Source organism: uncultured Polaribacter sp., assembly GCF_947500975.1.
Classification (GTDB): Bacteria; Bacteroidota; Bacteroidia; order Flavobacteriales; family Flavobacteriaceae; genus Polaribacter.
This window is the reverse complement of record NZ_CANMUE010000009.1, coordinates 1-115,343: the sequence shown is the minus strand read 5'-3', so window position 1 is coordinate 115,343 and position 115,343 is coordinate 1. Positions and strand designations below refer to the sequence as shown.

At 29.0% G+C, this 115,343-nt stretch carries 109 protein-coding genes, 1 tRNA gene and 1 pseudogene (1 of these 111 running past the window's edge); 59 read left to right on the top strand and 52 right to left on the bottom strand.

From position 1 onward, the window contains the following. Window positions 1-444: the start of a TonB-dependent siderophore receptor gene (locus Q0733_RS11060; protein ID WP_298782301.1), read on the bottom strand. It extends 1,380 nt beyond the left edge of the window; 444 of the gene's 1,824 nt are visible here — the first part of the coding sequence; it begins with the start codon at window positions 442-444; its stop codon lies beyond the left edge, outside the window. Window positions 445-512: 68 nt separating this feature from the next. On the opposite strand from Q0733_RS11060, the gene Q0733_RS11055 reads away from it, so the two are divergent. The 5 genes from Q0733_RS11055 (at window position 513) to Q0733_RS11035 (ending at window position 4,965) form a co-directional block, all read left to right on the top strand. Further along, window positions 513-2,015, top strand: a complete 1,503-nt coding sequence (locus Q0733_RS11055) for a PLP-dependent aminotransferase family protein (protein WP_298782300.1) — start codon at window positions 513-515, stop codon at window positions 2,013-2,015. Between the two features lie 69 nt (window positions 2,016-2,084). Beyond that, a complete protein-coding gene (locus Q0733_RS11050; RefSeq protein ID WP_298782299.1) occupies window positions 2,085-3,341 on the top strand; it encodes a Y-family DNA polymerase in 1,257 nt (418 codons plus the stop codon). Window positions 3,342-3,352: 11 nt separating this feature from the next. Beyond that, window positions 3,353-3,730: a DUF2007 domain-containing protein gene (locus Q0733_RS11045; RefSeq protein WP_298782298.1), complete on the top strand. Its 378-nt coding sequence runs from the start codon at window positions 3,353-3,355 to the stop codon at window positions 3,728-3,730. Between the two features lie 40 nt (window positions 3,731-3,770). Next, window positions 3,771-4,205: a LexA family transcriptional regulator gene (locus Q0733_RS11040; RefSeq protein ID WP_298782297.1), complete on the top strand. Its 435-nt coding sequence runs from the start codon at window positions 3,771-3,773 to the stop codon at window positions 4,203-4,205. 58 nt (window positions 4,206-4,263) lie between these two features. After that, window positions 4,264-4,965, top strand: coding sequence for a Bax inhibitor-1 family protein (locus Q0733_RS11035; RefSeq protein ID WP_298782296.1), 702 nt, complete (start codon window positions 4,264-4,266; stop codon window positions 4,963-4,965). A gap of 139 nt (window positions 4,966-5,104) precedes the next feature. Here the strand turns inward: Q0733_RS11035 and Q0733_RS11030 are convergent, their stop codons facing one another. After that, on the bottom strand, window positions 5,105-5,554 hold the full coding sequence (locus Q0733_RS11030; protein ID WP_298782295.1) for a nucleoside deaminase: 450 nt from the start codon (window positions 5,552-5,554) through the stop codon (window positions 5,105-5,107). A gap of 109 nt (window positions 5,555-5,663) precedes the next feature. Here Q0733_RS11030 and dxs point away from each other — a divergent pair, with 109 nt between their 5' ends. Continuing rightward, window positions 5,664-7,436 (top strand): 1-deoxy-D-xylulose-5-phosphate synthase, encoded by a 1,773-nt coding sequence (dxs, locus tag Q0733_RS11025; RefSeq protein ID WP_298782294.1) that lies wholly within the window; start codon window positions 5,664-5,666, stop codon window positions 7,434-7,436. On the opposite strand, the gene Q0733_RS11020 is transcribed toward dxs, so the two are convergent. The 3 genes from Q0733_RS11020 to Q0733_RS11010 all read right to left on the bottom strand — a co-directional run bounded on the left by Q0733_RS11020 (window position 7,416) and on the right by Q0733_RS11010 (window position 11,902). Beyond that, window positions 7,416-8,753 carry a deoxyguanosinetriphosphate triphosphohydrolase gene (locus tag Q0733_RS11020; protein WP_298782326.1) on the bottom strand — a complete coding sequence of 446 codons (1,338 nt, stop codon included), beginning with the start codon at window positions 8,751-8,753 and terminating at the stop codon, window positions 7,416-7,418. The genes dxs and Q0733_RS11020 overlap by 21 nt on opposite strands. Before the next feature lie 84 nt (window positions 8,754-8,837). Continuing rightward, the gene (locus Q0733_RS11015; RefSeq protein WP_298782293.1) at window positions 8,838-10,625 is read right to left on the bottom strand and encodes a ribonucleoside-diphosphate reductase subunit alpha; all 1,788 of its coding nucleotides are present in this window, start codon (window positions 10,623-10,625) and stop codon (window positions 8,838-8,840) included. A 2-nt stretch (window positions 10,626-10,627) separates the two neighbouring features. Then, window positions 10,628-11,902 carry a ribonucleotide-diphosphate reductase subunit beta gene (locus Q0733_RS11010; protein WP_298782292.1) on the bottom strand — a complete coding sequence of 425 codons (1,275 nt, stop codon included), beginning with the start codon at window positions 11,900-11,902 and terminating at the stop codon, window positions 10,628-10,630. Window positions 11,903-12,321: 419 nt separating this feature from the next. Between Q0733_RS11010 and Q0733_RS11005 the strand changes: the two genes are divergently transcribed. After that, entirely contained in the window at window positions 12,322-13,338 is a 1,017-nt protein-coding gene (locus Q0733_RS11005; RefSeq protein ID WP_298782291.1) for a COX15/CtaA family protein, read from the top strand. 67 nt (window positions 13,339-13,405) lie between these two features. Here the strand turns inward: Q0733_RS11005 and Q0733_RS11000 are convergent, their stop codons facing one another. Further along, complete coding sequence (locus Q0733_RS11000) at window positions 13,406-13,828, bottom strand: molybdenum cofactor biosynthesis protein MoaE (RefSeq protein WP_298782290.1); 423 nt, start codon at window positions 13,826-13,828, stop codon at window positions 13,406-13,408. An 88-nt stretch (window positions 13,829-13,916) separates the two neighbouring features. Between Q0733_RS11000 and Q0733_RS10995 the strand changes: the two genes are divergently transcribed. Beyond that, complete coding sequence (locus tag Q0733_RS10995) at window positions 13,917-14,189, top strand: DUF3817 domain-containing protein (RefSeq protein WP_298782325.1); 273 nt, start codon at window positions 13,917-13,919, stop codon at window positions 14,187-14,189. Window positions 14,190-14,193: 4 nt separating this feature from the next. Here Q0733_RS10995 and Q0733_RS10990 read toward each other — a convergent pair whose 3' ends face one another. Then, window positions 14,194-14,436, bottom strand: a complete 243-nt coding sequence (locus Q0733_RS10990) for a MoaD/ThiS family protein (protein ID WP_298782289.1) — start codon at window positions 14,434-14,436, stop codon at window positions 14,194-14,196. Between the two features lie 9 nt (window positions 14,437-14,445). After that, window positions 14,446-16,917 (bottom strand): DUF5686 and carboxypeptidase regulatory-like domain-containing protein, encoded by a 2,472-nt coding sequence (locus Q0733_RS10985; RefSeq protein WP_298782288.1) that lies wholly within the window; start codon window positions 16,915-16,917, stop codon window positions 14,446-14,448. A 227-nt stretch (window positions 16,918-17,144) separates the two neighbouring features. Here Q0733_RS10985 and Q0733_RS10980 point away from each other — a divergent pair, with 227 nt between their 5' ends. The 9 genes from Q0733_RS10980 to Q0733_RS10940 all read left to right on the top strand — a co-directional run bounded on the left by Q0733_RS10980 (window position 17,145) and on the right by Q0733_RS10940 (window position 30,290). Continuing rightward, window positions 17,145-19,421, top strand: coding sequence for an NADP-dependent malic enzyme (locus Q0733_RS10980; protein ID WP_298782287.1), 2,277 nt, complete (start codon window positions 17,145-17,147; stop codon window positions 19,419-19,421). A 31-nt stretch (window positions 19,422-19,452) separates the two neighbouring features. Then, a complete protein-coding gene (gene ruvA / locus Q0733_RS10975) occupies window positions 19,453-20,034 on the top strand; it encodes a Holliday junction branch migration protein RuvA (RefSeq protein WP_298782286.1) in 582 nt (193 codons plus the stop codon). Window positions 20,035-20,065: 31 nt separating this feature from the next. After that, window positions 20,066-27,139, top strand: a complete 7,074-nt coding sequence (sprA, locus tag Q0733_RS10970; protein ID WP_298782285.1) for a cell surface protein SprA — start codon at window positions 20,066-20,068, stop codon at window positions 27,137-27,139. A 30-nt stretch (window positions 27,140-27,169) separates the two neighbouring features. Then, window positions 27,170-27,550: a glycine cleavage system protein GcvH gene (gene gcvH, locus Q0733_RS10965; RefSeq protein ID WP_298782284.1), complete on the top strand. Its 381-nt coding sequence runs from the start codon at window positions 27,170-27,172 to the stop codon at window positions 27,548-27,550. Then, window positions 27,516-27,896 (top strand): VanZ family protein, encoded by a 381-nt coding sequence (locus Q0733_RS10960; protein ID WP_298782283.1) that lies wholly within the window; start codon window positions 27,516-27,518, stop codon window positions 27,894-27,896. Before gcvH ends, Q0733_RS10960 begins: the two co-directional genes overlap by 35 nt. A gap of 64 nt (window positions 27,897-27,960) precedes the next feature. Then, window positions 27,961-28,680 carry an energy transducer TonB gene (locus Q0733_RS10955; RefSeq protein ID WP_298782282.1) on the top strand — a complete coding sequence of 240 codons (720 nt, stop codon included), beginning with the start codon at window positions 27,961-27,963 and terminating at the stop codon, window positions 28,678-28,680. Between the two features lie 125 nt (window positions 28,681-28,805). Continuing rightward, entirely contained in the window at window positions 28,806-29,006 is a 201-nt protein-coding gene (locus tag Q0733_RS10950) for a dodecin family protein (RefSeq protein WP_298782281.1), read from the top strand. A gap of 70 nt (window positions 29,007-29,076) precedes the next feature. Next, complete coding sequence (locus Q0733_RS10945) at window positions 29,077-29,436, top strand: DUF1304 domain-containing protein (protein ID WP_298782280.1); 360 nt, start codon at window positions 29,077-29,079, stop codon at window positions 29,434-29,436. Window positions 29,437-29,489: 53 nt separating this feature from the next. Continuing rightward, a complete protein-coding gene (locus Q0733_RS10940; protein WP_298782279.1) occupies window positions 29,490-30,290 on the top strand; it encodes a mechanosensitive ion channel domain-containing protein in 801 nt (266 codons plus the stop codon). Here the strand turns inward: Q0733_RS10940 and tsaB are convergent. The 17 genes from tsaB to Q0733_RS10855 form a co-directional block, all read right to left on the bottom strand. Next, a complete protein-coding gene (tsaB, locus tag Q0733_RS10935) occupies window positions 30,280-30,966 on the bottom strand; it encodes a tRNA (adenosine(37)-N6)-threonylcarbamoyltransferase complex dimerization subunit type 1 TsaB (RefSeq protein WP_298782278.1) in 687 nt (228 codons plus the stop codon). The two genes, Q0733_RS10940 and tsaB, sit on opposite strands and share 11 nt — an antisense overlap. A gap of 110 nt (window positions 30,967-31,076) precedes the next feature. After that, window positions 31,077-32,402 carry a TolC family protein gene (locus tag Q0733_RS10930; RefSeq protein ID WP_298782277.1) on the bottom strand — a complete coding sequence of 442 codons (1,326 nt, stop codon included), beginning with the start codon at window positions 32,400-32,402 and terminating at the stop codon, window positions 31,077-31,079. A 124-nt stretch (window positions 32,403-32,526) separates the two neighbouring features. Beyond that, entirely contained in the window at window positions 32,527-32,712 is a 186-nt protein-coding gene (locus Q0733_RS10925; RefSeq protein ID WP_298782276.1) for a hypothetical protein, read from the bottom strand. A gap of 25 nt (window positions 32,713-32,737) precedes the next feature. Further along, the gene (locus Q0733_RS10920; protein WP_298782275.1) at window positions 32,738-33,277 is read right to left on the bottom strand and encodes a DUF420 domain-containing protein; all 540 of its coding nucleotides are present in this window, start codon (window positions 33,275-33,277) and stop codon (window positions 32,738-32,740) included. Further along, entirely contained in the window at window positions 33,270-33,914 is a 645-nt protein-coding gene (locus tag Q0733_RS10915; RefSeq protein ID WP_298782274.1) for an SCO family protein, read from the bottom strand. The genes Q0733_RS10920 and Q0733_RS10915 overlap by 8 nt, the downstream gene beginning before the upstream one ends. After that, window positions 33,911-34,582 (bottom strand): hypothetical protein, encoded by a 672-nt coding sequence (locus tag Q0733_RS10910; RefSeq protein WP_298782273.1) that lies wholly within the window; start codon window positions 34,580-34,582, stop codon window positions 33,911-33,913. The genes Q0733_RS10915 and Q0733_RS10910 overlap by 4 nt, the downstream gene beginning before the upstream one ends. Before the next feature lie 87 nt (window positions 34,583-34,669). Further along, window positions 34,670-35,011, bottom strand: a complete 342-nt coding sequence (locus Q0733_RS10905; RefSeq protein WP_298782272.1) for a cytochrome C oxidase subunit IV family protein — start codon at window positions 35,009-35,011, stop codon at window positions 34,670-34,672. 18 nt (window positions 35,012-35,029) lie between these two features. Continuing rightward, complete coding sequence (locus Q0733_RS10900) at window positions 35,030-36,010, bottom strand: cytochrome c oxidase subunit 3 (protein WP_298782271.1); 981 nt, start codon at window positions 36,008-36,010, stop codon at window positions 35,030-35,032. Window positions 36,011-36,064: 54 nt separating this feature from the next. Continuing rightward, the gene (locus Q0733_RS10895) at window positions 36,065-36,652 is read right to left on the bottom strand and encodes a cytochrome c oxidase subunit 3 (protein ID WP_298782270.1); all 588 of its coding nucleotides are present in this window, start codon (window positions 36,650-36,652) and stop codon (window positions 36,065-36,067) included. 1 nt (window position 36,653) lies between these two features. Next, window positions 36,654-37,556: a heme o synthase gene (gene cyoE / locus Q0733_RS10890; RefSeq protein ID WP_298782269.1), complete on the bottom strand. Its 903-nt coding sequence runs from the start codon at window positions 37,554-37,556 to the stop codon at window positions 36,654-36,656. A 358-nt stretch (window positions 37,557-37,914) separates the two neighbouring features. Then, window positions 37,915-38,481: an MOSC domain-containing protein gene (locus Q0733_RS10885; protein WP_298782268.1), complete on the bottom strand. Its 567-nt coding sequence runs from the start codon at window positions 38,479-38,481 to the stop codon at window positions 37,915-37,917. 4 nt (window positions 38,482-38,485) lie between these two features. Then, complete coding sequence (locus Q0733_RS10880; RefSeq protein WP_298782267.1) at window positions 38,486-39,256, bottom strand: enoyl-CoA hydratase/isomerase family protein; 771 nt, start codon at window positions 39,254-39,256, stop codon at window positions 38,486-38,488. Between the two features lie 76 nt (window positions 39,257-39,332). Further along, the gene (locus tag Q0733_RS10875; protein ID WP_298782266.1) at window positions 39,333-40,064 is read right to left on the bottom strand and encodes a metallophosphoesterase family protein; all 732 of its coding nucleotides are present in this window, start codon (window positions 40,062-40,064) and stop codon (window positions 39,333-39,335) included. 59 nt (window positions 40,065-40,123) lie between these two features. Continuing rightward, window positions 40,124-41,359, bottom strand: coding sequence for a POTRA domain-containing protein (locus Q0733_RS10870; protein WP_298782265.1), 1,236 nt, complete (start codon window positions 41,357-41,359; stop codon window positions 40,124-40,126). A 41-nt stretch (window positions 41,360-41,400) separates the two neighbouring features. Continuing rightward, window positions 41,401-42,135 (bottom strand): hypothetical protein, encoded by a 735-nt coding sequence (locus Q0733_RS10865; protein ID WP_298782264.1) that lies wholly within the window; start codon window positions 42,133-42,135, stop codon window positions 41,401-41,403. After that, window positions 42,125-43,126, bottom strand: a complete 1,002-nt coding sequence (locus Q0733_RS10860; RefSeq protein ID WP_298782263.1) for a glycoside hydrolase — start codon at window positions 43,124-43,126, stop codon at window positions 42,125-42,127. The genes Q0733_RS10865 and Q0733_RS10860 overlap by 11 nt, the downstream gene beginning before the upstream one ends. A 26-nt stretch (window positions 43,127-43,152) precedes the next feature. Then, on the bottom strand, window positions 43,153-44,022 hold the full coding sequence (locus tag Q0733_RS10855) for a transporter (RefSeq protein WP_298782262.1): 870 nt from the start codon (window positions 44,020-44,022) through the stop codon (window positions 43,153-43,155). A gap of 171 nt (window positions 44,023-44,193) precedes the next feature. Between Q0733_RS10855 and Q0733_RS10850 the strand changes: the two genes are divergently transcribed. From Q0733_RS10850 to Q0733_RS10815, 8 genes are all read left to right on the top strand, one after another. Then, window positions 44,194-45,546, top strand: a complete 1,353-nt coding sequence (locus Q0733_RS10850; protein ID WP_298782261.1) for an FAD/NAD(P)-binding oxidoreductase — start codon at window positions 44,194-44,196, stop codon at window positions 45,544-45,546. Between the two features lie 51 nt (window positions 45,547-45,597). Then, window positions 45,598-47,220: a 4Fe-4S dicluster domain-containing protein gene (locus tag Q0733_RS10845; RefSeq protein WP_298782260.1), complete on the top strand. Its 1,623-nt coding sequence runs from the start codon at window positions 45,598-45,600 to the stop codon at window positions 47,218-47,220. Next, window positions 47,220-47,699 (top strand): hypothetical protein, encoded by a 480-nt coding sequence (locus Q0733_RS10840; protein WP_298782259.1) that lies wholly within the window; start codon window positions 47,220-47,222, stop codon window positions 47,697-47,699. Before Q0733_RS10845 ends, Q0733_RS10840 begins: the two co-directional genes overlap by 1 nt. Next, entirely contained in the window at window positions 47,700-48,392 is a 693-nt protein-coding gene (locus Q0733_RS10835; protein WP_298782258.1) for a glycosyltransferase family 2 protein, read from the top strand. Then, window positions 48,392-49,882 (top strand): cellulose synthase family protein, encoded by a 1,491-nt coding sequence (locus Q0733_RS10830; RefSeq protein ID WP_298782257.1) that lies wholly within the window; start codon window positions 48,392-48,394, stop codon window positions 49,880-49,882. Before Q0733_RS10835 ends, Q0733_RS10830 begins: the two co-directional genes overlap by 1 nt. Beyond that, window positions 49,882-51,246, top strand: coding sequence for a mannosyltransferase (locus Q0733_RS10825; protein ID WP_298782256.1), 1,365 nt, complete (start codon window positions 49,882-49,884; stop codon window positions 51,244-51,246). Before Q0733_RS10830 ends, Q0733_RS10825 begins: the two co-directional genes overlap by 1 nt. Window positions 51,247-51,321: 75 nt before the next feature. Further along, window positions 51,322-52,335 (top strand): LacI family DNA-binding transcriptional regulator, encoded by a 1,014-nt coding sequence (locus Q0733_RS10820; protein ID WP_298782255.1) that lies wholly within the window; start codon window positions 51,322-51,324, stop codon window positions 52,333-52,335. A gap of 2 nt (window positions 52,336-52,337) precedes the next feature. Continuing rightward, window positions 52,338-53,150 (top strand): HAD family hydrolase, encoded by an 813-nt coding sequence (locus Q0733_RS10815; protein ID WP_367276312.1) that lies wholly within the window; start codon window positions 52,338-52,340, stop codon window positions 53,148-53,150. A gap of 34 nt (window positions 53,151-53,184) precedes the next feature. On the opposite strand, the gene Q0733_RS10810 is transcribed toward Q0733_RS10815, so the two are convergent. Genes Q0733_RS10810 through Q0733_RS10800 form a run of 3 tightly spaced genes read right to left on the bottom strand, consistent with a single transcriptional unit; the run spans window position 53,185 to window position 56,513 of the window. Then, on the bottom strand, window positions 53,185-53,634 hold the full coding sequence (locus tag Q0733_RS10810; protein WP_298782254.1) for a DoxX family membrane protein: 450 nt from the start codon (window positions 53,632-53,634) through the stop codon (window positions 53,185-53,187). Between the two features lies 1 nt (window position 53,635). Then, on the bottom strand, window positions 53,636-54,373 hold the full coding sequence (locus Q0733_RS10805; protein ID WP_298782253.1) for an HmuY family protein: 738 nt from the start codon (window positions 54,371-54,373) through the stop codon (window positions 53,636-53,638). Window positions 54,374-54,395: 22 nt separating this feature from the next. Then, window positions 54,396-56,513: a TonB-dependent receptor gene (locus Q0733_RS10800; protein WP_298782252.1), complete on the bottom strand. Its 2,118-nt coding sequence runs from the start codon at window positions 56,511-56,513 to the stop codon at window positions 54,396-54,398. Between the two features lie 104 nt (window positions 56,514-56,617). Here Q0733_RS10800 and Q0733_RS10795 point away from each other — a divergent pair, with 104 nt between their 5' ends. Further along, entirely contained in the window at window positions 56,618-57,520 is a 903-nt protein-coding gene (locus Q0733_RS10795; protein ID WP_298782250.1) for a DUF6607 family protein, read from the top strand. Window positions 57,521-57,609: 89 nt separating this feature from the next. Here Q0733_RS10795 and Q0733_RS10790 read toward each other — a convergent pair whose 3' ends face one another. Together Q0733_RS10790 and Q0733_RS10785 are read right to left on the bottom strand one after the other, a co-directional pair. Then, complete coding sequence (locus Q0733_RS10790; protein ID WP_298782249.1) at window positions 57,610-58,560, bottom strand: carbon-nitrogen hydrolase family protein; 951 nt, start codon at window positions 58,558-58,560, stop codon at window positions 57,610-57,612. Window positions 58,561-58,565: 5 nt separating this feature from the next. Then, complete coding sequence (locus Q0733_RS10785; protein ID WP_298782248.1) at window positions 58,566-59,357, bottom strand: DUF2797 domain-containing protein; 792 nt, start codon at window positions 59,355-59,357, stop codon at window positions 58,566-58,568. A gap of 59 nt (window positions 59,358-59,416) precedes the next feature. On the opposite strand from Q0733_RS10785, the gene Q0733_RS10780 reads away from it, so the two are divergent. The 4 genes from Q0733_RS10780 (at window position 59,417) to Q0733_RS10765 (ending at window position 62,684) form a co-directional block, all read left to right on the top strand. Then, complete coding sequence (locus Q0733_RS10780) at window positions 59,417-60,925, top strand: GH3 auxin-responsive promoter family protein (protein ID WP_298782247.1); 1,509 nt, start codon at window positions 59,417-59,419, stop codon at window positions 60,923-60,925. Between the two features lie 2 nt (window positions 60,926-60,927). Next, entirely contained in the window at window positions 60,928-61,488 is a 561-nt protein-coding gene (locus Q0733_RS10775) for a Crp/Fnr family transcriptional regulator (protein ID WP_298782246.1), read from the top strand. Window positions 61,489-61,561: 73 nt separating this feature from the next. Further along, complete coding sequence (locus Q0733_RS10770; protein WP_298782245.1) at window positions 61,562-62,101, top strand: hypothetical protein; 540 nt, start codon at window positions 61,562-61,564, stop codon at window positions 62,099-62,101. 1 nt (window position 62,102) lies between these two features. Beyond that, a complete protein-coding gene (locus Q0733_RS10765) occupies window positions 62,103-62,684 on the top strand; it encodes an NAD(P)H-dependent oxidoreductase (RefSeq protein ID WP_298782244.1) in 582 nt (193 codons plus the stop codon). On the opposite strand, the gene Q0733_RS10760 is transcribed toward Q0733_RS10765, so the two are convergent. From Q0733_RS10760 to Q0733_RS10730, 7 genes are all read right to left on the bottom strand, one after another. After that, window positions 62,685-63,662, bottom strand: coding sequence for a polyprenyl synthetase family protein (locus Q0733_RS10760; RefSeq protein ID WP_298782243.1), 978 nt, complete (start codon window positions 63,660-63,662; stop codon window positions 62,685-62,687). Window positions 63,663-63,765: 103 nt separating this feature from the next. Beyond that, on the bottom strand, window positions 63,766-64,806 hold the full coding sequence (gene rlmN / locus Q0733_RS10755; protein WP_298782242.1) for a 23S rRNA (adenine(2503)-C(2))-methyltransferase RlmN: 1,041 nt from the start codon (window positions 64,804-64,806) through the stop codon (window positions 63,766-63,768). Between the two features lie 66 nt (window positions 64,807-64,872). Next, complete coding sequence (gene queA / locus Q0733_RS10750; RefSeq protein ID WP_298782240.1) at window positions 64,873-65,922, bottom strand: tRNA preQ1(34) S-adenosylmethionine ribosyltransferase-isomerase QueA; 1,050 nt, start codon at window positions 65,920-65,922, stop codon at window positions 64,873-64,875. A gap of 73 nt (window positions 65,923-65,995) precedes the next feature. Continuing rightward, window positions 65,996-67,225, bottom strand: a complete 1,230-nt coding sequence (locus Q0733_RS10745; RefSeq protein WP_298782239.1) for a 3-phosphoshikimate 1-carboxyvinyltransferase — start codon at window positions 67,223-67,225, stop codon at window positions 65,996-65,998. Between the two features lie 209 nt (window positions 67,226-67,434). Next, complete coding sequence (locus Q0733_RS10740) at window positions 67,435-67,683, bottom strand: hypothetical protein (RefSeq protein ID WP_298782238.1); 249 nt, start codon at window positions 67,681-67,683, stop codon at window positions 67,435-67,437. Then, window positions 67,684-68,010 (bottom strand): nucleotide pyrophosphohydrolase, encoded by a 327-nt coding sequence (locus tag Q0733_RS10735; RefSeq protein WP_298782237.1) that lies wholly within the window; start codon window positions 68,008-68,010, stop codon window positions 67,684-67,686. Between the two features lie 29 nt (window positions 68,011-68,039). After that, the gene (locus Q0733_RS10730; protein WP_298782236.1) at window positions 68,040-69,959 is read right to left on the bottom strand and encodes an ABC-F family ATP-binding cassette domain-containing protein; all 1,920 of its coding nucleotides are present in this window, start codon (window positions 69,957-69,959) and stop codon (window positions 68,040-68,042) included. A gap of 54 nt (window positions 69,960-70,013) precedes the next feature. Between Q0733_RS10730 and Q0733_RS10725 the strand changes: the two genes are divergently transcribed. Further along, complete coding sequence (locus tag Q0733_RS10725; RefSeq protein ID WP_298782235.1) at window positions 70,014-70,406, top strand: DUF983 domain-containing protein; 393 nt, start codon at window positions 70,014-70,016, stop codon at window positions 70,404-70,406. Here Q0733_RS10725 and Q0733_RS10720 read toward each other — a convergent pair. From Q0733_RS10720 to topA, 7 genes are all read right to left on the bottom strand, one after another. Next, the gene (locus Q0733_RS10720) at window positions 70,390-71,430 is read right to left on the bottom strand and encodes an FAD-binding oxidoreductase (RefSeq protein WP_298782233.1); all 1,041 of its coding nucleotides are present in this window, start codon (window positions 71,428-71,430) and stop codon (window positions 70,390-70,392) included. The two genes, Q0733_RS10725 and Q0733_RS10720, sit on opposite strands and share 17 nt — an antisense overlap. A 198-nt stretch (window positions 71,431-71,628) precedes the next feature. After that, complete coding sequence (gene gldN, locus Q0733_RS10715) at window positions 71,629-72,483, bottom strand: gliding motility protein GldN (RefSeq protein ID WP_298782323.1); 855 nt, start codon at window positions 72,481-72,483, stop codon at window positions 71,629-71,631. A gap of 20 nt (window positions 72,484-72,503) precedes the next feature. Continuing rightward, window positions 72,504-74,036, bottom strand: a complete 1,533-nt coding sequence (gldM, locus tag Q0733_RS10710; protein WP_298782232.1) for a gliding motility protein GldM — start codon at window positions 74,034-74,036, stop codon at window positions 72,504-72,506. Between the two features lie 41 nt (window positions 74,037-74,077). Then, window positions 74,078-74,722 (bottom strand): gliding motility protein GldL, encoded by a 645-nt coding sequence (gene gldL / locus Q0733_RS10705; RefSeq protein ID WP_298782231.1) that lies wholly within the window; start codon window positions 74,720-74,722, stop codon window positions 74,078-74,080. 34 nt (window positions 74,723-74,756) lie between these two features. Beyond that, complete coding sequence (gene gldK, locus Q0733_RS10700; RefSeq protein ID WP_298782230.1) at window positions 74,757-76,118, bottom strand: gliding motility lipoprotein GldK; 1,362 nt, start codon at window positions 76,116-76,118, stop codon at window positions 74,757-74,759. 88 nt (window positions 76,119-76,206) lie between these two features. Next, on the bottom strand, window positions 76,207-77,367 hold the full coding sequence (locus Q0733_RS10695) for a formimidoylglutamase (RefSeq protein WP_298782228.1): 1,161 nt from the start codon (window positions 77,365-77,367) through the stop codon (window positions 76,207-76,209). Window positions 77,368-77,404: 37 nt separating this feature from the next. Next, window positions 77,405-79,888 (bottom strand): type I DNA topoisomerase, encoded by a 2,484-nt coding sequence (topA, locus tag Q0733_RS10690; protein WP_298782227.1) that lies wholly within the window; start codon window positions 79,886-79,888, stop codon window positions 77,405-77,407. Between the two features lie 202 nt (window positions 79,889-80,090). On the opposite strand from topA, the gene miaB reads away from it, so the two are divergent. The 8 genes from miaB to groL all read left to right on the top strand — a co-directional run bounded on the left by miaB (window position 80,091) and on the right by groL (window position 86,831). Then, window positions 80,091-81,548, top strand: a complete 1,458-nt coding sequence (miaB, locus tag Q0733_RS10685; RefSeq protein ID WP_298782226.1) for a tRNA (N6-isopentenyl adenosine(37)-C2)-methylthiotransferase MiaB — start codon at window positions 80,091-80,093, stop codon at window positions 81,546-81,548. Window positions 81,549-81,550: 2 nt separating this feature from the next. Continuing rightward, entirely contained in the window at window positions 81,551-81,892 is a 342-nt protein-coding gene (locus tag Q0733_RS10680; RefSeq protein WP_298782225.1) for a hypothetical protein, read from the top strand. Between the two features lie 3 nt (window positions 81,893-81,895). Beyond that, the gene (locus Q0733_RS10675) at window positions 81,896-83,119 is read left to right on the top strand and encodes a sigma 54-interacting transcriptional regulator (RefSeq protein ID WP_298782224.1); all 1,224 of its coding nucleotides are present in this window, start codon (window positions 81,896-81,898) and stop codon (window positions 83,117-83,119) included. Between the two features lie 4 nt (window positions 83,120-83,123). Beyond that, window positions 83,124-83,630, top strand: coding sequence for an LptE family protein (locus Q0733_RS10670; RefSeq protein ID WP_298782222.1), 507 nt, complete (start codon window positions 83,124-83,126; stop codon window positions 83,628-83,630). 27 nt (window positions 83,631-83,657) lie between these two features. Further along, complete coding sequence (locus Q0733_RS10665) at window positions 83,658-84,422, top strand: hypothetical protein (protein WP_298782220.1); 765 nt, start codon at window positions 83,658-83,660, stop codon at window positions 84,420-84,422. Beyond that, window positions 84,419-84,742 carry a preprotein translocase subunit SecG gene (secG, locus tag Q0733_RS10660; RefSeq protein ID WP_298782218.1) on the top strand — a complete coding sequence of 108 codons (324 nt, stop codon included), beginning with the start codon at window positions 84,419-84,421 and terminating at the stop codon, window positions 84,740-84,742. Before Q0733_RS10665 ends, secG begins: the two co-directional genes overlap by 4 nt. Window positions 84,743-84,916: 174 nt before the next feature. Then, complete coding sequence (groES, locus tag Q0733_RS10655) at window positions 84,917-85,192, top strand: co-chaperone GroES (RefSeq protein WP_298782216.1); 276 nt, start codon at window positions 84,917-84,919, stop codon at window positions 85,190-85,192. 10 nt (window positions 85,193-85,202) lie between these two features. Then, window positions 85,203-86,831, top strand: coding sequence for a chaperonin GroEL (gene groL / locus Q0733_RS10650; RefSeq protein WP_298782215.1), 1,629 nt, complete (start codon window positions 85,203-85,205; stop codon window positions 86,829-86,831). A gap of 84 nt (window positions 86,832-86,915) precedes the next feature. On the opposite strand, the gene Q0733_RS10645 is transcribed toward groL, so the two are convergent. The 4 genes from Q0733_RS10645 to Q0733_RS10630 form a co-directional block, all read right to left on the bottom strand. Beyond that, window positions 86,916-87,668, bottom strand: coding sequence for a DUF6503 family protein (locus tag Q0733_RS10645; protein WP_298782213.1), 753 nt, complete (start codon window positions 87,666-87,668; stop codon window positions 86,916-86,918). A gap of 115 nt (window positions 87,669-87,783) precedes the next feature. Further along, entirely contained in the window at window positions 87,784-88,191 is a 408-nt protein-coding gene (locus tag Q0733_RS10640) for a heavy-metal-associated domain-containing protein (RefSeq protein WP_298782211.1), read from the bottom strand. Between the two features lie 95 nt (window positions 88,192-88,286). Continuing rightward, window positions 88,287-90,527, bottom strand: a complete 2,241-nt coding sequence (locus Q0733_RS10635) for a carboxypeptidase-like regulatory domain-containing protein (RefSeq protein ID WP_298782209.1) — start codon at window positions 90,525-90,527, stop codon at window positions 88,287-88,289. Between the two features lie 76 nt (window positions 90,528-90,603). Continuing rightward, entirely contained in the window at window positions 90,604-91,008 is a 405-nt protein-coding gene (locus Q0733_RS10630) for a hypothetical protein (RefSeq protein ID WP_298782207.1), read from the bottom strand. A 153-nt stretch (window positions 91,009-91,161) separates the two neighbouring features. On the opposite strand from Q0733_RS10630, the gene Q0733_RS10625 reads away from it, so the two are divergent. From Q0733_RS10625 to rodA, 7 genes are all read left to right on the top strand, one after another. Next, window positions 91,162-91,614 (top strand): GAF domain-containing protein, encoded by a 453-nt coding sequence (locus tag Q0733_RS10625; RefSeq protein WP_298782206.1) that lies wholly within the window; start codon window positions 91,162-91,164, stop codon window positions 91,612-91,614. Between the two features lie 97 nt (window positions 91,615-91,711). Further along, the gene (gene purH / locus Q0733_RS10620) at window positions 91,712-93,238 is read left to right on the top strand and encodes a bifunctional phosphoribosylaminoimidazolecarboxamide formyltransferase/IMP cyclohydrolase (protein WP_298782205.1); all 1,527 of its coding nucleotides are present in this window, start codon (window positions 91,712-91,714) and stop codon (window positions 93,236-93,238) included. Between the two features lie 76 nt (window positions 93,239-93,314). Then, complete coding sequence (locus tag Q0733_RS10615; RefSeq protein ID WP_298782204.1) at window positions 93,315-94,343, top strand: rod shape-determining protein; 1,029 nt, start codon at window positions 93,315-93,317, stop codon at window positions 94,341-94,343. A gap of 18 nt (window positions 94,344-94,361) precedes the next feature. Continuing rightward, a complete protein-coding gene (gene mreC / locus Q0733_RS10610; RefSeq protein ID WP_298782203.1) occupies window positions 94,362-95,177 on the top strand; it encodes a rod shape-determining protein MreC in 816 nt (271 codons plus the stop codon). A gap of 4 nt (window positions 95,178-95,181) precedes the next feature. Further along, on the top strand, window positions 95,182-95,685 hold the full coding sequence (locus tag Q0733_RS10605; protein WP_298782202.1) for a hypothetical protein: 504 nt from the start codon (window positions 95,182-95,184) through the stop codon (window positions 95,683-95,685). Continuing rightward, window positions 95,685-97,571: a penicillin-binding protein 2 gene (mrdA, locus tag Q0733_RS10600; protein WP_298782201.1), complete on the top strand. Its 1,887-nt coding sequence runs from the start codon at window positions 95,685-95,687 to the stop codon at window positions 97,569-97,571. Before Q0733_RS10605 ends, mrdA begins: the two co-directional genes overlap by 1 nt. Further along, window positions 97,555-98,835 carry a rod shape-determining protein RodA gene (rodA, locus tag Q0733_RS10595; RefSeq protein ID WP_298782200.1) on the top strand — a complete coding sequence of 427 codons (1,281 nt, stop codon included), beginning with the start codon at window positions 97,555-97,557 and terminating at the stop codon, window positions 98,833-98,835. The genes mrdA and rodA overlap by 17 nt, the downstream gene beginning before the upstream one ends. Window positions 98,836-98,901: 66 nt before the next feature. Here rodA and rpsT read toward each other — a convergent pair whose 3' ends face one another. From rpsT to proS, 3 genes are all read right to left on the bottom strand, one after another. Continuing rightward, the gene (gene rpsT, locus Q0733_RS10590) at window positions 98,902-99,153 is read right to left on the bottom strand and encodes a 30S ribosomal protein S20 (RefSeq protein ID WP_298782199.1); all 252 of its coding nucleotides are present in this window, start codon (window positions 99,151-99,153) and stop codon (window positions 98,902-98,904) included. Window positions 99,154-99,187: 34 nt separating this feature from the next. Next, window positions 99,188-99,259: transfer RNA gene (locus tag Q0733_RS10585), tRNA-Glu, on the bottom strand. Between the two features lie 95 nt (window positions 99,260-99,354). Continuing rightward, window positions 99,355-100,833, bottom strand: coding sequence for a proline--tRNA ligase (gene proS, locus Q0733_RS10580; protein ID WP_298782198.1), 1,479 nt, complete (start codon window positions 100,831-100,833; stop codon window positions 99,355-99,357). A gap of 173 nt (window positions 100,834-101,006) precedes the next feature. Here proS and Q0733_RS10575 point away from each other — a divergent pair, with 173 nt between their 5' ends. The 5 genes from Q0733_RS10575 (at window position 101,007) to Q0733_RS10555 (ending at window position 105,880) form a co-directional block, all read left to right on the top strand. Then, window positions 101,007-102,014 (top strand): hypothetical protein, encoded by a 1,008-nt coding sequence (locus tag Q0733_RS10575; RefSeq protein ID WP_298782196.1) that lies wholly within the window; start codon window positions 101,007-101,009, stop codon window positions 102,012-102,014. 34 nt (window positions 102,015-102,048) lie between these two features. Further along, on the top strand, window positions 102,049-103,431 hold the full coding sequence (locus tag Q0733_RS10570; protein WP_298782194.1) for an OmpP1/FadL family transporter: 1,383 nt from the start codon (window positions 102,049-102,051) through the stop codon (window positions 103,429-103,431). 105 nt (window positions 103,432-103,536) lie between these two features. Further along, the gene (locus Q0733_RS10565) at window positions 103,537-104,442 is read left to right on the top strand and encodes a NifU family protein (RefSeq protein ID WP_298782193.1); all 906 of its coding nucleotides are present in this window, start codon (window positions 103,537-103,539) and stop codon (window positions 104,440-104,442) included. 5 nt (window positions 104,443-104,447) lie between these two features. Further along, window positions 104,448-105,179: a bifunctional demethylmenaquinone methyltransferase/2-methoxy-6-polyprenyl-1,4-benzoquinol methylase UbiE gene (gene ubiE / locus Q0733_RS10560; RefSeq protein ID WP_298782192.1), complete on the top strand. Its 732-nt coding sequence runs from the start codon at window positions 104,448-104,450 to the stop codon at window positions 105,177-105,179. A gap of 2 nt (window positions 105,180-105,181) precedes the next feature. Then, complete coding sequence (locus tag Q0733_RS10555; protein WP_298782191.1) at window positions 105,182-105,880, top strand: porin family protein; 699 nt, start codon at window positions 105,182-105,184, stop codon at window positions 105,878-105,880. A 10-nt stretch (window positions 105,881-105,890) separates the two neighbouring features. Here the strand turns inward: Q0733_RS10555 and Q0733_RS10550 are convergent, their stop codons facing one another. After that, entirely contained in the window at window positions 105,891-106,622 is a 732-nt protein-coding gene (locus tag Q0733_RS10550) for an RNA methyltransferase (protein WP_298782190.1), read from the bottom strand. 70 nt (window positions 106,623-106,692) lie between these two features. On the opposite strand from Q0733_RS10550, the gene Q0733_RS10545 reads away from it, so the two are divergent. From Q0733_RS10545 to Q0733_RS10510, 8 genes and pseudogenes are all read left to right on the top strand, one after another. Further along, window positions 106,693-109,185, top strand: a complete 2,493-nt coding sequence (locus Q0733_RS10545) for a BamA/TamA family outer membrane protein (RefSeq protein WP_298782189.1) — start codon at window positions 106,693-106,695, stop codon at window positions 109,183-109,185. 111 nt (window positions 109,186-109,296) lie between these two features. Next, on the top strand, window positions 109,297-110,364 hold the full coding sequence (gene fbaA, locus Q0733_RS10540; RefSeq protein WP_298782188.1) for a class II fructose-bisphosphate aldolase: 1,068 nt from the start codon (window positions 109,297-109,299) through the stop codon (window positions 110,362-110,364). A 175-nt stretch (window positions 110,365-110,539) separates the two neighbouring features. Then, on the top strand, window positions 110,540-111,403 hold the full coding sequence (accD, locus tag Q0733_RS10535; protein WP_298782187.1) for an acetyl-CoA carboxylase, carboxyltransferase subunit beta: 864 nt from the start codon (window positions 110,540-110,542) through the stop codon (window positions 111,401-111,403). 348 nt (window positions 111,404-111,751) lie between these two features. Then, window positions 111,752-112,282, top strand: coding sequence for a T9SS type A sorting domain-containing protein (locus Q0733_RS10530; protein WP_298782186.1), 531 nt, complete (start codon window positions 111,752-111,754; stop codon window positions 112,280-112,282). A 3-nt stretch (window positions 112,283-112,285) separates the two neighbouring features. Then, complete coding sequence (locus Q0733_RS10525) at window positions 112,286-112,945, top strand: hypothetical protein (protein ID WP_298782185.1); 660 nt, start codon at window positions 112,286-112,288, stop codon at window positions 112,943-112,945. Next, the gene (locus Q0733_RS10520; RefSeq protein WP_298782183.1) at window positions 112,945-114,105 is read left to right on the top strand and encodes a hypothetical protein; all 1,161 of its coding nucleotides are present in this window, start codon (window positions 112,945-112,947) and stop codon (window positions 114,103-114,105) included. Before Q0733_RS10525 ends, Q0733_RS10520 begins: the two co-directional genes overlap by 1 nt. Window positions 114,106-114,136: 31 nt before the next feature. Then, entirely contained in the window at window positions 114,137-114,841 is a 705-nt protein-coding gene (locus Q0733_RS10515; RefSeq protein ID WP_298782182.1) for a hypothetical protein, read from the top strand. Window positions 114,842-114,855: 14 nt separating this feature from the next. Further along, window positions 114,856-115,343: pseudogene (locus Q0733_RS10510) on the top strand (hypothetical protein); the annotation flags it as partial.

The following is a 115,343-nucleotide window of genomic DNA, read 5'->3' as shown; positions in this document are numbered from 1 at the left end:
AGTAAATGCATTTTGTCCAAAAACTCTTGCTGCAGGGCCTTTAATAATTTCAATTCGTTCAATAACTTCTATGGGTAAAGCTGCATTTAAAGTATGATGCCCTGTTTGTGAATCATCCATTTTTATACCATCAATTAAAAGTAATGTTTGATCAAAGCCACCTCCTCTAATATATAAATCTGCTTGGCTTCCTGCGGTTCCTCTTCTTCTAATATCTACACCTGCAACTTGCTGCAATAAATCTGCAACATTAGTTGCTGCACTATTTTTTATAACTGTTGATGTGATAACGTTAATGGTTCTAGAATTTTCTTTAAAAGGCAAATCTATTCTAGAAGATTTTATTAAAACAGTATCTAATTCTTGAACTTCCTTTTTTTCCTGAGAAAATAAAGCCATAGAAAATGCAAAAAATGCAATAATTAAAAATTTATCTTGTGTCATTTTATTTTGATTTTAAAACGCTTCAAAAGTCGTAACTTTCCGGACGATTAAACTAGTCCAGTTTTAAAATGAAAGATAGTCCGGTTAATACCTTATTTAAACAATTAATAGATTTTGATAAAAACCTATCTCAACCTGTATACATACAAGTTGCGCAACAAATTATAAATGCAATACAACGTAGGTATTTAACCAAAAGCACAATGCTGCCTGGAACTCGAATTTTAAGTCAATTATTAAAAATTCACAGAAATACAGCGGTTGCTATCTATGAAGAGTTAGCCTCTCAAGGTTGGGTAGAAATAATACCCAATAAAGGCACATTTGTTTTAGATCCAACACAACAAACATCAAAAATAAAAGCAACTTCTCAAAAAATACATCAAGCATACACCTATTCTAAAACAACAGGGTTTCCTTTTCAAACATCATTTCATTTAGCATCAACCACGCAATTAACAGATGCTAAGTACACTATTAATGACGGAAAACCAGACCTACGATTGCATCCTGTTCATGAATTTACAAGATGGTACAGCGCTGCCATGAAACGAAAAACATTGGTAAATAAATGGAATAGACCCAATGAGTCTTCACATTCTTTATTTCAAACGCAACTATGTAATTATTTAAATGCAACTAGAGGTTTTCATATAAATCCCACTAATTTAATAAATACGCGTAGTACAGAAATGAGTTTGTACATCGTATCTCAATTATTAATAAAACAGAGTGACATTGTATTAGTTGGCCATTTAAGCAACTACGCATCTAATATGATTTTTCAACAAGCAGGTGCAAATATCAAAATAATTCCTGTAGATAAAAATGGTTTAGATGTTGATTATATTAGAAAACATTTTGTAAAAAAAAGTATCAGATGTGTTTATGTTTCTGCCCATAGAGATTACCCAACAGTGGTAACATTAAGTGCAGAACGCCGTTTAGAATTGTTGCAACTTGCTAAAGAATACTCATTTGCTATTATTGAAGATGACTACGATTACGATTTTCAGTTTGAAGGATCTGCAATGTTGCCAATGGCAAGTGCAGATGCTAATGGAATGGTTATTTATTTAGGAAAATTAGGACGATCTTTATTTCCGAGTTTTCAAACAGGATTTGTAATTGCACCAGAAAATTTAATTTCTGAAGCAACAAATTATTTACAGTTATTAGATACACAAGGAGATTTAATTCAAGAACAAATGCTCTCTGAATTAATTCATGAAGGTGAAATTTATCGTCTTATGAAAAAAAATATTATCATCTATAAACAAAGACGCGATTATTTATGCGAACTTTTAACTGAATATTTTTCAGAAATTGCTCTATGGAAAGTTCCGTCTGGAGGATTAGCCATTTGGTTAGAATTTCAATCAAATATATCTTTAGTAAAATTGGCAGAAGCAACAGAAAAAAATGATTTATTTCTACCAAAAACCATTTTATATCAAGATAAAAACACCTGTGCTATCCGTTTTGGATTTGGGCATTTAGATCTCGAAGAAATAGCAATTGTAATTAAAAAATTAAAAAGCGCTTATAATATCGTTATTCATCAACTTTAAAATTATTTTTTATCAGATTAAGATATTAACAACTTCATTTTGCCTGCTATTTTTTGATACTTTTATAGCATGTTTGCACTTATAGATTGTAATAACTTTTATGCGTCTTGTGAACGGGTTTTTAATCCGAATTTACAAGGAAAACCAATTGCTATTTTGAGTAATAATGATGGTTGTGTAATTTCTATGAGCGATGAAGCCAAGAAATTACAACTCCCTTTTGGTGCGCCAATTTTTAAGTGGAATCAATTTTGTAAAGCAAATAATATTACCGTTTTATCTTCCAACTATCCTTTATATGGAGATATGAGTGCAAGAGTAATGAATATTCTTGCAGGTTTTTCACCAGATATAGAAATCTATTCTATCGATGAATCTTTTTTACAATTAAAAGGTTTTCAAAATTATGATTTGACTGAATATGCAACCAAAATAAGAAGTCGAATTTTAAAATGGACAGGCATACCAACTTGCGTAGGAATTGCACCTACAAAAGCATTGACAAAAGTTGCCAATAAAATTGCACGCTCTAACCTAAAACAATCTAAAGGAATTTGCATTATTGATTGTGAAGAAAACAGAATTAAAGCTTTAAAATGGACAAAAATTGGAAATGTTTGGGGTATTGGAAATCGTTTAAAAAAGCGATTACAAACAAAAGGTTGTGTAACTGCGTACGATTTTACACAATTATCGAGCGATTGGATTTTAAAAGAATTTTCTATTGTAGAATGGCGTTTACAAAAAGATTTACAAGGCATTTCTAAAATTCCGTTAGAAGAAGTTTCATCAAAAAAGATGATTGCAACTACTCGAAGTTTTGAATATACGTATTCTGATATTGAAAACATTAAAGAACGTATTTCTACGTTTGCAGCAAGTTGTGCAGAAAAATTACGAAATCAAGAATCGAGCTGTCATATGTTAATCGTTCAACTTTCTAGTGATCGCCATAAAAAAGAAATGCAACAACATAGAGAAAGTATAACTGTTTCTTTTTCTTACCCAACAGATTCTACTTTAACGATTGCTAATGCTGCTGTATCCGCTGTAAAATCTATTTTTAAAAGTGGAATAAAATATAAAAGAGCAGGTGTAATTGTTACTGGTTTAGTGCCAAATAATAATTTTCAATTGAATTTATTTTCAAGTGAAAATCCAAAACACAAACCTTTAATGTCTACTATTGATAAATTAAACCGTAAATTTAAAGCAGATAAAGTCAAGTTGGCAAATCAAGATTTAAAACGTACTTGGAAAATGCGTCAAGAACGATTATCTCCAAAATTTACAACCAATATTAATGATATTTTAGTTGTAAAGTAAAATAACTTTAGATGAATGAAAATTATACGATTTTAGCAGTTTTTGAATATTCAACTGAAGCTCATGTTACAAAATCAAGGTTAGACGCTGAGGGTTTTGAAACAATGTTAATGGATGAAAAAACCATAGATTCAGATCCTTTAATTAGCAATGCTATTGGAGGTGTAAAACTATTAGTTCATAAAAATGATTTTCATAAAGCTTTTGACATCTATAATGAAATTAGAACTTATCAAAAAGACAAAAATGAAAATGATATTATTTGTGTTAATTGTAGTTCTAGTAGAATTTTAATTGCTCCTATCCAAAGAAAAAATATATTTTATATGTTATTTCCTTTTTTTGAAAAAACAAAACATATTTGTAATGATTGTAAAACAATATTTTAATCTTAGTTTTTAAAACAAAAAAGTTATAATTTGCACATTAATGGAAACTTCTAAAACACTTACTTTTTTTACCCCAAAAGCATCTTCTGGAAATGGTGCTGTATTTGTTGATGTTGGTATTTCTGCTGGTTTTCCTTCTCCTGCAGACGATTTTAGAGAAACAAGAATTTCTTTAGATGACGAATTAATACACAACAAAGACGCTACTTTTTTTGCCAAAGTAAAAGGGCAATCTATGATTAATGCTGGTTTAGACGATAATGATTTATTGGTAATTGATAGAAGTTTAGAACCCGTAAACAATAAAATTGCTGTTTGCTTTTTAGATGGTGAATTTACTGTAAAACGTTTGCGCGTAGAAAAAAATGAAGTTTGGTTACAGCCAGAAAACCCTAATTATCCTATTATAAATATCACTGAAGATAATGATTTTGTTATTTGGGGAATTGTAACTAGCGTGATTAAAAGAGTATAATTTTACGATATACTGAAACTATTTTGTAAAATCAGTTAAACATAAAAAACAAAAAACTATGGAAAACACTTTCGAAAACAAAACCTTATTAATTGAATCTACAGATCAAGTTCGTGTTGAATTTTATAAAAAAACATATGCACATGTTGCTGGTGGTGTTTTATTATTTGTACTCTTTGAATATTTATTATTACAAAGTGATGCAATTGTAAACTTTATGATGTCTATGACAGAAGGTTGGAGATGGCTTGTAATGTTAGGTGGTTTTATGCTTGTTACAAATTATGCAGAAAGTACGGTTTTAAAAACTGCTGATAAAAACATACAATATATGGCTTATGCATTATATACTTTTGCACAAGCAATTATCTTTATTCCACTTTTATATATTGCTATTTATTATACAGAAAGTGCAGATTTAGTACAACAAGCAGCAATTGTTACTTTGGCTTTATTTGTTGGTATTTCGGCAATTGTATTTATTACTAAAAAAGATTTTTCTTTCTTAAAAGCTGGTTTAACTGTTGGCTTTTTTATTGCAATCGGTTTAATAATTGCAGGAACTTTATTTGGTTTTAATTTAGGTTTATGGTTTTCTGTAGCAATGTGTTTATTAGCTGGAGGCTCTATTTTATATCAAACCTCTAACCTTGTAAATAAATACGGAACAGAAGATTACATACCAGCTTCTTTAGGTTTATTTGCTTCTTTAATGTTACTTTTTTGGTATGTTTTACAGATATTTATGTCTAGAGATTAAAATTTAAGTTTATATAAATTTAAAAAAATCGGTATTTTTTAGTACTGATTTTTTTGCTTAAAATAGTTATCACTCTTTAATATTTTATTATTCTTTTAAGCAAAATATTAAAAACGTGAAGTAAAGTCTTAGCAGAAATTTAATTCAAATTACGTTTTTCAATAAAAAAACGTTTTAAGATTTGAGAACACTCGTTTTCTAAAATCCCAGAAACTACTTTTGTCTTTGGATGCAAAGTAGTTTTTAAATTTACAAAACCTCTTTCTAGCTCAGTTGCTCCATAAACTATCTTACCCAATTGCGTCCAATAACTTGCGCCTGCACACATTTGGCAAGGCTCAAGCGTTACATACAAAACACATTCTTTTAAATATTTTCCGCCTAAAAAATCGGCAGCAGCAGTAAAAGCTTGCATTTCTGCATGTGCAGTTACATCATTTAAAGTTTCTGTTAAATTATGTGCTCTTGCAATTATTTGATCTTTAAATACAATAATTGCTCCCACAGGAACCTCTCCTTTAAAAAAAGCTGTTTCAGCTTCTTCTAAAGCTTTTTTCATAAAATAGGTATCATCGAAAGGTTGAATCATATATGTTGATTATAAATGTCAAAATTAAGTAAAATATTTACGATAATTTTGTATTTATTACCTGTTCATTTTACGGACACAAAAAGTTATATTGTATTTTTGCAAAGACATGAAAAATTTGTTAGACAACATATCAAACCCTTCAGATTTAAGAAAATTAAATCCAGAACAATTGCCGAAATTAGCAAAAGAATTGCGCGCATTTATTATTGATATTGTTGCCGTAAAAGAAGGTCATTTAGGCGCAAGTTTAGGTGTTGTAGAACTAACTATTGCATTGCATTATTTATTTGACACACCCAATGATTTATTAGTTTGGGATGTTGGACATCAAGCTTACGGTCATAAAATTTTAACAGGCAGAAAAAACATTTTTCACACCAATAGACAATTTGGCGGAATTGCTGGTTTTCCATCCAGAAAAGAAAGTGAATTTGATGCTTTTGGTGTTGGCCATTCTTCAACTTCTATTTCTGCAGCTTTAGGAATGGCAATTGCATCTAACTTAAAAGATGAAACAACAAAACACCATATTGCTGTTATTGGTGATGCCTCTATTGCAAGCGGAATGGCTTTTGAAGCCTTGAATCACGCGGGTGTTTCTGACGCAAATTTACTCATTATTTTAAATGATAATGCTATTGGAATTGACCCTTCTGTTGGTGCATTAAAAGAGTATTTAACCAAAGTAAAAAGTAACAAAAGGCTCGCTGCTCAAAACAATATTATAAAAGCTTTAAATTTTGATTATTCGGGTCCAATTGATGGTCATGATTTACCAAAAATTTTATCAGAATTAAGTAGGTTAAAATCTGTAAAAGGCCCTAAATTTTTGCATGTTATTACTACAAAAGGAAAAGGTTTACAAAAAGCTGAAGAAGATCAAGTAACTTATCATGCACCAGGTAAATTTGATAAAATCTCTGGAGAACGCATTAAAAAAGAAGAAAATAAATACACAAAATATCAAGATGTTTTTGGAAAAACGATTGTAGAATTAGCAAAACAGAACGATAAAATTGTAGGAATTACACCTGCAATGTTAACAGGAAGTTCGTTAAAATATATGATGCAAGAATTCCCTAAAAGAACTTTTGATGTAGGAATTGCAGAACAACATGCTGTTACTTTGGCGGCAGGTATGGCCACTCAAGGATTAGTTCCGTTTTGTAATATTTATTCCACTTTTTTACAACGTGCTTACGATCAAATAATTCATGATGTTGCTCTGCAAAATTTACCTGTAATTTTTTGTATTGATAGAGCTGGTTTGGTGGGAGAAGATGGCGCAACACATCATGGTGTTTTTGATATAGCCTATTTAAGATGTATTCCTAATTTAATAATTTTTGCACCAAGAAACGAAATTGAATTACGCAACATATTATATACTGCTCAATTAGGGTTGAAAAACCCTATTGCAATTCGTTATCCTCGTGGAAACGGCAGTATAATTAATTGGATACAACCTTTTAAAGCAATTGAAATTGGGAAAGGAACTTGCTTACAAAAAGGAAAAAATATTGCCATTTTATCTATTGGAACAATTGCTGATACTATTTCTAATGCAATTCATTTATCAGAAAAAAAAGATGCCATTTCTCATTATGATATGCGTTTTGTAAAACCTTTAGATGAAAAACTATTGCATCAAATTTTTAAGGAATATAAAACAATAATCACTATTGAAGATGGTACTATAAAAGGCGGATTTGGTTCTGCTATTTTAGAATTTGCATCCCAAAATAAGTATAAAAAAAGCGTTAAAACGTTAGGAATTCCTGATGAATTTATAGCTCATGGAAGTGTGCTAAAATTACAGCACAAAATTGGTTTAGATACCCAATCTATTTATAAATTTCTAAATAATATTTCCTGTTAATTTTTTATGCATTCTTATTGCGTAACTATCAGACATACCAGAAACATAGCTGCAAATAAGCATAATTCTACGGTATAAACTATCATCTTCTATTTGATATTCTTCTGGTAGTAAATTCAAAACTAGCTTATCATAATTAGATTGATTACCATCAAATTTATTATTTAACGCCGTTACAAAAACATCTAATAAATCAGCAATAATTCTGTAGCCAGCAACTTCTTTTTCTACAACTTCTTTGCTTTTATAAATTTTAGAAACACTAATTTTAATGATATCATTAATTTGCGCTTCGTATTTACATTTATCTAGTAAAGATTTCTCAAAAGTTCCATTTAAAATAGCTTCTTCATTTGCTAAAAATATAGCTACAGCTTCATTAATTAATACACCAATCGCCAAAGCTCTTAAATAACTTACTCTGTCTTTTTTGTGTTGTAAAGAATGGTATTTTTTGCTATCAATAGTGTCTTTCACTAACTTAATCATGTATTCTAAAGCAAATTCTTCATCGATTAGACCAAGATTAATTCCGTCTTCAAAATCTATAATTGTGTAACAAATATCATCTGCTGCTTCAACTAAATATGCAAGCGGATGTCTATAAAAAGAAATAGCTTTTGATGATTTTTGTAGCAACCCTAAATCTTCTACAACATCTAAAAAAGCTGTTTTTTCTGATTGAAAAAAGCCGTATTTTTTATCTGCAATATGATTGGTTGGTTTTTTAGGTAAACTCTCTTTTGGATACTTTATAAACGCTCCCAAAGTTGCATAACTTAAACGCAAACCTCCAGAAATACCTTCTCTAGATTCTGTTAATATTTTAAATCCGTTTGCATTTCCTTCAAAATCGATAATATCTTGATACTCTTTTGCAGATAATTGATCTTTGTACTTTACTCCTTTTCCAGTTTTAAAATACTCGCCAATTGCTTTTTCTCCGGAATGACCAAAAGGAGGATTTCCAATATCATGCGTTACAGAAGCTGCAGCAACAATAGCACCAAAATCATTAAAAGTATAACCTAAATTTACCAAGTTTGGATGACGTTCTAATAACACCTTTCCTACTCTTCTACCCAAAGTTCTACCCACCACAGAAACCTCTAAACTATGCGTTAAACGTGTGTGTACAAAATCGGTTTCCGATAACGGAATTACCTGTGTTTTGTCTTGTAAACTCCTAAATGCTGATGAAAATATAATTCTATCAAAATCTACCTCAAAACCTAAACGTGTTTCGTCTTGTTGTGCTCTTGGACGTTTTTGAGTATCGCCAAATCGTTTTAAAGAAAGAAGTTGTTCCCAGTTCATCATAATTATAAAATATTGTCGAAATTAAACAAAAAAGAGAAGCTTTTCAACTTCTCTTTTTTTATCTTTTAATATTTAAAGTGATTATCCTTCACAAGAAGCACATTCTTTCTTTTGCTTAAATTTCTGTGCAGCATTCATACTGTGTTGATAATACATAGATTTTACACCTAATTTCCATGCGTTTATATACACCGCATTTACGTCTTTAATTGGCATATCTGGGTGCACCATAATATTTATAGATTGCCCTTGATCTATATGATTTTGTCTGTTTGCAGCTTGATAAACAATTACGTTTTGGTCAATTTCTGAATACGTTCTAAACACGTCTTTTTCTGCTTCTGTTAAGAAATCTAAGTGTAAAACAGAACCATCATTATCTCTTATGCTTGTCCAAACATCTTTTGTATTTCTCCCTTTTTCTTCTAGAACTTTTTCTAAAATTGGGTTTTTAATAGTTGTTTTAATTTTTGCAATATCTTTTACATAAATATTAGACCAAATTGGCTCAATTCCTTGAGAAACTTGTCCTAAAATAAATGCAGATGATGTTGTTGGCGCAATAGCATTTAACGTTGTATTACGTCTTCCATACCCTTTTAAAACAGCTGGTTCTCCATATTCTTTAGCCATTTCTTCTGATGCTTTATAAGACTTTTCTTTAATTACTCTAAAAATCTCACTATTTAAAGCGTATGCCTCTGCACTATCAAAAGCATGCATTTTAGACTGCAATAAAGAATGCCATCCTAAAGCACCTAAACCTAATGCTCTATTTTCTTTTGCAAAGTTGTATGCTTTTTCCATAAAACGAAATGTAAACTGATCGTCTCTATCTTCTGAATTTTTATACACATCTAACTTTGTAATAAATTCTTCCATTACTGCATCTAAGAAATACGTTAGTGTTTCTACTGCATCCGTATCTTTCCATTTATCGTAGTGCAATAAATTTACAGATGATAAACAGCAAACAAAAGACCAATCTTCATTTGATGGCAACATAATTTCTGTACACAAGTTACTTGCGTAAATTTCATGACCTTTATCTTTATAAACATCAACAGTTCCATTATTTGCATTGTCTCTAAACAATATATATGGATATCCTATTTCTCCTCTTCTCTGTAATATTTTAGCCCAAATACTTCTTTTCTCAACATCTCCAGCAATCATTTCTTCCATCCATTGGTTACCAACAGTAACTCCATGTGTTAATTCTTGAATTGGATTCCCTTCTGTACCAATTTCTAAAAATTCTTTAATATCTGGATGATCTATAGGTAAATATGGAGAAAAACGACCACGTCTTACAGAACCTTGACTTACAACATCAACCATTTTTTCGAACAACTGCATAATATGAACAGAACCAGATGATGAACCATTATTTTTAACATCTGCTCCTCTTTCTCGTAATTTCCCAAAATAACCAGAAGTTCCTCCTCCTAATTTAGACATCATACCAACTTCTGATTGTGAGAATAAAATATCTCCCATATCATCAGCAACATGACTACCAAAACAACTAATTGGCAAACCTCTTTTTTTCCCAAAGTTAGACCAAATTGGAGATGCTAAAGAGTAAAACCCTGCAGCCATATATTTATAGAACTTATCAGAAAAACCAGGTTTCTTTAAAATACGTTCTGCATTGTCTGCAATTTCACGTATTCTTTCTTCTGGCGTTGTATTACCAGTTAAATAACCCGATTCTAAAAATTTACGACTATTTTCTGTTAGCCAATTAATTTCTGGTTCTTTCATTTTTTCAAGCATTTCTTTTCTTGATGCGTTTCTTGCTTGAATTAATCTTTCGTGCTCTGTAAGCTCAGTTGTTTGCTGCGTTGTATGTTCTCTTTGGTTCATATTTAAAATAAGTCGTCGCTGGTTATACTTTTTGTTCTTTTACTATAGTTGATTGATCTTTTTACGAAAAAATCTCCATGTTTAGTTCCAATAATTTCATCATCAAACCAATCTGTTTCGGCTACTAATGCATCATCTACTTCAAATACTGTTGGGATTCCAATACTTGTTAAAGATTTATTGAATCTATTTTTTATGAATTCTTTAATTACTGCTTTTGGTAAGAAGTCTAATTCTCCTTTTTCAAAAATCCAATCAATTATTTTACTTTCTGATAAAAATGCTTCTTTACAAGTTTCTTGTACTAATAAAGTATGAGCATCATCAAACCAATCAGGATTTTCTTCTTTTATTATTTTAATAACATCAATTCCAAAATCTCCATGAATTTGTTCTTCTTTTGAAGTAGCTTCTACCACATTAGAAACCCCTTTTAACACGTTTTTATGCTTGTTAAAAGCCATGATAATTAAAAACTGAGAAAATAAAGAAACGTGTTCTATAAATAATGAAAACAAAATTATAGACTCTGAAAACTCTTTATTGTCTTCGCTATTTACATTTTTTAATGCTAATTCTAAATAATTAACACGCCTCATTATTACAGGATTTTTCTTTAAGTTTTTAAACTCATTGTTCAATCCTAAAATTTCTAATAAATGTGAATATGCATCATGATGTCTTACCTCACTTTCTGCAAATGTAGAACCCACAGAACCAATTTCTGGTTTTGGCATTCTCTTATAAATATCTCCCCAAAAAGTTTTAACAGCAACCTCAATTTGAGAAATTGCTAACATTGTATTTTTAATTGCACTTTTTTCTGTTTCAGATAAATAGGCTTTAAAATCTTGAATATCGCTTGTATAATTAAACTCTGTGTGAATCCAATAAGAGTGTCTAATTGCATCTACATATTCATTCAACTCAGGATAATCGTAAGGTTTTAAATTCAACCTTTTTTCAAAAATATTTCTCTTTCTATTTCTTGTTTGCTCGTTTCTATATAATATATATGCTTTTGCAACATCATGAAAAGGACTGTCCATTAATTTGAACTCAACAATATCTTGAACTTGTTCTACAGTAGGTGTATATTTAGGTTCTTTTAATTTTCTTTCTAATAAAGTACCGTTAACGATATTGGCAATTGCTTCAGCATCTTTTCTTGTACCATTATTTACAGAAAGCATAGCTTTTTCAATGGCTGTTGTAATTTTCTCTAACTCAAAAAGGCTAGATTCTGAGTCTCGTTTTATAATTTGAGTAATTTCCACAGTATATTTATATTATTTAGTCGTCAAATGAGGGGAATACAAAGATTGGTTTTTTTACTCCAAAATGAAAGCCATACTTATTCACAAAACCCTTGAAGTTTTTAACAATATGATTTTTTTTTTGATTTTTTTAAAAATTATAAAATATCTTATAAATCTGATTAACAGATGTTTAAAATGTCAATTTTTCTTAAAGTCCTAGTTTTGTTGACATTCCTACAATCAACTTTTATTCATCTAAAAATGAAAATATAATTTTAAATTATACATCAATATATATTTCTCTACCCATAATATTCGATTTACAAAACTGAGAAACTAAGATTATTAAGCAATTGGTTAACCAGCTTAGAAAATTGATTGAATAAAATATTTTAACGTGCTTTTTTTTGCCTTATTTTTGTAAAAACTTTTTTTTGATGAAAAATAGATTCCCAAAAATTGTACAAATTGCTATTATTTCTGTTTATCTTATATTTTTAGCAGGCTCTGTTGTTAGAATGACTGGCTCGGGAATGGGATGCCCTGATTGGCCAAAATGTTTTGGTTATTACATTCCGCCAACATCCGAAGAACAAATTACTTGGAAACCGAATACTGAATTTAAAAAAGGTTTTATCATTATTAAAGATGAAGTTTTATTTGTTGCTGAAAGCGATTTAAAAACTGCTTCAGAATTTAATCAAAATAATTGGAAAAAATACACCAAACACAAGTATGCTAAATTTAACAAATATCATTCTTGGACAGAATATATAAATAGATTATCATCTGTTTTATCTGGATTTGTCTTTTTATTCTTGATTTACGCAGCAAGCAAATTTTGGAAAAAAAACAAAACAATTCCACTATTAGCTTTTACTGCATTCTTTTTAATGCTTCTTGAAGGCGGAATGGGTAAATTAGTGGTTGACACAAATTTAAAACCCGGATTAATTACCATTCATATGGTTCTTGGCTTGGTAATTATAGCTCTTTTATTAAAACTTAAATTTATTGTTTCCGATAAAAAAACAAAATATAATTATAATTCATTATTTAATAAACTACTTCTTTTTTCTGTAATTTTCTCACTAATACAAATAGCTTTAGGAACCCAGGTAAGACAATTTATTGATGAACAAGTAAAATTATTTGGGTTTGAAAACAAAAATTATAGTTTGATGAACCCTAGTTTTAAATTCTATTTTCACAGATCATTTACAATAGCAATTGTACTGGTAAATTTGGGTTTATTTTACATCAATCAAATTAAAAACCTAGGTTACAAATTGGTAAACTGGATTGTATTTTTAATCTTTTTAGAAACCATCTCAGGAATTTTAATGTATTATGCAGAAATACCTTTAGGAACCCAAGCTATACACTTAATGTCTGGCGCAATTTTATTTGGTTTACAGTTTTACTTATGGCTACAAAATCGTTCTGCTAAGTAAAAAACAGTCTCAGTTTTCAATTGTATTTTATCAAGAAACTAAAAAAACTGTATACTACTAATTAAAATTACGGATGTGCATTTACCCAAACTTCACCATCAGAAAAGTGTTCTTTTTTCCAGATAGGAACCGTTTCTTTTAAAACATCAATAGCAAACTCACATGCTTCAAAAGCAGCTTTTCTATGTTTTGCGGACGCAGTAATAATTACTGGAATCTCACCAATTTGTAACATTCCTTCTGCATGATGAATGGCAATTTTTTTAATATCAAACTTTTCTAAAGCCAAATCAGCAATTTTTTGCATCTCTTTAATTGCCATTGGTTTGTAGGTAGAAAAATCTAACTGTACTACCTCCTTTCCTTTAGTATCATTTCTTACAGTTCCTACAAAAGCAGAAATCCCTCCACAAGAATCATCAGTTACAAACTGATAACATTCTTGTAAATTAAGTTTTTCGGAAGTTATTTTTATCGAGGTTCTATTCATTTTATAAGATACTGATACAAGTTCATCACTAGAACAAAAATAGGAAATCAAAATGTATCTTTGCTTTTCAATTACAAGAGTTTACAAAATGAAAAATATTTTTAGAATTATAAGTATATTAGAAGGCGTATCTTACTTACTTTTATTATTTATTGCTACACCAATTAAATATTTACAAGGTAATGAAACCTACGTAAAAATGCTTGGAATGCCTCACGGATTATTATTTATGCTATATATTGTTTTAGCAATTGTGATAAAAAAAGAGATGAATTGGAGCAACAAAACATTAGGTATCGTTTTGTTATGCTCTATAATTCCTTTTGGCACTTTTTATGTGGACAAAAAATATTTACGCTAATTTTTTAACCTCCACTTACTGGCGGAATTATAGCAACCACATCAAATTCTTTTAAAACAACATCATTAGCTGCATAATCTTCATTTACAGCTATTGCATAAGAATTTATGTTTTCTAACTGAGGGTGTAAACTCTTTAAAATCAATTTAAAATCATTAATTGATGTATTTTCTTTAACATCAATTTGCTGTTGTGTTTCACCAACTAAATCCGTTGTAATTCCAAAAAAAAGAGTTTTTATTTTCATAATTTAAAATTAGTTAAACAAACTCATTTTAAAAACAAATCCATCGTTTTTTATTCCAGCGTAATTAGATTTCACATAATCTATCCTTAATAGTCTCCATTTACCAAAACCAACATTACCCAAACCAACGGAATATTCTGTATAAGGTTTTTTATCTGCCATAAACATGGCTTTAGAACCACCTATCAAATGAAAGTTTAATTTATTTAATAAGGGAATTTTTCCTAAAATAGATCCTTTAAAATTATGCTCAACATGTGTTTCTGCATATTTATCATTTGTATAAAACTTATAATATTCTAACAACATAAAACTATTTAATTGATTACCTGACACAAAAGTTAATTGATTACCATTTACCTGTAATTTATCCATAAAAGCAATATCTTTCTTTTTCAAAAATACACCTCCTCTTAAATTGTATTTAAACTCTCCATAGTTACCTGCATTTATATTTTGCTTTAAACTAGTCAAAAATAAATCAGAGTTTAGTTCAGAATTTGAAGCACCAAAAGTTTTACGATAGTTAACATTTAAAGTTGGAAATTTATTATCATCTACATTAAATTTCTGATCAGGGTAAGACAAATATTTTTGAGCAAACACAATAGTTGCACAAACATTTAAGGTTGCAATCTTATGTTCAGTAAAAGCTGCGTTGGTAAAATCGTTTTTATCTAAAGGATTATTAGATGTAAATACTCTATTTTCATTTTCACTTACAAAAGAATAATTAGTGGTATTAAAAAGCGGTTTTCTATTTGCATATTCTAAAGAAGAACAAAAATAAATTCCGTTTTTTATTTCTTCTGAATAACTAATTTTAGCAAATTCTTTTTCATAAGTTTTTAAAAAATTTTGTCTTCTTATTAATGATCTAATTAAATTATCAAGCTTTTTAATTGGCTCTCTGCCATTAAACTGAGCCGTTTTAACTCCAGCAAAAATTGACAATCTAGGTCTAGAAAAATTATTCCATTTTTTGGTAAAATAAAACGTAGGTCTAGCTATTTTATCAGAAAAACCATAATTTAGTTTTGCACCAGCATTCCACCATTTTCCTTTATCATTTTCACGTTTAAAGTAATTTACACCAACAGAAGTGTTAAAACCTTGCACTGTATTGTAACCAAAATCATTTATCAACCCATCAAATGAAAGCTTCCATTTTTCATAAGAATTTCTATAAGTATAACCCATTATTGGCACCCATAAATTAAACTTATTTTGCTTTTTATTTACAGAATCTAAATGCTTTTTAGATTTACGCACAACCTTAATACTGTCTTTTAAAGTATAATCATTTTTCTCTTCAACGGTAAGAGGAACAGGTCTTAATTTACCCCAAAAAAGAGTGTCTTTTTTTGTAGCGTTTTTTTCGAATGATAATACTTCATTTGTAAATGTATCAGTCGTAAAACTTGGCTCAAAATCATAATCTGAATATACGTAAGAAAATTTACCTGTAGGTTTAAACCCTAAGAAACTAATATCAAACTCTATACTCTGACTTATTAAAACCCAAGCATCCACTTTTTCTGAATAATTATAACCTTGTTTTAATTTTAAAAAATTAACAAAAGGTAAATTTACTTGAGCACCTTTTGCTGTTAACTCAGAACCATATATTGCCCAATCATTTTCAACAACATATATAAAACCTTCAAAAACACGATCATTTTTACGCTTAGGAATCAATTTTATTTTATTGATAAGTTTTTTATTCTTATCATAAAAAGTTCCTACTAATTTATACTTATAATAACTAAACGCGTTATTTGAAATTGGAGAAACCAAATCATTAAAAGTTTCTATACTATTGTCATATAAATTAATATTTGAATCTTCAGCCCTATTAAAACTAACTCCATTATCCATTCCACTAACTTTAGAGGCAACAATTTTTTCTTTAAAATTTTTTGGCTTTTTTTGATAAGAAATATTTGAAAATGTCTCAGACAAATAAACAATTCCACTTCTTGTAGAATCTAAACCACCTCCAAAATCTCCCATAGTTTTCCCAATAAATTTCTCAGGAGCATCTTTAATTCTCGTTAAACCTCTTGAATAAAATTTAGCTGTATAATTTGCATACTTATTTGTATTCTTATCTTTATTTGCAATTACACTTCTAATAATTCTATTTGCAGGATTGTCTTTTGTAGAAATTAAAACCTCACTTAATTGCACACTTTCTTCCTCTAATTCTACATTTAATTCAAAAGGAAAAGAAGTAATCTTTACCTCTTTCTTTAACGTTTTATAACCTAAAAATTGAAAAATAATTGTGTATTTTCCTTTCTGTTTTAAATTTAGTACATAATCTCCATGATCATTAGATGTAGTGCCTGTAACAGTTTTATCTAAATAAACACTCACAAAAGAAAGCGCTTTATTATTAGCATCTGTTATTTTACCTTTTACTTGAGAAAAAATTGATATTGTTAAAAAAAGGGATAATAGTAAAGTAATCTTTTTCATAGTCTAGCTTAAGTTTAATTAACAAACATAAAATTTATCTTACAAATAAATACTTAAATTTTGTTAAACAAATTAAAAAGCAGTCTTTAATCTTTAAAAGCTTCAAAAAGATAAAACTAGACTAATTTATTAAAGAAAATAATCAATATTTAAAAGATTAAAAATTGCTATTGCTCTTCCATTGAAAATCCTATATTTGTTTGCTATTAACAAACTTAATTTAAGTTATGAGTGATTCTAGAAAAAGACATGAAGCTTTATTATACCATGCAAAACCTAAACCTGGTAAAATAGAAGTTATACCTACTAAAAAGTATGCCACTCAACATGATTTAGCTTTAGCATATTCTCCAGGAGTTGCTGAACCTTGTTTAGAAATTGCAAAAGACAAAAATAATGTTTACAAATACACTGCTAAAGGTAATTTAGTAGCAGTAATATCTAATGGAACTGCCGTTTTAGGTTTGGGAGATATTGGCCCTGAAGCCTCAAAACCAGTGATGGAAGGAAAAGGTTTGTTATTTAAAATCTTTGCAGATATAGACGTTTTTGATATTGAAGTAGATGCCACTGATGTGGATAAATTTATAGAAACTGTAAAAGCAATTGCTCCTACTTTTGGAGGAATTAATTTAGAAGATATAAAAGCTCCTGAAGCTTTTGAAATAGAAAGACGCTTAAAAGAGGAATTAAATATTCCTGTAATGCATGATGATCAGCATGGAACTGCAATTATATCTGCAGCCGCTTTAAAAAATGCTATTGAAATTACTAAAAAAGATATATCTAAAGTAAAAATAGTTGTTAATGGTGCTGGTGCAGCCGCTATTTCTTGTACACGTTTGTATGTAAAATTAGGAGCAAACAAAGAAAACATCATTATGTGTGATAGCAAAGGTGTTATCAGAAAAGATAGAGCAACTTTAACTTCTCAAAAAGCAGAATTTGCAACTTCTAAAGATGTAAATACTTTAGAGGAAGCTATGCATAATGCAGATGTTTTTATTGGTTTATCAATGGGTAATGTAGTTTCGCCAGAAATGTTGCTTTCTATGGCAAATGACCCAATAGTATTTGCGATGGCAAATCCTGACCCTGAAATTGAATATGATGTAGCCATTAATACTAGAGAAGATATTATTATGGCAACCGGTAGATCCGACCATCCTAACCAAGTAAATAACGTATTAGGCTTTCCGTTTATTTTTAGAGGTGCTTTAGATGTAAGAGCTACTAAGATTAATGAAGAAATGAAACTTGCTGCCGTACATGCGTTAGCAAACTTGGCTAAAAAATCGGTTCCTGAGCAAGTAAATATTGTGTATGATGAAGTTAGTTTATCCTTTGGTAAAGAATACATTATTCCTAAACCATTTGATCCAAGATTAATTTATGAAATTCCACCAGCAATTGCAAAAGCAGCTATGGATTCTGGAGTTGCATTAGAACCAATTGAAGATTGGGATAGGTATAGAGAGCAATTAATGGAAAGATCTGGTTCTGGTAGTAAAGAAATTAGATTATTACATAATAGAGCAAAAAACAACCTTAAACGTATTGTTTTTGCGGAAGCAGATCATTTAGATGTTTTAAAAGCTGCGCAGAGAGTACATGATGAAAAAATTGGAAAACCTATTTTATTAGGAAGAAAAGATTTGATTTTAGCATTAAAAGAAGAAATTGGTTTTACTGGAGATGTGCCAATTTTTGATCCTAAAACTGATGAAGAAGAAGAACGAAGAAATCGTTTTGGAAAAGCTTACTGGACAAGAAGACAACGAAAAGGGAAAACATTATCTCAAGCAACAAAATTAATGCGAGAACGTAATTATTTTGCTGCAATGATGGTGAATGAAAATGAAGCAGATGCTTTAATTACTGGTTATTCTAGACCATACCCAACAGTTGTAAAACCAATATTAGAACTTATAGAAAAAGACAAAAGTATTTCTAAAATTGCTGCTTGTAACTTAATGCTTACCAAACAGGGTCCGTTATTTTTAGCAGACACAACTATTAACCTAAACCCAACAGCAAAAGATTTGGTAAAAATAACCCAAATGACATCGAAATTGGTAAAAATGTTTGGTATGAAACCAAATGTTGCAATGATCTCTTTTTCTAACTTTGGGTCTTCAAGTTCTGAAACATCAAAAAAAATAAACGAAGCTGTTTCTTTTATTCATCGTCATTATCCAAAGGCAAATGTTGATGGAGAAATTCAAGCAGATTTTGCTCTAAATAGAGAAATGTTAGAAAAAGAATTTCCATTTTCAAAATTAAATGGTCAAAAAGTAAACGTACTAATTTTTCCTAATTTAGAATCTGCAAACATCACCTATAAATTATTAAAAGAAGTTAATAAAGCAGAATCTATTGGTCCTGTTATTTTAGGATTAAGTAAAGCAGTACACATATTACAACTAGGTTGTAGCGTAGATGAAATGGTAAATATGGCTGCTTTAGCATGTGTAGATGCTCAACAAAGAGAAAAGAACAAATAAATTACTACATTAGAGCCCTGAAAAAGACGGTATGATAACACAAGTTAGAGGAAGGTTAGTAGAAAAAAATCCAACAGAAATTGTTGTAGATTGTAATGGTGTTGGTTATTTACTTCATATCTCGTTAAATACTTTTTCTAGTTTACCAACAGATGAAAATGTAGTTTTATTTACACATTTAATTATTAGAGAAGACGCTCACACACTTTATGGCTTTATTAATAAAACTGAAAGAGAAGTTTTTAAATTATTAATTTCGGTTTCTGGAGTTGGACCTAGCATAGCAAGAACTATGTTATCATCAATGACATCAGAGGAAATACAAAATGCAATTGCATCAGAAAACGTACCCTTAATACAATCTGTAAAGGGCATTGGTGCAAAAACTGCGCAAAGAGTTATTGTTGATTTAAAAGATAAAATTTTAAAAACTTTTAATATAGATGAAGTTTCAGTATTTACAAACAATACAAATAAAGATGAAGCGTTATCAGCTTTAGAGGTTTTAGGTTTTCAACGAAAACAATCTGAAAAAGTGGTTAATATTGTTTTAAAAGAAACTCCTGATGCAACTGTAGAAAAAATCATAAAACTAGCTTTAAAAAATTTATAGTAAATTGATTAAATTATTTAAAAATATAAGTTTGTTAGTATTGTTTACTTTTGCTGTAAGCCAAAGATCATACACGCAAACAATTAGAACACAAGACAATGTAACTCTAAAAAAAGATACTATACCTTTAAAATACAACTTTAAAAAAAATCAAAAAGGTGGCTTATTTTTAGATGACTTAGCTAAAAAAGAAATTGTTTTTGACAAAGCTCTAAATCTTTATGTTATTGTTGAAAAAATTGGAGATTATAACACAAGAACTCCTATTTATCTTACCCCTAACGAATACAAACAGTATCGTTTAAAGAGAGATATGTTGCAGTATTTTAAAGATAAAGTAAGTGCAACAAGCGGCAAAAAAAAGGGGTCTGATGTAGCTCAAAAAGACTTACTACCAACTTATTATGTCAACTCAAAATTTTTTAAATCTATTTTTGGAGGAAATACAGTTAAAGTTACACCTACAGGAAGCTTAAATCTAAAACTAGGTTTTATTTATCAAAACACTGATAACCCACAAATATCCGAAGAAAACAGAAGTAGTTTTACTTTTGATTTTGACCAACAAATAAATGCAAGCTTACGTGCAAAAGTTGGAGAGCGTTTAGAGTTTGCACTAAATTATGATACACAAGCAAGTTTCGATTTTCAAAACCTTACCAAAATCGATTTTGCACCGTCAGAAGATGATATACTACAAGGTTTTGAAGCAGGTAACATATCAATGCCTATTAAAAACTCTTTAATCAATGGTGCGCAAAGTTTATTTGGTGTAAAAACTAAATTAAAGTTTGGTAACACCAATGTTACTGCTGTTTTTTCACAACAAAATTCAGAAAGCAAAACTGTGGTTGCAGAAGCAGGAGCCTCTATTCAATCTTTTGAATTACAAACAACAGATTATGATAATGATCGTCACTTTTTTCTATCACAATATTTTATTGATAATTATGCAAACTCTTTAAAAAATTACCCACTTATTAGTAGTCAAGTAAATATTACAAGGATAGAAGTTTGGGTTACAAATAGAAATTCAAGTACTGACGATTTTAGGTCTATTGTTGCTTTAGCAGATATTGGTGAAGCAAATAATACTAACTCTAACTATAACAATTTAGTAGATGATTCTAATTTGGTACAAGCAACAAACCCTGTAACAATTATATCAAATGGTCAAACCCTAAACTTACCACAAAACGATGCTAATAATATTTTTGAAACTACCATTTTAGACGGAATTAGAAATATTGCTGATGTGGATAACACCCTAAAAGGTGCCTTTAACATGGAACAAGGAACAGATTATTCTATCCTTGAAAATGCAAGAAAATTAGATGCTAGTGAGTTTACATTAAACTCACAATTAGGGTACATCTCTTTAAACAGAAGATTAAATGATGGTGAGGTACTAGCTGTTGCTTACGAATATACAGTAGCAGGTACGGTAAACGGAAGTACAGAAAAATCATTTAAAGTTGGTGAATTTTCTAATGACGGTATACAAGCCCCAGAAAACTTAGCTGTAAAATTATTACGATCAGAAATTTTACAAACTATACGTACAAATACAACTACAAATGAAGAGGAATCTTTTCCTACCTGGCGTTTAATGATGAAAAACATTTATGCTTTAGGAGCTTATCCATTATCGCAAGACGGTTTTCGTATTGAGCTACAATACCGAGACGATCAAACAGGTATAGCATCAAATACACTTCAAAATGCGCAAACTGCTGATATTCCAAATTTACCTTTAATACAAGTTTTTAAATTAGACCAGTTAGATCAAAGTCAATTTAGAAATTCTGATGGTTTTTTTGATTATGTAGAAGGAATTACAGTTAACTCTGAAAATGGATACATTATTTTTCCAGAGCCAGAACCTTTTGGAAATGATTTAGTAAAAGATACAAGTATTGCTGATGATATTGGTTTAGATGAAACTTTAGACGAACAATATTTATTTAAAGAATTGTATTTAAATACCAAAACAAATATTAAAAATAATCATCAAGATAAAGATAAATATTTTTTAACTGGATATTTTAAATCAGAAAATTCTGGCGGAATTCCTATTGGAGCTTTTAACGTTCCTAGAGGATCTGTAAATGTTACAGCTGGCGGAAAACAATTAGTAGAAGGGGTAGATTATGTTGTAGATTATCAACTTGGAAGAGTTAAAATTATCGACCCAGGTTTACAAGCATCTGGAACACCAATAAGTGTATCTACAGAAAATAATACAGTATTTAATCAACAAAGAAAAACCTTTATGGGTGTTGATATTGAACATAAATTTTCTGAAGATTTTATAGTTGGCGCAACAGTTTTAAATGTAAACGAAAGACCTTTGACTTCTAAAGTTAATTACGGCTCAGACCCTATTGACAATACAATGTTTGGGATAAATATTGATTATTCTACAGAGGTGCCATATTTTACAAAACTAGCTAATAAGTTACCATTTGTAGACACAGATGTACCATCAAACCTTTCTGTTAGAGCAGATATGGCTTATTTACTACCTGGAACTCCAAGTGGAATTGATGTTACAGGTGCAGCAACTACTTATATAGATGATTTTGAAGCCTCTCAAATATCTATAAGTTTATTATCTCCTTTAGATTGGCATGAAGCTAGTACACCAAAATACTTCGATGGTTTTTTGGGTAGTCAAACAGATTTAACTTACAACAATAAAAGAGCAAAATTAGCTTGGTACAATGTAGATCAAATTTTTTATGGAATTGGAGATACTCCTGCAAGTATTGATGCTGATGAATTATCTAAAGCAGCATCTAGGCAGATAAGTTATTCAGAATTATTTCCGAATGTACAATTAGACATTACACAAAATTCTTTGATAAATACTTTAAATTTAGCATATTTCCCATCAGAAAGAGGATCTTATAATTTTAACCAAGATATAAATGATGTAGATTTTAACGATGAAAATGGCGGAATCACCCTTAAAAACCCAGAGACAAATTGGGGAGGAATTATGCGTGCTCTTACAACTACTAATTTTGATCAAGCTAATATAGAATATATACAATTCTGGATTATGAATCCTTATGAAAATTATTCTATTACGTCCGAAGACGGTTTACCATCCAACGTAAACCCTAATGATTTAACAAATCAAGTAGGTGATTTATACATTAACTTAGGTAGTATATCTGAAGATATTGTAAAAGATAATCGTAAGATGTTTGAAAACGGATTACCAGAAGATGGTTTAAAAGTAGATGGATCTAATGTAGACAGAACAACTTGGGGTGATGTACCAACAAACCCATCAATAATTTATGCTTTTAGTGAAGAAGATAATGCTAGAATACACCAAGATGTTGGTTATGATGGTTTAAATGATACTGAAGAAAAAAGCTTAGAAGGTATTGGTAATATTTATGCTTCTTTACCTGACCCTGCCGCTGATAACTTTCAATATTTTAGAGGAGCAGAATTAGATAATATAAATGCATCTATTATTAGGAGATATAAAAATTACAACAACACCCAAGGAAACTCGCCAACTTTAAATCAATCAACAGAATCGTATCCTACTTCATCTACAACTTATCCTGATGTAGAAGACATCAATAAGGATCAAACAATGAATACTGTTGAAAGTTACTACCAATATAAAATATCTTTAAATCAGTCCGATTTAGTATATGGTCGTAATAATATTGTTGATGAAAAAATAACTACAGTTACATTAGAAAATGGAACAACACAACAAACAAAATGGTATCAATTTAGAGTTCCAATTAACAGCGGAACTGCAGTAAATGGAATTACTAATTTTAATAGTATACGTTTTATAAGAATGTTTTTAACTAATTTTAAAATGCCAGTTGTTATTCGATTTGGTGAATTAGATTTAGTACGTGGAGATTGGAGACGATATACAAAAACTATAAACCCAGACATAGATCCGGATAGGGATTTAGATAATACAGAATTAGCAGATTTTGAAGTAGGTGTAGTAAGTATTGAAGATAATGACGGTAGTTATATTGAACCTCCTGGAATTGAAAGAGAAGCACTACAAGGTAGTACAACAATACAACTACAAAATGAACAATCTGTAACTTTAAAAGTTACAAATTTAGAAGCTAATAGCACAAGAGCCATTTACAAAAACATAAGCGTAGATTTAAGACGTTTTAAAAACCTTAAAATGTTTATGCATTTACAAGGTAATGATGGTTTTGCAGGTGTAATTAGGTTGGGTACAGATTTAGACGACAATTATTATGAAGTAGAAATTCCATTAACGCCAACTACAGGTGGTACAAGTCAATTAGATATTTGGCCAGAAGAAAATAATTTAGACGCTTTTCTAGAAAACTTTGGTAAAGTTAAACTTGAAAGAGATAAACTAGGCTTACTTAATAATGAACGTTATACTTCAGAATTACACAGTACAGATAAGTATACTATTACTGTAAAAGGAAATCCTACGCTAGCGGAATTAAAAACAATAATGCTAGGTTTAAAAAACACAGGTACAATTGCAAAAAGTGGTGAAATTTGGTTTAATGAATTACGTGCTTCTGGTTTTGACAATGAAGCAGGTTGGGCTGCTGTTGTAAATGCTGATGCAAATTTTGCTGATGTTGCCAACATTTCTCTTTCTGGAAGTATAGAAACTATTGGTTTTGGTAATGTAGAAGATAGAGTAAACCAACGTAGTTTAGATGAAACAAAAGAATACAATATTTCTACAACAATTAACCTTGGAAAAGTATTAACACCTGAAAAATGGGGAATCCAATTACCTATGAGTTATAGTATTGGTGAAAAGTTTATTGACCCAAAATATGACCCAAAATATCAAGATGTTACTTTACAAGAAGCTATTAACGCTGACTTGCCTGATGCTTTAGATCCTGAATCTTCTAGAGATTACACTAAGAGAACTAGCATTAGTTTTACCAATGTTAAAAAGAATAGAAACCCAAATTCCACTAAAAAACCTAAGTTTTACGATATAGAAAACTTAGCGGTTTCTTACTCTCATAACAAAGAGTTCCATAGAGATTATAATATTCAAAAATATATTAACGAGAACGTTTCTGCATCCGCTGGTTATAATTTTAATTTTGATTCAAAACCTATAGAATTCTTTAAAAACTCTGAAAAATTTAAGAGTAAATATTGGAAGTTTATAAAAGATTTAAATATTAATCCAATACCTAGTACAGTTTCTATTAACTCAAGGATTAATAGAGCTTATAATGAGCAACAATCTAGAAATTTAATTGATGGTTTATCAGATCAACCAGAATTAAAACAAAGAAGATTTTTATTTGATTGGGACTATACAATTGGGTTTGATTTAACTAAGTCTCTTCAATTAAACTTTAATGCTACTAATAGTTTTATTTATGATGCTTTTGGAAGTGGAGAAGAATTAGAAATATTTGATAACTTTTTTAACACTGGTAGAGCAAATCAATATCACCAAAAATTAAATGCTACATATAAAATTCCATTAGACAAATTCCCATTCTTAAGTTTTATAAAAGCAGATTACTCATATACTGCTGATTTTGATTGGAAAGTTTCTTCACAAGATCAAACAATTTTCGAACAAATTGGTAATGTAATTCAAAATGCAAATACCCATAATATTAATACAACGCTTACATTAGATCGTTTTTATAAAAGCTTAGGGATAGAAAAATATTTATTAACAAAAACGCAACGTAAAAACGCTAAAGGAAAAGACTTATCTAAAATAAAACCAAAGAAAAATTTACCTCTAGGTAAAAAAATATTAAAAGGTGTTTATGATATTGCTACATCTGTAAAACAAGGAAAAATAAGTTATTCAGAAAATAATGGTCAATATTTACAAGGTTACAATCAAGACATTGGTTTCTTAGGTGGGTCTCCAACAGCATTTGCTTTTGGTAGTCAAGTTGATATTAGAAATAAAGCTCTAGAAAATGGTTGGTTGATTACAAGAACAGATGGTGAAGAATATTTTAATAAAACATATAGCAACACCCATTATAATAAATTAGATTATACATTTACTTTAAAACCTATTAAAGATTTAAATATTGATGTTAGAGGGAATAAAATTCAAACCAGAGATAGATCTCAACAAATAGATTTATTAGACGGTAAAGATACTTTTGAAGATACACCGTATTTTGAAACAGGAAACTTTAGTACAAGTCATTCTATGTTTGCTACTGCATTTACAGATGGAGATATATTATTTCAAAAAATGAAAGATTACAGAAGTGTAATTTCAAACAGATTAGCAACAGAAAACACCGCTGATGCAACAGGTTTTGGAGAAAATAGCCAACAAGTTTTATTACCTGCTTTTTTAGCTGCATATTCAGGAAAAAGTGCTTCAAAAGTGAGTACAGGTATATTTAGAAACATACCAATTCCTAACTGGACACTACGTTATAATGGTCTAATGAAATTTAAATGGTTTAAAAAGAACTTTTCAAACTTTGTAGTTTCTCATGGTTATAAATCATCATATACAATTTCAAGTTTTACAAATAACCTACAATACAAAGATGATACAGCATTTACAGAAACAAATTCAGCTGGAAATTATCAACCAGAATTACTAATAGCTAATGCAACCTTGGTCGATGAATTTTCTCCTTTAATAAAAGTTGATATGAAAATGAAAAACTCTTTTTCTTTTAGAGGAGAAATTAAAAGAGATAGAACTTTAACAATGAACTTTAACAATAGTACATTAACTGATATTTATGGAACAGAATATGTTTTTGGATTAGGATATGTATTTAAAGATGTTAAAATGAAAACCAAATTTACTGGTAAGAAAACAACCTTAAAAGGTGATATTAATTTGAGAGCTGATATTTCTTTAAGAGATAACTTAACGCAGATAAGATATATTGATGAAGATAACAATCAAATAAGTGGAGGCCAAAACATATTTTCATTTAAATTTACAGCAGATTATCAATTAAATAGTAATTTAACCGCTTCGTTTTATTACAATCATCAATCATCAAAATATGCAATTTCTACTACATTTCCAAGACAGGCAATCAATGGTGGAATTAATTTAATATACAATTTAGGAGGAAATTAAATAATTAAAAAACAATTAAAAACAATTAAAATGAATATTCCAGAAGAATTAAAATACACAAAAGATCACGAGTGGATAGCAATTGAAGACAATATAGCTACCGTTGGTATTACACACTTTGCACAAGGAGAATTAGGAGATATCGTTTATGTAGATGTAGACACATTAGATGATACGGTTGAAGAAGGTGAAGTTTTTGGTTCTGTAGAAGCAGTAAAAACTGTTTCTGATCTATTTATGCCACTTTCAGGAGAGGTAATTGAATTTAATGAAAACTTAGAAGATGAGCCAGAACTAGTAAATAAGGATCCTTACGGAAAAGGTTGGATGATTAAAATTGAAATGTCAGATAAATCACAAATAGATACTTTATTAGATGCTGAAGCATATAAAGAACTTATTAAAAGCTAATTTTATTTTAATTGCCATTGGAATTACAATTTCTATAATATATTTAAGCTTAATAAAAGCTCCAAATTTAAACATAGATTTAAAATTTAATAATATTGATAAAATTTATCATGCAATAGCATATTTTTCTTTAGCTTTTAGCTGGTTATTTACATTTAGAAACAAAAAGAAAAAAAATATTATAATTTTAGGATGTATATTTTTTGGCATAATAATTGAGATATTACAGAATACATTAACAAATTATAGAACTGCAGAATATCTTGATATTGTTGCAAATTTGACGGGTATTTTTACGGCATTAATACTTTTTAATCTTTTATTCAAAAAAAAAAACATTAATTAATGCCTAATGTTGTGTATAAAGCAATAATTTAATTAAATTAGCGAACTATTAAAACTATTTAACAATGCAAATTAAGAAAAGTCCAAAATCAAATTTAGAAAATTACAGTAAAATTTTTATGCAAATTGGCTTAGTTTTAGCACTTTTTGTAACATATGCTGCAATTGAGAAAAAAACTTATGATAAAACTTATGGTGATTTAGGTACTGTTAGTATGAGTGCTGAAATGGAAGAAGAAATTCCTATTACAGAAAGAATAGAACCTGTTAAACCAAAAACTCCACCACCTCCAACACCAGAAAAAATTGAAGTTGTTGAAGATGAGGAAGAAATTGTAGAAACAGTTATAGAATCAACTGAAACTGATGAAACAGAAATGGTTGTTGTTGAAGAGATAGAAGAAGTAGAAGAAGTAGAAGAAGTTGTTGAAGATGTTAGTTTTATGATTATTGAAGATGTACCTGTTTTTCCTGGATGTAAAGGAAACAAAACTCAACTTAAAAGTTGTTTTAGTAAAATGGTACAAAAACACTTTTCTAGAAAATTTGATGCTGATTTACCAAATGAATTAGGATTATCACCAGGTAAGAAAAAAGTTTATATTGGTTTTAAAATTGATAAAAATGGAAACATCGTAAATGTTCAAGCAAGAGCACCTCACCCAAAAATTAAGTCTGAAGTTGTTAAAGTAATGAAACAATTACCTAAAATGAAACCTGGTAGACAAAGAGGGAAACCAGTAGGTGTAAAATATAGTATTCCATTTTCTCTAATTGTTGAGTAAGTTCAAGAACACAAAATTAAAAAAAGGTTAGGATATATATTCTAACCTTTTTTATTTGCTTACTTTTTTTTTAAAATTAAAAGCTTTATATTTACCATATACAAATCTTAATATTTATAATTATTATGGCAGTAATGAAAGTTATTGAAGTATTAGCAAACTCAGATAAAAGCTGGGAAGAAGCTACAAGAAAAGCAGTAAAACAAGCTGCTAAATCTGTAAAAAACATTAAATCTGTATTTGTACAATCACAAAGTGCAGTCGTAAACGGAAATAATGTTACTGAATTTAGAGTAAATCTAAAAATTACTTTTGAAGTAAATTAAAAAATAAAATATTCTACTACAAAAAAAGCGATTTATTTTTACTAAATCGCTTTTTTAAATTTTAACCATAATGAACTATTTACAATTATCACTTATAGCTCTTGTATCAATAATCCATATTTATATCCTTTATTTAGAAATGGCTCTATGGACAACTAAAAAAGGAATAAAGGCTTTTGAATTAAAAAGTAAAGAGTTTGCAGAAGAAACAAAAGTAATGGCTGCAAACCAAGGTTTATATAATGGTTTTTTAGCAGCAGGTTTAATATGGTCAATTATTTCAGAAAAAACAGATGTTGCTCTATTTTTCTTATGCTGTGTTTTTGTGGCTGGTATTTACGGAGCTTTTTCTACAAAAAATAAGCGAATATTATACATACAATCTATACCTGCTGGATTGGGAATTTTAACGCTATTTTTACAATTATAATATTAGTATTTAATTTTTTTTGAATTATTTTTGCCGTCAAATAAAACAAAAAAATGGAAGAATATATTCAGAAAGCAAAACATATTTTAATTGAATATGCACCAAAAGTAATTACTGCTTTAGCAATATTAATTATTGGTTTATTATTAATTAAATTAGTAGTAAAATCAGTAAGAAAAATAATGTCAAAAAGAGGAGTGGATATTTCACTTCAAAAATTTTTAGGTAACTTATTAGGATGGATTCTTAAAATATTATTATTTATTACTGTAATTTCTCAATTAGGTATTGCTACAACTTCATTTGCTGCTATTATTGCTGCTGCTGGTTTAGCTGTTGGTTTAGCATTACAAGGTTCTTTAGCTAATTTTGCAGGTGGTGTATTAATCATGATTTTTAAACCTTTTAAAATAGGTGATTTAGTTGAAGCGCAAGGAGAAATTGGTGTAATTAAAGAAATAGAAATCTTTACAACGAAATTAACTGGATTGTCAAATAAAGAAATCATTATTCCTAATGGAGTTTTGTCAAATGGTACTATTTTAAATTATACTTCAGAAGGAACAAGACGTGTAGATTTAACTATTGGTGTTTCTTACGACGCAGATATTAAAAAAACAAAAGAAGTTTTAATGAATGTTTTAACTTCTCACCCAAAAGTATTAAAAAACCCTGCTCCTAGCGTAAATGTTGCTGAACTAGCAGATAGTTCTGTAAATTTTGCGGTTAGACCTTGGTGTACTACAGATGATTATTGGGATGTTTATTTTGGTGTAACTGAAGATGTTAAAATTGCTTTAGATAATGCTGGAATAGAAATTCCTTATCCACATCAAGTAGAGATTAAAAAATAGGTTTCTTTTTCTTTTCAGGAATTACAACAAAATCTTTTAAATAAAAAGGTTCAAAATAAGCGACATTTTCTATGTCGCTTATTTTGTATTTATGATATGATAACTTTGCCATTTCTTTTGCTGAAGGGAATTTATCATCTATAAAAACTGCATTTTCATGAGTAATAATATCTTTACATTTACGAGACCCATCACCTAAAAAATAAACTTTACCTTTAGTTAATTCTACTGAAAAAGAATTCTCATCAATAATTTCAGCTTTTATTTCTCTTATCTTTTGATGATTTTTATCAAAAATAGCAGCATACACTTCCATTCTACGTGCATCTAACATTGGTATTATAATTCCATCATCAATTGAAATGGAATATGATAAAGATGTTAAAGTATCAATTGAAATTAATGGCTTAATTAAAGCAAAACAAAGCCCTTTTGCGGCAGAAACTCCAATTCTTAACCCCGTATAAGAACCTGGACCTTTACTTATGGCAATTGCATCTAATTGAGTACTCTCAATTTTTGCTTCCTTTAAAATATCGTTTATAAAAGAATGTAAAACTTCTGCGTGAGAATAATTACCATTATTCAATTCTTTTATTGCAATAATATTTCCATTGTTTGCAATACTAACAGAGCAGTTTTTTGTTGCGGTTTCTATATTAAGGATAATTGCCAAATTCTATTTTTTTTACAAAGATAGTATTTCAATAAAAGAAAATTGTATAAGAAAAGACCTTACAAGTTTACAAACTTAAAAGGTCTTTTTTTTTTAAAATATATTTTAATTTAATCTAAAACTAAATCTCCAGCATAAAACTGTAAAACCTTTGTTTTAAAAACATAATCATATTTAGATCTTATTAAAGTAGCTTCTGCGTTTACTAAACGTGTTCTTACTTGATCAAAATCAAACTGAGTCATGGCACCATAATTATAACGCTCTTGGGCATTTTTAAAAGCCTCTTGCTGAGCTTCTAAAGAGATTTTAGCAGCCTCATATGTTTTTAAAGCTGTTTTTACATCTAAAAATGATTGCTCTATGGTTTGCTTTAAACTTAATTTTTCACTCTCTAAGTTTAATTCCGAAAGCTCTTTATTAATTACTGATTGTGCTACACTATTCTTTGTTTGAAAACGATTAAAGATTGGTACACTTATAGACACTCCTAAATTGTACCCTAAGTTATCATTTAATTGTTTAAAAAAATAATCATTAGAAAAAATTTCATTAAATCTGTGACTATAACCAGTACCAGCTCCTCCAAATAAAGTTACAGTAGGAAGGTAAAAACCTTTTGCAATTTTAATATTAAAATCCGCATTTTCAATTGCTAATTTTGCTCTTTCAATTTCTGGCAATCTGTCTAAAGATTTATCGTAAACAATGGTAGAGTTCTTATAAAATAGATTTGCTGAAGGTGTTCCTACATCAACAGGAGCAACATCAAAATTATTAGGAGAAACCTGTAATAACTGCGTTAAATTTAATTTTGCTAAATCTAAAGCATTCTCTTGTGTAATAACAGCTTGTAAATTTGTAGCTGCTGTAGATTGTGTGTTTAACAAATCTCCTTTAGGAATTACACCTGAATTAAACCTACTTTCTGCTGCTTCAATTTGAGTTTTACTTATTTCATATTGAACTTTTGCTGCGCTTAAATTTTCTTTTGCAAAAAGAATATTTAAATATCCATTTACTACAAATAAAGAAATATCATTTTCTATTTTTTGTAAATCTAATAAACTAGATTCTACCCCTAATTGAGCTTGCTTATAGGTGTTTGTATTTCTAAATCCGTTAAAAATAGTTACACTTGAACTTAAATCAAAAGAAGCGTTAAAATTGTCTGTGGAAATTCTTGAATTACTAATATTATCAATTAAAGATCCAAACCCAAATCTATTAGTAGAACTACCTGTTAAATTAGGTAAAAAATTTCCTTTGGCAATGTCTACATCTTTTTTTGCAAGTTCTAAACTTAATTTGTTTTGCTGAATTGTAATGTTTTTTTCTAATGCATAATCAACACATTCTCTTAAGGTCCATTCTTTTTGTGAAAAAGCAGTTAGGGAAGTTAAAACTGTAACTAGTAGTAAAAGTTTAATTTTCAAAACGATTTGTTTTTGGTTGGTTTATGTTGTAAAAATATCAATAAAATAAACAAAAAAATTTGTTTGTCTATAATAAGACGACTAAAAGTAAAATATGTTACATACTTTTAATCTTATTGAAATGTTAATTTTTAGTTTGCTTTCTATATCTATATAAAGTATAAAATAAACCAGCAATTAGTAAATAAGGAAAAATCATTAAGTATGAAATACCATTATTAACACCTTCTGCCATATCAACATCACCATTTTCTACAACTGCTTTACACATTGCACATTGCCCTGATGTAGAATTTACAGAAAAAAACATCAATAAAAATAGTAGAAATGCTTTTTTAAACATAATAAGGAGATATCATTAAATATACGACAACACCAGTAATAGCAACATATAACCAAAGAGGAAATGTAATTTTTGCTATTTTTTTATGATCTTTAAAATTACCCAACTTTGCCCTCATAAAAGTGGTTAATACAAACGGAATTATAATTACTGACAAAATAATATGAGTAATTAAAATAAAATAATAAACGTATTTAATAACTCCTTCTCCTCCAAAACTTGTTGAATTTGATGTCATATGATATGCTATATACATCAGTAAAAAAACTAAAGAACATAGTATTGCAAATGTATTTAATTGTTCGTGTAATTTTTTGTTCCCTTTTTTAATTGCAATAACAGCAGCAATTAAAACAACTGCAGTTAACCCATTAATAGATGCATAAATTGGTGGCAAAAAAGTTAAAGGTTCTATATCAAAACCTAGCTTTTGTAAGTTAATTCCAAATAAAGCTGCAACAGCTAATGGAATTATAATAGATAATATTTTTATAATCTTTTGGTACTTTTTTTCTTGTGATAAATTACTCATTTAATAATAATTTAATGTCTTCTTTTAATTCTTTTATTTGATCCTCAAAACCTTGTTCTTCTATAGCTCTATAATACATTATAGGGTTTCCAAACTCATCTTTTCTAGATCTGATATATCCATCTTTATCTACCAGGGCAAACAAACCTGAATGCTCAAAACCGCCATGTTCTTCATCTCCTTTTCCTGTAAACAATTTAAATCCTTTGTTAGATAAATTGTATACAAAATCACTTGATTTACCTGTTAACAAGTGCCAATTTTTATGAATAATATTATTATTTTTTGCATATGCTTTTAAAATTTCTGGTGTGTCAATTTCTGGAGTAATAGATATTGAAGCAATACCAAATTCCGGATTACCAAAAAATGAATCTTGAATGGTTGTCATTTTCTGATTCATTACTGGGCAAATTGTTGGACAAGTAGAAAAGAAAAACTCCACTACATACACTTTATCTTGATATGTTTTATTGTTAATTATTTTCCCTTCTTGATTTATAAATTCAAAATCAGGGACTTTATTAAACTTTATTAAATCTGTTTTCTTAAAACGATCTACAACCTTTGGAACAGTGTAAATACCAAACAACAAGATAATAAAAGAAATACCTATATAAGCGTTTTTTTTAATCATAATCCAACTTCTTTTCTATCGGCTTTGTTTTCATTCTTACTTTTAAAAGCAGCATAATACTCGTAATAAAGTACTTTTATATCATCTTTTAATTTTCCATTTAATACTGCAACAGAATTCATGTTATATCCAAAAAGTTTGCCATTTTTACTATCAGCATCTTTTATTCTTCCTCTTAGATGACCATCTTTATCAATTAAATATGCCTTAGAAATATAACTGTTTTTTAAACTCTCTCCAGTATTTAAACTACTATAAAATGCTTCTATCTCTTCTTTAGAACTTGCAATAAAATTCCATTTAATCATATCTGTAAAAACTCCTAACTCAATTTTTAATTCTTGTACTTCAGCTTCTTTATCTGATGGATAAATTGCAATTACTTGAAACTTTTTATAATCAGTAAATTTTTTATAAATTTTTTCATTAAAATTAAAAACTCCTGTTTTACTTGCTTTTAAATCTTTTCCTAAAAAACAAACAATTGAAACATTTTCTTTAAAAGTTATTTTTTTACCAGAAGTAATTTCAGAAATATCAACAATATTTTTTGTTACTATTGGCAGTTTTGTAAAATTATTTTCTCCTGTAGAAAGGATTAAAAAACAAATTAAAGGAAAAATAAAAAGTAAAAATAAGACGACTCTTTTCTTTGTAAAGAATTTCATACTCAGAATTTTTTATAATTAAGTTTAATATTAAAGCAGGTTAAGCGTATAAAAAAAGGCGGTTAAAACCACCTTTATATTTTTAAACTACCATTTTACAAGTGGTGCTAATGTGCTATATAAATAACCTCCTTCTATTAAGAGCAGTGTTACAAGATAGCAAATTAGAAAAACTGCAGACCAAACTACTGATCTTCTTAAAGCTTTCTTTTCTCCTTCCATGTGCATAAATGCCCAAGTAATGTAATATGCTTTTAAAAGCGTTAGTAAAATAAATATCCAGTTTAATGGGCTTGTTCCAAAAAAACTTGTTAAATGAAGGGAATCATATTTTTCTATCCCTAAAAATACTTCTACAATTGTAATTACAGATAGTAAACCGAAGACTACCCATATTCTTTTTGTATTTGACTCGTGTGCGTGTGCCATTTTATAAACCTTTTATAATTAAACTAAGTAAAAGAATGTGAATACAAATACCCAAACTAAATCTACAAAGTGCCAATATAATCCAACCTTTTCTACCATTTCATAGTGTCCTCTTTTTTCATATGTTCCAAGAACAACATTAAAGAAAATGATTATGTTTATTAAGATTCCAGAAAAAACGTGAAATCCATGAAATCCTGTAATAAAGAAAAAGAAATCTGCGAAAATAGTATTACCATATTCATTAACCTTTAAATCGGCTCCTTCAACAACCATTTTACCTTTTCCTAATTCTGATAATCCTTTTTCTCTTGATAAAACAATTTTTTGTTTTAAATCAGCATTAATTTGTTCACTTCTAATTTGTATAGAAGGATCTGCCTTATAAGAAGCCATTATTTGAGCAACAGAATATTGAGGAAGAGCTTTTCCACTCTCAAACCATAAACCGTTTTTTCTTGTATGTTCTTCTCTATAATCTAATCTATCTCCTACTACAAAGTCAGACAATGCTATTTGATGCCCGTCTTTAACAAATTGTAAAATTTTACCATCAGTAGTTTTTACTGCTCCATAAGAACCTTTAATAAAGGTATTCCATTCCCAAGCTTGAGAACCAAGAAAAATTAAACCTCCAATTATGGTTGCAAACATATACCAAGCAACTTTATTCTTTTGCATTTTATGACCTGCATCTACCGCTAAAACCATAGTTACAGAAGAAAAAATTAGTACAAATGTCATAAAAGCGACATAAATCATTGGATAATTACCATGTATAAATGGGATATGTGTAAACACCTCATCTGCAATTGGCCAAGAATCGATAAACTTAAAACGGGTTAAACCGTAAGCTGCTAAAAATCCTGAAAATGTTAATGCATCAGAAACGATGAAAAACCACATCATCATTTTACCATAACTTGCCCCTAACGGTTGTGGCCCACCACCATTCCAAGTTTCTTCGATTTCAGAAGATACAGCAATATTTGCTTCCATAAATTATTCTATAAATTAATTATTTAATAGTTTGCCAAAAATAACTATTTTTCATCATCTAATAAAATAGAAAAAGAAAAATAGATAAATCCATAATATATCTACAAAATGCCAAAAGATTGCGCCTAGTTCAAAGCCTAGCATATCATTTGGTTTGTACTTGTATTTAAAATGATTATAAATTACAACCAAAATTACAATTAAGCCTGCAAGCAAGTGCAAAACATGCATAAAAGTAATTCCTATTATAAAAGATGTTGACACAGTACTTTCTGGTCCTGTAAAAAATAACCCTACACTTTTTAGTTGATTAAACCCTACATATTGTTGCCAAATAAAACCAACGCCTAAAAGCAAAGTTACAACTACAAAAATTAAAGATATTTGTCTTCTATTTTGTTTTAAAAATCTTTGCGATAAAAAGAAAGTAATACTACTAGCAATAATTAAAACAGTACTAATGTAAAATGCCTGAGGTAAATCAAAAGCAACCCAGTCATCTCGTTTCATACTAATTACATAAGCACTAGTAAGTCCTGCAAAAAACATAACCATACTAATCATAGAAACCCACAACATTGGTTTTGCCGATTTCTTTTTAGCTATAGTTAATTCTTGTTGTAATGTTTGTTCGTTTATCATTTTAATGTAAAAATTTATCAACTACATATACAATTTGTATTACAGTTATATATAAAACACTTGATAACATTAGTTTTCTGGCATCTGTATTTTTTTCTGTTCTATGTAAAACTACTGCATAATATAACATTACCACCCCCAATAAAGCTACAATAGCGGCTGTTAATGGATGAATATAAAATGTACCTGAGACTTTTAAAACAGGTGCTATAGAAACCAAAATCATTATTAATGTGTAAAAAATAATTTGCTTTACCGCTGCTTTATCTTTAGTATTCATTGGTAACATATTAAAGCCTGCTTTTTTATATTCTTCAAATTGCAACCAACCTATTGCCCAAAAATGTGGAAATTGCCAAAAAAACTGAATCATAAATAAAAACCCAGCCTCTATTCCAAATTCATTTGTAGCTGCAACCCAACCTAACATAAATGGAATTGCTCCAGGAATTGCGCCAACAAAAACAGCTAATGGTGTTACGGCCTTTAATGGCGTATATGCACTTGTATATAAAAAAATAGAAATAGCACCAAATAAAGCTGTTTTAGGATTAATGCTATATAAAATTGAAATTCCTAATAAAGTAAAAAGAATAGCAATAGACATTGCAACATTTACAGACATTCTCCCTGTAGGTAATGGTCTGTTTTTAGTACGAAGCATTAATGAATCTGTGTCTTTTTCTATAATTTGATTAAATGCATTTGATGCACCAACCATAAAAAAACCACCAATAGCTAATAAAGATAATGTTGTAAAATTTATGACATCAACAGCTAATAAATATCCGGCAACAGAAGAAAAAACAACACTCAAAGACAACCCAACTTTGGTAAGCTGCTTTAAGTCTGATACTATTGTATTCATGGAGTTTTTTGTATCTGATATTACTGTTGAATTCATTCAATCTTAATTCGAATGCAAAGATATTTTATAAATATGAATTTACCATAGAAATAACTCTATTTTGTTTATAAACTGCATAAAAAAACCCACTCAATAAATTGAGCGGGAAAATTGCTATGAAAAAGAAAAAGTGTGACTTAATTAAAAATCACGCCTCAAATATATATTTTTTCTTTAAAAAAAAGGTTCTAAAATTATATTTTTTTTAAAATAGTTTAAATTTTGGTTATTAATTTGTTAAAATAGTGTGATTTATTAAAAAATAATTCCTTTTCTAAAAGAATTTATTTGTTAAAGCAGAACAAAAATAGTCTAAGAAAGCAAGATATTTTATCAAATAAAACAATTTATAATTTTAGTTTTGTTTTATTCCTTTCTCTATTTTCTCATTTGTATATAGATCTGCAATTGTTGGATTTTCTGAACAATTTTTTATTTGAATAAAATCATCATTAACTTTTACAAAACCAGTTTTTATAACTTTAAAATAAACACCACACATGGTTGTATTCCAAAATTGTTTTATAATAGTCATATCTTCAAAACGAATTCCTAACTTATAACACGGATTTCTTTGCAAAGTTGCTTCTAAAACAGCATTACCTACTTTAAAAGTATCACCTACATGAATCTTAGTTTCATCTATATCATCAATGGTTAAGTTTTCTCCAAAAATTCCAAATTTCCAATCTAAATTCGGAAACTTTGGTTTCCAAAATTCATAATGTTTCAAAGAATATCCATATATAGCTTGCAATACTCCTCCATGATCTTCTCTATTACAAATTGCATCTCCTCTAACATCTTCTACATCTAAAAAAATTGGATTTTGTACTGAGTATTTAAAAATACCTGTTTCAAATGTTTTATTCTCCCAAACGACTTCTTGCCGTTTACCAATATTTGTAGAAACAATCTTCATAAAATTATTTTTTAGAAAATTTTGCCAATGCTTTTTTTGTAAATTCTGATAAAACTAATTCTCCAGAAATCGCAGCTCTTTCTGCCAGCAACTCGTTCCAATTATCAGTATTTTCCCATAACACTTTTTTCATTTCTAAAAGAGCTACAGGGTTGTATGAAGCTAATTTTTGCACAAATATTTCAACTTCATTATCTAACTCTTTTTTATTTTCAAAAACTTTAGCATACAATCCTTTATCTTTCGCCCAATAAGCATTTTGCCAACTTGTTGCATCTAAAGTTAATTCTGACAAAGCAGCCAAACCAATTTTTCGTTTTACTACAGGTTCAATAACAAATGGTCCTATTCCAATTGATAACTCAGATAATTTTACCGAAGCTTTTTCTGTTGCAAAAACATAATCACACGCAGCAACTAAACCAACCCCTCCTCCAACAACTTTTCCTTGAACACGGCCAACAATCAACTTACTACAAGTTCTCATTGCATTAATTACATTTGCAAAACCAGCAAAAAACTGCTTACCTTCTTCTAAATTTGTGATAGCCATTAATTCACTAAAAGATGCACCTGCACAAAATGCTTTTTCTCCTTCAGATTTTAAAATAATAACTGATATGTAATTATTATTAGAAAGCAAATTAAGTTCATTTGCTAGCCTATCTAACAGTTCACTTGGAAAAGAATTACTAGCAGGGTGTCCAAATTCTATAGTGGCAATATTATTTTGAATATTGGTAAATAAACTCCCATTTTTTCTTGTAGTTGTCATAAAATTAAAGTTTTATCAAAAATAGGTTTTTATTATATAAATAAACATCTAACACAATTAAGTTGCAAAAACACTTCTACTTATTTCTTCCTTTTTCATTTGGATATAATACTGGTAAATTATCACTTTGAAAAACCTCTTTTGTATCAATATTTACTGCGGATACTTTTCCTTTAAAAGCAGCACCTGTATCAATATTCCAAACATTTGCAATATTAACCGGTAATGATTTATTATAATTAGTTGTTGGTGTATGACCAATATAAATTTCATTATAATGTTGAAGTCTTTTTGGGTAAAAAATAGAATCTTTTTCAATTGACTTATCCATCACAATAAGCATTTCCCATAAAGATCTATCTAAGTAAAAATATTCTTGATGCTTCTCTTTTTCTACACCATGCAAAGAAGTAAAACCTGCGTGTAAAAACAATCTATTCTCTTGATCTATGTGATATAATGGTAAATTTTGAAAAAAGATAAGATGTTGTTTTTTATCTTCTTCAGAAAAGCCTTGATAACTTTCCATAGTTTCTTTACCTCCATGTAAATACCAAGATGGATTAACGTCTTTTGAGTCTTTTAACCAGTTTTGACACCAAACATCATGGTTTCCTTTAATAAAAATACAATTAAACTTTTGGGCTAATTCTATTAAAAACTGTACAACCTGGGCAGATTCACTCCAACCATCTACATAATCGCCCATGAAAACAATCTTATCACCATCTTTTAATTCTAATTTATTTAAAACCTGAATTAAAGCTTTTAAGCCCCCATGAATATCTCCAATTGCAAAAGTTCGCATATTATTATTTTTATAAAAACAAAGCTACTATTTTATATAAAAATTGAAGTAATATATTTTTAAAAATATTGACCGATTCCAAAAACAAAACCACCTTTAGATTCTCCAGAATTATTAGAAACTCTAAATCCGTAATCAATTCTAAACGTTGCGTTGTATATTTTTTTACTGATAAATCGTAAACCTAAACCAGAATAAACCCTTATGTTATCACTTTTTGTAAAATCATTTAATGCTCCTCCAGGTTTTCTCCAGGTTCCAAAATCTAAAAAAGTATTGGTTTGAATTGCCAACCATTTTTTATCATAAAGTGTATATCTATATTCTGAGTTTAAAACAAAACTTCCAGTACCTCTATCAACTAAAATTCCAACACCCCTTAAATTAATATTATTGTCAATAGCAAAAGGTGCAAAAGGAGAATTTTCATTTGATGATAATCCAAAACGCACTCTATTTGCCCAATTTGCTTTTTCTCCTATTCTTTTAAAATAAAAAAAATCGTTCCAAGCAATCAAAAAATCTTTTTGAAAAGCATTATTAGAGGTTACAAATTGCGCAAATAAAACGCTTTTAAAACCACTTGTATATTGATAATAATAATCTAAATCATCATAAGAATAGACAAATTTTAATAGTACTTTATCTAAATCTAAAAAACGCGGGATTGAAGGTCTAATATTTCCTGATAAATATTGGTATTTCTCATTAAAAAAGTTAATACCAAAATTAATTTCATTTTTTAAATTGATTTGAAATAAACCCAAAATTTCAAAAGATATATTATTGTACAGGTAATTGGCAGACTCATTTTCGAAATAAAGTGGTTCTTCACTTTTCCAGTTTTGATGATTTATTGCTAAACCCCATTTTTTTGAAAACAAATTTGAAGCTCTAAAATTTATAGCATAGGTATCAAAACCATTATTCTGATAAAATCCCCCTAAAGTAATATTTCTTCCTAAAAAATTGTAATCATACAAACCTAATTTATATGCAAATTGATTATTAGTTGTAGTCCAAAAATTTATTTCAGGATTAATTGTAATATTCTCTTCGATAGTTATTATTACATCATAAAAATTATTACGTTTTTGTATAACCTTATAAAAAGCATGACCAACTGAGGGTAACCTTTTTAATAAAACAATATCTTTATCTAAAGTTACAGAATCTAAAACCTGCCCTTCTTTAAGAGATAACAAGTTATATAAAAATTGAGGCTTTGTTTTTTTTTCTCCTTTAATTAAAACTTTTGAAACTATTTTTTCTTGAGATGAAATTGTAAAACTCATCAGTAAAAAAAGGACAAAAAACAGTGAGCTTTTAAAGTTCATTATTCAGCTATGAAAGTTTGTTCAATAATTAAATTTACCCAATTATCTTCACTAACCCCCATTAACGTAAAATTGTATTCTTCATCTTCTATTAAATCATCTGGTGTATCCTCAGTAATATTTAAAACAACATTACTGGTATCATAATATTGAAAATAATTATCAGTTGTGTAAGTGCCAGATAAAAAAGTATCATCTGCATCAGAAATTACTTGAAAATAAATTACATTGTCTGTAATACCATAATCTGACCACGTAAACTTAGGTGTTAACATTGATGGGTATTCAATTGTAACATCTTCTTCCCAAATAGTTTCGCTAGTTGTATTTTTTAACCGAATTGGGTCTGAAATATGAAATTTACCATCGGTCAAATAGGTAACAATACTCCATGCTTCATTAGAATCTGATCTAGAAAATTTTTGTAAAGTTCCATCAAAAACATCGTCACTATCTAATAAACTTCTTCTGTAATTAGAAAAATCTGTTTCATCTACATCTGTTCCGTCAGTTTCATAATATCTTATTTCTGTAGCACCATCAACAGGATAATAGTAAATGTAACAAATACTTTCACTTAAACTTGCGGCACATGCAATAACATTGTCTATTTCTCTATCTGAATTTACATCTAAATACTCTTGTAAGTTTCTGGGTGTGGTAATATCATTATCTTCAGAACATGAGATAAATATAATTAATATAGTTGCTAAAAATATCTTTTTAATTTGCATATAATTTTCTTAATAATTCTTCTGCTGGTTTATTTTGCGGTGTAAATCTGTTATCGTTTTCTCCTCCAGAATCCTCATGATCAATAAACCATTTCCAAATAAATCCACCCGCAAACCAATCTTCATTCCAAAATTGATTATGTATTGCTTGTAAACCATTTACTTGAGCTTGTAAATTTACATTATCTATAACTCTATTAAAATCCCAAGGTTTTTTTCCTGTAAAATCGACACTTCGGTAACCAAATTCAGTAAACAATACTTTTCTTTTATATCTTTTCTGAATCTCTATAATTTCTTTTTTATGAGGTTGCCATCCATTCTCAAAATCAATTACAGTTGGAGATTTTACGTCACTTAAAGGAAAGTAAGCATCTACACCTATAAAATCTAATTCTCCCCAAAAAGTTACTCGTTTAAATTCGTCCCAATTTGAGGCATAGGTTAACTTACCTTTATATACTTCTCTAATTTTTTTAATTAGTTGTTGCCAATATTTTGGTCTTTTTGCTACAAAGTATTCTAATTCTGTTCCAATACAAAATATTTCAGCTTTCATTTTTTGAGCTGACTTTGCATAGGTTAATATAAAACTTTGATAAGAATCTTCTAAAACCTTCCAATCTTTTTCAGAATCCATTTCAATTAACCCTGTAAACTCTCCATTATAAACCCAAATATGGGGTTTTACCATAATTCTAATACCATTCTTCTGAAGATTTTCCGCATATTGTTCTATGCCTTTTTCAGTTTCACCAAACCATTGTCTATCCGTATTATGATTAATTATTGGTGAGGATAGTTTTTTAATAAAACCAAAAGGCATCAATGCAACATAATTGCTTTGCGCCTTTAAAACTGGATTAATATGTTTAGAATTAATATGTTTTGGAGATGCAACAAAACTTAATCCGTTAATTTTCTTTGACTGACTATTGCATGAAAATTGTAAAAAAAATAGCAATAAAAAAAGGAGTTTATTTGTTTTCATAAATTCCTTAAAAATACTACTATTTACTAAAACAACGCTCTTAAACCAATGTTAAAACTTTGTCCTAATCCGGTATCATTTCCTCGTACAAATTTACTGTATAAAATTTCTAAATTTAGCAACTGTGTTAATTGATATTTACCTCCAAAACCCAAAGCAGTATAATCTTGTGTAAAATCTCCAAAACGTTGAGAATGTTGCACAAAACCTAAAACAGTAGATTTATCTGACGGAAAATAACTCATAAAAATCCCTGGAGCTACAACAAATGTTTTATTTGCAAAACTAGCTTCATCACCAAAATTATATTCGGTATTTAGCTCTGTAAATAATTGCCAATTTCCACTTGGCAAAGTATAATCATAAAAAAACCTGTTCTGAAAAGTGTATGCAGTTTGATCTAAAAACACATTATTTTCAGATTCATTATTTATAATAGGAATATGAAAAGCAGATTGAATTGAGAAATTACCAACACCTTCAATTGGCTGCCATTTTATTGCTGGCGCTAAAGAAGACAAACCGTTTCTTGAGCTTAAATCATCTGCAAAACTAAAAACAGAAGTAGCACTTTTACCATTAATTGTGTTAGATCTATATTCTAATAACAAACCAATATTTAATCTATTGTTATCTGAAATACCTGTAAAAACATCTAAAGTTGATGTAAAATAATTTTCTCTGTCTTTATCAAATTTAACACCATCAAACTTGGCTTTTGTTTCTGTATATAAATTATTAAAAAACTTAACATCCCACTGACCTTTGTCTAGTAGTTTAGAAGGCGTATAGGTTTGAATATTACTTTTTGTAGTATCATCATCTTCTTGCGCTTGTGTATTAAAACTAACTACTAAAGCTGTAATTAATAAAATTTTTGATATGCTATTTTTCATCTTATGATTCATTTAATTTTAAATAATCTTTTAACTACAACATCAGTCTATCAATAATTATAATACTTACACTTTTTAAAAACTATAAATTATTTAAAACAATTCTAAATTACTTTTACCAATTAAGGTATTAACTTTAGCTTCGACTTAAAAGCAAGAAACAAACCTACTATGGAACATATTGTTATTATTGGAAATGGAATTTCTGGTGTTACCGCTGCAAGACATATCAGAAAAAAATCTGATAAGAAAATCACGTTAGTTTCAGCTGAAACAAAATATTTTTTTTCTAGAACTGCACTCATGTACATTTACATGGGGCACATGAAATTTGAGCACACTCAACCTTATGAAAACTGGTTTTGGGATAAAAATAAAATAGACTTAAAAGAAGGTTTTGTAAACAAAATAAATACAGATAAAAAAACACTTGAGTTTAAAGATACTTCTACACTTACTTATGACAAATTAATTATTGCAACCGGATCTAAACCTAATAAATTTGGTTGGCCAGGTCAAGATTTAAAAGGTGTTATGGGCATGTATCATAAACAAGATTTAGAAAATCTAGAAAAATATGCACCAAATAATAAAAAATGTAAAAGAGCAGTAATTGTTGGTGGTGGATTGATAGGAATTGAACTTGCTGAAATGTTAAGAAGTAGAAATATTCCTGTTACTTTTTTAGTACGGGAAGCTAGTTTTTGGAACGGAGTTTTACCTGCACAAGAATCGGAAATGATTAATAAACATATTAAAGAACATCATATAGATTTGCGTTTGAGTACCAATTTAAAAGAAATTAAATCTGATGAAAACGGACACGTAAAATCTGTAATTCTTGAAGAAACTGGCGAAGAAATTCTATGTAACGTTGTGGGGCTAACAGCTGGTGTTTCTCCAAATATCGATTTCATAAAAGAATCTAAAATTGATACAAAAAGAGGTGTTTTGGTCAATCGTTTTTTAGAAACAAACATGAACGATGTTTATGCTATTGGTGATTGTGCAGAACAACATGAAGCAATTGGGCAACGTAGAAATATTGAAGCAGTTTGGTATACAGGAAGAATGATGGGAGAAACTCTTGCGCAAACTATTTGTGGCAATAAAACCGAATACAAACCTGGCCATTGGTTTAATTCTGCTAAGTTTTTAGATATTGAATATCAAACTTATGGATGGGTTTTTAGTGAACGTAACAAAAAAGATAACGAAGTTTATTTTCAATGGCAACACCCAAAAGATAATAAATGTATTACTATTTCATATGATACAAATTCAAATTTATTTTTAGGGATAAACACATTTGGAATTAGAATGCGTCATGAAATTTTTGACAAATGGCTTACAGAAAAAAAATCTGTAGAATATGTTTTAGAATATTTAGCCGATGCTAATTTTGATCCTGAATTTTACAAACTACACGAAGCTGAAATTGTAACAAAATTCAATAAAGAAAAAGGCAAAAACATTCAATTAAAAAAGAAAAGTTGGAAACGAATTTTTAGCAAAGATGTCTAAAACATCTTTAAAAATTACTAAAAACAGACTTATAACACAAAAAACATTATTTTGAAAATTATACAAAAAGTAGGATTAATTATCTTTTTAATAGGATTATCAATTTTTACAGCATCTATTTTTACCGGCTCCTTTAATTTAACACAAACAGAATTAGATACTTTTATTTCTGAAAAAGGTTATAAAAGTGAAATCTTAAAAGAAGAACTTTCTAAAGCCATTGTAACAGGTGAAAGTTTAAATATTTTTCAATTTTCTGCAAAAGTTAGAAACGCTTTTAAAACATCAAACAATCATTATGATGCGTTAATTTCAAAATACAATTCAGAAAAAAACTGGACTGAAAAAGGTAAACAATATCAATATAAAATATCTGGAAAACCACATTCTTTAAGCTACGCTTTAGCTAAAAAATCTGGCAAAGGGTTTATTAAAGAGAATCAAGGTTTAGCCTGGTTTTTAACTTTTGGATTGGGTATTATTGGTGCACTTATGTTTATTGTACCAAATGTTATAATTTTAGGGCCATCCGGTATAAAAAATGATGGTGTTTTTCTAGAAGCAGCAACAAATAGAGGTTGGATTGGCTGGTTCGCATTCATCTTTTTAGTTACATTTTACATCTTGCTTTATTTTAAACCAGATTTAATTGTAAACTGGGTGTATTTAGTTGATCCAATAAGTATTTTCATAAGTAAAAAAGCTGCAAGTCAATGGTTTTTATATGGATTTTTATACTGTGTTGTAATGACAGTTATGGCTGTAAGAATGTATATAAAATATCGTCATAATAAATATCAAATTTTAAGAACAACATCGGTACTATTCTTTCAAATTGTATTTGCTTTTTTAATTCCAGAAATTTTAGTTCGTTTCGAAAAACCTTGGTACGATTTTAAAAATGCGTTTCCTTTAGATTATGATTTTTTCTTCAAATGGAATTTAAACGAACTACTTGCAAATGGAACTTTTGGTTTATTCATATTAATTTGGGGAGTTATTTTAACCATAGTTGTAGTTCCTGTAATGGTATATTTCTTCGGAAAAAGATGGTACTGTTCTTGGGTTTGTGGTTGTGGAGGATTAGCAGAAACTTTAGGAGATCCTTACAGGCAATTATCTAGTAAAACACTGCTTTCTTGGAGAGTAGAACGTATTGTAATTCATTCTGTTTTAATATTTGTGCTAGTAATGACAGGCTTTGCTTTGTACACATTCTTTTCTGGCGCAAGTGAACTTATAGGAATTAAAACACAAATAATTCAAGATATTTATGGCTTTTTAATAGGTTCTATTTTTGCTGGTGTAATTGGTACTGGTTTTTATCCAATTTTTGGAAACAGAGTTTGGTGTAGATTTGGATGTCCTTTGGCTGCATATTTAGGCTTTATCCAACGTTTTAAATCTAGATTTAGAATTACAACTAACGGTGGACAATGTATTTCTTGTGGAAATTGCTCTACTTATTGCGAGCAAGGAATTGATGTGAGATCTTATGCTCAAAAAGGAGAAAACATTGTACGTTCTAGTTGTGTTGGATGCGGAATTTGCTCTGCAGTTTGTCCAAGAGGAGTTTTAAAATTAGAAAATGGTCCGGAAAATGGGAGAATTAATCCCACTGAAATTTTATTAGGAAACGATGTTGATTTGATGAATTTTCTAAACAAAAAATAATGTTTCAAAAACATATTATTCTTTTCTTTTTATTGATAAACACCGTGGTTTTTTCACAAAAAAAATACCATAGAGAGTATTATGCTAATGGTAAAATAAAAGCAGAAGGTTGGATTATTGAAAAGCAAAAATCAAAATATTGGAAATATTACTATAAAAATGGCGTCCTAAAAAAAGAAGGGCATTTTAAAAACAATTTAGAAACCAATTATTGGTACTTTTACAGCAAAAATTCTCTTCTTGAAAAAGAAGGGCATTTTAAAGAAGGTCAAAAAAATAATTGGTGGTTGTTTTATGACAAAAAAGGAAACGTAGATCATAAATGCCAATTAAAAAATAATCAGAAAAATGGTTATTGTTTACTTTATCAAAAGAAAAAATTGGTAAAGGCTTCTAAATTTAAAAAAGGAAGAAAAATTAAAGAATGGAAAGATTTTTCATCTTTTAAAAAAGAGAATAATCTATTGGATTTAAGATAAATGAAACCCATAATAAAAGTAATTATTCCTGCTTTTAATGAGCAAGATTCTATTGCAAATGTCATTAATGACATTCCTAATTCTGTAAATGAAATTATTGTAATCAGCAATAACTCTACAGACAATACAGAAATCAACGCAAAAAATGCTGGAGCAACTGTTTTAAAAGAACCCAAAAAAGGGTATGGCTTTGCTTGTTTAAAAGGAATGGATTACATTTCTAAACAAGAAATAAAACCAGATATAATTGTTTTTTTAGATGGCGATTATTCTGATTTCCCTGAACAATTAACCGAAATTACTTCACCTATTATTAATGATAATCTAGATTTTGTTGTTGGTACTCGGGTAAAAAAATTGCGAGAAAGTGGTTCTATGACACCTCAACAAGTTTTTGGTAATTGGCTTGCAACATTTTTAATGAAATTATTTTTTGGTGCAAAATTTACAGATTTAGGTCCTTTTAGGGCAATTAAATATCAAAAACTTTTAGACCTAAAAATGCAAGATAAAACCTATGGTTGGACGGTAGAAATGCAACTAAAAGTATTAAAGCAAAAAATGAACTATATAGAAATACCTGTAAAATATAGAAATAGAATTGGAGTCTCAAAAGTTTCAGGTACGGTAAAAGGTACTATATTTGCGGGGATTAAAATTTTAGGTTGGATTTTTAAATATAGTTTTAAATAATGATTTTAGAGTATATAATTATTGCAGTTTACACAATTTGTTTGTTACTTATTTTTATGTATGCAATAGCGCAATTAAACCTATTATTAAACTACTTAAAGCATCTAAACAAGGAAGATAACTCTCCAAAATTCGATTTCTCAAATCCTGAAGAAATTCCTTTTGTAACCATACAATTACCTGTTTTTAACGAATTGTATGTAATGGAACGTTTGTTAAAAAATATCGAAAAATTAGAATATCCAAGAGAGAAATTAGAGATTCAAGTTTTAGACGATTCTACAGATGAATCTGTAGAAATGACAGCAAAATTAGTCAAAGAAATTGAAGCAAAAGGAATTGATATACAACACATTCAAAGAACCAATAGACAAGGTTTTAAAGCAGGTGCTTTAAAAGAAGGTTTAAAAACATCTAAAGGAGAATTTGTTGCCATTTTTGATGCTGATTTTTTACCTAAAAAAAATTGGTTACTACAAACAATTCCGTATTTCAAAAACTCAGAAATTGGCGTTGTTCAAACAAGATGGGGGCACATCAACAGAAATTATTCTACGCTTACAAAAATTCAAGCATTTGCTTTAGATGCACATTTTACACTAGAACAAGTTGGTAGAAGTAGTAAAGGACATTTTATAAACTTTAACGGAACTGCAGGTATTTGGCGTAAAGAATGTATTTATGACGCTGGTAATTGGGAGGGTGATACACTTACGGAAGATTTAGATTTAAGTTATAGAGCGCAACTTAAAAATTGGAAATTTAAATATTTAGAAAATGTAGAAACCCCAGCTGAATTGCCTGTTGTAATTAGCGCAGCAAGATCTCAACAATTTAGATGGAACAAGGGTGGAGCAGAGAATTTTCAAAAAATGATTAAGAGAATTATCATCAATAAAAACACCTCTTTTAGAACCAAAATTCATAGTTTACTACATTTGCTAAACAGCTCGATGTTTACGTGCATCTTTTTAGTAGCAGTTTTAAGTATACCTATGTTGTATATTAAAAATGAATATGCACATTTAAAACCTTATTTTTATGTAATGAGCTTCTTTGTAACTAGCTCTATTATCTTCTTTATTTGTTATTGGCATATGTACAAAAATACTTATGGCGGTGGTTTTAAAAACTTCTTTAAATATATTGGAGCGTTTTTTACATTTTTCTCAATAGCAATGGGCTTTTCTTTACATAATACAATTGCCGTTTTAGAAGGTCATTTTGGTAAAAAAAGTGAATTTGTAAGAACACCAAAATTTAATTTAAAAGGCTTAAAAGATGGTTGGAAAACCAATAAATACATCAGTAAAAAACCATCAATACATGTTGTTTTAGAAGGTTTATTGGCTGTATATTTTATTTTTGGAATGTACAGTGCATTTATTGTTGGAGATCAAGGTGGAGATTTTGGATTATTCCCATTTCACTTTATGCTTTTTATAGGGTTTTCTTACGTTTTTTTTAAATCAATTTTTTCAAAAGCGTAATGTCTTTTTTATCAAAAAATAAAGATATTCTACTAATTTCAATAAGTACAATACTCTATTTTTTCTTTGCCTATTTTTTAGAAAGAACCGAATTTAATAAACTAATTATTCTATGGTTTTCTCTCTTTGTGTGTTTTTATTGGTTGATTAAAAAAAATACAATTTCTTTTTCTACTTTAGTAGGTGTTTCTATTCTTTTTAGGTTTATTTTCTTATTTGCAACGCCTAATTTATCGCAAGATTTCTATAGATTTATTTGGGATGGCCGCATGATTTTAGAAGGGTTAAATCCGTATTTATCATTACCAGAAACATTTATACAACAAGGGTTGAATCCTATAGCAGAAGCATCAGATTTGTATAATGGAATGGGTGAAATGAATGGAAGTCATTACACCAATTATCCGCCAATAAATCAATTGTGTTTTTTAATTGCTGCTATCTTTTCTAGCAAAAATATCTTTGGTTCTATTATCGTTTTAAGATTGATAATTATTCTTGCCGATATTGGTATTCTCTATTTTGGAAAGAAACTTTTAGAACGATTAAATCTTCCAATAAAAAATATTTTCTGGTATATTTTAAATCCTTTTATCATTATAGAAATGACAGGGAATTTACATTTTGAACCAGTAATGTTATTCTTTTTAATTGGAGGATTGTACAAATTACATCAACAAAAATGGATTTTAGCTGCTATTCTAATTGCATGTTCTATTTCAGTAAAGTTAATTCCTTTATTGTTTTTGCCTTTGTTTTTTCAATGGTTTGTTAAGAAATCTAATCATAAAGAAAAATGGGGGCTTAATTTCTTAGGAATCAAAAAATTAATTTCATTTTACAGTATTATTCTTACAACCATAATTATTTTATTTCTTCCTTTTTATTCTTCAGAATTAATTTCCAACTATTCTAATTCAGTAGGATTATGGTTTCGTAATTTTGAATTCAATGCAAGTTTTTATTATATTTTTAGAGAAATTGGCTTTCTTTTTAGAGGCTATAATGAAATTGCTATTATTGGAAAAATAATGCCAATTCTAACCATTATCTTCTTACTAATTATTACATTTTTTAGAAAAAACAAAACAGAAACTCAATTAATAACAGCCATGTTATTTGGTTTGTCTTTCTATTATTTTACAGCAACTACTGTACATCCTTGGTATGTTGCAACTCCAATAATTCTATCAGTTTTTACTAAATATAAGTTTCCAATTATCTGGAGTTTGGTTATCATTTTAAGTTATCAAGCGTATTCTAATTTACCTTGGAAAGAAAATTTATGGTTTGTTGCAATAGAATATTTTGTGGTATTTGCTTTTTTAATTTATGAAATAAAAAATAAGAATATAAAAATATAAAAAAACTGATAATTTAATAATTTATTGAAACACGGAGTCCTTATAATTTTATACCTTAGTGGCTAATTTTTTTATATGAAGAAACTTACCATAAAAGATATTGCCAAACAATTTAGTGTATCTATTTCTACAGTTTCTAAAGCATTGAATGACAGCTACGAAATTAGTGAAGCTACGAAAGAAAAAATTCAGAAATACGCTAAAGAAAACAATTACAAGCCTAATTTTAACGCATTAAGTTTAAAGAACAGAAGCACTAAAACAATTGGAATCATCATTCCAACCATGTTAAAATATTTTTTCGCTCAAGTTTTTAAAGGAATCGAAAAAGCAGCTTTAGAAAGAGGCTACAAAGTAATTGCTTGTATTTCTAACGAATCTTACAATAAAGAAGTTGAAATTATTGAAATGCTTTCTAATGGTAGTATAGATGGCTTTATTATTTCTTTAGCAAAAGAAACCGAATTAAAACAAAATTTTAAACACTTTCAAAATGCTATTGATAATGATACGCCAATTGTAATGTTTGATAGAGTTGCACAAACTTTAAATTGCGATAAAATTATTACTGATGATTTTAATGGCGCTCAAAATACAGTAGAATATTTATACAAAACTGGTCATAAAAATATTGCATTTGTTTCTACAATGAGTGATTTTCATATTGGTAAACAACGTTTTTTAGGATACAAAAAAGGGCTCGAAAATGTTGGTATAAAATTTAACGAAAACTTAGTCATCAATATTTTAGAAAGAGATTACAAAAAATACGAATCTATTTTAATTCCTTTTTTACAAAATAATAAAATAGACAGTATAATAACCACAGGAGAATCTGCCGCTGTTGCTTCTATGAAAGCAGGTATTAAAACCGGTAAAGAAGTACCAAAAGATTTATCTGTAATTCCTTTTTCTAACGGAATTTTAGCAAGACACTCAAGTCCTAAAATGACAACTATTAGTCAGCATGGAGAATTAATGGGAGAAACTGCTGCTAAAATTTTGATTGATAAATTAGAGAAAAAAAACAAAGACACCATTACTAAAGTAATTACAACTGATTTAGTAATTAGAGATTCTACCAAATAAAAATGATTGATTTTTCGAAAGTAAAATTGGTTGTTTCCGATATGGATGGGACTTTGCTTAACTCGAAAAGTGAAGTTAGTAAATGTTTTTTTCAACTTTTTAAACAATTACAAGAACACAATATTATTTTTTGTGCCGCAAGTGGTAGACAATATAATAGTATTGTTGATAAATTAGCATCCATAAAAAATGAAATTTTTGTGATTGCAGAGAATGGCGCAATTGCTAAAAAAAATGATAAAATTTTACTTTTAAATTCATTAGCATCAGAAAAAACCATCAATGTAATTCCTGTTTTAAGAGAAATTAAAGGCGCAAACATTGTTTTATGTTCTCAAGATTCTGCTTTTATAGAATCTAAAGATGAACGTTTTATTGATTTATTTCAAGAGTATTATCGTAATTTTCATATTGTTGATGATCTAATTGACGTTGCTAAAACAACACCTATTTTAAAAATTGCAGTCTATCATTTTAATTCTTCTGAAGTTTTTATTTATCCTTTTGTAAAACATTTAAAAGAAGATGTTTTACTCAAAGTTTCTGGACAAAATTGGTTAGATATTTCTGATGAAAAAGCCAATAAAGGAAATGCTTTAAGAGAAGTACAACAACTCTTAAACATTACAAAAGAGGAAACGATGGTTTTTGGTGATTATCATAACGATATAGAAATGATGCAAGAAGCACATTTTAGTTTTGCTATGGAAAACGCACATAAAGACATAAAAGAAATTGCAAATCATACTACAGAAAGTAATAATAATTTTGGTGTTGAGAGTATTTTAGAACAATTGATTGAAACTAAAGCATAATAAAAATGCCTCAACAAAGTTGAAGCATTTTTTATTAAATAGGTTGTATCCAAAGTAAATGTTTCCATTTTTCTTTTTCTTTTAAAACTAACAGAATATTTACTGTTAAGAATACTCCTGTTTGAAGCAGCTCTACCAACTCATCGGGTTCTAAAAATAAATGGAACAAAAATATGTGCAGTGTAATTGGCAATAAAAATAAAGCACCAATAAAACCTGTTCCTTGGATTATTAAAAGAAAACCAAAAAGTAATTCGCAAATTCCTAATACTTGCCAAAAATATCCAGTTTGTTTTGCACCACTTATGTACAAAATCTTTTGAAGTGTGTTTTCTTTTTCTGGAGAAGTAAACTTTTGCGCCTTTGAAACTACTTCAATAGGTTTAGGAATTGGTTTTTTAAACTTATTGATTCCTCCATAAATCATAAAACCTCCTAAAAATAATCTTAATGCAATATAAAATATGCTAATATATTTTTTCATTTTAAAATACTGTTAAACCATTATTTGGTTGATATACATAATTAAACGTATAATGTTGTGAACTACTAGTTGTGTCTGCATCTAAATAATAGCTTAGTATTTCTAATTTAGCATACGTACCATTAATTGTTTTTACAATAATTATTGTTCCTGCAATTGGCGAAATAAGATGTGTTGTAAAATCGTAATTATACCAACCGTTTCCAGAACCAGTAGCTATAGCATAACCATTTGCAGCATCATCTTGTGCGAATAAAGTAGTATCTACTTCTGCAATATCTGCTAATGTACCGGTTGCTAAATATACTCCTGCTTCTCCTGTACGTTCTGGCTCATCACTAGAAATGGCAGAACCTCCGTTTACAATAATTGTACTTCCTCTAAAAGCAATATCCCAATTATCATCTGTAACTGCAGCTCCAGTTTCAAAAGAAAATCTAACATAATCTCCTGTTATTGTTGGCGGAGTTGTACTGTAATCTGCAGTTTGGACTGCTGCCAAATTACTTACGGTTGCAGATATAACTGAAGTTAATGCTTGCCCATCATCATTATCATCTGCATTATCTACATAATTATCTGGTTGTTGACAAGCTGTTATAGGGTTATTTGCGTCTCCATAACCATCACCATCTACATCTGCATAAAAAATTGTTGTACAAATTTCTTCTTCATCTGAACAAGAAGTAAAGCTTAAAAAAGCGATCGTAATTACTGCTAAAAATTTAATTGTTTTCATTGTATTTGTATTTATTTATTTATTAAAATTGAATATTGATTTTAGTGTACATAATGCTACCCGCTATGTTGCTAATGTTTTGTGTATCTGTAAAATTAAATAGATTATCTACCCCAAAACTTAGCTGATATTTTTTGTCAAAGGTTTTATTAATTGCAAAATCCCAAATTGAATAGCCGTTTACAAAAGCGTCATAATTATCTAAATAGGCATTGGCATTACTATCAAAAAGACCGTATTTACTCCTATAAGTTCCTCTTAAATTAGCGTTCAAATTCCATTCTGGGATGTCATAAAATATTTTGAAATTTGCCATGTGTCTAGATCTATTATACAATCCAAAATAGTCGTCTTTCTCTAAAGAAAAAGTGGATAAGGTTTCTAAGTCTCTAGCATATACTTCTCCATTTCTAAAAGCATTTTCAGCTTCTTTATCGTATGCATACAAAAGTTGATATCCTCCAGAAACTGCTATATTTTTGTTGATTTTTAAATGAGCATTAAACTCTAAACCTTGTGTATAAACCTTATCTACATTGTAATAACTAAATACATTTTGCCCGCTTTCTTTTTGGGTAACAACACGTGTATCTATCAAGTTTTTAATATCATTTCTAAAAATATTTAGATTTAATTTTAAACTAGAAAAAAGCTTATAATCAATTCCAAAATTATAGCTGATTGAACTTTCAGGGTTTAAAGAACTCTCAAACTGATTTATTATTTGCGTTATATTTTCTTGAGTTGTAGCATTTACCAATTCACCATTATCAAACAATTCTTGTAATCTTCTTGGCACTTCATTATAACCTAAAACAGTATAACCTACCGTAGAATTTGTAAAGTCGAAATATAATTGTCTAAAATCTGGTGCCTTAAATCCGTAACCACTAGAGGCTTTTACAGATATTTTATCATTTATTTTATATCGTAAAGCAATCTTTGGACTAAATTGAGATTTGTATTTGTTATGGTTGTCAAACCTTGCACCAAGAATAAGGTTTACATTATCAATAATTTGCCCATCATATTGTGCATAAATATAAGGTGCATGAAACTCTGGGGTTAATGTAAAATAAGTTCTATCTAATCGTTCATTGGTTAAACCAACACCTGCTACCAAATTATTATTGGTATCAAATGTATAAGTTGCTCTAAATTCTGGTCTTATATAATATTGATTAAAATTACTTTGACTGTTTAAAACTCCATTTTCATCATTTAAATACTCTTCCGCTTTATATTGTGTTGCATAAAACTCAAAATAACTATTCCATTTTGAGGTGAATTTATGTTGCACTCTTAAAAGTGTATTCCATTCATTTAATTCACTTTCTCCTCCCAGAGTTTCAGTAGCAATATAATCTTGAAGCTGATGATAATATCTTCCAGAGAATAAAATGGATGTTTTTTTAGAAACATCATAATTCACTTTTGTACTCAACGTATAATTAATAAAAGGTTCTACAGTTTTAAAAGTAGTGTCTTCATCTAAATCATATCCATTACTACTAAATCGGTTAAAAAAAGCAGTAATTCCTAACTTTTCTTTTTTGTAATTGATGTTTGCACTAATATCATTACTGGTATCAAAATCGTTGGTATTTAATGCACTCCTATAATTTATATCTCCTTTAAAACCAACTTTTGGTTTCTCTGTTATAATATTAATAACTCCTCCTAAAGCTTCATTACCATACAATGCAGAAGATGCCCCTTTTACAAGTTCTATCTGTTTTATATTACCAACGCTAACTCTACTTAAATCTAAAGTTCCAGCAGAACGCCCTACAAGAGGAACACCATCTATAAGAATTAATGTGTATTGACTATCTAAACCTTGCAACTGTATACCTTCTCCTCCACCAAAATCTGGCACAGTAATTAAACCCGTTTGTTCATTTAAAATATCTGACAAACGAATTGAATTGATATTGATAATTTCTTTCTTAGAAATTATTTGAGCAGGCAATGGTATTGATGATAATTGCCTTTGTGTTCTTGTTGCTGTAACAATAACTTCATCTAAGCTTTCTATTGCAGTAGAATCTTGCTTGGTCTTTATTATTTTTTGAGAAAAAACAACAAGAGAAAAAAAAGTTGAAAAAAAAACACTAAAATATTTTTTATTTAGAACCATTCTTGATTAGATTTGCTGCAAATATATATTTTATTTTAATTCAATCTAAATAAGAATAGATTTAATTTTAATTATTTTACACAAATAAATTCAAACAATTAATTATGAGACAATTAACTATTTTAACACTAGTTTTTACATTAACGCTGCAGATACATGCACAAAACAAAAAAGAAAAGGACCAAAATGCTATCAAAAAAATGTGTGGCTGCTATGAAGTAGGTTTTAACTTTGCAGAAACATTTAGTTACTCTAAAGATTCTACTTATAAACCATCTAAAGTAAAACATGATAAAGCTTTAGAATGGGTAGAATTGGTAGATGATTCTGAAAACAAAATAATATTGCAACATTTATTGATAGCTGGTAGAGGCGGTAAAAAAATGATTATAAAGCATTGGCGTCAAGATTGGATGTTTGAAAACACCAATTTTTACATGTATAATGGCGATAATAAATGGAAATATGTAAAAAAAGATGCTCAGGAAGTAGAAAATCAATGGACACAAAAAGTATATCAAGTAGATGATAGTCCTAGGTATGAAGGCTCTGCTACTTGGATTCATGCAGATGGAAAAAGTTATTGGGAAAACACCACAGATGCACCTTTACCAAGAAGAGAAAGAACAAAAAGAAAAGATTACAATGTAACTGTTAGAACCAATAAACATGAAATTACAAAAGATGGCTGGATACATGACCAAGACAACGATAAAGTAATAAGAGAAATTGGTAAAGAAGATGTAATTTTAGCACAAGAAAAAGGTCTTAACACCTATGTAAAAGTAGAAGATTCTAAATGTAAAGCTGCCCAAGACTGGTGGTCAGAAAATAACAAATTATGGAAGTTAGTTCGAAAAAATTGGGACAAAGAATTCAATAAGAATAAAGATTTAGAATTGGCAACTAAGGTTGATGATAAAAGGCTATATCAACACATGTTTGCTTTAAAAAAAGATGCTAAAAACAAAGAAATAAAAAAGATTATTTCTGAATTTGTAAAATAACATGTAAAAAAAACAAACCTCTCAAAAATATTTTTGAGAGGTTTGTTTTTATATCAAAATTCTATACAGTTGAACAGAATTAAATAAACTTAATCATTATAAAAAACAGTACTCTGTCTTTCTCTATTTACCTGTAGTTTAGTAATATCTGGTCTAGAATAATGCCCAACAACATCAAAATTTTGTCTTTCTTCTAAAACACGATTAAAATCTAAGGTTTCAATAATTAAACCCTCTTTGCGTAAAACTGGTTCTACCTGCCACTCGCCATCAGGACCTGCAATACATGAGCCTCCGTTTGCTAGAACATCTGGAGCATTTTTTACAATTTTCTCATAATGAGGAACTTCTCTTGGAAAATCAGATTTTGCCATTAAACTAGAAACTGAAATTACAAAAGAACGTGACTCTCTGGCAATAAAACGTGTAATATCTTTTGTATTATAGTCAGAACCTGGCCAAACAGCAATGTGTAAATTTTCTCCCAAACCATACAAAGCAGTTCTTGGTAAAGGCATCCAATTTTCCCAACAGTTTAATCCGCCAACTGTAAATTCTTTTAAAGCATGTACTTGCAAACCATTTCCATCTCCAGGAGCCCAAGTTAAACGCTCATCATAAGTTGGTTGCAACTTTCGATGCACAGATTTTATTTCTCCTTGTTGATTAATATACACCAAAGAAGCATAAATACTATGTCCTCCTCTATTTTTAGCACGTTCCATAATACCTAAATAAATAGCAATCTTATTTTCTTTTGCCAATTTACAAATGGAATCTAGTTCGCCTTTTTCTATGGAAATTGAGTTTCTAACATAATGTGCATGAATCTCTTTTTGAGTTTTAGAATCCCATTCTGCTCCATTTGTTAAAGCAATCCAAAAAGGATAACCTGGTAATAATGCCTCTCCAAAAACAATGAGCTCACAATTTTCTTTTGCTGCATCAATTATTGACTTTTCAATCTTTTCAATTGTTTTTTCTTTATTTAACCAAACTGGAGATATTTGTGCTAATGCTACTTTTAATAGGTTTTTCATCTCATTTATATATTAATTGAAACTACCAAACCCTCATTTGCTCTCACATTAAAAACGGTATCATCTTCAAAAATTAAATATTGACCTTTTATTCCGACTAATTTACCAGTATATTTTGGTGTTTTTATCAAGTTTAAACTTTTTGGTTTTAAAGGATATTTCTTAACAGGAAAATTTAAATGTGTTTCAACATTATCTTTTATAAAATATGCCGCAGCTTCTTCCGGAATAAATTCTTTTAACCGATCTCTCCATTCCATTAGGCTTACCTCTTCTATATCATTCTTTAGCATTTTACGCCAATTTGTTTTATCAGCAACATAATCTTTTAAAGCAACCTCTGTAATTCCTGCTAAATATCTATTTGGCACTTCTACAATTTCTATAGCTTCGTGTGCACCTTGATCTATCCATCTTGTTGGTACTTGCTGTTTTCTTGTAACTCCTACTTTTACATTACTAGAATTTGCCAAATAGACAATATGTGGTTTTAGCTGAACAGATTTTTCATAGGCTAAATCTCTATCTTCAATATCTAAATGTGCGGTACTTAATTCAGGTTTCATGATCCAATCACCAGCATTAGGTGTTTCAAAAAAACAAGATTTACAAAAACCTTGCCTGTAAATTTGTTTGTTTAACTGACAATTTAAACATTGGTATTTTACAAAAGAAAGCGTAAGTTCTTTGTTTATCATCTGATTTACATTTAAAAAATCAGATTCCATATCTAAATAATACTGAACCTCCTCTAAATTTTCAGTTTTCATTTTTTTTAAAACTCCTTGATATTGCATAAACAAATTTTAGTATTTTTAGCTTTTAACAAACTTACATAAAAAACAGAACTTTCTCTATGGCTTTTCCAATTGTAAATTCTATTATTTCTTGGTTTTTAAAAAAAAGAATTCATCAAATTGAATTATTTTTAAAATATCCCAACGATGTACAAGAAGAGCTTTTGTTAAAACTAATGGCTACTGCAAAAAGAACAGAATTTGGAAAAGAGCATCAATTTTCATCCATCAAAAATTATACAGAATTTGCAAAATTAGTTCCCATTCAGCGTTATGAAAGTTTTGAACCTTTAATTGAACGTTGTAGAAAAGGCGAACAAAACCTGTTTTGGCCAACACCAATTAAGTGGTTTGCAAAAAGTAGTGGAACCACAAATGCAAAAAGTAAATTTATACCTGTTAGCAATGAGGCTTTAGAATATTGCCACATGAAAGCTGGTAAAGACATGTTGTGTTTATATATAAACAACAACGAAGAAACTAAGCTATTTACAGGTAAAGGTTTAAAATTAGGTGGAAGTTCAGACATTTATGAAGACAACAACAGTTACTTTGGAGATTTGTCTGCAATTATTACAGAAAACCTTCCTTTTTGGGCAGATTATAGTTCTGCACCAAGCTTAGAAGTTGCCATGATGAGTGAATGGGAAACCAAAATGGAAGCTATTATCGATGAAACTATTCATGAAGATATTACTAGTTTAGTAGGCGTACCTAGTTGGATGTTGGTACTTTTAAACCGAGTTTTAGAAAGAACAGGAAAAGATCATATTTTAGAAGTTTGGCCTAATTTAGAAGTGTATTTTCATGGAGGTGTTAACTTTAACCCTTATAGAGAACAGTATAAAAAAATCATCCCAAAAAAGGATTTTAAATACTATGAAACCTATAACGCTTCTGAAGGTTTTTTTGCCATTCAAGATAGAAATGGTTCTAAAGAATTATTGTTGATGTTAGATTATGGCATCTTCTATGAGTTTATTCCTATGAGTGAATATCAAGGCGAAAACTCAACCGCTATTCCTTTATCGCAAGTAAAAGAAAATATAAATTACGCCATTTTAATTACCACAAATAGTGGCTTGTGGCGTTATTTAATTGGTGATACTATAAAATTTACATCGCTAAAACCTTACAGAATAAAAATTACAGGGAGAACAAAACATCATATTAATGTTTTTGGTGAAGAGTTGATTATTGAAAATGCTGAAGAAGCATTAAAATTGGCTTGTGAAAAAACAGAAGCTTCTATTATTGATTATACTGTTGGGCCAATTTTTATGGATCATAAAAAAAGTGGCGGACATGAATGGATTATTGAATTTAACAAAGCACCAGATAGTTTATCTTATTTTACAGAACTGTTAGACAACGCTTTAAAATCAATAAATTCAGATTACGAGGCAAAACGTTATCATAATATGACATTAAATTCACCTAAAATTCATATAGCCAGAAAAGGTTTATTTTATGATTGGTTAAAAGAAAAAGGAAAATTAGGCGGACAGCATAAAATACCAAGATTATCTAATTCTAGAGATTTTGTAGAAGAACTTTTAAAACTCTAAAAATGGATACTTTTTTCGAACAAAACACTTCATTTTTTTTAGACAATCCAAAGTTAGCAGAAGATTTTCAAAAAATTGTAAGTGTTACAAAATTCCCAAAACACTTTATAATACATGAATCTGGGAAGGTTTGTGATGATTTATATATTATCACATCTGGTATAGCTCGTGTTTTCTATTACAGAGAAGATAAAAACATTACTTGTCATTTTGCAGCAGAACAAGAATCTATTACTGCTATAGATAGCTTTATACAACGTAAAAAAAGCAAGTATTATATAGAGGCTTTAGAAGACCTAGAAGTTTTAAAAATATCTCATTCAGATTTAGAAAAATTATTTACTTCCAGTCCAAAGTTTGAGCATTTTGGCCGTCTATTTCTTCAACAAATTTATATAGATTTAGTAGAAAGGTTAGATGACTTACAATTAAAAACAGCTAAAGAGCGTTATGAAACATTGTTAGAAAAAAAGCCGTACCTTTTTCAACGAGTAGCCTCAAAACACATAGCAAGTTATTTAAACATTACTCCAGAAACATTAAGTAGAATTAGAGGAAAATAACTGATTTAATAATTTATTGACAATTGTCAAGTAAAATTTATTCTTTGTAAAATACCTTTGTTATAAATTATAAATGATGACTATTTCACAATCACTTCAACAATTTTATATTGAAAATAATTTTTCTTCAGATGGAGGAAAAAATGATGATTATTTTGACTTAAAATTTAAGTTATTTACCATAAAAATTCCAAATTCTCAATTTAGAAAAGATGTAATTTACTTACACGACATTCAACATATTTTATATAATTGTGATACTTCATGGAGAGGAGAAGCATTTATTGCTGGCTGGGAAATTGGCACTAAAATGTGGAAACACTTTCCAATAGGCATGATAAGTTTATGGGCAATGGGTTTTTCTTTATTAAACTATCCAAAAGAAGTTTTTAAAGGATATAAAACAGGTATAAATTCTATTGGTATTATCGACTTAAAATTAGATAAAAAAGCAATTTTAAAGTTATCAATTACCGAGTTAAAAAAAATTATTAAAAAAGAAAAAACTAAAAAATTAAATTGGTTCAGCTTTCTTTTTTGGTGTTTAATTTCTGAGATTATTTTTCTTTTTCCTTTCTTAATATTAGCAATATTTCTTATAAATATATTCTAAGATGAAAAAACAAATTTTAATCATAAATGGTCATCCAGACAAAGAGAGTTATTGTTTTGCAATTTCCGAAGCTTATAAAAAAGGGGTTTCAAAGTCTAATGCAACACTCAAAACAATTAATGTTACTGAACTAAATTTTAATCCTAATTTACAATCTGGATACAGAAAAAGAACTGAACTTGAACCCGATTTATTAGACGCTCAAGAAAAAATTAAGTGGGCAAATCATATTGTTTGGATTTACCCAGTTTGGTGGGGTTCTTATCCAGCAATTTTAAAAGGGTTTATTGATAGAGTTTTTTTACCTGGTTTTGCTTTTCAGAAAAGAAAAAATTCAGTTTGGTGGAACAAATTATTAACAAAAAATACAGCAAGAATTATTTCTACTTTAGACCAACCAACTTGGTACTACCAATGGGTAAATAGGCATCCAAGTCATACAGCAATTAAAAAACTAACTTTAAATTTTGTAGGTATTAAAAAAGTGAAATTTACAACCATCGGTTCTTTACGTTTATCTACAGATTCTTACAGAAAAAACTGGTTGAATAAAGTTGAAAAATTAGGAGAGTTAAATAAATAATCAAATTTTACGTTCCACAACATAATCAATCATTTCTAATAAAGATTTTTTATACGTTGATGTTGGATAGTCTTCTAAAATAGCCAAGGCTTTGTTTTTGTAGTCATTCATTTTAGAAATAGTATATTCTATACCCCCGCTTTGTTTTACAAAAGCGATCACTTCTTTTACTCTTTTTTTGTCTTTATTATGCTTTTTAATCGAGTTTATCAACCAAGATTTTTCTTTTTTAGCACACGTATTTAATGTATGAATTAAAGGCAAAGTCATTTTTTGCTCTTTAATATCTATACCTGTAGGTTTGCCAATTTTTTCATCAGAATAATCAAATAAATCATCTTTAATTTGAAAGGCAATACCAATGTATTCTCCAAATTTTCTCATTTGCTGAATTGTTTCTTGACTTGCACCAACTGAAGCTGCACCAATTCCACAACAAGCAGCAATTAAAGTTGCCGTTTTCTGCCTAATAATATCAAAATAAATTTCTTCTGTAATATCTAATTTTCTTGCTTTTTCTATCTGTAAAAGTTCTCCTTCACTCATTTCTCTAACGGCAATTGAAATAAGTTTTAAGATATCAAAATCTTCATTATCTATTGATAGAAGCAAACCTTTTGAAAGTAAAAAATCGCCAACTAAAACTGCAATTTTATTTTTCCATAAAGCATTTATAGAGAAAAAACCACGTCTTCTATTACTATCATCTACAACATCATCGTGTACTAAAGTAGCTGTATGAATAAGCTCTACAACAGATGCTCCTCTATAGGTCCGTTCATCAAAACCACCATCAGAAACCATTTTTGCAACTAAAAAAACAAACATTGGTCGCATTTGTTTTCCTTTTCTACGAACAATATAATAAGTAATTCTGTTTAAAAGTGGAACTTTAGAAAGCATGGAATCCTTGAACTTTTTTTCAAAAGTTTCCATTTCTGATAAAATTGGAAGTTTTATATGTTCAACAGGATTCATAAATATTAATTAATCACCTTCTACGAAGTCTAAAGGTTCGTTTTCACATCAAAAATAGTAAAAATAATGTGATGCGAAAAACAGGTTTATTATGACTTATTTCTTATGATTTATTAGCCAATTGCCCACAAGCAGCATCAATATCTTTACCTCTACTTCTTCTAACGTTTATGGTAATATCGTGCATTTCTAAATTAGAAATATAATTATTTATTGCTGATGAACTTGCTTGTTGAAACTCGCCATCATCAATAGGGTTGTATTCTATTAAATTAACCTTACAAGGCACATATTTACAAAATTCAACTAAAGCTCTAATGTCTTCTTTTTTGTCATTAATTCCGTCCCAAACAATATATTCATAAGTAATAGCACGTTTGGTTTTTTCATACCAATACTCTAAAGATTCTTTTAAATCTACTAAAGGAAAAGTAGTATTAAATGGCATTATTGAGGTTCTAACTTCATCAATTGCTGAATGTAAAGAAACTGCTAAGTTAAATTTAACTTCTTCATCAGCCATTTTTTTTATCATTTTTGGAACACCGGATGTAGAAACTGTAATTCTTTTTGACGACATTCCTAAACCTTCAGGAGATGTAATCATTTCAATAGATTTTAACACATTTTTGTAGTTCATAAGCGGCTCTCCCATCCCCATGAATACAATATTGGTTAATTTTTTATTGTGATATAATCTACTCTGTTGATCTATAATTACAACTTGATCGTAAATTTCGTCAGGATTTAAATTACGCATTCTTTTTAAACGTGCAGTTGCACAAAACTTGCAATCTAAACTACAACCCACTTGACTGGAAACACAAGCTGTTGTTCTTTTTTTTGTAGGAATTAAAACGGATTCAACAACAAAACCATCGTGTAGCTTAATACCATTTTTTATTGTTCCGTCTTCACTTTTTTGCATAGAATCTACTTTGATATGATTAATAACAAAGTTATTCTCTAACATTTCTCTAGTTTGTTTAGAAATATTTGTCATATCTTCAAATCTATGTAAAGACTTACTCCAAAGCCATTCATATACTTGATTTCCACGAAAAGCTTTGTCGCCATTTTCAACAAAAAAATCTCTTAATTGTTCTTTGGTTAAAGCTCTAATATCTTTCTTTTTTACTTCCATTGTTTGCAAAAATACAAAACCTCACAAGAATCTTGTGAGGTTTGTGAATGTATAAATAATTTGTAATTATATAATTAACATTGCATCTCCATAAGTAGAGAATTTATAACCCTCTTTTATTGCTTCTTTGTACGCTTCCATTACAAATTCGTAACCTCCAAAAGCAGCTGCTTGCATCATTAAAGTAGATTTTGGCAAATGAAAATTAGTTATCATTGCATTTGCAATACTAAAATCATAAGGAGGAAAAATAAATTTATTTGTCCAACCTTCATAAGCATTTAACTCATGTTTAGAAGAAACAGAAGACTCTACAGTTCTCATTACTGTTGTACCAACTGCACAAATTCTTCTTTTTTCTTTTTTAGCTTGATTTATTTTTTGAGCGGTTTCTGCAGGAATAATAATTTGCTCAGAATCCATTTTGTGTTTAGATAAATCTTCTACCTCTACAGGGCTAAAAGTACCTAAACCAACATGTAAAGTAGTTTCAGCAAAATCAACTCCTTTAATTTCTAATCTTTTTAATAAATGTTTAGAAAAATGCAAACCAGCAGTAGGTGCTGCAACTGCGCCTTCATGTTTTGCATAAATTGTTTGGTAACGCTCTTCATCTAAGGCTTCAACTTCTCTATTGATTTCTTTAGGTAATGGCGTTTGACCTAATTCTAATAATTTTGCTCTAAACTCTTCATAACTACCATCATATAAAAAACGCAATGTTCTTCCTCTTGATGTAGTATTGTCAATAACCTCTGCTACTAAACTATCATCTTCTCCAAAAAATAATTTGTTTCCAATTCTAATTTTTCTTGCTGGATCTACTAAAACGTCCCATAATCTGTTTTCACCATTTAATTCTCTTAATAAGAAAACTTCAATTCTAGCACCAGTTTTTTCTTTATTACCAAACATTCTTGCTGGGAAAACCTTGGTGTTATTTAACATCATTACATCACCTTCTTCAAAATAATTAATAACGTCTTTAAAAACTTTGTGTTCTATGGTTTGCTCTTTTCTATTTAATACCATTAAACGAGATTCATCTCTATGTTCTGCAGGATAAACTGCTAAAAGCTCTTCTGGTAATTCAAAATCAAATTGTGATAATTTCATATGTATTATTTGCTATAAAGTGCGCAAATATACGATATCGAAATAGGCGTTGTCAAGTGTTTAACTAATTAATTTACAACTGTTCTACTTTTATGCCTATTTGCTGCATATCCTCCCAAAATTTTTGAAAAGATTTTGTAACCACTTCTGCATCACAAATTTGAATAGGGACTTTAAATGCTAAAGGCGCAAAAGCCATTGCCATTCTATGATCGTTATAGGTTTTTATGGCAATATTACTATTAATTAAAGATGATTTCTCTAAATGTAAACTTACGTCTGTAACAGAAATTGTTGCGCCTAGTTTTGTTAATTCGTCATTTAAAGCCACTAACCTATCAGTTTCTTTAATCTTTAAAGTATGTAAGCCTGTTAAATTACAAGCAATTTTTTCAGCAAAACAAGTAACTGCAATCGTTTGTGCAATATCTGGCGCGTTTTTTAAATCTATTTCTAGCGTTTCTTTACTACTTTCTTTTTCTTTTTTTAGGGTGATAAAATTTTCACCAAAAATTGTTGAAACTCCAAAATGCTCATATATTTTAGCCAAACAATTATCGCCCTGTAAACTTTCTTTTTTATATGCTGATAATTGAATAGTAGAACCCATATCTGCCAAAGCAATAATTGAATAAAAGTAACTTGCAGAACTCCAGTCAGACTCTACAATTACAGTTTGCTTTTCAATATTTTTTTGAGGATTAACTTTAATTAAATTATTTTCAAAACTAGTTATAATACCTAATTGATTTAATAAACTTAAAGTCATATTTATATAAGGAACAGAGGTAATTTTCCCTATCAACTCTATCTCTAAACCATTTTCTAATTTTGATGCAATTAATAATAGAGAAGAAATATATTGGCTACTTACATTACCATTAATTTGCACTGAACTTTTTGCTAACTTTTTTCCCTTAATTCTTATTGGTGGATATCCAGTTTTTGCTTCATAAGTAATATCTGCACCTAAATCTTTTAATGCATTAACCAATATTTCAATAGGTCTATTTTGCATTCTTTCAGAACCAGTTAATACCGTTTCTCTACCTTCAGTAACAGCAAAATAAGATGTTAAAAAACGCATTGCTGTACCAGCATGACCAATATCTACTAATTCTTGATTTGTAGAAAGGGCATGTTGCATATGAACAGAATCATCAGAATCAGATAAGTTTTCAATTTTAATTTCTTTAAATAATTTTTGAAGAATTAACAACCTGTTAGATTCACTCTTAGAACCAGAAATAGTTATTCTTTGATTTATTTTTTTATCCTCTAAAACATTTAATAATATGTCCATTTCTTAAATTCTATATTCAAATTAAAATATATTCTTCTACCCTAAAAAAATCAAACTAACTACATTAGAAAAAATATTTTTCACAGTAATTAACCTCATTTTTTATCAAAAGCCAAAGTTAATACACAAAAAAAATATAGCAAAGTTTCTGAAGAGTATTTTAGTGTTATAAAAATATGATTCAGTTAGATAAAATTCTTTTTTAAAATTTATTTCATGTTTTTATTGGTAACATACAAACCATAAATAATACTTGCTATAGTTTTAGATGCAAAAAAAGCAATCCATTTACCATTTTTAAAATGCGATTCTGAAATCGCATGAAAATTACCAGCAAAAATATCACTCCAACTTCTCCACAACAAAGTCATCACAATTAAAATGATAAAAAAAGGCAACGCAATTTTAATAAAATTTGACCAAAATATTGGTTGCTTTATTTTTTCTGAAAAAGTCATTTATTTAAGTTTTTGATTGTTATGATGACGATTATGATCGCGTTTGGTTTTTATATCTAACTTTTTTTCAAAAGCATCTTGTAAGTTAATTCCTGTTTGATTTGCCAAACATAAAACAACAAACATAACATCTGCTAATTCTTCACCTAAATCTTTATTTTTATCAGATTCTTTTTCACTTTGCTCTCCATATCTACGTGCAATAATTCTTGCAACTTCACCCACTTCTTCAGTTAATTGGGCCATGTTAGTTAGTTCGTTAAAATAACGAACACCATGATTTTTAATCCAATCATCTACTTGTTGCTGTGCGTTTTGTATGTTCATAATTTATGGTTTAGATATTTACATAATTATTATGAAAAACTAGAAACCTGACTTTCTATTTTTTCCCATTCTAACATTAGTGAATCTACTTTTGCTTTTTTAGCTTTGTATTTTTCAAAGAAGTTTGGTCTTGTAGAAACTTCATCATAATTATTAGCTAATTCTAAATCAATTTTTTCAATTTCTGATTCTAAATCAGCAATATCAGTTTCTATTTTAGACAATTTATTATTTAGTTTTTTTAGCTCTTTTTCTTGCTCTCTAGATAATTGATGTGCTTCTTTTTTAGAAGTGTCTTTTGCTACTTTTACAACTGTTTTTAATTCTGCTTCACGCAAACTTTCCATTTTATGTTGCTCTAAGAAGTAATCAATATCACCTAAATATTCTTTGATTACTTTATCTTTAAAACCATAAACTGTTGATGTTAATCCTTGTAAAAACTCTCTATCATGAGAAACTACAATCAAAGTTCCATTAAAATTATTTAATGCTTCTTTTAAAACGGTTTTTGAGGCAATATCTAAGTGATTTGTTGGCTCATCCATGATTAAAACATTGAATGGTTGCAACAATAATTTACATAAAGCTAATCTATTTCTTTCTCCTCCAGAAAGCACTTTTGCTTTTTTATCTACCGCATCTCCTCCAAATAAAAACGACCCTAACATATCTCTAACACGCATTCTGTTAGAATCTGTTGCAGCATCCTCCATAATTTCAAGCACTGTTTTTTCTGGTGGTAAATATTCTGATTGATTTTGAGCAAAATACCCTACTTCTACATTATGACCTAGTTTTAAATGTCCTTCAAAAGGAATTTCACCCACCATCATTTTTGCTAAAGTTGATTTTCCTTGACCATTTTGTCCTACAAATGCAATCTTACTATTTCTTTCAATTAATAAATCTACACCTTCTAAAACATGTTTTTCGCCGTAACTTTTACATAAATTTTCTGCTTCAACTATAATTTTACCTGGCTCTTTTGATATTGCAAAACGAACATTCATGGCTTGATTATCATCTTGATCAACTTCAATTAACTGAACCTTATCTAGTTGTTTCATTAAAGATTGAGCCATAGATGCCTTACTTGCTTTTGCCTTAAATTTATTAATTAAATGCTGTTTCTGCTTAATTTCTTTTTCTTGATTTTTTTGAGCTTGTAACTGTTTTTCTTTGATTTCTGCTCTTAATAACAAGAACTGAGAATATGGCTTTTTATAATCGTAAATCTGACCTAAAGAAATTTCAATAGTTCTATTTGTTACATTATCTAAAAACATTTTATCATGAGAAACCAACACAATTGCGCCAGAATAATTCTTTAAAAAGTTTTCTAACCAAATAATAGATTCAATATCTAAGTGGTTTGTTGGCTCATCTAATAATAATATATCATTATTTTGAAGTAATAACTTTGCTAACTCTATACGCATTCTCCATCCTCCAGAAAAAGTATCGGTTAACTTATCAAAATCTTCTCTTTGAAAACCTAAACCTTGTAAAATCTTTTCTGTATCTCCTTGATAGTTATAACCTCCTAAAAGCTCATAACGTTCTTGCTTATCTGTTAAATTTTGAATTAATTCTGTATAAGAATCACTTTCATAATCTGTTCTAGTTGTTAGTTGATTGTTTATATCTTCTAACTCAGCTTCTATTTCTTTAATTTCTTCAAAAGCTTGATATGCTTCTTCTAAAATGGTTCTTCCTTCTACAAAATCTATATCCTGACGTAAAAAACCAATATTTACATCTTTGTCAAAAGCCATAGTACCACCACTACTTTCTATATCTTTTGATAAAACTTTTAAAAGCGTAGATTTTCCTGCCCCATTTTTTCCAATCAACCCAATTCTATCTCCTTTATTTAATTTAAAAGTGATACCAGAAAACAAGTCCGTTCCCATAAAGGAAACTGTTAAGTTATGTACGTTTAACATTAATTTTATGTAATTTTGTAGTTTGCAAAACTAACTAAAAAATTGCAGTTTATCATGTTTAAAAAAGGAACAAAATTGTTCAGTATTTTTAAAAATAAATGCCCAAAATGTCATAACGGTGATTTCTTTACAAACCCTGTTACTTTTAATCCAAAAAAAGTAATTAAAATTCATAAAAATTGCCCTAGTTGTAATTTAAAATACGTGATAGAGCCATCGTTTTTCTTTGGCGCTATGTATATAAATTATGGATTAGCTGTTGCAATATTTGTTATTACATTTATAATATCTAAAGTTATTTTTAATCAAACTTTTATAAATAGTTTTATAGCAATTATAGTAGTTTCTCTACTTTTATCACCAATTGTACTAAGGCTATCAAGAATTATTTGGATAAATATATTTGTTGCTTATGATAAAGATGCGGTTATTAAGAAAAACGATTAATATCGGTTTCTTTGTCTAAATCTAAATCATTTTCTAAATGATAAAACAATTGTTTTGCTACAGTTGGCGCAATCATAACACCTCTTGTACCCAAACCATTTAAAATAGCTAAATTTTTATGCTTTGGATGTTTACCAATTAATGGCCTTCTATCTTTTACAGTTGGCCTTATACCTGCGGTTTGTTCAATAATTTTATAAGGAACTTTAATTACTTTTTTTAATTTTTCTATTAATTCTTTTTTTCCTTCTTCTGATGGATTTGAAGTTTTGTCTGTATGATTAAATGTTGCTCCAACTTTATAGGTTTCATTTCCTAAAGGCAATACAAAAAGTGTAGATTTTAATAAAAAATCAATTTTTAAATTGGGAGCATGTATGGTAATTAATTCACCTTTTGCTTCTTCCATTGGCAAATGATTAAAATACGGATTGTTTTTTACGCCAAAACCCTCTGCAAATACTATTTTACCAACTTCTAAACCTTGGTACTGAATAATATTATTATCAAAATTTATTTCTTTATGATTGAATTTTTGAAATCGAATCCAATTATTTTTTTGAAGATATTCTCTGTATGATTTTACTAATTTTAAGGTATCTATTCTACCAGCTTCTTTTACGTTACCTAATAAATGGTTTGCGATAACTCCTGGGTAGATTTCTGTGTCTAAAACCGCATCTAAATAAGGTGCAACAGTTGGTTTATCAAAAGCAGAAAACCAATTATTTTGATCTTCTATGGATTTAAAAGCTTTTTTGATTACAAATTTTTCATCAATTTTAATTTCTAATTTTCTTTCTAATGCTTTATAAAACGGAAGTGCAACTTCTAATTGCTCTTTAACATTCCAAACTGGAGAAAATCTTTTTAAAATTACAGGGTTATAAACACCTCCAGCTACTAAAGATGAATTTTGAGAATTGTCTTCGAAAACAATAAAAGTTTTGTTTGCTAAAATTAATTCTTCTGCAAATGCTAAACCTGCTAAACCTAAGCCAACAATTATGTAATCTATTTTCATTTGATAAAAGTAAATAAGTTTGCTTTAAAAATTGGGTTAAGCTATAAATTTCGCAAAAATACTTAGCCCTGATTGAGGCTTTGTTGAAGCTCTTTTTTATTTTTCTTAAAAAAAGCAACTGCCGAAAGCAGGAAATTGCTTCCAATAAAAAAAGCTTGCTTTCGCAAACTTTTTTATATTATTTAATAGAAGTTACGACTAATAATTCCACATATCCATTTCTCTATTTCTGATACTTTCTTTAATCTTATCTGCCTCTAATAATTGAAATAAAGAATTACCTCTAACATAATCTTCTATGGCTCTATTACCATAAATATTTTCTTCTTTTACAATAACTGAGCTAAATCTTCTTGCATTTAACATATGGTCAAAAGAAATTGGATGTGATGTATTCTTTGGATTAAACACCTTTGCATCGTGTAAAACTTCTCTTGCTGTAGGAAAAAACACCCAAAATAATTCATATAAATTTTCATCATCAATATTTTCAACTCCTAATGTTTGTACGTCTTTACCCATTGGTGCTAAAGCCAATAATCTGTATTTCATTTCTCCTTGGCGTTTGTCAAAAAACCACATACCTTTTAACATATAACCCTCTATATCTTGGGGTTGAATTCTAAAAGTATCTGTATAACCATTTTCTTCACGAACATTTACCAAACGAGATTCTATTTCGTTTTGTGTAATTTTTGAAGAGAAAAAAGAATCTGTATATGCTTCTTTAATTTTACCTTGTTTAATGCCCTTAATTAAGGTATCAAATAAAGATCTTCTATTTGAAGCAATATTTGTAGTATCAATTGGAAAATAGTAAGGTAAATTTATTTTTTGATTTAAATCTACAAATTCCCAAACAACTTTAGACCACAAGATATCTCTATCATCTACATATCCGTAAGGAATTGGACCATCATTGTCAGCATTTTTTTGCTGTTGACTTTTTACACCAATCTGATCTACAGATTTTGCATTTAGTATGTTTACTTGTGCATTTACTAAACCTGTAGTTATTAAGGCAAAAAATAATATGAAACAATTTCTAGTCATCATAATTTTGTTTTTAAATTCTAGTTTGTTAATTCAATATTAACTGGTAATACTTTCTTAAGCTTATATGAGTTTCCAATAATAGACGCTTTAATGTCGTAAATATTAATGATATCTCCTCTTTTAGCTTTCGATAATTTTTGTTTGGCTGCTGCGTTTAGCCTAGACCCATTAACAATTATAGTTAATTGGTTAGGTATCTTTATTTTAAAACTATTTACTTGTAGTTTTAAATCGAACATAAAATCTGGTAAACCTGCACTAATTGGCGAATTTGGCAAACTTGATTTTGGCATTCTTACAGTACCAAATTGACCTCTTACAGATCCCATAGCTGCTGGTATATCTTTTACCCTAAAAGTCTTTTTAGAGTTAACCGCTTTACCACTACTTAATTTAGCGCTTACATTAACTACAGCAACATCTCCTGCTCCTGGTCTCATACTATATTTACCTCTACTACCTGTTAATCTTCCTCCTGATGCAGAAACATTTAAGTTATTATCACCAACACCTGGCAAAGAAACAGAAATAGGATTATCTAAACCTCTATAAACCACGTTCATTTTATCTGCAGAAACTACAGCATTGCTTGGCTCTGGAATTACAGAATATGAGCTTTCAAAAGGAACTTCAACTATTTCTCCATTTTGAGTAAAAGCAATTTTACCTTTAATATCATGATTACCAACATTACCTGCAGGCATATCAATAATTACTTGACCTGATTGAATGTTTTTATAATCTTTTCCATTTAAAGTAACATTATCAGGAACCATTGTTGCATCATAACGTCCTAAAACAACTTTTCCTGTAACTTTTTCGCCAGCAAAATATGCGTTTTTTTCTAAGGCAACAATTCCTTTGTAATTGTTTAAAGACAAAGCCTCTTCTAATTTACCACCTAATAAATCCGTAACAACATCACTTTCAGTGTTTTTGATGTCTGCTTGCATTTGCGTTAAATTAGTTAAAGAAGCAACTAAAGGAAAACCTTCGTATCTATATTTTAACCAAGGAATAACTATATCATCTTCATTCGTTTCATCATCTGTATTAAATCTTTTATTAACAACAGATACAAATTTACTATCCGTCCCTAAAGTTTTAATAAGATTTGTTCTATAGCCATTAATTTTGTCTAAAAAATCTTGACCTTCAGGTGTAAATTTATCACCTTTGAAGAAATATGTATCTAAAAAGTCGGTTTTATCCATAGATTCGTAATCTTCCTTATCTTCGATGTCAGCAGTCATTTTAGATTTTAAGTTTTCTAAATAAGCATAGAAATCAGATGAATACTTTTTTACTTCGTTTGCTTGATCATTCAGTTTCCCAAATTTTTCTTTTTGCTCACTTGCCTTTGTTGCCAAATTAGCATAAGCATCATTATTTTTTAAGGTTGTTGATGCATTATTTTCTGTTAACTTTTCGTTCATAAAACCAAAAGCTGATAAAACTTCTTTACTCATGTTCATTGCCAACATTGCAATAAATACAAGGTACATTAAGTTTATCATTTTTTGTCTTGCAGACATTTTTCCTCCAGCCATTTAATTAGTTTTTTAAGTTATACATTTAGTTGAACTAATTATTATTTGCTAGACATTGCAGAAAGCATACCTCCATAAACTCCATTTAAAGAAGATAAGTTTTTTGCTAAAGAATCCATTTGTTCTTTTAATTTTTCAGTATTTTCTACAACCGAAGCATTAATTTCAGATTGTTTTGTTGTATTTTCTACTTGAACTTTATATAAGCTATTTAAAGTTTCCATTTGAGCCGCAGCCATAGATACTTGCTCATTGTATTTATTTGTTGAAGAAATAGATTCAGATGCAGATGATAACCCTTCTGCAGCTCCTTGAAAATTTTTCATACTATTCCCTAAACTTTCCATTAACGAAGAATCAATTTTAGCTTCTTGTAATAAATTATCTAATTTTTGAGATAACATACCGTCTGCTCCAATTTTATCTTGTTGATTATTGGAAGAAAAACCTTCTTCACCTAACTCTGGATATACTTTAGACCAATCATAATCATCTTCTGGCGTATCAAATGCAGAAACAGCAAATACTGCTGCTTCAACTAAAAGTCCAATTGTTAACATTACACCTCCTGTTAAAGGACCTATAGATATGTGTTGAATTTTGAATAATGCACCAACAATTACTACTGCTGCTCCCATTCCGTAAACAAAATTCATTATTTTTTTATAAGATTTAGACTGTGCCATATTTTTTTTTAAATATTTTAGGGTTATTTGATTTTTATTTATTTGAGGTACCTATATAGTTTTGAACAGTTCTAAAACCAATATAGCTTCTTGCAGTATCTGCATATTCATAATCTCTAGAACCAACTTCTAAGAAATATGCAACATCTTTCCAAGAACCTCCTCTAATTATTTTACGTTTATTTTTTCTATCCTCTACATTCGGATTCATAGTAGAAGCCATATAGTAAGATGATAAATTATAAGCTGTATTTGTCCACTCAGAAACATTACCTGCCATATTATACAAACCATAATCGTTCGCATTAAACGATTTTGCTTCCATAGTATATAACGCGCCATCTACTGCATAATCACCTCTTACAGGTTTAAAGTTTGCTAAAAAACAACCTCTATCACTTGTAGTTCCTCCTGTTCCCCAAGGATAAGTAGCAAATTCTAAACCTCCTCTTGCTGCATATTCCCATTCTGCTTCTGTTGGTAATCTAAAATCTGGTACAGAAGTACTATTCCTTTTAGCTCTTAAATAATCGTTTTTCTTTTTGGTTCTCCAATTACAAAATGCATTTGCTTGCCCCCAAGTAACACCAACTACAGGATATTCTCCATAGGATTGATGATGAAAATAATCTTGATGCATTGGATCATTGTAAGAATAATTAAAATCTTTTACCCATACTGTTGTATCTGGGTAAATATTTAACACCTCAGTTTGTACAAAATCTTTTCTATCACCACCTTTTCTCGCAGCATTATCTCTATCAAACCATGAATACTTATATTTTAAAAATTTTGTATTAAAAGTTCTTAAACCATCAATAGCATCTTCTCTACTGATGTATAATGAATCCATTACTTCTACATAATCAACATCTGGAAAATCTTCTTTTTCCCATACAATTTCTGGTTCCCAATTTAAAGGTTGTATAGAATCTAAACTATAGTAATTATCATACATATATTTTTGATATGCCGATGCATTTGAAGTATCAGATGCTTTAAAAGCATATTCATGAATTCCTCCAGATAAACCTTTTCCTCCAGGAACGGTTGTAACTCCCAACGCAGCAAACTCTTGTTGATAGGCTAATTTGGTTCTTACAACAGAGTCTCTAACCCATCTAACAAACTCTTTATACTCGTTATTAGTTATCTCTGTTTCATCCATATAATAGGGTCTTACAGTAACTGTTTTAGTTGGCGCATTCATAGTACCAATAATATCTTGATCTTGCTTACCCATTGTAAATGAACCGCCAGGAATTTTAGCCATTCCAAATGGTTTTTCTGAAAACCATTGCTTTTTTGGTTTTACACCTACTAATTCTCCTCTATCATTAGAACCACAACTGTAAAAAACGACTATTAAAAGTGCAAATATTAATGCTTTCTTCATATTTTATTTTGTCTTTACTAAAAAGTTCGTAAACCTATTATTTTTTTTGCTAAAATACAATGTTGAAACTGTATTTTATAATTATCTACTATATTAATTTTCTCATTGCCTTATACCATCTTTCTGGTATTATTTGCTTTGTGGCTTGAGTATAATCTTGATATGTACATGGTATTAACGCATGTCTTTTGTATTTATTATCTGATAAAATATTTATCTCCATCCACCATCTTCCAGTTTTGTTACTTTTATAAAAGGTTAAAGGATCATCGTCTTCCAATAAAACTGTAAATTTTTGATAATTTTCTTTTCCAGAAAACGGATAATCTTTCACTCTAAAATTCACTCCTTCAATAAAATACCATATAATTTGAGCAATTAAACTAGCAGTTTGATGATTGTTATCTAATTTAGAATTGTATTCGTAAATACCAAATGAAGAAACTTTATCGCTAATTCCTGCATATCTAGAAAGTGCGCAAATTTCTTCGCCATAAAACCCATTTGGAGACGCGTTCTTATTAGCTGGAGCTTCGCTTTGCCTTATAGCGCCTATATCTATAGAAACAATATCTGCATTTCTAAAAGCAGGCTCAATATTTTCTAAATTTTTGGCTTTTCCTAATCTACAAGTATCAAAAAATAAATTATCTAATAAATTTATTTCATCTTGCGGATTAAAATATGTTTGATAACCAACATTACTATAATTAAATAAATTATTGGGTTTTTGCATTATTATTTTACTCAAATATGATTGAGAAGTAAGTTCATCATCTAAATTACCCAAATCAAAACGACTATCAACAGCGGTAATATTAACAGTTTGCTCCATTTTATCGTAAGCCCTGTAATTTACATAAGTAATATCTTGCCCTCCACCAATTATAACAGGAATGATGTTTTTTAGTAATAATTCTGATATAATTTCCGATACCGCAAAATAAGTATCAGTAACTGAATTTCCTTTTAAAACATTTCCTAAATCGGCAATTTCAGTTTGCCAGTTTCCAGGAAATAATTCGTACAATTTTTGTCGGATAAAATTTAAATTTTCTCCACAACCAAAATTATTTTGTGAGTTTCTATCTTCTTGAACACCAAAAATAGCAATTTTTACACCTTCTAAATCCGGAAACCCATTTTGCTCGCTATGCACTAAAATTTTATGCCCTAAACACAAACTAGGCTGCAACTCTAAGTGCGCTAAAACAGATTCTTTTACAGGGGATAAAAAGTCTTGATTCATCAATTTTATTTATTGGGTATGCAAGATATCAAAATCTTTATTTCTTTTTGGTTGTTTTTCGTTTAGTTGTTTTTTTCTTTGGTGTTTTAGCTTCAATCATTGCAATTGCTTCCTCTTTGGAAAGTTTTTCAATTTCAGTTGTTTTTGGCAACTCAATTTTAATTTTCCCTTTTAAAACGTTGAATCTTCCCCATCTCGCTTTTTCTACACGAATTTCAACATCTTCCCAATTATGAATAACTTTATCTATTTCTTTCTGTTTTTTAACCTCAATTAATTCAACAATATCATCGTCAGAAAGATTATCAAAATCGTATTTTTTGTTTACGTTGATAAACATATTGTTCCATTTAATAAATGGGCCAAAACGCCCAACACCTTTTTGAACAGGTAACTCTTCATAATGATAAATTGGTGCATCTGCTTTTTGCTTAGCAACAATTAATTCCTCTGCTCTTGATAAATCAACTTCCATTGGGTTTTCTCCTCTATCTAAAGAAACAAACATTTTTCCAAAACGAATATAAGGTCCAAAACGCCCATTAGAAACAATTACTTCTTCACCTTCATAAGAGCCTAAAGTTTTTGGAAGTAAGAATAACTCTAACGCTTCTTCCATGGTTATTGTTCCTAAATTTTGATCTTTATTTAAACTTGCAAATACTTTTTCTTCGTCTTCTGGAGCACCAATTTGAGCAATAGGTCCAAATTTACCTAAACGTACTAAAACTGTTTTTCCAGATTCTGGATGTTTCCCTAAAATGCGTTCACCACTTTCTCTATTTGCATTTTCTTTTACATCTTCAACTGTTTCATGAAAATCTGTATAGAAACCTTTTATCATTTCTATCCAATCTTCATCTCCTTCAGAAATATCATCAAAAGAACTTTCTACTTTGGCTGTAAAACCGAAATCTAAAATATTTGAGAAATTGGCTACTAAAAAATCATTTACGATATTACCAATATCTGTAGGAATTAATTTATTTTTATTAGAACCTGTTTTCTCTGTTAAAGTTTGACTTTTTACGGCTCCTGCGGTTAAAATCATTTGCTCATAATCTCTTTCAATACCTTCATCTTCTCCTTTTTCTACATAACCTCTTCTTTGTACTGTAGAAATTGTTGGTGCATAAGTAGATGGACGACCAATACCTAATTCTTCTAATTGTTTTACTAAAGACGCTTCCGTAAATCTATATGGAGGACTTGTAAAACGTTGTGTTGCATTTATAAAAGTGTATTCTAAACTTTCTCCAACCTTTAAATTTGGTAGCATTCCTGCTTGTTCTTCATCTTCATTATCATTTCCTTCTAAATACACTTTTAAGAAACCATCAAACTTTATCATTTCACCATTTGCAGTAAAAATTTTTGAGTTTTCAGAATTTTCAATCTTAAAATTAGTTCTTTCTAATTGAGCATCACTCATTTGAGAAGCTAATGTTCTTTTCCAAATTAAATCATACAGTCTATTTTGATCATATTCGGTATCAATAGAATGCATTTTCATATTAGTAGGTCTAATTGCTTCATGGGCTTCTTGCGCCCCTTTTGCTTTCGATTTAAAAACACGTTGTTTGCTATATTCTTTTCCGTAATAATTTGTAATTTCTTCTTCGGCAGCATCTCTTGCATCTACAGATAAATTCACACTATCTGTTCTCATATATGTAATTAAACCCGCCTCATACAAACGCTGTGCAACTTGCATTGTTTTAGCAACTGGAAAACCTAATTTTCTTGAAGCCTCTTGTTGTAATGTTGATGTTGTAAATGGTGCTGCAGGTGATTTTTTTGCTGGCTTTTTTGTTAAATCAGCAATTGAAAAATTAGCATTTGAACATGATTTTAAAAAATCTTCTGCAGATTTTTTAGAATCAAAATTCTTTGGAATTGCAGCTTTAAAAGTTTTCCCTTCTTTATTAGAAAATTCTGCAACTACTTTATAATGAGTTTCAGAAACAAATTCTTGTATACTTCTTTCTCTTTCTACAATTAAACGAACAGCTACAGATTGTACTCTACCTGCAGATAAACCTCCTTTTACTTTACGCCATAAAACCGGCGATAATTCGTAACCAACAAGTCTATCTAAAACTCTACGTGCTTGTTGTGCATTTACCATATTATAGTCTATATCTCTAGGATTTTCGACTGCTTTTAAAATAGCTTTTTTAGTAATTTCATGAAAAACAATACGTTTTGTACTTTCTTCTTTTAAATCTAATTGCTCTTTTAAATGCCAAGCAATTGCTTCTCCTTCTCGATCCTCATCACTTGCCAACCAAACAGTATCTGCTTTTTTTGCTAGAGTTTTTAACTTTTTAACTACGGATTTTTTATCATCAGAAACTATGTATTTTGGACTAAAATCTCCATCAACATCAATTCCTAATTCTTTAGAAGGTAAATCTGCAATATGACCAAAACTAGATTCTACTTGAAAATCTTTTCCAAGAAATTTTTCAATGGTTTTTGCTTTTGCAGGTGACTCAACTATAACTAAATTCTTTGCCATTTGTTTCTTTTTACTATAAAAATCTGTGTAAACATTTCAAGATTCAAGTATGCAAAAGTATGTAGTTTTTTTTTATTAAAATTTATTTAACTCAAATTATCCTCTTATTTTATACAAATACAACAATATTTTTTCTGCCAATCTGTCACAAAAAATTAAATTTGGTTGTATCTTTGCACACCTTCAAATGATAAATTGATAGATGGAACAAATAGAAAAAATTATCGACGAAAAAACACAAGGCAAAGCACTTGTAACCGAGAATAAAAAAGAAAACACTAAAAAATTATTTATTGAAAGCTATGGTTGTCAAATGAATATGAATGATAGTGAAATAGTTGCTGCAATTTTAGATAAAGAAGGTTATAATACAACACAAATACTAGAAGAAGCAGATTTAGTTTTGGTAAATACTTGTTCTATTCGTGAAAAAGCAGAAACTACGGTTCGTAAACGCTTGCAAAAATACAATCGAGTAAAAAAAGAATCTAACAAAGAAATGAAAGTTGGTGTTCTTGGATGCATGGCTGAAAGATTAAAGGAAAAATTTTTAGAGGAAGAAAAAATTGTTGATTTAGTTGTTGGCCCAGATGCATATAAAGATTTACCAAATTTATTAGAAGAAGTTTATCAAGGTAGAGACGCAGTAAATGTTATTTTATCTAAAGATGAAACTTATGGTGACGTATCTCCCGTTCGTTTAAACTCTAATGGAGTTTCTGCATTTGTATCTATTACAAGAGGTTGTGATAACATGTGTACCTTTTGCGTAGTTCCTTTTACGCGCGGACGTGAGCGAAGCAGAGACCCAAAAAGTATTTTAGAAGAGATTCAATCTATGGTTGATAAAAATTTTAAAGAAATAACCTTATTAGGTCAAAATGTAGATAGTTTTCTTTGGTATGGTGGTGGTTTGAAAAAAGATTTCAAAAAAGCATCAGAAATAGCGCAAGCAACCGCTGTAGATTTTGCAGAATTGTTAGATATGTGTGCTACGAAATTTCCAAAAACTCGTTTTCGCTTTTCTACTTCTAATCCTCAGGATATGAGTTTAGATGTAATTCATGTTATGGCAAAACACAAAAACATTTGTAAATATTTGCATTTACCTGTTCAGAGTGGAAGTAATGCCATGTTAAAGGCAATGAACAGACAACACACACGTGAAGAATACATGGAATTGGTGGATAATATTTTTAAAATTATCCCAGAAATGGCTTTATCTCAAGATATGATTGTAGGTTTCTGCGGAGAAACAGAACAAGACCATAAAGATACTTTAGAGTTGATGAAATATGTAAAATATGATTTCGGTTTTATGTTTGCATACTCTGAAAGACCAGGCACTTTAGCTGGCAAAAAAATGGATGATGATGTACCTTTTGAAACAAAAAAACGCAGATTACAAGAAGTTATTGACTTACAACAAAAACACGCTTTATACAGAACACAACAACATTTAGGTAAAACTGAAGAATTTTTAATTGAAGGAACTTCTAAGAAAAATCCTAACGAATGGAAAGGAAGAAACACACAAAATACAGTTGCTGTTTTTGCAAAAGGCGATTATAAATTAGGTGATTTTGTGATGGTGAAAATTGAAGATTGTACTTCTGCAACCCTAAAAGGAACCGTTGTTGGATATTCTGATAATAATTAAAAATGACTGAATTTAATTTTAACAATAAAACATTCTATTTGTTAGAAAATTCCAAAAATGGAAAAGTAAATTCAGAAACTATTTTCAATTATAAACAACAAGGAAATATAGTAACTGCAGAATACACTGGAGGAACTATTAAATATGGGAAAATTATTGCAATACTTGATACAGATATTTTAAATATGATGTATCAATGTGTAACATCAGAAAACAAATTAAAAGCAGGAAAGGCAATTGCTAAAGTAAGTTATACTAAAGAAAATAAAATTCTTTTAAAATTAAATTGGCAATGGCTTAATGGAAGTCAAGAAAAAGGAGTTTCAGAATATTTAGAGAAATAAAAAATGGAAAACTTACAAGCATTAAAACAACGTTTTGGAATTATCGGAAACGATATTCATTTAAATAGAGCTTTAGAAAAAGCTGTAAGAGTTGCACCCACAGATATTTCTGTTTTAGTTACGGGAGAAAGTGGTGTTGGTAAAGAAAATATTCCCAAAATAATACACTCACTTTCTCATAGAAAACATGCAAAATACATTGCTGTAAACTGTGGAGCAATTCCAGAAGGGACAATTGATAGTGAGCTTTTTGGTCATGAAAAAGGATCTTTTACTGGAGCAACGCAAGACAGAAAAGGATATTTTGAAGTTGCAGACGGAGGAACTATTTTTTTAGATGAAGTTGGCGAATTACCATTAACAACACAAGTACGTTTATTACGTGTTTTAGAAAATGGCGAATTCATAAAAGTAGGCTCATCAAAAGTACTAAAAACCAATGTTAGAATTGTTGCTGCAACCAATGTAAACATGCAATCTGCCATTGAAAAAGAAAAATTTAGAGAAGATTTATATTACAGATTAAGTACTGTAGAAATCCATTTACCTGCTTTAAGAGAGCGTGATGAAGATATTCATTTATTGTTTAGAAAATTTGCTTCAGATTTTGCTCAAAAATACAGAATGCCATCTATTAGATTAGATGAAAACGCAGTAAATACTTTATTAAATTATCGTTTTCCTGGAAACATTCGTCAGTTAAAAAATTTAGCAGAACAAATTTCAGTTATTGAAGAAGAAAGAACAATTTCTGCTATTAAGCTACAACAGTATTTACCTAATAACAAAGGTAACCTCCCTGCAATTGTTGGCGGAAAAAGAGAAAATGATTTTTCTTCGGAACGCGATATTATGTATAAAATTTTGTTTGATATGCGTAATGATATCAACGATTTAAAAAAGTTAACGCTAGATTTAATGAAAAGCGGAAATATTGAAGAAGTTCAAGAAGAAAATCATCATTTAATTGAAAAAATTTACGGTAATTCAGATGAATTAAATTCTAATGTTGAAGTTTTAAAAATACCGCAAACTTCATCTTCAGAAAAAGATTATGATTTTATTGAGACAATTGAAGAAAATGAATCTTTATCTTTACAGGACAAAGAAATTGAAATGATTAAAAAATCATTAGAAAAAAACAACAATAAACGTAAATTAGCAGCCAAGGAATTAGGAATTTCTGAACGTACTTTATACAGAAAAATTAAACAGTATGACTTATAAATTGATGAAAAAAATAATACCCTTTGCACTATTTATAGCTATTTCTACAATTATTATTTCTTGCGGAGCTTATTCTTTTACAGGTGGAAATACAGGTGATGCAAAAACAATTCAAATAGATTTTTTTCCAAACCAAGCACCTTTAGTAGAACCAACATTAACACAACGTTTTACAAACGAATTGCAAGATTTATTTACTCGTCAAACAAACCTAACGCTTACAGGTTCTAACGGAGATCTATATTTTAGTGGAGAAATAACTGGTTTTAGAATTACACCTTTAAGTGGAACCTCCGATCAAACTGCAGCACAAAACAGATTAACTGTTAGTGTAAATGTTCGTTTTATAAATAAATTAAATGAAGATGATGACTTTGAAAAAACATTTTCTTTTTATTCTGATTATGATGCAAGCTCGCAATTAACTGGTAGTGTTTTAGAAGCTGCTTTAGATGAAATTATTGAACGTTTAACTCAAGATATTTTTAATGCTTCAGTTGCAAAATGGTAGTAAAATTATTGTTAGAAAAATAAAATTTTGAAAACAGAAAAATTCATCAATTTAATAGAAAATAAAATCGATACTCAACAAATAGAAACTGTTGAGTTAAAATCTATTATTGATCAATTTCCCTACTTTCAACCTGCAAGAGCACTCTATTTAAAAGGATTAAAAAATCAAAATAGTTTTAAATATAATAATGAGTTAAAAATAACAGCAGCTTACACAACAGATAGAACAGTTTTATTTGATTACATTACTTCTAAAGGTTTTGAAGAAAAACAAAAAGAAACTCAACAACCAATTTTACAAGAAATAATTCCTAAACAAAATATCGATGATGTTTTTATCGATATAAAAAATACAACACCACAAGAAACATCTATAGATTATAAAGAAATAAAAGAAGAATTATCAATAGGAAAACCAATTTCTTTTACTAGTTCTGAGAATTACTCTTTTAATCAATGGCTACAGTTGTCTGTAAAAAAACCAATTGAAAGAGAAGGTAAATCAACAAAAAAAGTTCTTAAAAAAGAAGAAATTATAGATACATTTATTTCTAACAATCCTAAGATTACACCTTTAACAAAAGACAAACCTATAGCTGTTTCAGTATTAAAGAACAAGCAAGACTCATCTTTAATGACGGAGACTTTGGCTAAGGTTTATTTAGAACAAAAGAAGTACGAAAACGCAATACAAGCCTATCGTATTTTAAGTTTGAAATATCCAGAAAAAAGTGGTTTCTTTGCAGACCAAATTAAAAGAATACAAATTTTACAAAAAAATAAATTATGAGTTATACAGCATTTTTAATTCTAATATTAATTGTAGCAATCGCTCTAATATTAATAGTAATGGTTCAAAACCCTAAAGGAGGAGGATTATCTTCTTCATTTGGTGGCGGTGGATCTCAAGCATTAGGGGGTGTACAAAACACAAATAACTTTTTAGACAGAACAACTTGGACGTTAGCTATAGCAATGTTTGCTTTAATTTTATTAGCAAATTTTGCAATTCCAAGAGATGGAGAAAACAATGTAAATCTAGATAATACACTAGAAGGAACAGCTCCTATAGAAAATACAACTCCAGCAACAAATGATAGTATTAAATAACCTTAATACTAACCCTTAAAAAATGCCAACGTAAATGACACGTTGGCATTTTTTTTGCATAAAATTTAAAATAGAAATTTATCAAAGAAAAAATGGCAGTTAAATTGTACTGGCATAATTTCTGACAAATACTAATTGAAAAAATTAATTTAATTAATCAAAATTTATATAAAAATGGGATTAAGCATTAAACCTTTAGCTGACAGAGTTCTTGTAGAACCAGCTCCAGCAGAAACAAAAACAGCATCTGGATTAATTATACCAGATAATGCAAAAGAAAAACCACAACAAGGAACTGTTGTTGCAGTTGGAAATGGTAAAGTTGATGAACCATTAACTGTAAAAGTTGGTGATACTGTTTTATATGGTAAATATGGTGGAACCGATTTAAAATTAGAAGGAAAAGATTATTTAATAATGCGTGAAAGCGACATTTTAGCAATTATATAAAAAAAAGAAAATGGCAAAAGATATAAAATTTGATATTGAAGCAAGAGACGGTTTAAAGCGCGGTGTTGATGCGTTGGCAAATGCAGTAAAAGTAACATTAGGGCCTAAAGGAAGAAATGTAATTATTTCTAAATCTTTTGGAGCACCTACGGTAACCAAAGATGGAGTTTCTGTAGCAAAAGAAGTAGAGTTAGAAGACCCATTAGAAAACATGGGAGCTCAAATGGTAAAAGAAGTTGCTTCTAAAACCAATGATTTAGCTGGTGACGGAACAACAACTGCAACAGTTTTAGCACAAGCAATTGTAAAAGAAGGATTAAAAAATGTTGCCGCTGGCGCAAATCCTATGGATTTAAAAAGAGGAATTGACAAAGCAGTTACAACAATTGTTTCTGACCTAGAAAAACAAACTCAAAAAGTGGGTAATTCTTCTGAAAAAATAAAACAAGTTGCTGCTATTTCTGCAAATAACGATGATGTTATTGGAGATTTAATTTCAACTGCTTTTAGTAAAGTTGGTAAAGAAGGCGTTATCACTGTTGAAGAAGCAAAAGGTATGGAAACATATGTTGATGTTGTAGAAGGTATGCAGTTTGATAGAGGTTATTTATCTCCTTACTTTGTAACTGATGCAGATAAAATGATTGCAGATTTAGAAAATCCATATATTTTATTATTCGATAAAAAGATTTCTAATTTACAAGAAATTCTTCCAATTTTAGAACCAGTTTCTCAATCTGGAAGACCTTTATTAATTATAGCAGAGGATGTAGACGGACAAGCATTGGCTACTTTAGTAGTTAACAAATTACGTGGCGGATTAAAAATTGCTGCTGTAAAAGCACCTGGTTTTGGAGATAGAAGAAAAGCAATGCTAGAAGATATTGCAATTTTAACTGGAGGGACAGTAATTTCTGAAGAAAGAGGTTTCTCTCTTGAAAACGCAACGTTAGATTTATTAGGAACTGCTGAAACAATAACTGTTGATAAAGACAATACTACAATTGTTAATGGTTCTGGCAATGCAGAAACTATTAAATCAAGAGTAAATCAGATTAAAGCTCAAATAGAAACAACAACTTCTGATTACGATAAAGAAAAATTACAAGAACGTTTAGCTAAATTAGCTGGTGGAGTTGCAGTTTTATATGTTGGCGCTGCCTCTGAAGTAGAAATGAAAGAGAAAAAAGACAGAGTTGATGATGCATTGCATGCTACAAGAGCTGCTGTTGAAGAAGGAATTGTTGCTGGTGGTGGTGTTGCTTTAGTGCGCGCTAAAAAAGTTTTAGAAAAATTAGCGACTGAAAATTTAGATGAAACTACAGGAGTACAAATTGTAAATAAAGCAATTGAAGCCCCATTAAGAACTATTGTTGAAAATGCTGGTGGTGAAGGCTCTGTTGTAATTAATAAAGTTTTAGAAGGTAAAAAAGATTTTGGTTATGATGCTAAATCTGATCAATATGTAGATATGCTTGAAGCTGGAATAATCGACCCTAAAAAGGTAACTCGTGTTGCTTTAGAAAATGCAGCTTCTGTTGCTGGAATGATTTTAACTACTGAATGCGCATTAATAGATATTAAAGAAGATGCACCTGCTATGCCTCCTATGGGCGGAGGAATGCCAGGTATGATGTAGTAATAAAAAACTACAAAAAAATATTTTACTCTTAGGTAAAATCTTAATACAAAAAATCCGATAGAATTTCTATCGGATTTTTTACTAATAAGAAGTTTTATAATTTGAATAAAAATATTCAGCCCTCAAATACGTTTTCTCTCCCTGCTCATTTAACCGATAACTTTTCCTATTTTCATTAAAAATAAAATCAGTTTTTGAATTAAATGTAATATTATTTACAAGACTAATATGATCTGACCTAATAATTTTGTTAGCAACAACTTTAAATGTATTTACATCAAAATAATAAAACCACTGATCAGATTTCTCCTTATCTTCGTCATAAGTAACCTTAATTTCATGTGCTTTATTTTCTTTTAACTGTTTAATTCCACTATAGATAAGTTTTATATTTTTCTCTAATAAATCAAAAGGCTGCCTTATTACATATTGAGAAGCAAAAAAAGTATTTTCAGCACTTTTTAATTCTTTTAAACTTAAAGTTGGTATTTTATTAATAAACTTTTTCAATTTTCCATTTTTATAAACAATCGAAATGCTATCTACACCTCTTTTCCAACTAATCTTTCCACTTAATTCTGGGTAAAATACAAACTCTTGATGTTGATTTACTTCAGATTCTACACTTCCATCTTCAAGAAATAAAATCACTTTTTTATTAAAACTTAAAGTCTTTAAATTTTTCCAGTTATTAGAATCATCGTGGAATTTTATTCCTTTTTCAACAATACTTTTAGCTGAAATATTTTTTTTAGGGCTACAACTAAAAAAAAGCAGCAAAGAAAAAAAGAGAAAAACATCTATTCTTTTTTCATTAATACGCAAGCACATCATAATTTTTATCTTTTTCGCTTAGCTTACATTTTGTAAACTAGACATTAATGATATTATTTTTTCACTTCTTTCTTTTCTCACATACAAGAAGTAAAAATGAAATCTATTATAAAAACTATTGTTTTTTTTGCTTTTTTAAACCTCCTTCATGATCCAATAAAATTTCTTCATCCCTGTATTTACAACAAGGGTGAACAGAATTATAAGCCTCTTCTTCAGCAAGTAGCTTCTTTTTATCTATACCTATAACGTCATGCCCAACTTCTAAAATATTTTTTTGAACATCAGAAACCGCTGTTTTTCTTTCATCTAAAATTATATTTAGTTGATGTGTTTTTACATCCCAAATGGCAAATTTTACACCTCTCGTTTTTAAAGCTGCTGTTTCAATTCTTTTTTTACACATGCCGCAAATACCATCAACTTCAAAAGTAACTTTTGCGTTTTTTTTCTTTTTTATTTCTTGTGATTGTGTTGAAAAACCAATCATTAATAAACTAAATACGAATATAATTTTTTCCATTTTTTTATCTTTTTTATTTGTCATTGCGAGTTTAAGAAACAATCAGCCTATTAATGAATAGATTGCTTCAGTTATTCCTACATCTCAATAACTAGTTATTTTATTTTAAATCTTAACCCTGCATAAATTGTACTACCAAAAATGGGAGCATATACAATTGTTGAATCAAAATTTGAGCCAAAAGGGTTATCACTTGCTAAAATAGGATTTTTCTGCTGAACGTTAGTTAAGTTTTCTCCCCCTAAATACATTTCAAACTTATTAGAAAACACTTTTGTTATTTGCGAATTCATCAACTGATAAGGGTTTGCATATACGGGTAATTGATATTCAATAAGGTTACTTGTTGTGTTTGGCAAACGTTGTTTACCAACACTATTAAAAGTAATATCAAATCGCCACTGCTTTTCATTTTCTAAAACTGTTTCATAAGATAAGTTTGCAAAAAATCTATTTTGTGGCTGAATTGGCTTTTGCAAGTTTCCGCTTTTAAAATCTGTGGAGATATCAAAATATTTATAAGCAGTTCTTAAATTTAAGTTTTTTGCCAACTCATAATTTACCTCTACTTGAAAACTATTGGCAATACTTTTTCCATCTAAATCGTAAAACGAAATTTCTTGCGAATTTTCCCAATCTACAATTACTTGATTTTGAAAATTAGTTTGATAAAAATCAAAAGTGACATCTCCTTTCTTATCAAATAAATTAAATTTCTGCAAATAAGAAACTCCGTAATTCCATGCAATTTCAGGATTTAATCCGTAGATATTTCCACCAACATCATCAATATTTATTTGTCTAGAACTAGCAAATAATTGCTGATTTTCAGCAAAAATATTCGCACTTCTTTTTCCTCTTCCAATTGAGGCTCTAAAAACTCCTTTTTCCCAAGGGATATATCTTAGATGTAATCTTGGCGTTAAAAAAGTTCCTAACAAATTATGTGTATCAATTCTTAAACCCGCTGTTAAACTAAAATCATCTAAATTATCATAGGCATATTCAAAAAATCCACCAAAAGATTTTTCTTTTCTATTAAAAAATGATGTATTTACAAGCTCATCAAACTTATCATAAGTAAACGATAAACCAGCTTTAAACTTATTTCTTGTATCTCCAATTATGGAGTTAAATATAAAGTTAGAATACACACTTTGATGTTGAATATTATACACATTCAAACCAAAATAAGAGCCTTGTTGATGATGACTATATGCCATTTGAAAACCTAAACTTTGAAAAGGTAATTCAGGAAAAACATAACCTAATTTTGTTGATGCATCAAAACGTTTAGTATCAATTTCACTCCCCCAATTATTGGTAGTTCCCTTATCAGTTGAAGGATTAAAATCCAACTCTCCAGTTTGTTTTTCATCATTTAAAAAACGTACATTTATAAAACTTACCCAACCTTTTTCGGCATCAGTAAATTGCCATCTATTCATTACATTTATTTGATTTGCCAAGGGCATATCAATAAAATTATCGTTGTTTTTATCAAATTTTTCGCCTCTATAATTTCCATGAAGATAAAAACCTGTTTGCCATTTATCAGATACTTTTTGATTAAAATGCGTATTCAATTCCAATCTTCCGTTTAATGAAGAATAAGCATTTAAAAAGAATTTATTATCTGTATAAGGTTTTACCAACTCTGCATTTATTTGCCCAGAAATACTTTCAAATCCATTAACTACAGAACCTGCTCCTTTAGAAATTTGAATACTTTCTACCCAAGTTCCGGGTGTAAACGTCATTCCAAAAACTTGACTTGCTCCTCTAATTGATGGAATATTTTCTTGTGTAATTAACAAATACGGACTCGTTAAACCTAACATTTGTATTTGTCTTGTTCCAGTTAAAGCGTCAGAAAAACTAACATCAATTGAAGGATTTGTTTCAAAACTTTCAGCTAAATTACAACAAGCAGCTTTTAATAATTCTGCACTATTTACCGTAAAAATATTTGCGGTTGCAAAAGTAGATTTTTGAATTGCATCTCTTTTACTGTTAATTGTAATTTCGTTTAAATCACTTTCTGGAGTTATAAAATGATGAATTGGTTTTAAGCTAAAAACTGTAATCGTATCGGTTTTATAACCCAAATAACTAATTACTAGTTTTTTATATTCAGGTTTATACGGAATTGAAAACCAACCTTTTTCATTTGTAAAAACGCCAATATTTGTGTTTAACCAATGAATGCTGGCTCCTTCTACTCCTAAATTATCTTTTGGATTACTTTTATCCATAATCATTCCTTTAAATGTTTCTTGAGAAAAGAGTATGAATGGAAGTAATAGTAATAAACTATTTAATATTATTTTTTTCATTTTTATATTGATTTTAATAAATAACACAACTCATTATCACCTAAAAAGACGATAAACTATTTGCTAAAAATTAAAATCAAATTAAAAAAGTCTGGTAATTTACCTGATAATCGAGGTCGATATCTGGAGGTGGAAAAGCTTTTTGAAGGTTTTTTTCTGTTGAAAATTCAGAAAATAAATCATTATAAGTAAAAATGAAAACTGTTAAAAACTGTTGTTTTTCAAAAGAAATTTTATCAATAGAACTTAGCTGTAACTCATCTTGACCTTCAATTTTTTGAATCTCATCTTTACAGCAATTTTTCTTTTTTGCTAATGCTTTTGCTTCCATATCCATTCCACAATTATAAGCTTTACCAGTATAAGAAACATCTATTAAAAAATCTCCACAATAATGTTTTTCTACCGTAAAAGAAAAGGTAGAAAACAGCACTAAAAAGGCCATTATTATTGATGATATTTTATTGAAAAATTGCTTCATTTCTAGTACAAATTTACAACAAGTTAATTAAACCTCATATTAAAACTGTTTCTTTAGGTTTTATATAATTCATTTGTAAGGTTTTAATTAAAAAACCGAATTATATAAACAAAACGTTTTTTTGAATTATTTTTGCAATCAATATTTTTAACTATGAATATAGAACTTTTACAACTAGAAATTGATACTATAATTAACACTATAAAAACCAAAGAAGAAAAATTACAAACCATTTGTGATTTTTTAGAAAACGAAATTTCTTATTATGACTGGGTGGGTTTTTACTTTAAAAACGGCAATAAAGAAGAGCTAAAATTAGCACAATATACTGGTGAAGAAACGGAACACATAATTATACCATTTGGAAAAGGAATTTGCGGACAAGTTGCAGTAAGTAATAAAAACTTTGTGGTGCAAGATGTTTCTGAACAAGACAACTATATTTCTTGTGGTTGGAAAGTAAAATCTGAAATTGTAATTCCAATTTTTGTAGACGGAGAAAATGTTGGTCAAATTGATATTGATTCTCACACAGCAAACATATTTACTAAAAAAGACGAAGAATTGTTAGAATATGTTTGTGAAAAAGTAGTTGCTATTTTATAAATTATATTGTTAACTACTTCTCTATTTTGTTACTATCTTTTTATTGCGATTCTTTCAATGATTGTGTAGTTTTGCGTGCTTAACAACACAACAACAAATGAGCACTTCAAAAACAATTAAATCAGCATTAATTTCTGTATTTCACAAAGATGGTTTAGCGCCAATTGTACAAAAATTAAATGAACTAAACGTAACTATTTATTCAACTGGTGGAACAGAAAAATTTATTAAAGAACTAGGAATTGATGTAGTTCCTGTAGAAGATGTAACTTCTTACCCTTCTATTTTAGGTGGAAGAGTAAAAACTTTACACCCTAAGGTTTTTGGAGGAATTTTAAACAGACAAGATCATGAAGGTGATGTTGCTGAAATGAAAGAATACAACATTCCACAATTAGATTTGGTAATTGTTGATTTATATCCGTTTGAAAAAACAGTAGCTTCTGGGGCTCCAGAGCAAGATATTGTAGAAAAAATTGATATTGGTGGTATTTCTTTAATTAGAGCTTCTGCTAAAAACTTTAAAGATACTTTTACAGTTTCTTCAATGGAACAATACGATGAATTTTTAGAAATTTTATCAGATAATAATGGAAAAACAACAATTGCACAAAGAAAGAAATTTGCTGCAAAATCGTTTAACGTTTCTTCTCATTATGATACTGCAATTTTTAATTATTTTAATGAAGATGAAATAGTTTTTAAAGCAAGTGAAACTACTTCTAAAGTTTTACGCTATGGAGAAAACCCTCATCAAAAAGGATATTTCTTTGGTGATTTAGATGCTATGTTTGACAAATTACACGGTAAAGAATTAAGCTACAATAATCTTTTAGACGTTGACGCTGCTGTAAATTTAATGAATGAATTTACCGGAGAAGATCCAACATTTGCCGTTTTAAAACATAATAATGCTTGTGGTTTTGCACAAAGAAACACTATTAAACAAGCATATTTAGATGCTTTAGCAGGTGATCCTGTTTCTGCTTTTGGTGGCGTTTTAATTGCAAACACAGAAATTGATGCAGAAACGGCTGAAGAAATTCATAAATTATTTTGCGAAGTTGTAATTGCACCATCTTATTCTGATGAAGCTTTAGCAACTTTAAAAGGAAAGAAAAATAGAGTTCTCTTAGTTCAGAAAACAACAAATCTTCCAAATCAAAATGTTAGAACTGCATTAAATGGTTTATTAGTTCAGGATAAAGATGCTATTACAGATACTTTAGAAGATTTAACCTATGTTACCAATACAAAACCTTCTGAAGAAGAAATAAAAGATTTATTATTTGCTTCTAAAATATGTAAACACACAAAATCTAATACCATTGTTTTTACAAAAAATAATCAATTATTAGCAAGCGGAACAGGACAAACTAGTAGAGTTGATGCTTTAAACCAAGCCATTGAAAAAGCAAATAATTTTGGTTTCGATTTAAATGGAGCTGTTATGGCAAGTGATGCATTTTTTCCGTTTCCTGATTGTGTAGAAATTGCAGATAAAGCAGGTATAAAAAGTGTAATTCAACCTGGAGGATCTATAAAAGACCAATTAAGCATCGATTATTGTAACACAAATAATATATCTATGGTAATGACTGGAACTAGGCATTTTAAACATTAAAAAATTAACTCTAAATTACAGATTAAATTTACTAAATTTGTAAGGATAGATTAAAAACAAAACAAGAAAAATATTTATGGGTTTTTTCGATTTTATGACTGAGGATATTGCAATCGATCTAGGGACTGCAAATACACTAATAATCCACAATGGAAAAGTTGTAATAGACAGCCCTTCTATTGTTGCCAGAGATAGAATTTCTGGAAAAATTATTGCTATCGGTCAGGAAGCAAATTTAATGCAAGGAAAAACCCATGAAAATATTAAAACAATCCGTCCATTAAAAGATGGTGTAATTGCAGATTTTCAGGCATCAGAAGAAATGATTAAGGAATTTGTGAAACAAATTCCATCTATCAAAAAGAAATTATTTCCACCAGCATTAAGAATGGTAATTTGTATTCCTTCAGGAATTACAGAAGTTGAAAAACGAGCTGTAAGAGATTCTGCAAAGCATATGAATGCTAAAGAAATCTATTTAATTTACGAACCAATGGCTGCTGCAATTGGTGTTGGTATTGATATTATGGAGCCAAAAGGCAACATGATTATTGATATAGGTGGTGGTACAACTGAAATTGCTGTAATTGCTTTAGGCGGTATTGTTTGCGATCAATCTGTTAAAGTTGCTGGAGATTTATTTACCAATGACATTATGTATTACATGCGTACTCAGCACAACTTACATGTAGGAGAAACTACCGCTGAAAAAATAAAAATAACTATTGGTGCAGCTACTGAAGATTTAGATACTCCACCAGACGAAATGCTAGTTCAAGGTAGAGATTTATTAAGCGGGAAACCTAAACAAGTTCAAGTTTCTTACAGAGAAATTGCAAAAGCATTAGACAAATCTATTTTAAGAATTGAAGATGCCGTTATGGAAACTTTATCTAAAACTCCACCAGAATTAGCTGCAGACATTTATAATACAGGAATTTATTTAGCGGGTGGCGGATCTATGTTAAGAGGTTTAGACAAACGTTTATCTCGTAAAACAGATTTACCAGTTTACGTAACCGAAGATCCATTAAGAGCAGTTGTTCGTGGAACAGGAATTGCTTTAAAAGAATTAAACAAATACAAAAATGTGTTAATGAATTAGCATTATTAAACCCTAACAATGCAACAACTTATACATTTTTTTCAGAAGTTTAAGTATTTTCTATTTTTCTTATTTTTAGAGATAATTGCACTTGCATTCACATTTAATAATCTTAGTTTTCATAAAAGTAAATTTGTAAATTCTGCAAATACTATTACCGGAGGTCTTTATTCACAAGCAACAAATATTTCGGATTATTTTGATTTAAAATCTAAAAACAAAATACTTGCAGAAGAAAATAATCGATTAAAAAACTTATTAGAAAAAAGTAATTCGATTATTTACAATATCGATTCTACTGTTGTTGACACAGTAAAATTAAATCAAAAATATACTTATACAAGTGCAAAAATTATTAAAAATAGCTATGCTTCTCAATTTAATATTTTAACAATCAACAGAGGTAAAAACCAAGGTATACAAAAAGAAATGGCTGTAATAAATAGCAAAGGTATTATTGGTATTACTGATGTTGTAAATGCTAGATTTTCAACAATTCAATCAATTTTAAACAGAAATAGTAAAATAAATGCGCGTTTAAAAAATAGCAACTATTTTGGATCATTAGGTTGGGATGGTAAAAACTATAACATTGTTCAGCTCTCTGACTTACCAAGACAAGCTCCATTAAAAATTGGCGACACCATAGAAACTGGAGGAATGTCTACTATTTTTCCTGAAGGAATTTTAATTGGAATTATTTCTGAAATAAATTCTGAAAATTCTGCTGACAACAAAGTTAACATTACACTTTTTAATGATATGAGTAATTTAAACTATGTAAATATCATTAAAAACTTAGAAAAAATAGAAATCCAATCACTAGAAAATTAACAAAATGAATAAGCAATATAAATTTGTATTACTCTTCTTTTTCTTGCTTTTTCTACAAGTTTTTATCCTAAATAATATTTTATTTTTAGGATATATAAATCCTTATCTATATATCATATTCGTATTTTATTTTCCTTTAAAAGACAATAGATTTCCTTTTTTATTTTATAGTTTTTTATTAGGTTTTTTTATTGATTTCTTTTTAGATACTGGAGGAATTCATGCTTTTTCAATTTTATTTATAGCATATTTAAGGCTGTTTTTTATCAAAATATATTTCAGAAAAATTGAAGCTGATTACTCATTCTTCAACTTAAATGATGAGCCTTTTGGAAAAGTTTTTAATTACATTGTAACTTTAACAGTAATTCATCACTTTATCTACTTTAGTTTTGCTAATTTTAGTTTTCAAAATTTATCAAACGTACTTACAAACACATTTTTTTCAAGTATATTTACTTTGATACTTTATTTTTTAGGCACTAAAATATTTTCGAAAACCGAATAATGCAAAGAAGTTATTTACTCTATTTTTTTATTACACTTTTTGGACTAATATTAATTGGAAGACTTTTTCAATTGCAAATTTTAAACGAACAAAGTTATGACCCGCTTCATAATTCTGCTGTAAAAATTGAATATGATTACCCTGAACGCGGTTATATTTATGATAGAAACGGAAAGCTTTTAGTTGCTAATCAACTTTCGTATGATGTTATGGTGCAGCCAAATCAAGTAAAACCATTAGACACCTTAGAATTTTGTAAATTGTTAAAAATAGACAAGCCTGATTTTTTAAAACGATTTAAAAGAGCAGAAAGATATGCTCGGTATTTACCTTCAGTATTTTTAAAACAATTGGCAAAAGAAGATTTTGCCTTTTTACAAGAAAAACTTCATAAATACTCAGGATTTTTTATCCAAAAAAGAATCATAAGAGATTACCCAATAAATGCGGCTGCAAATGTATTAGGTTATATTGGCGAAGTTAATGAAGCAACTGCAAGAAAGAACAACTATTATCAACAAGGAGAATTAGAAGGAAAAGATGGGGTTGAAAAACAATATGAATTTTTTTTAAGAGGAAAAAAAGGAAAAAAATATTTTAAACGAAATAATTTAAATAAAATTACTGGTTCATTAGATAACGGAGCTAGGGATACTCTTGCTAAAAATGGAAAAGATTTAATTTTAACATTAGATATTGACCTACAAATATATGCTCAAAAATTAATGAAAGGTAAACGTGGTGGTATTGTTGCTTTAGAACCATCAACTGGCGAAATTTTAGCTTTAGTTACAGCCCCAACTTACGACCCTAATATGTTAGTTGGTAGAAAAAGATCTAAAAACTCAACCTTTCTTTTTAAAATAGATTCAATTAACAAACCTTCTTATGACAGAGGTTTAATGGGAGCATACCCACCTGGCTCTCCTTTTAAAATGATGAACGCATTAATTGGTTTACAAGAAAAAGTAATTAACCAACAATCAAGTTTTAGGTGTTATAATGGTTATAGATATGGTAAAAGAAAAAATGAATTTATGGGCTGTCATTGTGCAATTTATGACTACCCAATAAAATTAAAAAAAGCAATCTCAAAATCATGTAATAGTTATTTTTCTAACACATATAAAAAAATTATAGAAAAAAATAATAAACCTAAAGAAGGTTTAGATAATTGGCATAGACATGTTACCAGTTTTGGTTTAGGTAATTATTTAGGGTATGATTTACCAGCTGGTGTTTCAGGGTTTATTCCTGATGGACAATATTATGAAGATAACTTAAATTATAGATGGAACGGATCTTCAAATATTTCTAATGCAATTGGTCAAGGTCAAATTCTAACAACACCAATTCAATTAGCTAATTTTACAGCAGCAATTGCTAACAGAGGGTATTTTTACACACCACACATTGTTAAAAAAATTGATAATAAGACTATTAAGACCCCTAAATACACAGAAAAAAAACAAACAACTATTGATAAAGAACATTTTGAGCCTGTTATTGAAGCAATGCACGAAGTTTTTAAAACAGGAACAGGAAAATATAGTCAGGTTAAAGGAATTGAAATTTGTGGAAAAACAGGAACTGCAGAAAACTTTATTAGAATTGATGGTCAAAAAGTTCAATTAAAAGATCATTCTATTCTAGTAGCTTTTGCTCCTAAAAAGAACCCTAAAATTGCATTAGCTATTTTTGTTGAAAATGGTGGATATGGTTCTACAATTGCAGCACCAATTACAAGTTTATTAATAGAAAAATATCTAAACAAAAGTGTTTCTAAAGAAAACAAACAAAGAGAATTAAATATGATTAATATGAGTTTGCAAGACATTTACGACATACAAATTCAAAAACCAAAAGAAATTGCGTCAGGAACATAATAATATTTTTGCAAATATAGATTGGATATTAGTTTTCATTTTTATGATACTTGTAGGTTTTGGCTGGGTAAATATCTATGCAGCATCTAAAACGGATGAGAGTTTTCAATTTTTAAATTTTTCTACTAAATATGGGAAGCAATTTATATTTATTCTTTTAAGTATTCCTTTAATTATAATTATACTTTTTTTTAATGCAAAATTTTATGAGAAGTTTGCAACCATATTTTATCTAATCGCTTTATTCTTGTTAATATTACTATTTCCGCTAGGTAAAGAAATAAATGGGGCTAAATCTTGGTTTAATTTTGGAGTCATCGGTTTACAACCCTCAGAATTTGCCAAAGCTTTTACAGCACTAGCAATTGCAAAACTAGTAAGTGACAAACAGTATAATTTAAAATTAATTAAAAATCAAATTAAAGCATTTATTGTAATCTTTTTTCCTGCATTTTTAATTTTTTTACAACCAGATGCTGGTTCTGCTATAATTTATTTATCATTCTTTTTCGCACTTTATAGAGAAGGTTTAACCTTAAACTATATCTTATTAGGCTCAGCCTTTATCATCTTATTTATTCTTACTATATTTTTTGGCTCAAAATGGATGTTGATATGCGCATTTATTTTAATTTCAATATTTGCGTTCTATCTTTTTAAAAAAGGTGGCAAACGTTTTTTTCGCTTTAACTGGCATAAAATAGCAGGTGTTTATGCAATAGTTGGCTTGTTTATTTTTGGGATAGGGTATACATATAAAAATATTTTACCCACACATCAAAAAGATAGGTTTGATATTTTATTAGGAAAAAAAACCGATAATAAAGGTATTGGATATAATTCTTATCAATCCGAATTAACTATAAGTTCTGGAGGTTTTACAGGAAAAGGTTTTTTAAAAGGAGATTTAACTCAGGGAGATTTTGTACCAGAACAACATACAGATTATATTTTTAGTACTGTTGGAGAAGAATGGGGCTTTTTAGGAAGTAGTTTTGTAATTATTTTATTTATGTTAATGCTATATAGAATTATCTATTTATCAGAAACTCACACCAATAAATTTGGCCGTATTTACGGCTATAGTTTAGCTTCTATACTATTTTTTCATGTAATTGTAAATATAGGAATGGTCATTGGCTTATTGCCTACTGTAGGCATACCGCTCCCCTTTTTTAGTTACGGAGGTTCATCTCTCTGGGGATTTACAATATTACTCTTCATTTTTATAAAGTTAGATGCTCATAAAAATTATGACTGGTAAAAAATAGAACAAAAAAAACTCTGAATTAAAAATTCAGAGTTTTAAAATATTTTAAAGTAATAAATATTACATTGCTGCAACGTGCTTTGTTAACTTAGATTTTAAGTTAGCTGCTTTATTCTTATGAATAATATTATTCTTTGCTAATTTATCTAACATAGAAATTACTTTACCTAAAGAACCTTCAGCTTCTTTTTTATCTTCAGTAGCGCGTAAATCTCTAACAGCATTACGTGTAGTTTTATGCTGATATTTGTTGCGTAATCTTTTCGCTTCGTTACTTCTAATTCTTTTTAATGCTGACTTATGATTTGCCATAATTTTGTTTTCGTTTTTTTTATTAAAACTTTTGTAGTCCGTACGGGAATCGAACCCGTGTTACATGGATGAAAACCATGCGTCCTAACCCCTAGACGAACGGACCATAACAATTAAATGTTCCTAATTGCGGGTGCAAATATACAAGCTTTTTTAAATTCTGCAATAATTTTTAAAAAAAAATTTATTTTTTTTTAAAAATTAATACGCCTTCGCAAAAAGAACCCTCCTAGATGAAGGTTTTCCTGTTAAAACACAAGCTCCCGCTTCCTCTACAGCATCATTTGGTATACACCTAATAGTTGCTTTTGTATATTCTTTTATTCTATCTTCTGTTTCTTCAGTACCATCCCAATGTGCCGAAACGAAACCTCCTTTATTTTTTATAGCGCTTTTAAATTCTTTAAAATCATTTACAACTGTTGTATGCTCTGTTCTGTAATCAACAGCTTTTGTAAATAAATTATTTTGAATATCTACCAAAAGGTTTTCAACAAAATCTACAACATCATCCTGAGAAATGGATTGTTTCTCTAAAGTATCTCTTCTTGCAACTTCAACAGTGTTATTTTCTAAATCTCTATTTCCAATTGCAATTCTAATTGGCACACCTTTTAATTCATATTCAGCAAACTTAGCCCCTGGCCTATACGTATCTCTCACATCGAATTTAACAGAAATACCTTTTAATCGAAGTTCTTTAGCAAACACATTTACTTTTTTAGAAATAGCTTCTAATTGCTCATCTCCTTTATAGATAGGAACGATAGCCACTTGAATTGGCGCTAATTTTGGAGGTAAAACCAAACCAAAATCATCGGAATGTGTCATAATTAACCCACCAATTAAACGTGTTGAAACTCCCCAAGAAGTTGCCCAAACATACTCTTGCTTACCTTCTTTTGATGTATATTTTACATCAAACGCCTTCGCAAAATTTTGTCCTAAAAAATGACTTGTACCAGCTTGTAACGCTTTCCCATCCTGCATTAAAGCTTCAATGGTATAAGTTTCTTCTGCACCTGCAAAACGTTCACTATCTGATTTTGCACCTTTAATTACTGGCATAGCCATAAAGTTTTCTGCAAATTCTGCATAAACTTCTTGCATTTGCTTAGCCTCTACTATGGCTTCATTTTTAGTTGCATGTGCAGTATGACCTTCTTGCCATAAAAACTCAGCAGTTCTTAAAAATAAACGCGTACGCATTTCCCATCTTACAACGTTTGCCCACTGATTTATTAATAAAGGTAGATCCCTATATGATTGAATCCATCCTTTATAAGTATTCCATATAATAGCCTCAGAAGTTGGTCTAACAACCAATTCTTCTTCCAGCTTAGCTTCTGGGTCTACACGTAACTTACCTTCATTATCAGGATCATTTTGTAATCTATAATGAGTTACAACTGCACATTCTTTTGCAAAACCTTCTGCATTTTTTTCTTCCGCCTCAAACAAACTTTTAGGGACAAATAAAGGAAAGTAAGCATTTTCATGCCCAGTTTCTTTAAACATTCTATCTAACTCTGCTTGCATTTTTTCCCAAATTGCAAAACCATAAGGTTTAATAACCATACAACCTCTTACCGCAGAATTTTCTGCTAAATCAGCTTTTACAACTAATTCATTATACCATTTGGAATAATCTTCTGACCTTTTTGTTAATTTCTTACTCATAAATTAAGAGTTTGGCACAAATATTGTTACCTTTAAAGTGAAATTTTTGTTAAAACTTTCTTTTAACTTTGACACAAAACTACTATAATTTGATGATAGACCAAGCCAAAGTTGAAAATTTTACACAAAAAACCATCAATAAAAAACTTAAGTATACACTAAAATATATCATTATGAAAAAAAATAATAGAATCTCAAGGTTAAATAAAATTCTATTTTTTATTACCGCTAATTTACTATTAGTTTCTTGCGGAACCTACCAAAGCGTTTATAATGATGATGGCATTTACGGTAATGAAACTCCAACTACAGAAAACAGAAAACAAGTTGTTGTTACAAATGAAAAAGAATACAAAGAATATGAAGAAAACTACTTTTCAAAAAAATTAGAAAGTTTAGAAGATATTCAAGAAAATGAAGTTTTTACAGATGTTGATAACTATAATTCTAACAATGATTATGTTGATGATCAAGTTATAGATGAAACTTTAAACTACAATCCAAACGAACCTTGGGGAACAGGCGAAAATGATGTAATTGTGAATGTAAATTTAGTAAGCAACCCGTATTGGTACGGTTACAATAACTGGGGGTTCAACAATGGTTGGGGTTACAATAATTGGGGATTCAACAATTGGGGATATAGAAACTGGGGATTCAGAAATCGTTTTTGGGGAAATAACCCTTATTGGCACCCTTATCATAACAATATTTATGCTTGGAATTTAGGTTTTTACAACCCGTATTATTTCTCAAATCGTTATTACAACAATAGAAACTGGAATACTAGATACAATAGAAATATTAGATATGGTAGAAGAGTTGCCTCTAACAATGTCTATAGAAGAAATAGCAATGTAAACTCGAGAAGGAGTTCTTCAACTTATAGAAGGTCTAGTGCAAATACAAATTCTAGAACAAGAAGAAGTTATAATACAAGTGGAGTAAAACAGCCTGGAAGAAGTTCTAGAAGTGTAAATAGAAGAAGTAATAATCAAACAGAACAATCTAGAAGTACTACAACTAGAAGAAACTACAACAATAACTCAAGCAAAAGAAACTCATCAGCAAATAGAAGTAGTAATTACTCAAATAGAAGTTCTTCATCAAGTAGAAGAAGCAGCTCTGCAAGCAGAAGTTCAGGAAGAAGTTCATCTTCATCTAGAAGAAGAGGTAATTAACATACTAGTCTAAAAGAATTCTAAAAACATTAAAATGAAAAAATTATATATCATAGCGATTTTATTCGCAGTAACTTTTACATCCAATTCTCAATCTTTAGGATATCAAGATTTAGGAGTACTTTTCTCTCAAAATGATAATGTCGGAACTGCACGTTTCGCTTCAATGAGTGGTGCTTTTGGAGCTCTTGGTGGAGATGTTTCGTCAATTAACATAAACCCAGCTGGCTTGTCTGTATTTAATAATAGTCTATTTACAGGTACTTTTAATTCAAGAAACACAGATATTAATTCTAATTATTATGGCAATACAATATTAACTCAAGATCAATTTATAAATTTATCACAAGCAGGGGCTGTTTTAGTTTTTGATAGTGCATATAAATCTGACTGGACAAAATTTGCAATTGGTTTTAATTACAGAGTCACAAAAGATTTTACCGATAGCTTTCAAGCTCAAGGTAATAGTGGTGTTGCTACTTTTACAAGTTTTCCTTTGGATGAAAACACAACTCCAAACGTATATGATATTGCCGATGAACAAAGATTTAGTAATAGTATTAATGGAGAAATTTCTGAATTAAATATTGGTTTTTCTTCTGTTCATCTAAATAAAATACATGTAGGATTGGCATTAAATTTTTATGATTTAAATTTTAGTCAACAATCTCAATTAACTGAATTTAATAGTGATGCAAACAGTAATGAATTAGACGCAAATTTATATCAAGAGATTTTTACAATAGGATCAGGGTTTTCTATGAATGCTGGTTTTATATACAAAGCAAATAAAAGTTTTAGAGTTGGTTTAGCATATCAAACACCAACTTGGTTTACAGAAGTTTTAGAAGAAAGTAATATTGTAAACAATGACGGGTATTATGGAGATACAGAAATCGTAGTTAGCGATAATACTAACATATATGACAACACTTCTGGTGGTTATTACCCATCACAAAGTTTAATTTACAGATTAAAAACACCAAGTAAATTAACCGCTAGTGCTGCTTTAATTTTTGGCAAAAACGGATTGTTAAGTTTTGATTATTCAAATAAAGGGTACAAAAACATTAAACTCTCTGGTGATGATTTTTCAACTGAAAATAATTTCTTTCAAAATGAATTAAGAAACACGCACAATTTTAATGTAGGAACGGAATGGCGTTTTGATAGACTTAGTTTAAGAGCTGGTTATTTATATGAACAAAGCCCAGACAAACTAGCTTTAGATACAGATAACCTACAAGGATATTCAGTTGGTGGAGGTTACAATTTTGGAAATTTTAAAATAGATTTTTCATACAGCGACAATAATAAAACTACAGCATATAATTTTTATTCAGGGTATAATGTAGACCCTAGTAATTTAACAATTAACAACAGAGTTTTTACAGCTTCAGCAACAATAAACTTATAATAATAAAATTACATTTTATAAAGACCTTGTATTTTAAAAACATACAAGGTCTTTTTTATTTCAATTCAGTTTTTTGCCGTAATTTTGCAAATCACTTTTAAGATTATGCAAGAGACAAAAATTACCATTCAGGAAACAACAAACAACACTATTATTAAATTTAATAGCACCAGCGTCTTAATAAATGGCGGTAGTTATGAGTTTTCTAATATTGATGATGCAAAAAACTCACCTTTAGCACAACAATTATTTTATTTACCATTTGTAAAAAAAATATTTATTACTGCTAATTTTATAGCAATACAACGTTTTGACATTGTAGAATGGATTGACGTTCAAGAGGAAGTTCGAGAACAAATAGAAGCTTATATTAATGATGGTAATGTTATTGTTGAGGAACAAAGTTCAACATCCAAAAAAGAAGCTATTGAGGTTTATGCAGAAGCAACTCCTAACCCAGCAGTAATGAAATTTGGGACCAACAAAGCACTAACCCAAACAGATGTTGAATATAAAAACATCGAAGAAGCCAGCAAGTCATCTCCTTTAGCTCAAGCAATTTTTACATTTCCTTTTGTAAAAGAAGTATTTATTTCTGACAATTATGTTTCGGTTACAAAATATGATATGATTGAATGGAAAGAAATTTTTGCTGAAGTAAGAACTTTTATACGAGAATACTTGGTAGAGGGTAAAACCATTATCAAAGAAATTCCGCAAGAGACAGCTGAAAGTATAACTGAAATAGAAGCCCCAAAAGTGAAACTTGAAGGAATATCAGCTCAAATTGTAGACATTTTAGATGAATACATAAAACCTGCTGTTGCTGGTGATGGTGGTAATATTGCTTTTAGATCTTACGATGAAGAAAATAAAATTGTTAGCGTAATTTTACAAGGAGCTTGTAGTGGCTGCCCATCTTCTACCGCAACTCTAAAAAACGGAATTGAAAACTTGTTAAAAGAAATGCTACCAAATCAAATTAATGAAGTGGTTGCAATTAACGGATAAATAAAATGTCAGCAGAAAAAATAAATCCATATAAAGATTCAGAATTAGGAAAAAAAGAGCAAGTTGCTCAAATGTTTGACAATATTTCTGAAAAATACGATGGTTTAAATAGGGTTATATCTTTAGGAATTGATGTAAAATGGCGTAAAAAAGTGGTGGATATTGTTAGTAAAAATAATCCAAAACAAATTTTAGACATTGCAACTGGTACTGGAGATTTAGCTTTGATGATGGCAGATTTAAATCCCAACAAAATTGTTGGCTTAGATATTTCTGCAGGAATGTTAGAAGTTGGAAAACAAAAAATTGCAAAAGCTAATTTAACTGATAAAATAGAAATGATTGTTGGCGATTCTGAAGATATGCCTTTTAATGACAATACTTTTGATGCAATTACAGTTTCTTTTGGAGTTCGTAATTTTGCCAACTTAAATAAAGGTTTAAAAGAAATTGCCCGTGTTTTAAAACCAACTGGAGTTTTAGTTATTTTAGAAACATCAAACCCAACAAAGTTCCCTTTTAAACAAGGTTACAAATTTTACACTAATTTTATATTACCAATTATTGGTAAGCTATTTTCTAAAGATAAAGTTGCCTACTCTTATTTGTCAGAATCTGCAAATTCTTTTCCTTTTGGAGAAGCGCTAAACAATATTTTACAAAAAAATGGGTTTACAAGTACAGAACACAAACCTGTAACTTTTGGGGTTGCTACAATTTATACAGCAAGTAAATAAAAATGAATAAAAAAGTTTTTCTTTTTGGTTTTTACCTATTAATTTCAACTGCGTTATTTGCACAAAGAGACCGTGTAGAAAACCTACCAACATTTGATGAAAATAAAATACATTTTGGATTTTATCTTGGATTTAATAAAAATGATTTTAAATTAAACTTAAAAAATAGCAATATTGAAAATGCTGACATAACAGTAACGCCTACTTCTGGTTTTAATGTAGGTTTAATAGCAGATTTAAGGTTACATAAAAACTTAAATTTACGTATAGAACCTGGATTAGTAAGTAACACCAAAACCATACATTTCAATCATTTAATAACTGAACAAGACAAAACTAGAGAAGTTGGATCAACTTATTTACGTTTTCCATTATTGTTTCAATTTAGCACAGATAGATATAGAAATATTAGAACTTATTTAATAGGTGGAGCTTCTTATGATTATAATATTTCTAGTAATCAAAGTAACCAAGACGACAATTCTGCTGGACAATTTAGAATGAATTCACACAACTTTATGTATGAGGTTGGAATTGGAATAGATATTTATTTATACTATTTTAAATTTTCACCTTCAATTCGTGGAGTTTTTGCAATTAACAATGAACTAAAATATGACGACGATATTAATAGTCAATGGACCTCGCCAATAAATTATATGGGAACTCGTGGTATATTCTTAAATTTTGCTTTTCACTAATTATTACAGCTTAAAAACTTCGTTTAAATTCACTCAACAAAACTGCTGTAGCGGTAGCTACATTTAAACTTTCCGTTTTTTGTATTTGACCAAATCTAGGAATAGATATTTTATTTTTCACAAGTTCTATTATTTTTTTAGAAACTCCATTCGCTTCATTCCCCATCACTAAAATTGCTTCTTTTGGTAATTTGGTTTGATAAACGTTTTCACCATCCATATCAGCAATAAAAGTAGGTAAATGGACTGCTTCTAAATAACTTTCTAAATCTATATATTTTACGGAAACTCTCGTCAAAGATCCCATACTTGCTTGCACTACTTTTTGATTAAAACAATCTACAGTGTCTTTAGAGCAAATTAATTGCCTAACCCCAAACCAATCGCACAAACGAATAATTGTTCCTAAATTTCCAGGATCATTTAAGGAGTCTAAAACAACAATTAACCCATTGTTTTGAATTGATATTTCATCAGGAATCTGAAATAGGCCTAAAACTTTATTGGGTGTTTTAAGGTTGCTTATTTTTTTTAAATCAACTTCAGAAACAACCACAATTTTATCAACAGAAACATCCGATATAAAATCATCAACACAAAATAATGTATCAATAATAAAGTTAGAATTAATTAATTCGTTCACCACTTTTACACCTTCAGCAATAAATAAATTATGCTTTTGTCTATACTTTTTTTGCGATAAACTTGTTATGATTTTTAGTTGACTTTTTGAAATACTCATTAATTGTTTCTAAATTGAAATAAACCGTTTAAAAAATACTATTTTTGAATTTCTTAGCATTGCTAAAATAATGAAAAAACTTTCTTTTTATTTTTTATTGATAATATTTTTAGTTTCATGTAATTCTACAAAACATGTTTCTGATTCTGAATATTTGTTAACAGATAATTATATTTTTATAGATTCCGTTAAAAATAATGACAGTGATTTGCAAAAGTACATTTTACAAAAACCAAATTCACGTTTTTTAGGAGCTCCTTTAGCCTTATATATTCATAATATTGGTGACCATAACAAACCTACAACATCGATAGAATGGGCTAATAAAAATCCTAAAAAATATAATTTCATCAAAAGTATTTTTTCTGAAAAACAAGGCATAGCATATGCAAATTCATTTATAAAGCTAAATAAGTGGTTTTTAAACTATCAAAGTCCAGAAATTCTAAACAGCTCAAAAGTTAAAAGAACTAAAAATAATTTATGGGCTTATTACAAAACGCAAGGTTTTTTTAAATCGAATGTAACTTCAAAAATAAAAAGAGATTCTACAACTAAAAAAGCAATTGTAGAATATCATATTACAAAAGGTCAGCCTACACTTTTAGACACTATTAATATTAAAATTGAATCGCCAGTATTAGATTCTATTTACAAAAAATCTGGCTTAAATACTCTATTAATAAAAGGTAGCCAATATAAAGATCAAACTTTTAGAAGTGAAGCTCAAAACGTAGTTAAGCTTTTTAGAAATAATGGAATTTATCAATTTTCTGAATCTGCCTTAGGTTTTTATGTAGACTCAACAAAAACAAATTATAAAACTAATGTCGACTTTATTATTTCTGGTAATAAATTAGAAGAAGAAAATGGAAGTTATATAGAAAGCCCATTTAAAATTTTTAAAATTAAAGAAGTAAATGTAATTACAGATTATTCATTTAATAAAAAAGGAAAATCTATAACAGACACATTAGTGTATAAAGGAATTAATTTCTTATCCTATGGCAAACAAAAATACAATCCTAAATATTTAGAGCAATCAATCTTTCTAAAACCTAATAACATTTACAAAGACACATTAAAAAACCTAACAAGATCTCATTTAAAATCTCTAAAAAACTTTAAATCAACAAATATATCGTTTGATAAAATACCTGGAAAAGATGAACTGAAAATGGATGTTTTTTTATCCCCATTAGATAAATACACATTAGGTTTTGATACTGAAATAACACATTCTAACATTAGAAACATTGGTGCATCAGCAAAATTTTCGATTACTGATAGAAACGTTTTTAAAGGTGCCGAATTATTAAAAGTATCTCTTTTAGGTTCTTGGTTTGATTCTAACAGTGGGCCTGGTTGGGAAATTGGAGGAGATCTATCCATAGAAATACCAAGATTTATTGCCCCTTTTAAACTTGGTAAATTTATACCAAAAGAGATGTCTCCAAGAACTTTATTTTCTTTTGGTTATAGCATTCAAAAAAATATTGGTTTAGATAGAAAAACCTTTACAATTCTATCTGATTATAAGTGGCATCGTAATTCTAAAAAAACAATACATTTAGAAGTTTTCAATACCCAATATATTCAGAATTTGAATATAGACGCATATTTTGATGTGTATAGTTCTGAATTTTCTGACCTAAAAGAAGTAGCAGAAATTTATGATACGGTTAATAATACAACTACAACTTTAGATGAAGCTGACGCAAGCACAACTGTATCTTTTATGAAAAAAATATCGTCTAATGACACTAATTTTCAAACTACAAATCCAGATGAATACAATACAACTGTAAACATCTTAAATAGGTACAATATTATTACATCAGATTTTTTAATTCCAACAATAGCATATTCATTTACATATAATAATCAATCTAATTTTAAAGACAATAACTTTTCATTTTTTAAAATTAGAGTATCCAATTCAGGTAATGTAATGGGGTTATTATCAAACAAAAAAAATACAAATGATAAAAAAACATTTTTAAACATACCTTTAGCTCAATATTTTAAAACAGATATTGAATATAAAAAGTTTTGGAACATAGGTAAAAGTTCTGCTTTTGGAGTTAGAACATTTTTAGGCGCAATTATTACTTATGATAATTCTGACATTCCATTTACTAAAAGTTATTTTGCAGGAGGCTCAAATGATGTTAGAGCTTGGCAAACTTATGAACTAGGACCAGGAAAAACAAATACAGGTTTAGAATACAATGTAGGAAGTTTAAAATTTTTAACAAGTGCTGAATACAGGTTTAATATGATTGGCAAGTTAAAAGGTGCCTTATTTGTTGATGCTGGAAATATTTGGGACATTACTGGATCTAATTTTATTAATGAAGATTCAAAATTTACTGGATTAGAATCTTTAAAAGATATTGCCATAGGATCTGGCTTTGGTACAAGGTTAGATTTTAGCTTTTTAATTGTTCGTTTCGATATTGGTTTTAAAACATATGAACCGTACTTAGAAGGTAGTAAATGGTTTAAAAACTACAGTTTTAATGACGCTGTTTATAACATTGGAATCAATTATCCATTCTAAAATAATACGAAAAAATTCTATAACGTTTTCGTTATTTTATTGCAATACAAGATTCTTAAACTACTATTTTTTAGTACTTTTGCTAAGTAAAAGATCAATAAAAATTCAAAAATGAGCCACAATATTAAACCTGGAGTAGCAACAGGAAAAGAAGTACAAGAAATTTTTAACTATGCAAAAGAAAAAGGATTTGCATTGCCAGCAGTTAATGTTGTTGGATCAAACACAATTAATAGTGTTTTAGAAACAGCTAAAGAATTAAATGCTCCGGTTATTATTCAGTTTTCAAATGGTGGCGCTCAATTTCAAGCAGGTAAAGGTTTATCAAACGAAAACCAAAAATCTGCAATTGCAGGTGGTATTGTTGGTGCAAAACATGTACATGAATTAGCAGTTGCTTATGGTGTTCCTGTAATTTTACACACAGATCACTGTGCAAAAAAATTATTACCTTGGATTGATGGGTTATTAGACGCAAGTGAAAAACATTTTGCTGAAACAGGTAAACCACTATATAGTTCTCATATGATAGATTTATCTGAAGAACCTATTGAAGAAAATATTGAAATTTGTAAAGAATACTTGGCTAGAATGAGCAAAATGGGTATGACTTTAGAAATTGAGTTAGGAATAACTGGTGGTGAAGAAGACGGTGTAGATAATTCTGATGTTGATGTCTCAAAATTATATACTCAGCCAGAAGAAGTTGCTTATGCTTATGAAGAGTTAATGAAAGTATCTCCTCAATTTACAATTGCAGCAGCATTTGGTAATGTTCATGGGGTTTACAAACCTGGAAATGTAAAGTTAACACCAAAAATTTTAAAGAATTCTCAAGAATTTATTACAAAAAAATATGGCGTTGAAGAAAATCATATCGATTTTGTATTTCATGGAGGATCTGGTTCTACTTTAGAAGAAATTAGAGAATCTATAGGTTATGGAGTTATTAAAATGAATATTGATACAGACTTACAATTTGCTTTTACTGAAGGAATAAGAGATTATATACAAGAAAAATCTCCTTATTTAGCTACTCAAATTGGTAACCCTGAGGGAGCAGATCAACCAAATAAAAAGTACTACGATCCAAGAAAATGGCTGCGTGAAGGTGAATTAACTTTTAAAACTAGATTAAAAAAAGCCTTTGCAGATTTAAATAATGTAAACACATTATAAAACATTATATAGTAGATTTTATAAAAAGCATTTTGATTTTTTCAAGATGCTTTTTTTATGTTTAAAAAAGATTCATTTAAAGAAATTTAAAGTCATAAAAAACTTTTACATTTGTAATGGTATATTACATTTTAAAAAGTACCCTAAAAAGAACGATTATAAAATTTAAGAGCTTATGACTGCTTGGTTTAAAAGAACAGATAAAGGGATTCAAACTCCAACAGAAGATAAAAAAGACACACCAAAAGGTCTTTGGTATAAAACCCCTAGCGGAAAAGTTATTGATACTGAAGAATTAAAAAAGAACTTATATGTTAGTCCAGAAGATGGTTATCATGTAAGAATTGGTAGTAAAGAATATTTCGAATTATTTTTTGATGACAATAAATTTAAAGAATTAGATGCAAATCTTACTTCTAAAGACCCTTTAAAGTTTGAAGACACAAAAAAATACCCTGACAGGTTAAAAGCTGCGCAAGAAAAAACCAAATTAAAAGACGCTGTTAGAACCGCTGTTGGTAAATCTTTAGGAAAAGATTTGGTAATTGCTGCTATGGATTTTGCTTTTATAGGTGGATCTATGGGGTCTGTTGTTGGAGAAAAAATTGCTAGAGCTATAGATTACGCCATCAAAAATAAAATTCCTTTTTTAATGGTTTCAAAATCTGGTGGTGCAAGAATGATGGAAGCTTCTCTCTCATTAATGCAACTAGTTAAAACATCTGCAAAACTAGCACAATTAGCAGAAGTTAAAATACCTTACATTTCTTTATGTACAGATCCTACAACAGGAGGTACAACTGCTTCTTACGCAATGTTAGGCGATATTAATATTGCTGAACCAAATGCTTTAATTGCATTTGCAGGACCAAGAGTTGTAAAAGATACCACAGGTAAAGATTTACCAGAAGGGTTTCAAAAATCTGAATTTGTTTTAGAACACGGTTTCTTAGACGCTATATATGAACGTAAAGATTTAAAAAAACAAGTAAATCTTTATATAGATCTAATTCAGAACTTACCAATTAGAAGCTGCTAATAGCATAGTAAAACAATAACTTACTAAGATCTATAAATATTATAGAACCTAATAAGGGTATAAAAATTAATAAATATTGATTTTTATACCCTTATATATTTTATGTTAATTATCTAAAAAAAAGTACTTAATATCTATTTCTCAAATTAAAATTTACCTCAAATTAGCCTTTTTATTAGCTCTATCATATTTTATTAAACGTACAGTCATCACATTTCGACTTCAATTTAGCTTAGTTAAACGAAAAAGCATACTACAAACTTACAATGTTTTATATTTTTACTATTATATTTGCACTTAATAAGTGCGTACATTTTTAATTAAATGTATCTTAATTTAAATGATTTTGTGGGGAAATTTATTTATTTATTACTTATTGCGCTTTTCGTTATTTCTAATGTCTTAGGACAAGGTAATAACGTAAAGCCAATACTTTTAAAATCAACAGTAAATACCATAGGCTCTTCTTCTAGTAAAAAGATATCTAATGGTAAGTATACTGTTTATCAAAGTATTGGTCAAAGTGGACTTGTTGGAAAAGCTATGATAAAAAATACAACCGTACAACAAGGTTTTTTAACAAATATAAAATCTTTCAGTATTAATAATACTGATGAGATTAATTTTCAAGAAGTTTTAAATCTTGTTATATCGCCAAATCCTTTTGTCGATTATATAAAAATAAACTTCTCGGAAAAAACAACAAACCCAGTTTATATTCAAGTATATGATATAAACGGAAAAGTATTATTAAATAAAACATACAGTCCTACAGAAACTATGACTGTACCAATGAGCAGATTTAGTATTGGCAGCTATATAGTTCATATTATAAGTGGTCAAAATAAATTTGTAAAGAAAATACTGAAAACTGAATAAAACATGAAAAAGAAATTTCTTTTTTACATTATTATCCTTTTTACCAGCATGCTAACTTCGCAGGAAGTTTATGTAGGTACAGGGCTTGGTTCTGCTATTTTTGATGAGTACGTAAATAGTACTGGTATAAATACATTAGATAATGCTGGTTTTAGAAAACCCAAAAAAGCATTATTTGAAGTTGGAATTTTATTTAATCTTTATAAAGAAAAAGCAAAATTTGATTTAGGTTTTAATTACAACACTTACCAAATAAACACTTCTTTTTATTCTGGAAATTTAAGAATACCAACACAATATAATTTATCATATGCTAGCGCAAAAGCTGGTTTTAGTGCTAAATTATTACGTTACAAAAAATTAATACTTAACATACATTCTCACTATTCTTACAATTGGTTAACTTTTGGAACAAATGAATATGCAGACGTTTTTGTAGACTTAGTAAAAGATGAAACATTAGATGACACTTTATGGAGATTTCATAGAGGTTTTGGATTAGAATATGAAATTTCTGATAAAATTTCTGTATATTCAAACTATGATTTTGCAACTAGCTTTAAAGAAAACAATGAAGACAGTAACTCTGGTGAAAAATACGTTTTAAACACAAATGCGTTTACGGTGGGTATACTTTTTGAAATAAACAAAAAAAATAATTAGTGAAGGGAATATTAAAAATATTATTTTTATTATTTTTAATGAGCGTGTCTTATGTACAGGCTCAAACTCCTGGTTTAAATTATCAAGCATTAATTTTAAATAACGAAACAATTGAGATTCCTGGAACAGATGTTCAACAAAATCAAGTTCCTTTAGGAAATACGGAAGTTACTTTTCGTTTTACAATATCTAATGATGATGGTACTGAGTATATAGAAGAACAAACGGTAACTACAGATGAAAACGGACTAGTATCATTAATTGTTTCAGAAGGTACACCAATACAATCTACATTTGATAGCATCGTTTGGGATGGAAATCCAAAATATTTAAATGTAGATCTTAATATACTAAGCAACAATACAGGTTTTACTTTTTTAGATTCTCAAAGAATTCTATATATACCTCACCCTTCAAGCAACACAAATAGCACAAATAACGTGCAAATTGTTAGCCTTATATCAGACTTAACACCTCCTTATAATGATGGTGAGTTAGCTTGGGTAGAAAATAGCGATTCCAATGGTAATAGAGGTAGAACCTTAATGATTTATGACGGATCTAAATGGGTGCCAGTTTCTGGTGATAATGACCCTACAGACGAATTAGGTTTAGTAGTTGTTGAAAACAATGCAGACAGAGATACTTTATATAGCATACCAATAATTGGAGATCAAGTATGGAACAAAGATTGTGGTTGTTTAGAAGTTTATAATGGAACTAATTGGGTTTCATTATCTAGTCAACCAACCATATCTGTATCAAACGGTATTGCCAATGACAATAATGTTATTAAACTTGGTGGCGCATTAACAGAAGCAACAGAAATAACCACAAGTGCAACCAATACTTTAGCAATAAAAAACTTACAAAATAGTACATCTACAGATGACGAAATTGTGACTGTAGATAAAAACACTGGTATTTTAAAGAAAAGAAGCCTTTCTGATTTATCACAAAAAAAGCAAATAATTGTAAAGGCAATAGATGGTCAATTACAGTTTACAACACCGCTACCGATTACAAGTATAGATAAATTAGATGTATATAGAAACGGTGTTAGAATTAGCTTTAGTATCATAGATTCTAATACCATAGAAATAGAAACAGAGGCAATTTGTTATGCTGGTGATGAAATAAGAATAGTACAATTAAATTAATAAATAAGAACAATAATTAAACAGTAAGAAAATGAAAACAAAATTTTTAAAATTAGGAATGGTAGCCGCATTAATGCTATCAATTGGTGCTTTAAACGCACAAACAACTGACACAACTTCCGCTAACGTAATTAAAGACACACCAGCAGATGGAGACGTAGTTAGAGTAATAGATAACAAAGGTACAATTAAGTACTTTCAATCTAATAATGGTATTACTACAATTACCTCAACTTCAGCAGGAAGTAAAACAACAACAACGTGGCAATTAGGTGGTACACTTACAGATGATACGTATATAGATGTAGATGGTAATACATTTGCTTTAGATAAACTAGACCTTGTAGATACAGATAATTTAGCAGCATCTACTGACGCTACAGATAAATCTGTTCATGGTACTGGTACTGGGTTTACATTATTGGTTAGAGATGAAGCTACCGGAGCAACAAAAAAATTATTAGTTTCTGACTTAATTGAAAGCGGGCATACTGAACATACAGCTACAGCAGGTGAAGAAACAGCTAATGCCCTTGCTATAAGTGTTACTGATATGCCTGGGACTACTGATAAATCTAAAGTATCTGTTTATAGAAATGGTGCAAAATTAAGATCTGGTGTAGATTATACTACAGGAACTGATGCAACTGTTACTTTAGTACCAGATACTGGAACAGGGCCAAACGGTTGGGTAATTTATGAAGGTGATATTTTTGAAGTTTACTGGTCTAAGTAACAATAAATTAAAAAATGCTTAGTAACATTCCCTTTTTAAAAAATTATAACTTCTTACTTATAACTTGTGCATTGGTTTTTGTTTATACAACCAATGCACAAGAAATTAGGGTTATTGATAATAAAGGAACTATCAATAAAATTAGAAATAATCAAGTTACAACTTCTGCTACAGCACCAACAACACCTTCAGAAGGTGATTTTTGGTTTGATACTACTACAAACATTAGTAAAATTTATGATGGCACTAGTTGGTTAACAGTAGACGAAGATAATGTTACAAGTAGTACAACAGCACCAACAACACCTGTAGAGGGTGATATTTGGTTTGACACTAGTAAAACACCAAATACACTTAATGTTTGGGATGGTACACAATGGGAAGAAATAATAAATAATGCCTGGTCTTTAAAAGGAAACTCTGGTACATCATCTGCAACAGATTTTGTAGGTACAACAGATGCACAAGCACTTGTATTAAAATCTAACAATGTAGAAAAATT

Coding starts and splice junctions, on each gene's coding strand:
- Q0733_RS10835 (WP_298782258.1), top strand. CDS start 47,700: ATGAAACCCATAATAAAAGTAATTATTCCTGCTTTTAATGAGCAAGAT.
- Q0733_RS10960 (WP_298782283.1), top strand. CDS start 27,516: ATGCTGAAGCATATAAAGAACTTATTAAAAGCTAATTTTATTTTAATT.
- Q0733_RS11055 (WP_298782300.1), top strand. CDS start 513: ATGAAAGATAGTCCGGTTAATACCTTATTTAAACAATTAATAGATTTT.
- purH (WP_298782205.1), top strand. CDS start 91,712: ATGAGCACTTCAAAAACAATTAAATCAGCATTAATTTCTGTATTTCAC.
- groL (WP_298782215.1), top strand. CDS start 85,203: ATGGCAAAAGATATAAAATTTGATATTGAAGCAAGAGACGGTTTAAAG.
- proS (WP_298782198.1), bottom strand. CDS start 100,833: ATGAGTAAGAAATTAACAAAAAGGTCAGAAGATTATTCCAAATGGTAT.
- Q0733_RS10825 (WP_298782256.1), top strand. CDS start 49,882: ATGTCTTTTTTATCAAAAAATAAAGATATTCTACTAATTTCAATAAGT.
- Q0733_RS10570 (WP_298782194.1), top strand. CDS start 102,049: ATGAAAAAATTATATATCATAGCGATTTTATTCGCAGTAACTTTTACA.
- rlmN (WP_298782242.1), bottom strand. CDS start 64,806: ATGGAAGTAAAAAAGAAAGATATTAGAGCTTTAACCAAAGAACAATTA.
- Q0733_RS10605 (WP_298782202.1), top strand. CDS start 95,182: ATGAATAAGCAATATAAATTTGTATTACTCTTCTTTTTCTTGCTTTTT.
- Q0733_RS10805 (WP_298782253.1), bottom strand. CDS start 54,373: ATGAAAACAATTAAATTTTTAGCAGTAATTACGATCGCTTTTTTAAGC.
- Q0733_RS10815 (WP_367276312.1), top strand. CDS start 52,338: ATGATTGATTTTTCGAAAGTAAAATTGGTTGTTTCCGATATGGATGGG.
- Q0733_RS10775 (WP_298782246.1), top strand. CDS start 60,928: ATGGATACTTTTTTCGAACAAAACACTTCATTTTTTTTAGACAATCCA.
- Q0733_RS10910 (WP_298782273.1), bottom strand. CDS start 34,582: ATGAAATTCTTTACAAAGAAAAGAGTCGTCTTATTTTTACTTTTTATT.
- Q0733_RS10860 (WP_298782263.1), bottom strand. CDS start 43,126: ATGAAAACAAATAAACTCCTTTTTTTATTGCTATTTTTTTTACAATTT.
- Q0733_RS11035 (WP_298782296.1), top strand. CDS start 4,264: ATGGAAAACACTTTCGAAAACAAAACCTTATTAATTGAATCTACAGAT.
- Q0733_RS10855 (WP_298782262.1), bottom strand. CDS start 44,022: ATGAAAAATAGCATATCAAAAATTTTATTAATTACAGCTTTAGTAGTT.
- Q0733_RS10990 (WP_298782289.1), bottom strand. CDS start 14,436: ATGAAAATAAAAACTCTTTTTTTTGGAATTACAACGGATTTAGTTGGT.
- miaB (WP_298782226.1), top strand. CDS start 80,091: ATGGAACAAATAGAAAAAATTATCGACGAAAAAACACAAGGCAAAGCA.
- Q0733_RS10800 (WP_298782252.1), bottom strand. CDS start 56,513: ATGGTTCTAAATAAAAAATATTTTAGTGTTTTTTTTTCAACTTTTTTT.
- Q0733_RS10830 (WP_298782257.1), top strand. CDS start 48,392: ATGATTTTAGAGTATATAATTATTGCAGTTTACACAATTTGTTTGTTA.
- Q0733_RS11015 (WP_298782293.1), bottom strand. CDS start 10,625: ATGAACCAAAGAGAACATACAACGCAGCAAACAACTGAGCTTACAGAG.
- Q0733_RS10875 (WP_298782266.1), bottom strand. CDS start 40,064: ATGCGAACTTTTGCAATTGGAGATATTCATGGGGGCTTAAAAGCTTTA.
- Q0733_RS10870 (WP_298782265.1), bottom strand. CDS start 41,359: ATGAGTTTTACAATTTCATCTCAAGAAAAAATAGTTTCAAAAGTTTTA.
- Q0733_RS10980 (WP_298782287.1), top strand. CDS start 17,145: ATGAGTGATTCTAGAAAAAGACATGAAGCTTTATTATACCATGCAAAA.
- Q0733_RS10945 (WP_298782280.1), top strand. CDS start 29,077: ATGAACTATTTACAATTATCACTTATAGCTCTTGTATCAATAATCCAT.
- Q0733_RS10545 (WP_298782189.1), top strand. CDS start 106,693: ATGAAAAAACTTTCTTTTTATTTTTTATTGATAATATTTTTAGTTTCA.
- ubiE (WP_298782192.1), top strand. CDS start 104,448: ATGTCAGCAGAAAAAATAAATCCATATAAAGATTCAGAATTAGGAAAA.
- Q0733_RS10885 (WP_298782268.1), bottom strand. CDS start 38,481: ATGAAGATTGTTTCTACAAATATTGGTAAACGGCAAGAAGTCGTTTGG.
- Q0733_RS10695 (WP_298782228.1), bottom strand. CDS start 77,367: ATGAATCAAGACTTTTTATCCCCTGTAAAAGAATCTGTTTTAGCGCAC.
- Q0733_RS10790 (WP_298782249.1), bottom strand. CDS start 58,560: ATGAAAAACCTATTAAAAGTAGCATTAGCACAAATATCTCCAGTTTGG.
- Q0733_RS10840 (WP_298782259.1), top strand. CDS start 47,220: ATGTTTCAAAAACATATTATTCTTTTCTTTTTATTGATAAACACCGTG.
- Q0733_RS10955 (WP_298782282.1), top strand. CDS start 27,961: ATGCAAATTAAGAAAAGTCCAAAATCAAATTTAGAAAATTACAGTAAA.
- Q0733_RS10625 (WP_298782206.1), top strand. CDS start 91,162: ATGAATATAGAACTTTTACAACTAGAAATTGATACTATAATTAACACT.
- Q0733_RS10780 (WP_298782247.1), top strand. CDS start 59,417: ATGGCTTTTCCAATTGTAAATTCTATTATTTCTTGGTTTTTAAAAAAA.
- gldK (WP_298782230.1), bottom strand. CDS start 76,118: ATGAAGAAAGCATTAATATTTGCACTTTTAATAGTCGTTTTTTACAGT.
- Q0733_RS10555 (WP_298782191.1), top strand. CDS start 105,182: ATGAATAAAAAAGTTTTTCTTTTTGGTTTTTACCTATTAATTTCAACT.
- Q0733_RS10770 (WP_298782245.1), top strand. CDS start 61,562: ATGATGACTATTTCACAATCACTTCAACAATTTTATATTGAAAATAAT.
- Q0733_RS10675 (WP_298782224.1), top strand. CDS start 81,896: ATGGAAAACTTACAAGCATTAAAACAACGTTTTGGAATTATCGGAAAC.
- Q0733_RS10760 (WP_298782243.1), bottom strand. CDS start 63,662: ATGAATCCTGTTGAACATATAAAACTTCCAATTTTATCAGAAATGGAA.
- Q0733_RS10810 (WP_298782254.1), bottom strand. CDS start 53,634: ATGAAAAAATATATTAGCATATTTTATATTGCATTAAGATTATTTTTA.
- Q0733_RS11050 (WP_298782299.1), top strand. CDS start 2,085: ATGTTTGCACTTATAGATTGTAATAACTTTTATGCGTCTTGTGAACGG.
- Q0733_RS10575 (WP_298782196.1), top strand. CDS start 101,007: ATGAAAAAAAATAATAGAATCTCAAGGTTAAATAAAATTCTATTTTTT.
- gcvH (WP_298782284.1), top strand. CDS start 27,170: ATGAATATTCCAGAAGAATTAAAATACACAAAAGATCACGAGTGGATA.
- Q0733_RS10905 (WP_298782272.1), bottom strand. CDS start 35,011: ATGGCACACGCACACGAGTCAAATACAAAAAGAATATGGGTAGTCTTC.
- queA (WP_298782240.1), bottom strand. CDS start 65,922: ATGAAATTATCACAATTTGATTTTGAATTACCAGAAGAGCTTTTAGCA.
- Q0733_RS10745 (WP_298782239.1), bottom strand. CDS start 67,225: ATGGACATATTATTAAATGTTTTAGAGGATAAAAAAATAAATCAAAGA.
- rpsT (WP_298782199.1), bottom strand. CDS start 99,153: ATGGCAAATCATAAGTCAGCATTAAAAAGAATTAGAAGTAACGAAGCG.
- Q0733_RS10720 (WP_298782233.1), bottom strand. CDS start 71,430: ATGAAAATAGATTACATAATTGTTGGCTTAGGTTTAGCAGGTTTAGCA.
- Q0733_RS10680 (WP_298782225.1), top strand. CDS start 81,551: ATGACTGAATTTAATTTTAACAATAAAACATTCTATTTGTTAGAAAAT.
- topA (WP_298782227.1), bottom strand. CDS start 79,888: ATGGCAAAGAATTTAGTTATAGTTGAGTCACCTGCAAAAGCAAAAACC.
- Q0733_RS10865 (WP_298782264.1), bottom strand. CDS start 42,135: ATGCAAATTAAAAAGATATTTTTAGCAACTATATTAATTATATTTATC.
- Q0733_RS10820 (WP_298782255.1), top strand. CDS start 51,322: ATGAAGAAACTTACCATAAAAGATATTGCCAAACAATTTAGTGTATCT.
- dxs (WP_298782294.1), top strand. CDS start 5,664: ATGAAAAATTTGTTAGACAACATATCAAACCCTTCAGATTTAAGAAAA.
- Q0733_RS10920 (WP_298782275.1), bottom strand. CDS start 33,277: ATGAGTAATTTATCACAAGAAAAAAAGTACCAAAAGATTATAAAAATA.
- Q0733_RS10515 (WP_298782182.1), top strand. CDS start 114,137: ATGAAAACAAAATTTTTAAAATTAGGAATGGTAGCCGCATTAATGCTA.
- secG (WP_298782218.1), top strand. CDS start 84,419: ATGAGTTATACAGCATTTTTAATTCTAATATTAATTGTAGCAATCGCT.
- Q0733_RS11000 (WP_298782290.1), bottom strand. CDS start 13,828: ATGAATAGAACCTCGATAAAAATAACTTCCGAAAAACTTAATTTACAA.
- Q0733_RS10880 (WP_298782267.1), bottom strand. CDS start 39,256: ATGACAACTACAAGAAAAAATGGGAGTTTATTTACCAATATTCAAAAT.
- mrdA (WP_298782201.1), top strand. CDS start 95,685: ATGCAAAGAAGTTATTTACTCTATTTTTTTATTACACTTTTTGGACTA.
- Q0733_RS10785 (WP_298782248.1), bottom strand. CDS start 59,357: ATGCAATATCAAGGAGTTTTAAAAAAAATGAAAACTGAAAATTTAGAG.
- Q0733_RS10730 (WP_298782236.1), bottom strand. CDS start 69,959: ATGTTAAACGTACATAACTTAACAGTTTCCTTTATGGGAACGGACTTG.
- Q0733_RS10670 (WP_298782222.1), top strand. CDS start 83,124: ATGAAAAAAATAATACCCTTTGCACTATTTATAGCTATTTCTACAATT.
- Q0733_RS11030 (WP_298782295.1), bottom strand. CDS start 5,554: ATGATTCAACCTTTCGATGATACCTATTTTATGAAAAAAGCTTTAGAA.
- Q0733_RS10950 (WP_298782281.1), top strand. CDS start 28,806: ATGGCAGTAATGAAAGTTATTGAAGTATTAGCAAACTCAGATAAAAGC.
- accD (WP_298782187.1), top strand. CDS start 110,540: ATGACTGCTTGGTTTAAAAGAACAGATAAAGGGATTCAAACTCCAACA.
- Q0733_RS10630 (WP_298782207.1), bottom strand. CDS start 91,008: ATGAAGCAATTTTTCAATAAAATATCATCAATAATAATGGCCTTTTTA.
- Q0733_RS10895 (WP_298782270.1), bottom strand. CDS start 36,652: ATGATAAACGAACAAACATTACAACAAGAATTAACTATAGCTAAAAAG.
- Q0733_RS11040 (WP_298782297.1), top strand. CDS start 3,771: ATGGAAACTTCTAAAACACTTACTTTTTTTACCCCAAAAGCATCTTCT.
- Q0733_RS10925 (WP_298782276.1), bottom strand. CDS start 32,712: ATGTTTTTTTCTGTAAATTCTACATCAGGGCAATGTGCAATGTGTAAA.
- ruvA (WP_298782286.1), top strand. CDS start 19,453: ATGATAACACAAGTTAGAGGAAGGTTAGTAGAAAAAAATCCAACAGAA.
- Q0733_RS10795 (WP_298782250.1), top strand. CDS start 56,618: ATGAGACAATTAACTATTTTAACACTAGTTTTTACATTAACGCTGCAG.
- Q0733_RS10615 (WP_298782204.1), top strand. CDS start 93,315: ATGGGTTTTTTCGATTTTATGACTGAGGATATTGCAATCGATCTAGGG.
- Q0733_RS10735 (WP_298782237.1), bottom strand. CDS start 68,010: ATGAACATACAAAACGCACAGCAACAAGTAGATGATTGGATTAAAAAT.
- Q0733_RS10640 (WP_298782211.1), bottom strand. CDS start 88,191: ATGGAAAAAATTATATTCGTATTTAGTTTATTAATGATTGGTTTTTCA.
- Q0733_RS10550 (WP_298782190.1), bottom strand. CDS start 106,622: ATGAGTATTTCAAAAAGTCAACTAAAAATCATAACAAGTTTATCGCAA.
- gldN (WP_298782323.1), bottom strand. CDS start 72,483: ATGACTAGAAATTGTTTCATATTATTTTTTGCCTTAATAACTACAGGT.
- Q0733_RS10900 (WP_298782271.1), bottom strand. CDS start 36,010: ATGGAAGCAAATATTGCTGTATCTTCTGAAATCGAAGAAACTTGGAAT.
- Q0733_RS10565 (WP_298782193.1), top strand. CDS start 103,537: ATGCAAGAGACAAAAATTACCATTCAGGAAACAACAAACAACACTATT.
- Q0733_RS11005 (WP_298782291.1), top strand. CDS start 12,322: ATGAAAAATAGATTCCCAAAAATTGTACAAATTGCTATTATTTCTGTT.
- Q0733_RS10915 (WP_298782274.1), bottom strand. CDS start 33,914: ATGATTAAAAAAAACGCTTATATAGGTATTTCTTTTATTATCTTGTTG.
- Q0733_RS11045 (WP_298782298.1), top strand. CDS start 3,353: ATGAATGAAAATTATACGATTTTAGCAGTTTTTGAATATTCAACTGAA.
- mreC (WP_298782203.1), top strand. CDS start 94,362: ATGCAACAACTTATACATTTTTTTCAGAAGTTTAAGTATTTTCTATTT.
- Q0733_RS10995 (WP_298782325.1), top strand. CDS start 13,917: ATGAAAAATATTTTTAGAATTATAAGTATATTAGAAGGCGTATCTTAC.
- gldM (WP_298782232.1), bottom strand. CDS start 74,036: ATGGCTGGAGGAAAAATGTCTGCAAGACAAAAAATGATAAACTTAATG.
- Q0733_RS10940 (WP_298782279.1), top strand. CDS start 29,490: ATGGAAGAATATATTCAGAAAGCAAAACATATTTTAATTGAATATGCA.
- Q0733_RS11020 (WP_298782326.1), bottom strand. CDS start 8,753: ATGAACTGGGAACAACTTCTTTCTTTAAAACGATTTGGCGATACTCAA.
- gldL (WP_298782231.1), bottom strand. CDS start 74,722: ATGGCACAGTCTAAATCTTATAAAAAAATAATGAATTTTGTTTACGGA.
- Q0733_RS10645 (WP_298782213.1), bottom strand. CDS start 87,668: ATGATGTGCTTGCGTATTAATGAAAAAAGAATAGATGTTTTTCTCTTT.
- Q0733_RS10985 (WP_298782288.1), bottom strand. CDS start 16,917: ATGAAAAAGATTACTTTACTATTATCCCTTTTTTTAACAATATCAATT.
- Q0733_RS10635 (WP_298782209.1), bottom strand. CDS start 90,527: ATGAAAAAAATAATATTAAATAGTTTATTACTATTACTTCCATTCATA.
- Q0733_RS10765 (WP_298782244.1), top strand. CDS start 62,103: ATGAAAAAACAAATTTTAATCATAAATGGTCATCCAGACAAAGAGAGT.
- cyoE (WP_298782269.1), bottom strand. CDS start 37,556: ATGAATTCAACAGTAATATCAGATACAAAAAACTCCATGAATACAATA.
- groES (WP_298782216.1), top strand. CDS start 84,917: ATGGGATTAAGCATTAAACCTTTAGCTGACAGAGTTCTTGTAGAACCA.
- Q0733_RS10525 (WP_298782185.1), top strand. CDS start 112,286: ATGAAAAAGAAATTTCTTTTTTACATTATTATCCTTTTTACCAGCATG.
- Q0733_RS10740 (WP_298782238.1), bottom strand. CDS start 67,683: ATGACTTTTTCAGAAAAAATAAAGCAACCAATATTTTGGTCAAATTTT.
- Q0733_RS10725 (WP_298782235.1), top strand. CDS start 70,014: ATGTTTAAAAAAGGAACAAAATTGTTCAGTATTTTTAAAAATAAATGC.
- fbaA (WP_298782188.1), top strand. CDS start 109,297: ATGAGCCACAATATTAAACCTGGAGTAGCAACAGGAAAAGAAGTACAA.
- Q0733_RS10850 (WP_298782261.1), top strand. CDS start 44,194: ATGGAACATATTGTTATTATTGGAAATGGAATTTCTGGTGTTACCGCT.